98 protein-coding genes, 1 tRNA gene and 1 pseudogene (1 of these 100 running past the window's edge) are annotated in these 115,343 nt (G+C 51.9%); 23 read left to right on the top strand and 77 right to left on the bottom strand.

The window, feature by feature from the left end; translation table 11 throughout:
- Both metX and G556_RS0108800 read right to left on the bottom strand, forming a co-directional pair.
- On the bottom strand, positions 1 to 291 hold the 5' end (the start) of the coding sequence (gene metX / locus G556_RS0108805; protein ID WP_028822512.1) for a homoserine O-acetyltransferase MetX. It extends 903 nt beyond the left edge of the window; the window shows 291 of its 1,194 coding nt (coding positions 1–291); it begins with the start codon at positions 289 to 291; its stop codon lies beyond the left edge, outside the window.
- A 10-nt stretch (positions 292 to 301) separates the two neighbouring features.
- Positions 302 to 1,846 (bottom strand): MFS transporter, encoded by a 1,545-nt coding sequence (locus tag G556_RS0108800; RefSeq protein WP_051176816.1) that lies wholly within the window; start codon positions 1,844 to 1,846, stop codon positions 302 to 304.
- Between the two features lie 78 nt (positions 1,847 to 1,924).
- Between G556_RS0108800 and G556_RS0108795 the strand changes: the two genes are divergently transcribed.
- From G556_RS0108795 to G556_RS0108775, 5 genes are all read left to right on the top strand, one after another.
- A complete protein-coding gene (locus G556_RS0108795; RefSeq protein WP_028822510.1) occupies positions 1,925 to 2,419 on the top strand; it encodes an O-acetyl-ADP-ribose deacetylase in 495 nt (164 codons plus the stop codon).
- Between the two features lie 78 nt (positions 2,420 to 2,497).
- Positions 2,498 to 3,169, top strand: coding sequence for a metal-dependent transcriptional regulator (locus G556_RS0108790; RefSeq protein ID WP_028822509.1), 672 nt, complete (start codon positions 2,498 to 2,500; stop codon positions 3,167 to 3,169).
- 85 nt (positions 3,170 to 3,254) lie between these two features.
- Positions 3,255 to 4,700 (top strand): aspartate ammonia-lyase, encoded by a 1,446-nt coding sequence (gene aspA / locus G556_RS0108785; RefSeq protein ID WP_028822508.1) that lies wholly within the window; start codon positions 3,255 to 3,257, stop codon positions 4,698 to 4,700.
- Between the two features lie 148 nt (positions 4,701 to 4,848).
- Positions 4,849 to 6,165, top strand: a complete 1,317-nt coding sequence (locus tag G556_RS10785) for an amino acid permease (protein WP_036916261.1) — start codon at positions 4,849 to 4,851, stop codon at positions 6,163 to 6,165.
- Between the two features lie 395 nt (positions 6,166 to 6,560).
- Positions 6,561 to 7,805 (top strand): Nramp family divalent metal transporter, encoded by a 1,245-nt coding sequence (locus G556_RS0108775; protein ID WP_051176833.1) that lies wholly within the window; start codon positions 6,561 to 6,563, stop codon positions 7,803 to 7,805.
- 25 nt (positions 7,806 to 7,830) lie between these two features.
- Here the strand turns inward: G556_RS0108775 and G556_RS0108770 are convergent, their stop codons facing one another.
- From G556_RS0108770 to metH, 6 genes are all read right to left on the bottom strand, one after another.
- Positions 7,831 to 8,625: a class I SAM-dependent methyltransferase gene (locus G556_RS0108770; RefSeq protein ID WP_028822506.1), complete on the bottom strand. Its 795-nt coding sequence runs from the start codon at positions 8,623 to 8,625 to the stop codon at positions 7,831 to 7,833.
- Between the two features lie 223 nt (positions 8,626 to 8,848).
- Positions 8,849 to 8,922, bottom strand: a tRNA-Pro gene (locus tag G556_RS0108765).
- A 62-nt stretch (positions 8,923 to 8,984) separates the two neighbouring features.
- Positions 8,985 to 10,310 (bottom strand): ribosome biogenesis GTPase Der, encoded by a 1,326-nt coding sequence (gene der / locus G556_RS0108760; RefSeq protein WP_028822505.1) that lies wholly within the window; start codon positions 10,308 to 10,310, stop codon positions 8,985 to 8,987.
- Between the two features lie 42 nt (positions 10,311 to 10,352).
- Positions 10,353 to 11,015 carry a (d)CMP kinase gene (gene cmk / locus G556_RS0108755; RefSeq protein WP_028822504.1) on the bottom strand — a complete coding sequence of 221 codons (663 nt, stop codon included), beginning with the start codon at positions 11,013 to 11,015 and terminating at the stop codon, positions 10,353 to 10,355.
- On the bottom strand, positions 11,008 to 12,105 hold the full coding sequence (locus G556_RS0108750; RefSeq protein WP_028822503.1) for a prephenate dehydrogenase: 1,098 nt from the start codon (positions 12,103 to 12,105) through the stop codon (positions 11,008 to 11,010). Before G556_RS0108750 ends, cmk begins: the two co-directional genes overlap by 8 nt.
- Positions 12,106 to 12,186: 81 nt before the next feature.
- On the bottom strand, positions 12,187 to 15,654 hold the full coding sequence (gene metH / locus G556_RS0108745; RefSeq protein ID WP_028822502.1) for a methionine synthase: 3,468 nt from the start codon (positions 15,652 to 15,654) through the stop codon (positions 12,187 to 12,189).
- Between the two features lie 62 nt (positions 15,655 to 15,716).
- On the opposite strand from metH, the gene rpe reads away from it, so the two are divergent.
- The gene (gene rpe / locus G556_RS0108740) at positions 15,717 to 16,373 is read left to right on the top strand and encodes a ribulose-phosphate 3-epimerase (protein WP_028822501.1); all 657 of its coding nucleotides are present in this window, start codon (positions 15,717 to 15,719) and stop codon (positions 16,371 to 16,373) included.
- 5 nt (positions 16,374 to 16,378) lie between these two features.
- On the opposite strand, the gene G556_RS0108735 is transcribed toward rpe, so the two are convergent.
- The 26 genes from G556_RS0108735 to alaS all read right to left on the bottom strand — a co-directional run bounded on the left by G556_RS0108735 (position 16,379) and on the right by alaS (position 44,247).
- Positions 16,379 to 17,248, bottom strand: coding sequence for a PAC2 family protein (locus G556_RS0108735; RefSeq protein WP_036916260.1), 870 nt, complete (start codon positions 17,246 to 17,248; stop codon positions 16,379 to 16,381).
- Positions 17,249 to 17,281: 33 nt separating this feature from the next.
- The gene (locus G556_RS0108730; protein ID WP_028822499.1) at positions 17,282 to 18,643 is read right to left on the bottom strand and encodes an RsmB/NOP family class I SAM-dependent RNA methyltransferase; all 1,362 of its coding nucleotides are present in this window, start codon (positions 18,641 to 18,643) and stop codon (positions 17,282 to 17,284) included.
- Complete coding sequence (gene fmt, locus G556_RS0108725) at positions 18,627 to 19,553, bottom strand: methionyl-tRNA formyltransferase (protein ID WP_028822498.1); 927 nt, start codon at positions 19,551 to 19,553, stop codon at positions 18,627 to 18,629. Before fmt ends, G556_RS0108730 begins: the two co-directional genes overlap by 17 nt.
- A 58-nt stretch (positions 19,554 to 19,611) precedes the next feature.
- Positions 19,612 to 19,893 (bottom strand): hypothetical protein, encoded by a 282-nt coding sequence (locus G556_RS0108720; protein ID WP_016455981.1) that lies wholly within the window; start codon positions 19,891 to 19,893, stop codon positions 19,612 to 19,614.
- On the bottom strand, positions 19,890 to 21,158 hold the full coding sequence (locus G556_RS0108715; RefSeq protein ID WP_028822496.1) for an inorganic phosphate transporter: 1,269 nt from the start codon (positions 21,156 to 21,158) through the stop codon (positions 19,890 to 19,892). Before G556_RS0108715 ends, G556_RS0108720 begins: the two co-directional genes overlap by 4 nt.
- A gap of 83 nt (positions 21,159 to 21,241) precedes the next feature.
- Complete coding sequence (locus G556_RS0108710; protein ID WP_028822495.1) at positions 21,242 to 23,203, bottom strand: primosomal protein N'; 1,962 nt, start codon at positions 23,201 to 23,203, stop codon at positions 21,242 to 21,244.
- Positions 23,204 to 24,391 (bottom strand): methionine adenosyltransferase, encoded by a 1,188-nt coding sequence (metK, locus tag G556_RS0108705; RefSeq protein ID WP_028822494.1) that lies wholly within the window; start codon positions 24,389 to 24,391, stop codon positions 23,204 to 23,206.
- 9 nt (positions 24,392 to 24,400) lie between these two features.
- Positions 24,401 to 25,618 (bottom strand): bifunctional phosphopantothenoylcysteine decarboxylase/phosphopantothenate--cysteine ligase CoaBC, encoded by a 1,218-nt coding sequence (gene coaBC, locus G556_RS10780; protein WP_036916258.1) that lies wholly within the window; start codon positions 25,616 to 25,618, stop codon positions 24,401 to 24,403.
- An 18-nt stretch (positions 25,619 to 25,636) separates the two neighbouring features.
- Complete coding sequence (rpoZ, locus tag G556_RS0108695; RefSeq protein WP_028822493.1) at positions 25,637 to 25,975, bottom strand: DNA-directed RNA polymerase subunit omega; 339 nt, start codon at positions 25,973 to 25,975, stop codon at positions 25,637 to 25,639.
- A gap of 27 nt (positions 25,976 to 26,002) precedes the next feature.
- Positions 26,003 to 26,569, bottom strand: coding sequence for a guanylate kinase (gmk, locus tag G556_RS0108690; RefSeq protein ID WP_016455975.1), 567 nt, complete (start codon positions 26,567 to 26,569; stop codon positions 26,003 to 26,005).
- Positions 26,570 to 26,620: 51 nt separating this feature from the next.
- Positions 26,621 to 26,932: an integration host factor, actinobacterial type gene (gene mihF, locus G556_RS11735; RefSeq protein WP_028822492.1), complete on the bottom strand. Its 312-nt coding sequence runs from the start codon at positions 26,930 to 26,932 to the stop codon at positions 26,621 to 26,623.
- A 106-nt stretch (positions 26,933 to 27,038) separates the two neighbouring features.
- Positions 27,039 to 28,241 carry an amino acid aminotransferase gene (locus G556_RS0108680; protein WP_024110860.1) on the bottom strand — a complete coding sequence of 401 codons (1,203 nt, stop codon included), beginning with the start codon at positions 28,239 to 28,241 and terminating at the stop codon, positions 27,039 to 27,041.
- A 33-nt stretch (positions 28,242 to 28,274) separates the two neighbouring features.
- The gene (gene pyrF / locus G556_RS0108675; protein WP_016455972.1) at positions 28,275 to 29,072 is read right to left on the bottom strand and encodes an orotidine-5'-phosphate decarboxylase; all 798 of its coding nucleotides are present in this window, start codon (positions 29,070 to 29,072) and stop codon (positions 28,275 to 28,277) included.
- A gap of 8 nt (positions 29,073 to 29,080) precedes the next feature.
- A complete protein-coding gene (locus G556_RS0108670; RefSeq protein WP_028822491.1) occupies positions 29,081 to 30,160 on the bottom strand; it encodes a quinone-dependent dihydroorotate dehydrogenase in 1,080 nt (359 codons plus the stop codon).
- Positions 30,161 to 30,168: 8 nt separating this feature from the next.
- A complete protein-coding gene (gene carB / locus G556_RS0108665) occupies positions 30,169 to 33,498 on the bottom strand; it encodes a carbamoyl-phosphate synthase large subunit (RefSeq protein WP_028822490.1) in 3,330 nt (1,109 codons plus the stop codon).
- On the bottom strand, positions 33,491 to 34,615 hold the full coding sequence (gene carA, locus G556_RS0108660; RefSeq protein WP_028822489.1) for a glutamine-hydrolyzing carbamoyl-phosphate synthase small subunit: 1,125 nt from the start codon (positions 34,613 to 34,615) through the stop codon (positions 33,491 to 33,493). Before carA ends, carB begins: the two co-directional genes overlap by 8 nt.
- Positions 34,616 to 34,638: 23 nt before the next feature.
- Positions 34,639 to 35,103 (bottom strand): transcription antitermination factor NusB, encoded by a 465-nt coding sequence (gene nusB / locus G556_RS10775; protein WP_016455968.1) that lies wholly within the window; start codon positions 35,101 to 35,103, stop codon positions 34,639 to 34,641.
- Entirely contained in the window at positions 35,103 to 35,663 is a 561-nt protein-coding gene (gene efp, locus G556_RS0108650; RefSeq protein WP_016455967.1) for an elongation factor P, read from the bottom strand. The genes nusB and efp overlap by 1 nt, the downstream gene beginning before the upstream one ends.
- A 204-nt stretch (positions 35,664 to 35,867) precedes the next feature.
- Positions 35,868 to 36,539: an FMN-binding negative transcriptional regulator gene (locus tag G556_RS10770; RefSeq protein ID WP_051176814.1), complete on the bottom strand. Its 672-nt coding sequence runs from the start codon at positions 36,537 to 36,539 to the stop codon at positions 35,868 to 35,870.
- A 1-nt stretch (position 36,540) separates the two neighbouring features.
- Complete coding sequence (gene aroB, locus G556_RS0108640; RefSeq protein WP_028822488.1) at positions 36,541 to 37,611, bottom strand: 3-dehydroquinate synthase; 1,071 nt, start codon at positions 37,609 to 37,611, stop codon at positions 36,541 to 36,543.
- Position 37,612: 1 nt separating this feature from the next.
- On the bottom strand, positions 37,613 to 38,122 hold the full coding sequence (locus tag G556_RS0108635; protein ID WP_016455964.1) for a shikimate kinase: 510 nt from the start codon (positions 38,120 to 38,122) through the stop codon (positions 37,613 to 37,615).
- Complete coding sequence (aroC, locus tag G556_RS0108630) at positions 38,112 to 39,314, bottom strand: chorismate synthase (RefSeq protein ID WP_028822487.1); 1,203 nt, start codon at positions 39,312 to 39,314, stop codon at positions 38,112 to 38,114. The genes G556_RS0108635 and aroC overlap by 11 nt, the downstream gene beginning before the upstream one ends.
- Before the next feature lie 31 nt (positions 39,315 to 39,345).
- A complete protein-coding gene (locus G556_RS0108625) occupies positions 39,346 to 39,927 on the bottom strand; it encodes a TetR/AcrR family transcriptional regulator (protein ID WP_016455962.1) in 582 nt (193 codons plus the stop codon).
- Entirely contained in the window at positions 39,917 to 40,945 is a 1,029-nt protein-coding gene (gene mltG, locus G556_RS10765) for an endolytic transglycosylase MltG (RefSeq protein WP_162139776.1), read from the bottom strand. The genes G556_RS0108625 and mltG overlap by 11 nt, the downstream gene beginning before the upstream one ends.
- A 140-nt stretch (positions 40,946 to 41,085) precedes the next feature.
- On the bottom strand, positions 41,086 to 41,553 hold the full coding sequence (gene ruvX, locus G556_RS0108615) for a Holliday junction resolvase RuvX (protein ID WP_211219461.1): 468 nt from the start codon (positions 41,551 to 41,553) through the stop codon (positions 41,086 to 41,088).
- A gap of 15 nt (positions 41,554 to 41,568) precedes the next feature.
- Positions 41,569 to 44,247: an alanine--tRNA ligase gene (gene alaS, locus G556_RS0108610; protein WP_028822484.1), complete on the bottom strand. Its 2,679-nt coding sequence runs from the start codon at positions 44,245 to 44,247 to the stop codon at positions 41,569 to 41,571.
- 104 nt (positions 44,248 to 44,351) lie between these two features.
- On the opposite strand from alaS, the gene G556_RS10760 reads away from it, so the two are divergent.
- Positions 44,352 to 45,362 (top strand): YihY/virulence factor BrkB family protein, encoded by a 1,011-nt coding sequence (locus tag G556_RS10760; protein WP_051176812.1) that lies wholly within the window; start codon positions 44,352 to 44,354, stop codon positions 45,360 to 45,362.
- 45 nt (positions 45,363 to 45,407) lie between these two features.
- Here G556_RS10760 and G556_RS0108600 read toward each other — a convergent pair whose 3' ends face one another.
- The 5 genes from G556_RS0108600 to G556_RS0108580 form a co-directional block, all read right to left on the bottom strand.
- Complete coding sequence (locus G556_RS0108600; RefSeq protein WP_211219460.1) at positions 45,408 to 46,715, bottom strand: replication-associated recombination protein A; 1,308 nt, start codon at positions 46,713 to 46,715, stop codon at positions 45,408 to 45,410.
- 153 nt (positions 46,716 to 46,868) lie between these two features.
- Positions 46,869 to 47,639, bottom strand: a complete 771-nt coding sequence (locus tag G556_RS0108595) for a tyrosine-protein phosphatase (protein ID WP_028822482.1) — start codon at positions 47,637 to 47,639, stop codon at positions 46,869 to 46,871.
- 105 nt (positions 47,640 to 47,744) lie between these two features.
- Positions 47,745 to 49,550 carry an aspartate--tRNA ligase gene (gene aspS / locus G556_RS0108590; protein ID WP_028822481.1) on the bottom strand — a complete coding sequence of 602 codons (1,806 nt, stop codon included), beginning with the start codon at positions 49,548 to 49,550 and terminating at the stop codon, positions 47,745 to 47,747.
- 76 nt (positions 49,551 to 49,626) lie between these two features.
- Positions 49,627 to 50,955 (bottom strand): histidine--tRNA ligase, encoded by a 1,329-nt coding sequence (gene hisS, locus G556_RS0108585; RefSeq protein WP_016455954.1) that lies wholly within the window; start codon positions 50,953 to 50,955, stop codon positions 49,627 to 49,629.
- A 21-nt stretch (positions 50,956 to 50,976) separates the two neighbouring features.
- A complete protein-coding gene (locus G556_RS0108580; protein ID WP_028822480.1) occupies positions 50,977 to 51,651 on the bottom strand; it encodes an MBL fold metallo-hydrolase in 675 nt (224 codons plus the stop codon).
- Here G556_RS0108580 and G556_RS0108575 point away from each other — a divergent pair.
- The gene (locus G556_RS0108575) at positions 51,644 to 52,921 is read left to right on the top strand and encodes a DUF349 domain-containing protein (protein WP_028822479.1); all 1,278 of its coding nucleotides are present in this window, start codon (positions 51,644 to 51,646) and stop codon (positions 52,919 to 52,921) included. The genes G556_RS0108580 and G556_RS0108575 overlap by 8 nt on opposite strands.
- Positions 52,922 to 52,966: 45 nt before the next feature.
- On the opposite strand, the gene G556_RS0108570 is transcribed toward G556_RS0108575, so the two are convergent.
- From G556_RS0108570 to gatC, 25 genes are all read right to left on the bottom strand, one after another.
- Entirely contained in the window at positions 52,967 to 55,321 is a 2,355-nt protein-coding gene (locus G556_RS0108570) for a RelA/SpoT family protein (RefSeq protein ID WP_028822478.1), read from the bottom strand.
- Between the two features lie 44 nt (positions 55,322 to 55,365).
- A complete protein-coding gene (locus tag G556_RS0108565; RefSeq protein ID WP_028822477.1) occupies positions 55,366 to 55,911 on the bottom strand; it encodes an adenine phosphoribosyltransferase in 546 nt (181 codons plus the stop codon).
- A complete protein-coding gene (gene secF, locus G556_RS0108560) occupies positions 55,911 to 57,116 on the bottom strand; it encodes a protein translocase subunit SecF (RefSeq protein WP_028822476.1) in 1,206 nt (401 codons plus the stop codon). The genes G556_RS0108565 and secF overlap by 1 nt, the downstream gene beginning before the upstream one ends.
- Entirely contained in the window at positions 57,106 to 58,683 is a 1,578-nt protein-coding gene (secD, locus tag G556_RS0108555) for a protein translocase subunit SecD (RefSeq protein WP_051112345.1), read from the bottom strand. The genes secF and secD overlap by 11 nt, the downstream gene beginning before the upstream one ends.
- Before the next feature lie 82 nt (positions 58,684 to 58,765).
- The gene (gene yajC / locus G556_RS10755; RefSeq protein WP_051176811.1) at positions 58,766 to 59,200 is read right to left on the bottom strand and encodes a preprotein translocase subunit YajC; all 435 of its coding nucleotides are present in this window, start codon (positions 59,198 to 59,200) and stop codon (positions 58,766 to 58,768) included.
- Between the two features lie 85 nt (positions 59,201 to 59,285).
- On the bottom strand, positions 59,286 to 60,353 hold the full coding sequence (ruvB, locus tag G556_RS0108545; RefSeq protein WP_016455946.1) for a Holliday junction branch migration DNA helicase RuvB: 1,068 nt from the start codon (positions 60,351 to 60,353) through the stop codon (positions 59,286 to 59,288).
- 9 nt (positions 60,354 to 60,362) lie between these two features.
- On the bottom strand, positions 60,363 to 60,956 hold the full coding sequence (gene ruvA, locus G556_RS0108540) for a Holliday junction branch migration protein RuvA (protein ID WP_028822474.1): 594 nt from the start codon (positions 60,954 to 60,956) through the stop codon (positions 60,363 to 60,365).
- A 51-nt stretch (positions 60,957 to 61,007) separates the two neighbouring features.
- Positions 61,008 to 61,514, bottom strand: a complete 507-nt coding sequence (gene ruvC / locus G556_RS10750) for a crossover junction endodeoxyribonuclease RuvC (RefSeq protein WP_036916256.1) — start codon at positions 61,512 to 61,514, stop codon at positions 61,008 to 61,010.
- Positions 61,515 to 61,516: 2 nt separating this feature from the next.
- On the bottom strand, positions 61,517 to 62,314 hold the full coding sequence (locus G556_RS0108530; protein ID WP_016455943.1) for a YebC/PmpR family DNA-binding transcriptional regulator: 798 nt from the start codon (positions 62,312 to 62,314) through the stop codon (positions 61,517 to 61,519).
- Between the two features lie 45 nt (positions 62,315 to 62,359).
- The gene (locus G556_RS0108525; protein WP_028822473.1) at positions 62,360 to 63,385 is read right to left on the bottom strand and encodes a GNAT family N-acetyltransferase; all 1,026 of its coding nucleotides are present in this window, start codon (positions 63,383 to 63,385) and stop codon (positions 62,360 to 62,362) included.
- Between the two features lie 8 nt (positions 63,386 to 63,393).
- Positions 63,394 to 64,152 (bottom strand): bifunctional 1-(5-phosphoribosyl)-5-((5-phosphoribosylamino)methylideneamino)imidazole-4-carboxamide isomerase/phosphoribosylanthranilate isomerase PriA, encoded by a 759-nt coding sequence (priA, locus tag G556_RS0108520; protein ID WP_016455941.1) that lies wholly within the window; start codon positions 64,150 to 64,152, stop codon positions 63,394 to 63,396.
- Between the two features lie 10 nt (positions 64,153 to 64,162).
- Positions 64,163 to 64,789: an imidazole glycerol phosphate synthase subunit HisH gene (gene hisH, locus G556_RS0108515; protein ID WP_028822472.1), complete on the bottom strand. Its 627-nt coding sequence runs from the start codon at positions 64,787 to 64,789 to the stop codon at positions 64,163 to 64,165.
- Positions 64,786 to 65,406, bottom strand: coding sequence for an imidazoleglycerol-phosphate dehydratase HisB (gene hisB, locus G556_RS0108510; RefSeq protein WP_016455939.1), 621 nt, complete (start codon positions 65,404 to 65,406; stop codon positions 64,786 to 64,788). Before hisB ends, hisH begins: the two co-directional genes overlap by 4 nt.
- 2 nt (positions 65,407 to 65,408) lie before the next feature.
- Positions 65,409 to 66,509 carry a histidinol-phosphate transaminase gene (locus G556_RS0108505; protein WP_028822471.1) on the bottom strand — a complete coding sequence of 367 codons (1,101 nt, stop codon included), beginning with the start codon at positions 66,507 to 66,509 and terminating at the stop codon, positions 65,409 to 65,411.
- A 2-nt stretch (positions 66,510 to 66,511) separates the two neighbouring features.
- Positions 66,512 to 67,822 (bottom strand): histidinol dehydrogenase, encoded by a 1,311-nt coding sequence (hisD, locus tag G556_RS0108500; RefSeq protein ID WP_028822470.1) that lies wholly within the window; start codon positions 67,820 to 67,822, stop codon positions 66,512 to 66,514.
- 53 nt (positions 67,823 to 67,875) lie between these two features.
- Positions 67,876 to 68,436: a hypothetical protein gene (locus G556_RS0108495; protein WP_028822469.1), complete on the bottom strand. Its 561-nt coding sequence runs from the start codon at positions 68,434 to 68,436 to the stop codon at positions 67,876 to 67,878.
- Positions 68,437 to 71,961, bottom strand: a complete 3,525-nt coding sequence (dnaE, locus tag G556_RS0108490) for a DNA polymerase III subunit alpha (RefSeq protein ID WP_028822468.1) — start codon at positions 71,959 to 71,961, stop codon at positions 68,437 to 68,439. It lies immediately after the preceding gene.
- A gap of 43 nt (positions 71,962 to 72,004) precedes the next feature.
- On the bottom strand, positions 72,005 to 72,838 hold the full coding sequence (gene lgt / locus G556_RS0108485; protein WP_028822467.1) for a prolipoprotein diacylglyceryl transferase: 834 nt from the start codon (positions 72,836 to 72,838) through the stop codon (positions 72,005 to 72,007).
- Between the two features lie 37 nt (positions 72,839 to 72,875).
- Entirely contained in the window at positions 72,876 to 73,682 is an 807-nt protein-coding gene (trpA, locus tag G556_RS0108480; protein ID WP_051176810.1) for a tryptophan synthase subunit alpha, read from the bottom strand.
- The gene (trpB, locus tag G556_RS0108475) at positions 73,679 to 74,938 is read right to left on the bottom strand and encodes a tryptophan synthase subunit beta (RefSeq protein ID WP_028822465.1); all 1,260 of its coding nucleotides are present in this window, start codon (positions 74,936 to 74,938) and stop codon (positions 73,679 to 73,681) included. The genes trpA and trpB overlap by 4 nt, the downstream gene beginning before the upstream one ends.
- Positions 74,935 to 75,720 (bottom strand): indole-3-glycerol phosphate synthase TrpC, encoded by a 786-nt coding sequence (gene trpC, locus G556_RS0108470; protein ID WP_028822464.1) that lies wholly within the window; start codon positions 75,718 to 75,720, stop codon positions 74,935 to 74,937. Before trpC ends, trpB begins: the two co-directional genes overlap by 4 nt.
- Positions 75,717 to 76,067: a phosphoribosyl-AMP cyclohydrolase gene (gene hisI, locus G556_RS0108465; protein ID WP_028822463.1), complete on the bottom strand. Its 351-nt coding sequence runs from the start codon at positions 76,065 to 76,067 to the stop codon at positions 75,717 to 75,719. Before hisI ends, trpC begins: the two co-directional genes overlap by 4 nt.
- Before the next feature lie 119 nt (positions 76,068 to 76,186).
- Entirely contained in the window at positions 76,187 to 77,674 is a 1,488-nt protein-coding gene (gene gatB, locus G556_RS0108460; RefSeq protein ID WP_028822462.1) for an Asp-tRNA(Asn)/Glu-tRNA(Gln) amidotransferase subunit GatB, read from the bottom strand.
- Positions 77,671 to 79,182: an Asp-tRNA(Asn)/Glu-tRNA(Gln) amidotransferase subunit GatA gene (gene gatA / locus G556_RS0108455; RefSeq protein ID WP_028822461.1), complete on the bottom strand. Its 1,512-nt coding sequence runs from the start codon at positions 79,180 to 79,182 to the stop codon at positions 77,671 to 77,673. The genes gatB and gatA overlap by 4 nt, the downstream gene beginning before the upstream one ends.
- Positions 79,182 to 79,478 (bottom strand): Asp-tRNA(Asn)/Glu-tRNA(Gln) amidotransferase subunit GatC, encoded by a 297-nt coding sequence (gene gatC, locus G556_RS0108450; protein ID WP_016455923.1) that lies wholly within the window; start codon positions 79,476 to 79,478, stop codon positions 79,182 to 79,184. The genes gatA and gatC overlap by 1 nt, the downstream gene beginning before the upstream one ends.
- 150 nt (positions 79,479 to 79,628) lie before the next feature.
- Here gatC and G556_RS0108445 point away from each other — a divergent pair, with 150 nt between their 5' ends.
- Positions 79,629 to 80,132 carry a hypothetical protein gene (locus tag G556_RS0108445; protein ID WP_028822460.1) on the top strand — a complete coding sequence of 168 codons (504 nt, stop codon included), beginning with the start codon at positions 79,629 to 79,631 and terminating at the stop codon, positions 80,130 to 80,132.
- A gap of 212 nt (positions 80,133 to 80,344) precedes the next feature.
- Here G556_RS0108445 and mnmA read toward each other — a convergent pair whose 3' ends face one another.
- Together mnmA and G556_RS10740 are read right to left on the bottom strand one after the other, a co-directional pair.
- The gene (gene mnmA / locus G556_RS10745; RefSeq protein WP_267878607.1) at positions 80,345 to 81,433 is read right to left on the bottom strand and encodes a tRNA 2-thiouridine(34) synthase MnmA; all 1,089 of its coding nucleotides are present in this window, start codon (positions 81,431 to 81,433) and stop codon (positions 80,345 to 80,347) included.
- A 25-nt stretch (positions 81,434 to 81,458) separates the two neighbouring features.
- Positions 81,459 to 82,577: a cysteine desulfurase family protein gene (locus tag G556_RS10740; protein ID WP_036916250.1), complete on the bottom strand. Its 1,119-nt coding sequence runs from the start codon at positions 82,575 to 82,577 to the stop codon at positions 81,459 to 81,461.
- Between the two features lie 182 nt (positions 82,578 to 82,759).
- On the opposite strand from G556_RS10740, the gene glgX reads away from it, so the two are divergent.
- The 5 genes from glgX (at position 82,760) to G556_RS0108405 (ending at position 90,727) form a co-directional block, all read left to right on the top strand.
- On the top strand, positions 82,760 to 84,862 hold the full coding sequence (gene glgX / locus G556_RS0108425) for a glycogen debranching protein GlgX (protein WP_028822458.1): 2,103 nt from the start codon (positions 82,760 to 82,762) through the stop codon (positions 84,860 to 84,862).
- Positions 84,863 to 84,955: 93 nt separating this feature from the next.
- Positions 84,956 to 86,929, top strand: coding sequence for a maltotransferase domain-containing protein (locus tag G556_RS0108420; RefSeq protein ID WP_028822457.1), 1,974 nt, complete (start codon positions 84,956 to 84,958; stop codon positions 86,927 to 86,929).
- 16 nt (positions 86,930 to 86,945) lie between these two features.
- The gene (gene glgB / locus G556_RS0108415) at positions 86,946 to 88,841 is read left to right on the top strand and encodes a 1,4-alpha-glucan branching protein GlgB (protein WP_028822456.1); all 1,896 of its coding nucleotides are present in this window, start codon (positions 86,946 to 86,948) and stop codon (positions 88,839 to 88,841) included.
- A 155-nt stretch (positions 88,842 to 88,996) separates the two neighbouring features.
- On the top strand, positions 88,997 to 90,343 hold the full coding sequence (gene brnQ / locus G556_RS0108410) for a branched-chain amino acid transport system II carrier protein (RefSeq protein WP_028822455.1): 1,347 nt from the start codon (positions 88,997 to 88,999) through the stop codon (positions 90,341 to 90,343).
- 90 nt (positions 90,344 to 90,433) lie between these two features.
- Entirely contained in the window at positions 90,434 to 90,727 is a 294-nt protein-coding gene (locus G556_RS0108405) for a YciI family protein (RefSeq protein ID WP_162139774.1), read from the top strand.
- Here the strand turns inward: G556_RS0108405 and G556_RS0108400 are convergent.
- Positions 90,724 to 91,611: a tetratricopeptide repeat protein gene (locus tag G556_RS0108400; RefSeq protein WP_028822453.1), complete on the bottom strand. Its 888-nt coding sequence runs from the start codon at positions 91,609 to 91,611 to the stop codon at positions 90,724 to 90,726. The genes G556_RS0108405 and G556_RS0108400 overlap by 4 nt on opposite strands.
- Before the next feature lie 110 nt (positions 91,612 to 91,721).
- Between G556_RS0108400 and pgm the strand changes: the two genes are divergently transcribed.
- Together pgm and mce are read left to right on the top strand one after the other, a co-directional pair.
- Entirely contained in the window at positions 91,722 to 93,356 is a 1,635-nt protein-coding gene (gene pgm / locus G556_RS0108395) for a phosphoglucomutase (alpha-D-glucose-1,6-bisphosphate-dependent) (RefSeq protein WP_028822452.1), read from the top strand.
- Between the two features lie 49 nt (positions 93,357 to 93,405).
- The gene (gene mce, locus G556_RS0108390) at positions 93,406 to 93,840 is read left to right on the top strand and encodes a methylmalonyl-CoA epimerase (RefSeq protein WP_028822451.1); all 435 of its coding nucleotides are present in this window, start codon (positions 93,406 to 93,408) and stop codon (positions 93,838 to 93,840) included.
- A gap of 47 nt (positions 93,841 to 93,887) precedes the next feature.
- On the opposite strand, the gene G556_RS0108385 is transcribed toward mce, so the two are convergent.
- The 4 genes from G556_RS0108385 to G556_RS0108370 all read right to left on the bottom strand — a co-directional run bounded on the left by G556_RS0108385 (position 93,888) and on the right by G556_RS0108370 (position 98,490).
- Positions 93,888 to 95,645 carry an LpqB family beta-propeller domain-containing protein gene (locus tag G556_RS0108385; protein ID WP_162139773.1) on the bottom strand — a complete coding sequence of 586 codons (1,758 nt, stop codon included), beginning with the start codon at positions 95,643 to 95,645 and terminating at the stop codon, positions 93,888 to 93,890.
- Positions 95,605 to 97,152, bottom strand: a complete 1,548-nt coding sequence (mtrB, locus tag G556_RS10735; protein WP_162139772.1) for an MtrAB system histidine kinase MtrB — start codon at positions 97,150 to 97,152, stop codon at positions 95,605 to 95,607. Before mtrB ends, G556_RS0108385 begins: the two co-directional genes overlap by 41 nt.
- Positions 97,133 to 97,837 (bottom strand): MtrAB system response regulator MtrA, encoded by a 705-nt coding sequence (gene mtrA, locus G556_RS0108375; protein ID WP_028822449.1) that lies wholly within the window; start codon positions 97,835 to 97,837, stop codon positions 97,133 to 97,135. Before mtrA ends, mtrB begins: the two co-directional genes overlap by 20 nt.
- 92 nt (positions 97,838 to 97,929) lie before the next feature.
- A complete protein-coding gene (locus G556_RS0108370) occupies positions 97,930 to 98,490 on the bottom strand; it encodes a YqgE/AlgH family protein (protein WP_028822448.1) in 561 nt (186 codons plus the stop codon).
- Between the two features lie 88 nt (positions 98,491 to 98,578).
- Here G556_RS0108370 and G556_RS0108365 point away from each other — a divergent pair, with 88 nt between their 5' ends.
- Positions 98,579 to 99,868, top strand: coding sequence for a DUF2254 domain-containing protein (locus tag G556_RS0108365; RefSeq protein WP_081675561.1), 1,290 nt, complete (start codon positions 98,579 to 98,581; stop codon positions 99,866 to 99,868).
- A gap of 40 nt (positions 99,869 to 99,908) precedes the next feature.
- On the opposite strand, the gene add is transcribed toward G556_RS0108365, so the two are convergent.
- From add to asnB, 4 genes are all read right to left on the bottom strand, one after another.
- Entirely contained in the window at positions 99,909 to 100,904 is a 996-nt protein-coding gene (gene add / locus G556_RS0108360; protein ID WP_211219455.1) for an adenosine deaminase, read from the bottom strand.
- Between the two features lie 8 nt (positions 100,905 to 100,912).
- Entirely contained in the window at positions 100,913 to 102,673 is a 1,761-nt protein-coding gene (locus G556_RS0108355; RefSeq protein ID WP_028822445.1) for an adenine deaminase C-terminal domain-containing protein, read from the bottom strand.
- 32 nt (positions 102,674 to 102,705) lie between these two features.
- A complete protein-coding gene (locus G556_RS0108350; RefSeq protein WP_028822444.1) occupies positions 102,706 to 104,133 on the bottom strand; it encodes a purine-cytosine permease family protein in 1,428 nt (475 codons plus the stop codon).
- Between the two features lie 167 nt (positions 104,134 to 104,300).
- Positions 104,301 to 106,178, bottom strand: coding sequence for an asparagine synthase (glutamine-hydrolyzing) (gene asnB, locus G556_RS0108345; RefSeq protein ID WP_028822443.1), 1,878 nt, complete (start codon positions 106,176 to 106,178; stop codon positions 104,301 to 104,303).
- 214 nt (positions 106,179 to 106,392) lie between these two features.
- On the opposite strand from asnB, the gene G556_RS0108340 reads away from it, so the two are divergent.
- The 5 genes from G556_RS0108340 (at position 106,393) to G556_RS0108320 (ending at position 113,306) form a co-directional block, all read left to right on the top strand.
- Complete coding sequence (locus tag G556_RS0108340; RefSeq protein WP_028822442.1) at positions 106,393 to 107,628, top strand: carboxylate--amine ligase; 1,236 nt, start codon at positions 106,393 to 106,395, stop codon at positions 107,626 to 107,628.
- Positions 107,629 to 107,678: 50 nt separating this feature from the next.
- Positions 107,679 to 108,404 carry an aspartate/glutamate racemase family protein gene (locus G556_RS0108335; RefSeq protein WP_028822441.1) on the top strand — a complete coding sequence of 242 codons (726 nt, stop codon included), beginning with the start codon at positions 107,679 to 107,681 and terminating at the stop codon, positions 108,402 to 108,404.
- 154 nt (positions 108,405 to 108,558) lie between these two features.
- Complete coding sequence (locus tag G556_RS0108330) at positions 108,559 to 110,388, top strand: BCCT family transporter (RefSeq protein WP_028822440.1); 1,830 nt, start codon at positions 108,559 to 108,561, stop codon at positions 110,386 to 110,388.
- A 155-nt stretch (positions 110,389 to 110,543) separates the two neighbouring features.
- A complete protein-coding gene (locus G556_RS0108325; RefSeq protein ID WP_028822439.1) occupies positions 110,544 to 112,244 on the top strand; it encodes a dihydroxyacetone kinase family protein in 1,701 nt (566 codons plus the stop codon).
- An 18-nt stretch (positions 112,245 to 112,262) separates the two neighbouring features.
- A complete protein-coding gene (locus tag G556_RS0108320) occupies positions 112,263 to 113,306 on the top strand; it encodes an alcohol dehydrogenase catalytic domain-containing protein (RefSeq protein ID WP_028822438.1) in 1,044 nt (347 codons plus the stop codon).
- Positions 113,307 to 113,504: 198 nt separating this feature from the next.
- Here G556_RS0108320 and mobA read toward each other — a convergent pair whose 3' ends face one another.
- Entirely contained in the window at positions 113,505 to 114,149 is a 645-nt protein-coding gene (gene mobA / locus G556_RS10730) for a molybdenum cofactor guanylyltransferase (protein ID WP_051176808.1), read from the bottom strand.
- Between the two features lie 272 nt (positions 114,150 to 114,421).
- On the opposite strand from mobA, the pseudogene G556_RS11905 reads away from it, so the two are divergent.
- Positions 114,422 to 114,732 (top strand): annotated as a pseudogene (locus G556_RS11905) (IS3 family transposase); the annotation flags it as partial.
- Between the two features lie 194 nt (positions 114,733 to 114,926).
- Here the strand turns inward: G556_RS11905 and G556_RS11525 are convergent.
- On the bottom strand, positions 114,927 to 115,343 hold a 417-nt coding region (locus G556_RS11525), incomplete at its 5' end, for an LPXTG cell wall anchor domain-containing protein (protein ID WP_036916248.1).

The following is a 115,343-nucleotide window of genomic DNA, read 5'->3' as shown; positions in this document are numbered from 1 at the left end:
ATCTGTGTCGATCGCTTTACCAGGGCCTATCAGGGTATTCCACCAGCCCGCATGCTTGTCGCCATCTTGCCAACCCGCAGCGTGAGCTTCACCCGTCAATGCGTGGCAAATATATACGGCGTTGTCTCGGTTTTCGTTCAGTTCGCCATAGGTTTCGTAAGCGATCTCAACTTCATTCAGCCGTTCCCCACCTTCCAAAATTAGTGGGTTATCGGCATCGAACAGCTTTACCTTCTGGACACCAGATATCCGAAGCCGCTCATTTAGTTTTTGTTTTTCTTCACTCAGCATCGTCACTAATTTATTTTGATTTCTTATCTGAAGGGTACAAGACAGCTACTGCTATGGCAGAAACCGTCACCGCAGCTCCACAACCGATTAGCGCCCAGCTCATACCTTCAACGAATCCTGCTTTGGCGAGGTAAATTATTTTCTCCCCAAGCGGACCAGTGAAATGATCTGCTGCGTTGACGGCACCGGCGTATGAGTCCAGCACGGCTTGTTTCCATTCGCCAAGTTGCTCAAAGATAGAACTGTTCGCCACGGTGTTTTGATACCTGGTTGAAAGCAGTGCGCCACCGAAAGCGACGCCCATCGCGCTACCAACCTGCATCAGCGAACTGTTGGTCGCAGAACCAACGCCCGATGCCCATTGCGGTAGAGCGTCCATAACGGCCTGGGTTGCTGCAGGGTTGAGCAATCCAGCACCGATACCGAACGCTAGCGCACCGATCAGCATGTGTGAATAAGTGGATTCAACAGTGACGAAGCTCATCCAGAAGAAACCGGACGCTACAAATACCAGACCAATTAAAACAGTGTTTTTCAGCTTCAGCGATGAAATTAGTTTCGGCGCTGAGAACACTCCTATTCCTAGAGCCACTGCTACGGGCAAGATCCTGATTCCCGATTCAAGAGGATCGTATGCCAAGTTGAATTGCAGGTATTGAGTCAGGATGAAAAGCGCCGCTGATCCCCCACCTGTGACAAGGCCAGCGACCGAAACCGCGACGGAAAACCTTCGATTTTTGAACAACGATAGATCCAGAATCGGTTCCGAGAAGTTAGCTTCCCAAGAAACGAAGCCGATCATCAAAGCTAATCCGAAAATTGCAGAAATAATGATCGGAGCCGAAAACAGCCCAAATCCTGGCGCGGAAATAACAGTCCAGCAAACAAGCGCAAGAGCGATAGTCGACAGTAAGGCGCCAACGATGTCTATCCCCTTCAAGCTGCTATCAGGTTTGAAATGCTGCAGCACGAATGGCCCGGCGATCACGATTATCAAGGCCACAGGAACGTTGATAAAGAAAATGGAGCCCCAAGAGAAATGTTCTAAAAGAATGCCGGATAGCAGTGGACCAGCGGCTCCCCCGGCAGCGTTTGCGCCAGACCAAATAGCGAATGCGAGAGTACGCTCTTTCGGCTCGTGGAATATCGCAGATACCAACGCCAGGGTGGAAGGAGTAAGAAGCGCTGCTCCTATGCCCATTAGTGCCCTGAATACGATTAGCAGCTCAACGTTGGGGGCTAAGCCTGCAAGCAATGAAAATAAACCGAAAACACCGGCACCCGTTAAGAATGTCTTAGTCCTGCCCCAGCGATCTACGAATGCTCCTGCCACGAGCAAAAGTCCGGCAAAAGTGACTTGGTAAGAATCAACCGTCCATTGAAGCTGCCCTGTGCTTGCCTGAAGCTCTTTAGCTAGCGTTGGCAAAGCAACATTGAGGATCGTGTTGTCCAGGCTCGCCATAAAAAGAGCCAAGCTGAGCACGCCTAAGGCGAGCCAGCGTCGAGCAAAATGCTTGTTATCTTGCTCTTCTATGGGAGACGCAGGACTAGTCATGTTTTCGAGCGTAACGGCAATACAAAAAAATAGATGTCTAACACTCTTGAATCGCCGAAAGCTACTACCGTTTTGGCTATGGCCAAGCTGAAAGTTGTCCTAGGGGATATAACAAAACAGCATGTCGATGCAATCGTGAACGCCGCAAACAATTCGATGCGCGGCGGAGGCGGCGTCGATGGAGCAATTCATCGCGCTGGCGGTCCGGAAATTCTCAAAGACTGCATAGCTCGATTCCCCAACGGACTTGCAACCGGAGACGCAGGATATACGGTCGCAGGTAAGCTGCCTTGCCAGTGGGTCATTCACACGGTTGGCCCAAATTATCGAGCAGGTCAGACCGATCGAGAGCTCCTAGAATCTTGCTACAAGCGTTCATTGAACATTGCGGACGAACTAGCAGTTGCCACGATAGCCTTCCCGCTAATTAGCGCAGGTGTCTACGGTTGGCCTAAAGAAGATGCGGCAAGATGTGCCGTAGACTCCTGCCACGACACCGAAACTAATGTTGAAGAAATACTCTTCGTCGCCTTCGATGAAAAGACGTTTGCACTTCTTGAAAAACTGGTTTAGAAAACCGTGGCTCGATTGAAGAAAATCTTCTCCTGCTAAAGGAAATAGGCACTCTAAAACGCTCGGTAGGCTATTGCCATGTCAGTTTCGGAGTTAACTGTAGCGACTCAAGATTATCTAAAAGCTATTTGGTCGCTTCAAGAGTGGGCTGACAAGCCAGTAACGCTGACTGCGCTGTCTAGAAGAGTCGCGGTAGCGAAATCTACAGCTTCAGATGCGATCAAAAAACTGGCGGAGGCTGGGCTCGTAGCGCACAATCCGTACGGGGCGATTGAGCTTACTAATGAGGGAACCAAGAACGCCCTTGCTATGGTTCGCAGACACAGAATATTAGAGCTGTACCTAGTTGAAGAGCTCGGATATCAGTGGGATCAGGTAGATGCCGAAGCCGAGAAACTGGAACACGCGGTTAGTGACTTCTTAATAGAGAAAATGGACGAAAAGCTTGGTCACCCGACGCGCGATCCCCATGGTGATCCGATTCCGTCTTCGACTGGAAAGATAAATAAGCCTGACGCATTACCCCTTTGTGAAGCCAAGACAGGTTCGTACCGGGTCGAGAGAATCAGCGACTTCGATCCCGGACTGCTCAGATACCTGGATTCAAACGGGATAGATGTTCTATCAAGCTTCGAGCTTTTAGAGACTAACCCTTACAGCGGTTCATTCGATCTGCTATTCAAGGACGGCAGGAAAGTCGAGTTGAGTGAAAAAGCTGCTAACTATTTGTGGGTAAGCAAAATTAATTAATTACTTGCCCATTGAGATAGTTATTATCTTGTTTCGCGGCTGGTTACCATGATGGATGAAGCTTTTTCTGATTAGGGAGTCGAAAATGGCTGATACTCGTAGCGAAACTGATCTGCTGGGCACAATTGAGGTACCTGCGGATGCTTACTACGGAGTACACACGGTCCGAGCAATCGAGAACTATCAGATTTCTGGGAGAACCATTTCCGATGTTCCCGAGTTCATCAGAGGCATGGTACAGGTTAAAAAAGCTTGCGCTATGGCCAACGAGGAACTAAAGGTCCTCCCCCACGACATCGCTCAAGCGATAATTAGCGCCTGCGACGAAATTCTCGAAACCGGAAAGGCCATGGATCAGTTCCCTAGCGACTTGTTCCAGGGTGGTGCCGGGACCTCCACCAATATGAACACCAACGAGGTCATCGCTAACCTCGCCCTTGAGAAGGCTGGTTTCGAGAAGGGCCGTTACGACGTCATTAACCCCAACGACCATGTCAATAAGTCGCAGTCCACAAATGATGCATACCCGACTGGACTTAAACTTGCTGCCTATGCTCTAGCCCAACAACTTGCGGAAGAAATCGATAAGTTAAATGTTTTGATTCTCGAGAAGGCAGAAGAGTTCAAAGATGTTTTGAAGATGGGACGTACCCAGCTTCAGGACGCAGTGCCCATGACCATAGGCCAGGAATTCCACGGGTTCGCAAGCAACCTTCGAGAGGAAAGCGACATCGTTCGTCGCTGCGCAAACAACATGCTCAGCGTGAACCTCGGAGGTACCGCCATTGGTACAGGGCTTAATGCCCCTGTAGGTTTCGCGGAAAAAGCCGCTGAGAAACTAGCAGAGGTAACCGGTCTTCCAGTTACCAGCGCTCCCGATCTAATCGAAGCAACCTCCGACACAGGTTCCTACGTATTGATGCACTCAGCCATCAAACGTTTCGCTACGAAGCTTTCTAAGATCTGCTCCGATTTGAGGTTGCTATCGAGCGGTCCACGGGCTGGCATAAACGAGATAAACTTGCCCGAGCGAGCAGCAGGTTCTTCGATTATGCCCGCTAAAGTTAACCCTGTCATTCCCGAAGTGGTCAATCAGGTTTGTTTCAAAGTAATTGGCAACGATGTGACTGTCACCATTGCCGCTGAGGCGGGCCAGCTTCAACTCAACGTCATGGAGCCGGTGATAGCACAATCGCTGTTCGAGTCTCTCAGTCTCCTGACCCGAGCCGTAGAAGCACTCGGCAAAAAATGCATTGAGGGCATTACTGCCAACAAAAAGCATGCTTACGACCAAGTGATGAGCTCAATTGGCATCGTCACCTATCTAAACGAGGTTATTGGGCACGCAAACGGAGACTTGATCGGTAAGACTGCTGCTCAAAATGGTAAAACAGTTCGTGAGATTGCCATAGAACTTGGCCTGATCACAGAAGAGCAAGCCGATATTTTCCTGAGCGAGGATGCACTCAAGAAGGACCACTACTTTGGCAAGACTTACGAAGACGATGAAAAAGGATTACCCGAATGCTGATTAATGCATCGGTTTTGACGAGCTTTTACCCGTTTCGATGGCGTAGGTGAAATTTTCTAATCCACCTATTACGTCTAACTTTGGAGATCTTGTGCAAAAAGAAAGTCCGTCTGCGCTAAAGCGAGGACTAAAAAATCGACATATTCAAATGATCGCCCTAGGCGGTGCGATCGGAACAGGACTTTTCTACGGCTCTGCTGACTCGATTCAACTAGCTGGCCCTGTAGTTCTGATCGCCTATCTGCTGTGCGGCGCTGCGATCTACCTGGTAGTCCGTGCGATGGGCGAGATGTCGGTTGATGATCCGAACTCGGGTGCATTCAGCCACTACGCCTATCAAAACTGGAGCCAGCGAGCCGGTTTCGTATCGGGCTGGAACTACTGGTTCAATTACATCGCGGTCGCGATGGCCGAGCTCAGTGTGGTCGGCCTGTACATCAACTATTGGCTTCCCCAGGTGCCGCACTGGGCCTCGGCTGCGTTCTTTATCGTCGCGATTACCACCGCGAACTTGATCGGCGTTCGTGCCTACGGTGAGTTCGAGTTCTGGTTCGCGATCATCAAAGTGATCGCCGTTGTCGGCATGATCGTGCTCGGCTTGATCGTGATTATTTTTGGCATCACTAACAACCCGGAGCTTTCTCCCCCATCGTTCAGCAACCTGATTGCAGACTGCGGGTTTGCCCCGTTTGGCCTTGTCGGACTCATCGCTGCGCTGCCCCCGGTCATGTTCTCGTTTGGCGGTTTGGAGCTGATCGGCATCACCGCCGGCGAGGCGGTTGACCCTAAGCGTTCGCTACCAAAGGCCATCAACGGCGTGATCTGGAGAATCCTGATTTTCTACATCGGTGCCATCACGATCATCATGGCGGTCATCCCCTGGCGAACCATCGACGGCAAGATGAGCCCGTTCGTGCAGATCTTCGACAACGTCGGTATCGGCGGGGCCGCGCACATCCTCAACTTCGTGGTCATCACTGCGGTGCTCAGCGTCTACAACTCCGGCCTCTACTCCAATGGCAGGATGCTTTACTCGCTGGCTTCGCAGGGCAACGCGCCTAAGTATCTGACGAAGCTATCGCGCAATGGTGTTCCCTGGGCCGGCGTGCTGACGTCCTCGCTGATCACCGTTATCGCGGTGGTCGTGGTATTCCAGTGGCCAGAGTTCGCGTTCAAGTACATGATGTCAGTGGCGGTGATCGCAGGCATCATTAACTGGTCGATGATCATGATTACCCAGGCTAAGTTTCGCAAGCGGATTGGCCCAGAGGCGGCCAGCAAGCTGACGTTCAAGCTGCCGGGTGGACTGTTTACTACGTTTGGCGTACTGGCATTTCTCGGCTTGATCGTTGTTCTGATGGCGATGTCGGAGGGTTATCGGATGGCGGTGATCGTCGGACCAGTATGGCTCCTGATACTTCTGGTCTCTTATGAGATAAAGACAAGACGAAAGCTGAAAAACTAAAGTTTTCCAACGATCCTGATTGGGAAGGTCTTTTCGGCGTTCCTACTTTTTGATCCCTTAGGGTTGATATGACTCAACCGACACTTTTCAGTATGGGTGATCTTGCCGCCGAGTTCAATATCAATCTTGAGTAAAGATTATCCAGCGAAGAAGCAGAGGCGCGTTGGATCAGTGCGACTGGTTGGATTCTTCTCGAACAAGCGGGCTCTGGGCGTCGATAGCTATGGCATCGACTGTCTTTTGGAGTGAGGAGCTCGCCAAACTAGTAAGGAGATCTGGAGCCAAATAGCTTCGATTTTAAATAGTGATTCTTGAATAAAAAGACTATGGTCTTATACTTTCGATTTGCCGAACTTTATTTTTTGAATCATCTAACTAAATCTATGAGGCTACTAATGGAAGATGTCTCCCCGGACGCAAAGACCGCTGTCAAGAAGAGCGTGGGCCCAATGTTGGGCCCTGCCTTTGTGGCAGCGGTCGCATACGTCGATCCGGGAAATGTTGCAGCAAATATTACTGCTGGAGCCAGATACGCATACCTATTGGTGTGGGTTTTGGTATTGGCAAACGCTATGGCTGTTTTGATTCAATATCAAAGCGCGAAGCTTGGGTTGGTTACTGGCATGTCGCTCCCCCAGCTGTTGGGGCAGAGACTGTCTAAGAAAAGCAGGATCTCGTTTTGGATTCAGGCAGAAATAATTGCTGCCGCCACCGATCTGGCTGAAGTCATCGGAGGAGCGATAGCCCTCCAGCTACTATTTGATCTTCCACTTCTCGTGGGCGGTGCCATCGTAGGCGGAGTATCTCTTACGCTCCTTATCTTTCAAAACGAAAAACGCCAGCGCCAATTCGAGGCGATAGTTATCGCTTTATTGGCGATAATCACACTTGGTTTTGTTGCTGGACTTTTTATTAAGCCTCCGGATCCGTTGGGCATGCTCGGCGGTCTCGTGCCTAGATTCCAGGGCACTGAAACGGTTTTGATTGCGGCGTCCATGCTGGGAGCCACCGTGATGCCGCACGCGATTTATCTACACTCATCTCTGGTTAACCATCGTTTTTCGAGACGTGCAAAGCAAGACTTGCCTCATCTTCTCCGAGCTAGTCGTCATGACGTTGTTTATGCGCTGATAATAGCTGGGGCGGTTAACATTGCATTGCTGCTATTAGCGGCATCGGCGCTTTATGGCCAGACTGGAACTGACTCGATTGAGGGTGCGCATCACGCAATTGAATCAACCCTCGGCCCTGTTATTGGAGTGATTTTCGCGATCGGTCTTCTTGCTTCCGGACTCGCCTCCACATCAGTTGGCTCCTACGCGGGTTCCGAGATCATGGACGGGCTTCTTCACGTCAGGGTTCCGATTTTTCTTCGACGCATTGTCACTCTGATACCTGCGTTACTTATTCTTTGGCTATATCCAAACCCGACCTGGGCATTGGTTATTTCCCAAGTCGCGCTCTCCTTCGGCATCCCGCTAGCTATCATTCCTCTTGCTGCTTACACGCGGAACAAAGAACTTATGGGCACGACCGCAGATAGCAACGGAACCAAGTGGGCGATGAATGTGATTGTGTTTTTGATCGTAGCTTTGAACGCCGCACTTATTTTGCTGACTTTTCTAGGCGTGGACGCTTGAGGCCGGAAGAATTAGTTCAAAGTGCCTAGTTTCGTCTTGGTATTTTTGCGTATACCACTCCCCTGGTCCTTGGGTATAGCCAGCCTTCTTGTGTAATCTGCGCATTTCTATCCAGGTATTCTTTTGCTCGATCAGATAGAAGTTTCTGGGAATCTTTCAAAAGCGTTGCTAGCTGATTGGCTGTAACCTTTCGCTTTTCGGTAATTAGTTCGATTCCCACTGGAATTCCTAATTGGGCAAATCCGCCGGCTAACAGCAGAGTTCTAGCCTGAGTAGGTTCGGGCTCTTTGCCTTGAGAGATAGCGATAGCTTCGTCCAAAACGTTCGGTGCGCCCGTGGTGTCAATAGCGAAAGCGATGCTTCTGGTCTGCTCGACCATCGCTCTTAAAGCCCCTAAAAGATCCCTCTGCCTATATAGCGACCACGAAGCTACGGTGTATTCAAAACTCTTTTCTAGCCTTATCGGCCAAGAAGAATGTACGAATTCTATTTTCAGCCCTTGTAGTTTAGCTTCGGCCTCAGCTGCTTCAAGCATGTCAATAGATGCATCAAGCGCCGTAACTTTACAACCGTGTTCTGCAAGGTCGAGAGCTATCCTCCCCGTACCTGTGCCGATGTCTAAGACGCTAGTTCCCGGTTTGATGACGGTTCGAAGATACGCAAGAGTGTTTACATGCTCAGCAGGATTGCCTGCGCGCTGATTGTAGCCTGACGAGTTTTTTGCCCAGAAACGAAGATCATCGGGCTCGGCGACTCTACGATTTTTGTCTGCCGCAAGGTCTTCTTTCCAAAGACGCCCGAAATCAACGATTTTTGTCATTGCCTAAATCACCAACAAATAAATCTGAAGTTCCAGGTTAAGCAATAAGTTTAACGTGCTCGTTTCCTATTTCCGAGTGCCTTCTAAAGCCGGCGAACTATATAGCTGCAAAAAATCGCAAGCACAAAAAATTTAGAGAATCTAGTTTCTCTAACGTTTTGTTAACGTTTCAAAAGATGAATTAGAGGTTTCAAAACCGCTTCTGACTAGGCATTATGCCTTGTCGGGCTGACAGGATTTGAACCTGCGACCCCTTGACCCCCAGTCAAGTGCGCTACCAAGCTGCGCCACAGCCCGCCGGGTCATTTGTGACCCAAGAAAGAAGAATAGCGTATCCAATACGCTTTTTACAAAGCGAACTACTTACGCTTAGCCCTAGGCCGCACGCTGATGGGTACAGGGCTCCCCTCAAAGCCAAACTCTTCTCTTAGCCTGCGCTCCACGAAGCGAACATAGCTCGCGTCCATGTCTCCGGTGGTAAACAAAACAAACGAAGGCGGTCGGCTCATTGGCTGTGTCGCGAAAAGGATTCTCGGTTGCTTTCCACCACGAACAGGGTGAGGATGAGCGGCAACCACTCGACCTAGGAAAGAATTGAGTTGACCAGTCGATACGCGAGTGTCCCAGCCCTCAAGAGACTTTTCGATTGCCTTGCTGAGTCGCTGCACACCCCTACCTGTTAGAGCAGAGATGTTGACCTGGGGAGCCCATGACCACGCATTCAGGTCGCGCTCGATTTCCCGATCTAAATAGAAGCGTCGCTCCCCATCAGTAATGTCCCATTTGTTGAAGGCAAGAACTAGAGAACGGCCAGATTCCTCGACGCTGGACAAAATCTTAAGATCTTGCTCAGTCACGGGCTGGCTGCCGTCAATAACCACAATGCAGCATTCCGCACGTTCGATGGCTGCTTGCGTCCTAAGAAAGGCGTAATACTCGCTCCCGGAAGCCTCTTTAACGCGTTTGCGAATACCAGCCGTATCGATTAAACGGTATGGGGTGCCGTCGATATCTACTAGTTCGTCAACGGGGTCTACGGTCGTTCCGGATACGTCACTCACGACAGAGCGATGCTGCCCAGCAAGTTTGTTCAACAGCGAACTCTTACCGACATTTGGTTTACCTACGATGGCTACCCTGCGAGGCCCGCCAATTTCTTCTTCATGCTCGCTCTGTTCTGGAAGTATCTCGACAAGTGCATCAAGTAAGTCGCCGCTACCCCTGCCGTGGAAAGCGCTCACTGGCCATGGCTGCCCCAAACCAAGATTCCATAGTGAAAGCGCATCCGCCTCTCCCCTGGAGTCATCAACCTTGTTCGCTGCCAATACAACTGGCTTTTTCGACCTGCGAAGAATTTTTACGACTGCTTCGTCGTCATCGGTGATGCCGACCGTGGCATCCACGACAAAAAGAACTGCATCGGCAAGCGAAATAGCGATTTCCGCTTGCTCAGAGATGCGGGCAGCCATTCCTGTTGCGTCCTGGGCCCAGCCACCGGTATCAACCAATATGAAATCACGGCCGTTCCAGTTAGCGTCGTAGCTGACCCTGTCACGAGTCACACCCGGGGTATCTTGGACCACAGCTTCGCGCCTGCCAAGAATTCGGTTGACAAGAGTCGATTTGCCGACGTTAGGGCGACCAACGACAGCAACTACCGGACGGCTAGGAACATTTTCACTCACCTATTCAGGCTAGCCGACATGTCCAAAGCTGAACAAAGAAATTTAGAGCAAATCTCCGGGAACCAGAGAAATAACCTTTTCGATTACTTCTTGGAGGCTGAGGTCAGAATTGTCTAGAAGCTCAACGCCAGGTGCCGGTTTTATAAACTCATTCACCTTCGAGTCAGCTTCGTCGCGCCCGATCACCTGCTCAGTGACGGTCTCTAGATCAGCTGCCTCAGCAACCTGGGCCGCACGCCTAGCCACCCGTTTCTGCGGATCCGCGACAAGAAGAACACGCAACTGAGCATCGGGAGCCACGACAGTCGTAATGTCCCTACCCTCCACTACAATCCTGCCGGAGTTCTTGATGATCTCACGCATCTGGGCAGTCAAAAAGTCACGAATGGGCTGGATGCGGGCATATTTTGAAACTGACCCCGAAATATCGGGTGAATGGAGCTTAGCCGTCACGTCTTTACCGTTTAGCCGAACTCTGAAATCTTTCGGATCAGTGATGAGCTCGAGAACGATTTTCTCAATCGCCTCCTGAACCTGCTTTTCATCATCAGCTTCGACGTTATTTTCGAGACCGTACAGAGTGAACGCACGGTACATCGAACCGGTGTCCAAGTAATCAAGCCCTAGTTTTTCGGCTACGCCCTTAGAAGTTGAAGATTTTCCCGAGCCGCTTGGCCCATCCATGGCAATAACCAAATTATTCATAAGAAAGTCTGCCTTCTTCCCAATGCTGGCGCAGAGCAGAGCGCAAGATATCGGCTTGCTCGATTGCTACCTGGATCCTTAAGAAACCAAAGTTCCTGTGTACATCGTGCTCCATCGAAATGTCTTCGATGTTCACTCCGACCTCTTCAGCAACTCTAAACATGTTAGCCATTGCACCAGGCTTATCAGGAATCTCTGCCGTGACAGTGACCAACTGATCAGGAGACTTGCCAGCCCTAGCAGGAAGAGCCTTCCTGCCCTGACGACCACGTGAAAGCAAGTCTGTGACGATCCGAGGATCGTCCAGATTCTCGATGAGCCTCGACAGGTCTTTTTGCACCTTAATCAACTGATTTCGAATCTCTTCTGTATTGGCAGCGATAATTTGTGACCAAAGTTCTGGGTCCGAGCCAGCGATCCGCGTAACATCTCTGACTCCCTGGCCTGCCAATTGCAAATCTTCTGAGGGAACGTCGGTGAGGCGAGCCGCTGTCAAAGAACTCATTATTTGAGGAACATGACTGATTTCGGCAACCGCACGATCGTGTTCCGTCGCGCTGCGAGTAACCGTGCGTGCGCCTGCAGCGGTGCCAAGCATGAAAGCGCGTCTCACTACCCAATCGGGGTTGTCATAGGAAGCCGTGACTACCCACGTACGATCTTCAAAAAGATCGGACGTTGCGGTCAGCGGCCCAGTATGAGCGGATCCTGCCATTGGATGCGAGCCGATGTAACGCTCTTGGTCTGTGCTGCCATCAAGCTCTTTTTCAATTTGCTTTTTGATGGACGCTACATCCGTCACTACGGCATTTGGGAATTCTTTAAGAGAGATACGAACAACCTCTGAAACATCCTGTGGAGGTGTAGCCACCACGACCAGTCGAACTTCATCTTGAACCGGTCTCTCCAAAACTCCTGCACCGCGAGCTGCAGCGATCTGCGCATTAGCCGTTGAGGAATCACGGAGGTGAACCTTCACACCCCTCGACATCAAAGCGCAACCTATCGAAGCTCCGATTAAACCGGCGCCGACAATTACGGTCGGCGAAATTTCCGCGAAGCTCGGTTCAGATAATTCTTTCGTATCCATCGTGATCAAAGCTTAGTCGCAAGCCCTGACGGAGGTTTTCACGTCCGGGCAAGTGGGACAAACGGCTGTCAGAACCTCCGATCAGTCCTTCATAGTGGAGAAATACTTAGCCTCTTTGTGGTGCACAACAAATGCATCTGTGGATTGTTCAGGATCCAGCTGGTACTCCTCAGATAGGTGAACACCAATTCGCTCGGCGTCTAGCGCATCGACGATTTGCCTTCGCATATGCAAATCTGGGCATGCGCCATAGCCGAAGCTATATCGGCTTCCCTGATAAGCCTGCTTAGCTACCTGGGCTTCGATTTCCCCGTCCTCACCAGCAATGCCTAGTTCCTGACGGATCCGATGGTGAGCCCATTCGGCAAGTGCTTCTGCAAGCTGACAGGAAAGTCCATGCATCTCCAGATATGCGCGGTACTCATTTTTTGCGTACATCTCGGCCGTCTTTTCGCTGGCCTTGCTTCCGATGGTAACTATCTGAAGACCGATTACGTCTAGACCTTGCTTTTCAGCTTCCTGCCTATCGCGAAAGAAATCTGGAATGCACAATCTGCGATTACCGTTCTGGCGAGGAAATGTCCAAGTGAAAAGTTCATTCTTGGTATCTGGATCGCAAACGATCAGATCTTCGCCCTCTGAAAAACACGGGTAATAGCCGTATACGACGCCGAAGTCGAGAAGCTTTTCTGACTGCAGAGTTTCCAAAAGTCCCCTGAGCCGAGGCCGCCCCTCACTCTGAGCTAGCTGTTCATAGGTCATCCCGTCTCTGGTTCCTCGCAGGCCCCAGCGGCCCATGAGCGTTGCCTTCTCGTCAAGCCATTCGACAACGTCTGAAAGCGTCATCCCTTTTAGAACACGATTTCCATAGAACGGAGGTTCAGGGACAGGGACACCGCGGGCTACCTCTGAGCGTTCGGTTGAATGCTCGGTATTCTTCTTAGCTACCTTTTTCACTCGCCGTTTCCTAGGCTCGGGCAGCTCCGCACCAGGTTTTCCAGCCTTGATGTCCATGATGGTGTTCATCAGAGTCAGACCCTCAAACGCGTCCTTGGCGTACTTAACAGTGCCCTTGTACAAAGCGGTCAGATCTTCGTCAACGAACGTTCGAGTCAGCGCTGCTCCTCCAAGAATCACCGGATACTTAGAAAGGCCTCTAACATTCAACTCTTCTAGATTGTCTCGCATCACCATTGTCGACTTAACGAGCAATCCACTCATGCCGATTGCATCTGCGTGGTGCTTTTCAGCGGCCTCGACGATTGAGGAAATAGGTTGCTTAATGCCTAAATTGACTACGGTGTATCCGTTATTGCTTACGATGATGTCAACAAGGTTTTTACCAATGTCGTGTACATCGCCTTTAACCGTTGCTAGGACAAGCGTTCCCTTCGAGGTCGCCTGCTCGTCCGATGTCATGTGCGGTTCAAGATACGCTACAGCTCTCTTCATGGTTTCAGCTGCCGCTAGCACGAATGGAAGCTGCATCTTTCCTGCGCCGAATAATTCACCAACGGTTTTCATGCCCGAAAGAAGGTCCTCATTGATGATTTCAATGGGTTCTTTTTCTTTCATGGCAAGGTCGAGGTCATCTTCGAGACCCTTATCGTTACCATCGATGATTCTCTGCCCAAGCCGTTCGTTCAGCGGCATGGAGCTCAGCTTTGCTTCACGCCCAGCTTTAACGTCTGCCTTAGAGACGTTCTCGAATAGCGTCAGCATCTCGCTTAGAGGATCGTAACCATCTTTGCGTCGGTCATATATGAGGTCTAATGCCACTTCGACCTGACGCGGCTCGATCTGATCTAACGGCATAATTTTTGCGACGGAAACGATCGCAGAATCCAGCCCTGCTTTGACGCATTCATCTAAAAACACACTATTCAGCACGACTCGGGCAGCGGGGTTCAGACCGAAGCTGATGTTTGAAAGGCCAAGAGTAGTGCCTACTCGCGGATGAGATTCTTTTAGCCGCCGAATGGCCTCGATGGTTTCGATGCCATCGCGACGGGTTTCGTCGGCACCTGTCGCAATCGGGAATGTAAGGCAGTCGACAAGGATATCTCCCTCATCCATCCCCCAGTTTTCCGTCAGATCTTTAATCAGTCGCTCTGCAACCTCGACCTTATGGTCTGCGGTTCTCGCCTGACCGTTTTCATCAATGGTCAGCGCAACCACGGCTGAACCGTGTTCGCTGACCAGCTTCATTATTTTGTTAAAACGAGAATCCGGGCCATCGCCGTCTTCGTAGTTAACAGAGTTTACGATGCATCGTCCAGCAAGTTTATTCAGCCCCGCTTCAATTACTGCGGGCTCGGTGGAGTCCAGCATCAACGGCAGTGTGACGGACGTGGCGAATCTGGCTGCAGCGTAAGACATATCTTGCGATCCATCGCGACCCACGTAGTCGACGCACAGGTCAAGAACGTGCGCCCCCTGACGCAGCTGTCCCCTGGCGATGTCGAGGCACTCGTCCCAATTGCCCTCCAGCATCGCCTCTCTAAACGCCTTCGAACCGTTGGCATTCGTACGCTCGCCAATTGTGAGGTAGCTAGTATCCTGCTTAAGCGGAACGTCAGAGTAAAGAGATGAAACCGAGTTCATTTTCTTTACTACTCGGTCTTTTAACGGGTGGTTATCACCAATGGCCTCACGAACCATTCGAATGTGCTCGGGTGTGGTGCCGCAGCATCCACCGACCAGGCACAAACCGTCTTCGGCAATAAATTCGCTAAGGGCTTTCGCCAGCTGATCGGGAGTAAGATCGTATACCGCTCCTTGTGATGTCAACTGTGGAAGACCCGCGTTAGGCATTGCAGAAACACCCATCTTCGAGTTTCTAGATAGGTAGCGAAGATATTCCCTCATCTCTGTGGGCCCAGTAGCACAGTTCAATCCGAGAATGTCGACGCCAAGCGGCTCGAGAGCGCATAGTGCGGCACCAATCTCAGATCCAAGAAGCATAGTTCCAGTGGTCTCGACTGTTACGGAAACAAAAATTGGGAGGTCAATGTTTGCGTCCGACCTAGCGCGTTTAGCTGCGATGACAGCTGCCTTAGCCTGAAGAAGATCCTGCGCGGTCTCGATCTGGACCGCGTCGATACCACCGCGAATCATCGCAGATATCTGCGTGTAATAAGCGTCACGCATATCAGCGAAATCGATTTGTCCAAGCGTAGGCAACTTAGTGCCAGGCCCGACACTACCCAAAACGAATCTCGGCCACTGCTCCGTCGAGAATTCGTCAGCTGTTTCTCTGGCTAGTTTCGCCGCACGAAATGCCAGATCGTCTATCTGGTCTTCGATTCCATATTCGGCGAGTGCAGCCAAGTTCGTGCCGAAGGAGTTGGTCTCAACCAGATCGCTTCCTGCCTCGAAATAGGCACGATGAATGTCCTTAACTACATCGGGTCGGGTGCGGTTAAGCACCTCATTGCAGCCCTCAAGTCCTTCAAAATCCTCAGATTTGATGTCTGCAGCTTGCAGCATCGTCCCCATCGCTCCATCGGCTAGCAGAACTTTGCTGAATAAAACATCAGATAAATGCACGCCAACTAGACTAGTTGGCCGCCCAAGGGGCTTACTAATGCGTTTGGCATTAGAGTTAACACATGCGTATTACACCCAGCATTCTAAATGCAGATCTAGCTAACATTGCCGGCGAGGTTGCCCGCATTCCTAGCGCTGATGGCGTTCACGTTGACGTGATGGATAACCACTTCGTTCCTAACATGACCCTGGGGCTGCCAGTGGTTGAGGCGCTGAGGGATCACACCGACCTGCCCATGGATATTCACCTAATGATTGATAATCCGGACACCTGGGCTCCGGCTTTCGCTGAGGCGGGCTGTGAATCAGTCACTTTTCACGTTGAGGCTTCAAACGCCCCGATTAGGTTGGCTCGGGAAATCAGAAAAGAGGGAGCCCGAGTTTCGATGGCGTTGAAGCCCGCCACTCCCATCGAACCGTATGCTGACATGATCAACGAACTAGACATGATCCTGCTCATGACAGTTGAACCAGGATTCGGAGGCCAAAAGTTCTTAGATCTGGTTCTCCCCAAGATTCGCCGAACTCGAAAGTTGGTAGAGGCAGCAGGTAAAGAAATCTGGATCCAGGTCGACGGCGGAGTTTCGCTCGAAACGATCGAGCGTTGCGCTGAAGCGGGCGCAGATACCTTCGTAGCTGGATCCGCCATCTACAAGGCAGACGACCCAGACAAGATGGTAAACGACCTGCGCCAGAAGGCAGAAGAAGCAGTTAAGTAATTCTTTTAGTCGCCACCGTGGCCGTTTTGGTCGCGGTGGCGCAAAAACCGTTCTAGTTCATCGGCGATTTCGTCGCCGGTGTTTTCTTTGAGGTCTTCAGTATCTTTAAGATCTTCCAAGCGATCCACGTATTCCCTAATGTCTGGGTCGCTGCCGGCGGCAATCTCAACGTTTCTTTCCCACTGGACTGCTTTTTTAGGCAACTCAGCTTCGCCTAGACAAATGTCTAGCGCGTCAGAAATCTTGCGAATCAAAGCCAAAGTCGCTTTGGGGTTCGGTGACGTAGCGACATAATGCGGAACAGATACCCACATCGAAACGGTAGGGATACCAGCCGCCTGCAAGCTACTACGTAAAATGCCTGGGATACCCGTTGGGCCCTCATAGGTAGGCTCCTCACAGCGAAGACGATCTCGCAGAGCCGCGTCATCACTGTAGACGCGAACAGGCAACGGCCTTGAATGCGGCGAATCCGTGAGCATGGCTCCCAGTATGACTGCCTGGCTTGGATGCAAGCTCTCGACTTTCTCCATCACTTGCTTCAGGAACGTTTTCCATTTGAAGTTTGGCTCCGGCCCACCGAGAAGAATTAAATCCCTGAACGGGGTACGAACAAGCTGAAAAGTTGTTTCGGGCCAAATCGTTGCGGCACCTTCCGGACCACGCACGACCTTAGGGCGGTTAACTTGGTAATCGTAGAAATCCTCGCCATCAATCTGACAAATCGTGGAAGTATCCTTGTAGGTCTCAGATAAATGATTGAGAACGTCGCTAGCTGCCTCCGCTGCATCGTTCCAGCCACTAAATGCAGCGATGAGCGCAGGAGAGCGCAACCCCAACGAGTCGAGATCGTCAAAACCAAATTTCAACGCCATGATTTTCAATTCTATGCAAACACACCAAGCTGGTTACGACTCTTCGTCTAGCCTACGGATCAGTGCAGCGAACATAGCATCTGTTCCGTGAATGTGCGGGAAGAGCTGGATGCATTTGGAATTCAGCCTGCTTTTAGCTTCGGGAACCTCTGGTAATAAATCTGGAGCATCGAGAAGCTCGTAGCCTTCGGGAAGGTTGCTTACTATTTCTACGGTCTCCTGCGGATGTGGAGAGCAGGTTACGTACGCCACTACCCCGCCCGGAGATACTGAGCTAAGAGCGGTTTCGAGTAATTGTTTCTGAAGAGGGGCCAGCTCCACCAGATCTTCCCTTGTGCGTCTCCAGCGTGCCTCGGGTCTTCTGCGTAATGCGCCAAGGCCCGTGCAAGGAACATCGGCTAAGACCAAAGAGAAGGCGGCAGGTTTCCATGCCGGATAACGGCCGTCTGCGACGATTACTTGCCAACGGTCTTTGTACGCCCGCAACGCAGAGCGAACTAGGCCAGCGCGATGCTCGTGTAATTCTGCTGAAACCAGCGTTTTAGGCGCCAAGCCCCTAAGCAAGGCGGATTTACCACCTGGTCCTGAGCACATATCTAGCCAGACTCCCGAAGCGTTAGCTGCTCGGGAGGCGGCAAGAACAACTAATTGACTACCTTCGTCTTGCACCGCAGCCTTGCCGCTTCTTACGAGAGAAAGCTCGCTAGGGTTACCCGGTCTGCTTGCCGCCCAAGGAGAATACCTAGCGGGGCTAGCGCCAGAAAGATCTTCTCTTTCGCACAAACCGGGCCTAGCTACAAGCATGGGAATAGTTGGCTCGTTATCGGCCTCAAGCCAATTCTCTAGCTCCTCAAGGTCTGGCTCTTCGCCCAATGCCGAAAGTAGCGAATCTACAATCCATCTTGGATGAGCGTGTTTGAAACCTAGCGAATCAAGATCATCAAAGTCCTGGGATATTTCTGCTACGACCTCAGCAAAAGAGACTCGACAAAGCTTACGAACAATTGCGTTGACTAAGCCAGTAACTCGCTCACCAACAACGATGCCTGCTAGGTCGACGGAAGTTGCGACTGTAGCGTGCGATGGCGTGCGCATCTTGAACGCCTGGTGACAAGCTAGGCGAAGGATATCGACCACTTCGGGCTGCAGATCGTAAAGATCTCTACCGCTTACGAACTCGATTATCTCGTCGTACGTGCCTTGCATACGACAAGTGCCAGCCACCAACTCGGTGACGAACGCCGCATCCTTGCCGCTTAGCCCACTGCTCGAAAGCCTTTTGTTTAAGGCCAGGTTTGCGTAAGCACCGTCTGCGTTAATCTCCTCGAGAACCTCGTAGGCGACACGCCGAGGCAAATCTATCCGACGGTGTCGAGATCTATACGAGCCTGACATTTTCCAGTTCATCCTTGGGTATACCACGAGCCCAGTCAGCGCCGCTCATCGGCTTCTTGCCGGCAGCCTGCACATTCAACAACTCCAACTCGCCATCCTTAGCGCCCACCCAAAGATGCTTTCGGTCAGCAAACATCTGTCCTGGCTCAAGCTGGACAGGTGCCTCATCGGGGCTAGCCAGTAGAATCTTAAAGCGAGCGCCATTCAGCTCGCACCAAGCTCCGGGGGCAGGGCTAGCTCCGCGGACTATATTGCAGATTTCAGCTGCAGGCCGCTTCCAATCGATTCTCACTTCAGAAGAGCTGATCTTCTTTGCGTAGGACGTTTCCCCCGGCGGCTGAGGCTTTGGTTCCTTTCCTGCGGCGATTTCATCGATAGTCCGGACCATAAGGCTTGCTCCACTGATAGAAAGTGCCTTAAGCACGTCGCCGGCGACATCCAGCGGACCAACGTGATGCGATATTTGACGATAAACCGGGCCTGCGTCTAGCTGCTTAACTAGCCTGAATGTTGTTGCCCCAATTTCTGTTTCTCCTGCCATCAAAGCTCTCTGTACAGGAGCCGCCCCCCTCCAAGCTGGGAGCTTAGAAAAGTGCAGATTGATCCACCCGTATTTGGGGATGTCTAAAACCTCTTGAGGTAGTAACGCGCCAAAAGCAACAACCGGGCAAACATCCGGTTTGAGTGCACGCAATTTTTTAACAAACTCTGGACTTGAACGGTCGATCTTAATGACGTCTACGCCCATTTCTTCCGCCATCTCGGCAACGGGAGAGGCGGTGAGCTTCTTCCCACGGCCTGTTGGGGCATCTGGACGAGTGACAACTGCCGCTATTTCGTGGCCGGCCTTAGCCAGCGCAGCTAAACTTGGGACGGCCACCGACGGGGTGCCAGCAAAAACTATCCTCACCAATTCAACGATAGTCCTAGCCGAGGCAAATAGTGAATTGGATCCCCTACCTAAGCGGTCAAAAACCTAGTTTGAGGCCAAATCCAGATAGGACGATGACGCTAATTCCTAGCAGTACGGTCAGACCTACCACAGTAAAAATAATGTAGGCGAGAACCCGTCCTGCTTTGTGTTTAGGCCCAGGATGCTCAGGGGTGTCGCCACGCTCTGCCCCGGCTCCCCAGGCAAGCAGTCGGATACCAACCGAATATAGAACTGGTAGGCCGGCACCAAGGACCAGGCCAACTATCAGGACAAGGGCGAATTCTCGAACGATGTTTATCAGAAACTCAACAATCATTTCTGTTCACCTGCCGAGGTTCGCTTAGCGAAAACATCGTTTTCATCTGCAAAATCGATTTCATCGTTTGTCTCAATGTTGCGATTATCAGACCACTCGTCATTTACGTTGCTCGGGTCGACCCTTGTTGAGTGCGAAAGTTTGTACATTCCAAAAGCTAGGCCAACCATGATCAGAAATATCAGAATGCCGCCCGTAACAGCACCAACGAAGTAACCTATGTACCAAGCGAAAGCACCGATAAGTGCGGCGCACGGAAGGGTGGTTGCCCATGCGACAAACATTCGCGCGGCGAGCGACCATCTAACTTTTGCACCTGGCCTTCCAACTCCAGAGCCCAAAATTGAACCAGTTGCTACGTGAGTCGTGGAAAGCGCGAAGCCCCAGTGACTCGAAGCCAAAATTACGGCAGCAGATGCGCATTCAGCAGAGAATCCTTGAGCAGGGGTAATCTCAACCAAACCCTTACCAAGAGTGCGAATAATTCGCCAGCCGCCTACGTAGGTGCCGCTTGCTATAGCAAGAGCACAAAGGATCTTTACCCAAATCGGTATGGCGTCCGTCTGATGCCAGGCTCCCGAACCGATCAATGCAAGCGTGATGACGCCCATCGTCTTTTGGGCGTCGTTTGTGCCGTGCGAAAGAGAAACAAGCGCCGCGCTGCCGATCTGAGCCCACCTGAACCCCGCATCCACGTATCGCTTAGCCGCGCCCTCTACAACCTTGAAGACCAACCTCACGCTGATTGAGGTGATGATAATTGCTACTAATGGAGAAATAAGACCCGGGACAACGACCTTGCCAATGACGCCATCGATGGTTCCGTTCTCACCAAGCCACTTGACTCCTCCGAATCCTAAACCTGCTACAGCGGCTCCAACTAGACCGCCGAACAGAGCGTGAGAAGAGCTAGATGGTAGGCCTCGTAGCCAAGTGAAAATATTCCATACGACGCCCCCCACCAAACCGGCTAAAAGGATCAGCAGCAACGCGGTCCCATTGTCTCCGGTTAGATCAGCACGCGGTGTTCCGTCAGGATTTTGAATGTTAATTACAGCGTTAGTGACCGTCAATGCCACCTCCACTGAAAGGAACGCTCCGATCAAGTTTAAAACCGCGCAAAGTGTGATTGCCTGCTTTGGCCGTAACGCTTTAGTGGCGATCGAGGTGGCCATCGCGTTGGCTGTGTCGTGGAAGCCATTAGTGAAATCGAAGCCTAGAGCGGTAACAATTACCAGCAGCAGAAGCACGTGATCGGTGAGCACAATTTCATGTTATACAAATATTAATAAAAGGTTACATTCGAGTGAATACTTTTCAGCCAATATAGCCCCGACAAGCATCAGCGCTAAAGGTCTTCAGGATCAACTTCTACTCGCACCGCAGGCTGCTTCTTCGCTGATCTTGCCGCAGCGGTGGCTTTGACATTTTTGACTAACTCTCCAGCCGCTGTGAGCGGCGCGCTAATTAGCAAACTAGATAGTTGCTCATCAGATAGCTTTTCTTGCTGCAGCGGTACAGGCCCCAGCATTACGGTTTCTCCGCTAACGGGCAGATGCTTAGCGAAATCAGAGACCGCTTCGTTAGAACCTTGTATACGAACCATCTTTTTAGCCGGCGGGAAACCAGCCTCGACTCGATCTCGGAATTCGCGAACTGCAAACTTCGCGGGGTCCAACTGAACGAGCGACTGCACCGTCCTATCGCTGTTTTCCCCTACGACGCAGACAGTGCCACCGTCTGCTGCCTGCCTGACTAGTGATACCGCGTTGAGCCATCTTCTTAAAGTTTCCTCTCCGGCTCGTAGATCTGGTCTAGAAAGCATTCGGTCGCCGTCCAGAAGGACGGCGGCTGAATAACCAAATTCCGCTACCGGTTCTGCCCCTGGCGTAGCAACAACTATCGACGGATTTTCATCCACGCTTTCGATGATTCGATTGCCAGAGCTAGAAATAATTCGATGTCCGGGAAAAGCTCTGCCCAACTCCTCAGCGGTACGCGCTGACCCAACGGCAGGAGCCCTCAGCCTAGTGGAATGACAATTAGGGCACTTCCAGCCGAGAATCACCGTGGCACACCAACTACAAACAAGCTGCCTACCGGCGTTAGGCGAAACTTTCATACCAAGCGGACCATTGCACTTGAAGCAGCGGACCATTTGACGACAGTTATCGCAAATGAGCGTAGGCAGGTAACCAGCTCTCGCAACTTGTACTAGCACTGGCCCACTAGTCAAACCGATCCTTATAGTCTCCACCGCTCTCAGTGGGATCCTCGCCATTCGAGCAGCAGGGTCCCGCTCTAAGGCAATGTCAGAATCGACTGCGGCTCGCACAGCCGGTGAAATTTTTCTAGTGGCACCTGGGTCTCGTTCTATCCCTATGAGCCAGCCACGATTCAGCCACGCCTGCATCTCAGCTGTACGAGCATGCGAGGCAAAAAGCAGTGCACAATTTTCCAAGTTAGCTCGAAGCGCAGCGACATCTCTGGCGTGAGGGTACGGCGCTCTTTGTTCTCTAAGCAAATCATCGCCATCGTCCCAAAGACATATCAACCCTAGATCGTGCATCGGCGCATAGACGCACGCTCGAGTGCCTATGACTATCTTCGCCTGTCCCCTAGAAACAGCAAGATAATTTCGGTACCTAGCAGATTTACCAAGGTTCGAATGAAGCTGCGCGATTGCGCCTGTACCGACAATTTTGGCCAGACGCTGCCTGAGCCGTTCAACATCTTTAGCATCGGGAACGACAACTATGACTCCACGGCCCGTTTCTAGAGTCGCGGCAATCGCCTGGATAAAACCAGTGATCCAGTCATTTTCTGGCCTAAAAACCGGCGAGGCCAGCCAGTGAGCTCGAAGACGGTTGCCTTCCCGAAGTCTCTGCAAAAATTCTGCGCCTGCCGGCATCTCTAACAGCCCACCGGAAGGGATCCCGTTCGTTTTCGGTGCCGGCCATTGCCTTTGTGCAGCCTTTTCAGTCGTTGCGTGCCTTGGCACAACTGCAAGACGAATTACGTCTGCTAGCACACCTCCGTAATGAACTGCTACTGCCCTAGCTAGCTCATATTGTTCGGGGCTTAAGATCTGCTCCGAGGAAACAATTGTGCTTAGCGGAGTTGGTTTTATTCCAGGCGCCGCCTTCTCGGCGAGCTCAATGACATAGCCATCGACAAGGCGGCCCGAAAATCTGACCCTGACACGAACGCCAGGTTTGACTGACTCCTCGTATTTATTTGGAACCGAATAGTCGAAAAGCCGATCCAAATGAGGCAGCGAAACGTCAACTAAAACCCTGGCAATGCTCATTTAGCCTCTAACCATATTGGCAAGCTTGTCAGCTAGGCCGGTCTCCTCCCAAGCCATACCTGGGCGCTTCACACCGAAGTGACCGTAGCAAGTGAAATTAGAGTAGATCGGCGACCTCATTGCGAGATTCTCAACGATCGCAGCAGGACGCAGATCAAAAAGCTCGTTAACCGCTGAGGCAATCTGCTCTTCAGGGACAGAACTCGTGCCAAAAGTATCTACATAGACGCTGGTCGGACGAGCCTTACCGATGGCGTAGCTCAACTGGACTTCGCACTTTGAAGCAAGACCGGAACTAACAACATTCTTAGCCACCCAACGAGCAGCATAAGCTGCAGAGCGATCTACCTTAGAGGGGTCCTTACCGCTGAAAGCGCCACCGCCATGACGAGCCATTCCGCCGTACGTGTCGACGATGATCTTCCTGCCCGTAAGTCCCGCGTCACCCGCCGGGCCACCTGTAACGAAACGTCCAGTCGGGTTAATCAGTAGAAGAGGGGCCTTGCCACCAAAACCATTTTCTTCCAAAACTGGGCGAATGACGTAACGCTCAATCTCTGGAGCTAGAACTTTTTCAAGATCTACATCCGGAGAGTGCTGTGTCGAAACCACTACCGTGTTCACGTTCGTGGGGAAGCCGTCCACGTAATCCATGCTTACCTGCGTTTTACCATCGGGACGAAGATAGTCGAGCTCGCCATTCTTACGAACTTCAGTCAGCCGGTACGCCAGTCTATGGGCAAGCATAATTGGCAGCGGCATTAGCTCAGGAGTCTCGTCGCATGCGTAACCGAACATCATCCCCTGGTCGCCAGCACCTTGGCGATCGAGATCATCAACCGCGAGGCCGTTTCTGATCTCCCAAGAGTCGTCAACGCCCTGGGCGATGTCCGGAGACTGCTTATTCAACGAAACCATGACGCCACAAGATGCGCCATCTATACCCTTCAGAGCAGAGTCATAGCCAATCTTCAGTAACCGCTCCCTGACTAGCTGAGCGATGTCAACGTAGGCTTCGGTGCTGGCTTCCCCAGCGACAACAACCACTCCATTAGCAACCATCACTTCAATAGCTGCCCTAGTGTTCGCATCTTCTAAGAGCATGCCGTCCAACACGGCATCAGCAATTGAATCAGCTACCTTGTCAGGATGGCCTTCGGTAACAGATTCCGAAGTGAAGGTTCGCATCCGGTTCTCCTAGCTATTTTCGGTGTGTTTCTTTATAGCTTCTATAATCGCCCAAGCCACTGACATTTTTTCGCCCTGACTTTCTGCGAGCACACCTTCAGAATTAATAATTATTACCTCGTTTGAGTCCTTGCCGAACACATTCCCATCAGAAACGTTGTTCAAGACCAAGAGATCAGCGCCTTTTCGCTGAAGTTTCACCTTACCCAGCTCTAGTAATTCATCATGATTAGAAGCTGTCTCAGCAGCAAAACCAACGACCAATTGCTCAGGTTCTTTAGCTTCCACCAATCCAGCAAGGATATCTTCGGTCTGCTGGAGGCTGAGGCTGATCCCCTGATCGCCATCTTTTTTAATCTTTTTTGAGCTGGCTTCGACCACAGAAAAATCTGCAGGGGCGGCCGCCATGATCGCAATATCATTCGAAGGCATAAGCGACTGCATTTTTGCGTTCATATCGCCGGTGGTGACTACATTCTCCACAGTAGTTGCGGCCGGATCAGGCAAACTCGTATTTGCCGAAACCAGAGTTGTTTCTGCGCCCCGAAGCCTAGCTGCCTTCGCGATCGCGTAGCCCATTTTTCCGCTGCTTCGGTTTCCTATGTAGCGAACTGGATCAATCGGTTCTTGGGTTCCTCCAGCGCTGACCAAAATCCTCTTCCCCACGAGATCTTGTTCAGCAGCACTTCGAGCTGCGTCCGGATGCTCAAGAAAAAAAGCGGCCGCCTCGACGATCTCATTAGGATCTGGGAAACGCCCAGCGCCTGAGTCCCTACCGGTCAAACGACCACTGGCTGGTTCCTTAACCACTACTCCCCTAGAACGCAGAGTTTTTACGTTCTCTACTGTTGCCGGGTGCTCCCACATTTGAGTATGCATCGCTGGGCACAGCAAAACGGGTGCTTGAGTAGTGAGGAGAATCGAGGTCAACATGTCATCCGCCCTACCGCTTGCAGCCCTCGACAAGAAATCTGCTGTAGCAGGTGCAACGATGACTAGATCCGCACTAGTGCCGAGTCGGACATGAGCCACACCGGGTACGTCTTTAAAGACGCCGGAGTAGACGGCTTTTCCAGATAGAGCTTCCCAGGTAGTCTCGCCGACAAATTTTAGAGCCGCCTCTGTGGCGACAACCGTGACGTCAGCGCCCCTCTCACGGAGCCGTCTAACGATCTCGGTTGATTTGTAAGCAGCGATACATCCGGTGACGCCAAGCACCACACGCATTTTGGGTACCTCTAACGCTTAAGCGGGATCGATATCGCCGAAAGGATCCTCGAAATTGAATTCCGGATTTACAGAATCGTCCTGAGATGCTGCTGCGGCGAGAGGATCAATTTCTTTATAATCGAGCTGACCAGCTTGAATCTCGCGCAAACCGATCGACAGGGGTTTTTCCTGCGGATAAGTCTCGACAAGCGGGCCAACGTTTTCGAGAAGACCTTCGCCTAGCTGAGAGTAGTAAGCGTTGATCTGGCGAGCACGTTTAGCCGCAAAAAGAACCAGACGATACTTAGAGTCGACACGCTCAAGCAGATCGTCAACCGGCGGATTAGTGATGCCTTCAGGAATGTCAGTGCTCAACACAAGCCTCTTTTAGAAATCTAGGGTTTAGTAATCAGCTGCTGTAGGCAGCCCCATTAACTCTACCAGTTGATCAACTGTACGGTCGATTTCATCATTGACAACAACAGCGTCAAATTCATCTGCCGCGGCCAATTCGGTCTTCGCGCTCTGGAGTCGTCTCGCTTGTTCCTCTGCAGATTCAGTGCCCCTACCGGCTAGTCTGCTCACAAGTTCGTCCCAGCTAGGCGGAGCCAAAAAAATTTGGAACGCGTCAGGCATTGTCTTACGAACTTGGCGAGCACCCTGCAGATCAATCTCTAACAGGGCGATGTTTCCGTCAGCCACCGCTTTTTCGATAGGTCCACGTGGAGTTCCATAACGATACTTCTTATGGACGAGAGCCCACTCAAGTAGCCCATCGTTATTTACTAGCTCATCGAATTTTTTATCATCCACGAAGTGGTAATGAATCCCGTTGGTCTCCCCGGTACGAGGAGGCCGTGTAGTCATTGAAATTGATAAAAAGAGATCGGGATACCTAGCCATTAAATTTGATACAACGGTTCCTTTACCGACACCAGCAGGACCGCAAATAACAAAAACTTTAGACATGTTTATAAATACGCCACGTCAAAATAATTAAACACGAACTGACTAGGCACTTTATCCGAATTCTTTTGACAAATTCGCAATCTGGTTAGGGCCTAAACCTCTGACCCTTCGATTTTCCGCAATTGCATGTCGATCCATTGCTTTAGCGGCAGTAACTGGGCCAACGCGCGGTAAAGATTTAAGCAAATCGATTACTCTAATGTGCGCTAGGCTGTCATCATTTTTGCATACTCCGAGAGCCTCGCTCAGGTTAATTTCACCATCGCGGAGCTTCCTCTTGAGCTCCGCTCTAGCCCTACGCGCTCTCGTCGCAGCAGCGCGTGCAGCTTGCAACTGCTCATCAGTTAAGTTCGGAACGGCCACTTTATCCTCTCCATTGAACAAGATTAAAGCCAAACCTCTTGGACAATTGACGAGATTATCAACTATCCCCTAGGCACTAACTGTAATCTCAATTCGGTCGGAACTCCTATTTTTTGAGTATCGAAGCAATTGATTTTGAAACATAGTCGATATTCGATGTGTTTAGGCTCGCAACACAAATTCTGCTTGTATCTGTGCCGTAAATACCGAATTTCTTTCTTAGCAATTGCATCTGTTCCCTAGTCAGACCTAGGAAGCTAAACATACCGGCCTGTCTTACTATGTGGTCCATGTTTTGTTCCACACCTGCGTTTTCAAGTCCTCTAAGTAAGGCAGTCCTCATCTGTTTGATCCTGTCACGCATCTGACCTAGCTCAATCTGCCAGCTATCGTAAAGATCATGATCGCCCAGTACTCTGCTGACCATCATGGCGCCGTGCGTCGGAGGATTTGAAAAGTTCGTCCTGATCACGATCTTTACCTGAGATTCAACCTTCTTGGCCTGCTCAGAGTCGTCGCAGATTATCGACAAGGCGCCAACTCGTTCTCCGTATAGAGAAAAGGACTTGCTGAACGAGTTAGCGATGAAGACATTGGGCAGCTTGGCTGCGAATGTGCGAGGCACATAAGCATCCTCTTCCGTGCCATCGGCGAATCCCTGGTATGCCATATCTACGAATGGGACTAAATGACGTTCTGAGATAATCGAAGCAATCTTGTCCCACTGAGCGTGCGTTAAATCGTATCCAGTCGGATTGTGGCAGCACGCGTGCAAGACAACGATGGTTCCGCTTGCTGCGGCCTTCAGATCGGCGCACATGCCCGCGAAATCAACCTGCCGGTTAATTTCGTCGTAGTACCTATAGGTTTCGACCTGGAAGCCGGCACGCGAGAATATTCCCCTGTGGTTCGGCCAAGTCGGCGAAGAGATAAGAACCTTTACCCTTGGGGTAAGACGGTGCAAAAAATCTGCTCCGATCTTGATGGCTCCAGTTCCGCCAAGCCCCTGTACGGTAACAACACGACCGTCGCTGATCAGGGACGAGTCCTCACCGAACACTAAACGCTTAACGCTTTCGTTGTATTCGGGGATACCGGTGATCGGCAGATAGTTTCGCGGGTTAGCCTCCTTAACCATCTGTCGTTCGACTTGGCGTACGCAATCTAAGAGCGGAAGTCGTCCTTCTTCGTCGTGGTACACGCCCACACCAAGGTTAACCTTGTTCGGATTGTCGTCATTCCTGAATGCTTCGTTTAAGCCCAGAATGGCGTCTACCGGTGCTTGTTCCACGCTAGTGAACATTGACATGTTTGAAATCTTCCTGGTTTATTAATTGTTGTTTCAGGCTTCTAATACTGCAGCTCGGAGCTTGTCCGCATCGGGGCCGGCGGAGAGAATCCCGCGCGAAGAACTAGGCAAAACCTTATTTACTGCTTTCCCAAACAGCCGGTCTAGTTCAGAGATCTTTCCACCCTGTGCTCCGATGCCCGGGGCAAGAATGGAGCCAGCGAAATCGCCCAGAGAAACGTTGCTATCCTTCGTTGCCCCAATTACTAGGCCGACGTAGTTAGTGCCCGCTGCAATGTTTTCAGCGTGAGCTGCGGCAGCGATATCGTCAGAAACGGTAGCTCCTGCCTCCACCTGCGCGCGCTGCAATCTCTCGCCCTCGGGGTTAGAAGTGCGACATAGAACGTAGACTCCGCGATCATTTTCTTTTGCTAAGTCCAGAGCCGGACGTAGTGCCTCGAAGCCACAGTATGGGCTAAGAGTAATCGCGTCTGCGGCAAGCGGAGCATCTGCTGAAAGATAGGCGTTTGCATAGGCAGCCATGGTTGACCCGATGTCTCCTCGTTTCACATCGAGAATGCTCAACGCACCAGCTTGCCTAATGTCCTCTAGCACCCGTTTGAGTGCCATAGTCCCCTCAGGGCCAAAGCATTCGAAAAACGCTGACTGCGGCTTGAAAACACCGACAGTCTCGGAAAGAGCAGCTACGGTGTCGCGGGCCATCTTTTCGGCACCCTTAACGTCGTAATCAAGGCCCCACTTTTCAACGAGATTTTTATGCGGGTCGAGTCCGACGCAAAGATGTGCACGCTCTCGACAAATTTTCTCTAGTCGGTCGATATAAGGTGCCAAGATAACTCCTACGGCTGGGTTAGCGTATTAATTCCGGATACTAGGGCAGGCCCGTTGAAAATGAAGCCTGTGTAGATCTGAACAAGTTGAGCGCCCACGTTAAACATTGATTGCGCATCTTTCGGAGTCATGATGCCGCCAACACCCATGACAGGAAGCTCGGTTCTGCTAGTGATCTTTTCGACCATTTGCAACGAAATCTTAGTCAGCGGAGCTCCAGAAAGACCCCCGGCTTGGTTGGCTAAATGGACATCGTGCTGGTTCAGATCACCGCGAGTAATCGTCGTATTGGTGGCGATGATTCCTGAGGCTCCGGCCTCTTCACAAATGCTGATTATCGAAGCCAGTTGATTATCGCTCAGATCAGGAGCCAACTTCACGAAGATCGGAAGCGGGTCGTCTTGATTTAGACTCTCGGCCTGTTCAACCAGGGCGGAAATCAGCTTGCCAAGAGATTTGTCGTCTTGAAGATTTCGCAGTCCAGGAGTGTTCGGGCTGGATACGTTAATAGCTACGTAGTCGGCGTAATCTGCAAGAATGGACAGAGCGGTTAGGTAGTCGTCGGTAGCTTCTTCTAGCGGAGTTACCTTGTTTTTTCCGATAGAGATGCCTAGAGGCAGACCGACTTTTTGGTTACCTCGTCTGATTCCCGCAGCAGAAAGCCTACGTGCCATTGCCTCGGCGCCTCGGTTATTGAAACCCATCCGATTGATAATTCCCTCGGATGGAATCAACCGGAACAACCTTGGTTTATTATTTCCAGGCTGCGGGCGAGGCGTTACCGTTCCCAACTCGGCGAAACCGAAACCTAGTTTCGCCCAAGCACTAACCGCGCGAGCATCCTTGTCCAAGCCAGCAGCAACGCCTACCCTGCCTGGAAACTCAACGCCCGCTACTATGACGGGATTACGCCTAGGCCCGATGACCTGCGCGCAAAGATCTAAAACCCCTTCTGGCAGATCGCCAAGGGCCCTAATCATCTGCTCGTGGATTACCTCTGGGTTTCCTTTGTAGGAGTTGAAGAGAATTCCGCGCAAAACGTGCTTGTATCCGTTCAGCAGGAACCTGGCACGTAGCTCATCAAACATTGAAACTCCTAGCTATTGATCTTCCAGGCCGAGCCGGATTTCTTAGCCCAATCTTGCAAAGAGCAGACTGAGATGTTGCCCGCCTTTTCGGCGACAATTCCTTGAACTGCTGCTTCCAATCCCTGGACAGTGGTGATAATCGGAACCTGAGCCAAGATTGCGGCAGTACGAATCAAATAACCATCAGCTCGTGGAGAGCCGCCGCTAGTTTCGCCGGTTGGCGTATTGAAGATGAGAGCGATTTCGCCGTCTTTGATGAGATCGGTGATGGTTGGTTCGCCGTTAGGTCCGATGCCCTGAGAGTGTTTGCGCACCTGAGTGACAGATATTCCGTGCAAGTCGAGCATCGATGCGGTGCCTTCTGTTGCCAGCACCTCGAAGCCCATGTCAGCGAGTATTTTGACCGGGAAAATGATGTTCCTCTTATCTCGGTTAGCTACCGAGACGAAGACCTTACCGCTTGTTGGCATGGAGCCGTAAATGGCCGACTGTGATTTGGCGTAGGCGACTCCATAGGAGGTATCGAGGCCCATGACCTCGCCGGTGGAACGCATCTCAGGGCCGAGGATACTATCTACAGTTCTCCCCTCAGGCGTCTGGAAACGGCTAAAGGGCAGAACTGCTTCTTTAACCGAAATCGGCATTCCACGCCAGGTAAACGCGCCGTCGTGTTCTGGCCTCAGCCAGCCTTCCTTGCGAAGATCGGCGATGGACTTACCGAGCATAATCAACGTTGCGGCTTTAGCCAGCTGAGTATTAGTCGCCTTAGAAACAAATGGGACAGTACGTGAGGCACGAGGGTTAGCTTCAATCACATAAAGCATGTCGGATACCAAGGCGTACTGAATGTTGACCAGTCCCCTAACGCCTACGCCCTTGGCGATCTCTTCAGTAGCGTGACGAATCTCTTCGATCACCGAACGCCCAAGCGTAGCGGCGGGCAAAGTACAAGAGGAATCGCCGGAGTGGACACCTGCCTCCTCGATGTGTTCCATCACGCCACCGAGATAAAGTTCTTTGCCGTCATAAAGTGCGTCGACATCGATTTCGATCGCGTCATCCAGGAACCTGTCCACTAGAACTGGCAGGTCGGGGCTGATCTGAGCAGAATTTTCGATGTAGTACTTCAGCGCTTCATCGTTGTAGACGATCTCCATGCCGCGCCCGCCCAATACATAGCTAGGACGAACAAGAACCGGATAGCCAATCTCGTTTGCGATCTCCTTGGCGTCCTCGAAGCTGTGAGCCATGCCATGCTTAGGGCTGTGCAAACCCGCGTTCGCGAGGACTTCACCGAAAGCTCCGCGCTCTTCTGCAAGATCGATAGCCTCAGGGCTGGTACCGATGATCGGCAAGCCTGCTTCGGCAAGATCCTTAGCCAGCTTGAGTGGTGTCTGTCCACCGAGCTGGACGATGACGCCGGCAATCGGTCCTGCCTGCTGCTCGGCATAGTAGATCTCCAGGACGTCTTCAAGCGTCAGAGGCTCGAAGTAGAGACGATCGGAGGTGTCGTAGTCGGTGGATACGGTCTCGGGGTTGCAGTTGACCATGATCGATTCATAGCCAGCGGCAGAGATCGCCATAGCTGCGTGCACACATGAGTAATCGAACTCGATGCCCTGCCCAATTCGGTTAGGCCCAGAGCCGAGGATGATGACTGCAGGACGGTCTCGCTTCTGAACCTCGCTGACCTCGTCGAATGTTGAGTAATGGTACGGGGTTCGCGCGGAGAATTCTGCGGCGCATGTATCGACAGTCTTGTAGACCGGATGGATGCCAAGTCCCCATCGAATCTGCTGAACAGCTTGTTCGGAGATGTTTCTTAGTTCTGCTATTTGCACGTCAGATAGCCCGTGACGCTTAGCCTCACGAAGCAGTTCGGGGGTGAGTTCCTTTGCCTGCCTGACCTGGCCTGCGACCTCAACGATAAGAAGGAGCTGATCCAAGAACCAGGAATCGATCTTGGTTGCTTCGTGTAGTTCTTCGACGCTGGCTCCTGCTCGGAGCGCCCGCACTAGGTCGGCGCACCTGCCATCGTAAGGACGAGATACCTTCTTAAGCAGTTCGGACTTATTTCCGGGATCCGCGCTGAAGTCGAAGGGTGCGTCGCTATCCTCTAGCGACCTCAATGCCTTACCCAATGCCTCCGTGAAGTTTCGGCCAATAGCCATGGCCTCACCGACCGACTTCATATGTGTCGTCAAGGTATCGTCTGCGCTCGGGAATTTCTCGAAGGCGAAACGAGGAACCTTTACAACCACATAGTCGAGAGTCGGCTCGAAGCTTGCTGGGGTTTGCTGGGTTATATCGTTAGTGATCTCGTTCAGCGTATAGCCAACCGCAACCTTCGCCGCGATCTTAGCGATCGGGAACCCGGTCGCCTTAGATGCCAAAGCCGATGACCTGGACACTCGAGGGTTCATCTCGATGACGATCATTCGACCGGTCTTGGGGTCAATCGCGAACTGGATGTTGCAGCCACCGGTGTCTACACCGACCGCGCGAATGATCGCGATGCCCGCGTCGCGCATCAACTGGTACTCGCGATCCGTCAAGGTCATAGCGGGTGCAACAGTGATCGAGTCGCCAGTGTGCACGCCCATTGGATCAAAATTCTCAATCGAGCAGATAATAACCACGTTATCGGCGCTATCGCGCATCAATTCAAGCTCGAATTCTTTCCAACCCTGAATCGATTCCTCAACCAACACCTCAGTGACGGGGCTCGCATCGAGACCGATCTTCGCCATCTGTTCTAGCTCTTCAGCATTGTGCGCGAAACCTGAACCTACGCCACCCATGGTGTAAGAAGGCCTCAGAACGACGGGGAAACCTAGCTGCTCTGCCGCGTCGCGGATTTCATCCATTGTGTGGCAGACAACACTTCGAGCCGATTCAGCTTTACCGAACTCGAACTCGGGTAGGTTCTCCACAACCTCCCTGAATGCTTCACGGTTCTCGCCCCGAGTGATTGCCTCAACGTTTGCGCCGATTAGCTCTACATCGTATTCAGCCAAGACACCGCGTTTATCTAGCTCGACTGCCGTGTTAAGCGCTGTCTGGCCCCCAAGCGTAGCCAACAGCGCATCGGGACGTTCCTTCTCGATTACTTTGGTAACCGCTTCCGGTGTGATCGGCTCGACATAAGTCGCGTCCGCTAGCTCCGGGTCGGTCATAATCGTTGCAGGGTTGGAGTTAACGAGGATTACCCGGTATCCCTCTTCCCTGAGCACGCGGCAGGCTTGAGTGCCTGAGTAATCGAATTCAGCTGCCTGTCCGATCACGATCGGGCCCGAACCGATAACAAGAATTGATTTAATGTCTGTGCGTTTAGGCATTCTGCATTAACCTCACAAATCGATCGAACAGGTGCTCTGCGTCGTGCGGACCAGCCGCTGCTTCTGGATGATATTGAACGGAGAAAGCTCGAAGCTTTCCATCCTTGTGTAGCTCCAATCCCTCGACCACGTCATCGTTCAAGCAGATGTGGCTGACTTTGACCTCGCCAAACTCTGTCTTGGTTGTTTTATCGAGAGGGACATCCAACGCGAAGCCATGGTTGTGTGCGGTGATATCAATTCGACCGGTCTCACGCTCGAGAACCGGCTGGTTGATTCCGCGGTGTCCATATTTAAGTTTGTAGGTATCGAATCCAAGCGCTCGGCCAAGAATCTGGTTTCCGAAGCAAATGCCGAATAGCGGCAAGCCCTCTTCTAGTACCCTCTTGGTGAGCTCTACTTCTTGGTCGGCCGTAGCAGGATCCCCTGGCCCATTCGAGATAAAGAACCCATCCGGGTTAACTTTGAAGATCTCTTCCCACTCCGTTCCAGCAGGGAAAATATGCGTTTCGATCCCCCTCTTGGCCATCTCGCGCGGAGTGTTTGCCTTAATTCCTAGGTCTAAAGCAGCGACAACAAACTTCTTTTCACCCATCGCCGGAACTACGTATGGCAGGCTTGCTGTTACTTCCTGAACCAGGTTGGCCCCAGCCATTCGTGGCTGGTGTCGGACTTTTTCAAGTAGCTTTTTCTCGTCGGTGTCCTCCGAGCTAATAGCCATTCTCATTGCTCCAGATTCACGCAGGTGGATCGTGAGTGCGCGAGTGTCCAGATCGCAGATGCCGACAATTCCCTGGTTAATGAGCTCATCTTCCAGGCTTCTATTGGCACGCCAGTTGCTAACCACTCGAGCTGGGTCCCTGACCACATAACCGGCAACCCAGATACGGTTGGATTCGTCATCCTGATCATTCCATCCGGTATTACCAATGTGCGGCGCGGTAGCCACGACAATTTGACGGAAATAGCTCGGGTCGGTCAGTGTCTCTTGGTAGCCAGACATCCCAGTCGAAAAAACTCCCTCGCCGTAGGTTTCGCCTGTCGCACCAAAACGTCGGCCGTGAAAGACCCGCCCGTCTTCTAAAACCAAAATTGCTGGTTGACGATTAAAATTCATCGCTGGGTCCTTTCCCTCAAGCCTTAACGCTTGGTTCTAACGGCCTTCGCCAATAGTCCGTTTAGGAATTTGACTGAATTATCTGTGGAAAATTCATCGGCGAGCTCTACGGCTTCGCTGATAACTATCTTGTCGGGCGTCTCTGTGTGGTCTATTTCCCAAATGGCGATTCTCGCTAGGCAACGATCGATAGCCGGCATCCGTTCCAGCGTCCAATCGCCAGAAACGCATTCGTCGATTCGATCGTGAATAGCATCGAGATTATCCATGACGCCGTGCACGATCTCTTTCGTGAACGGTCTCATGCGCTCAGGCACGCGGCATGACTCGTCGACTAGCACCTCTAGAGGATCAGTCTGGCGAAGCTCAGACTGATAAAAAATGTCTAACGCGGCTTTACGAGCCTTGGTGCGGGCACTGTGATGGCGCTCAGCCATGTCCTCCGAAGAGATTTTGACCGCACCAGGCACGGGCGGGATTTCAGACATTAGTTAACGCGGCCCTGGTACTCGCCGGTGGAGGTGTTCACCTTGATGCGCTCACCAGTTGTGATGAACAGCGGAACCTGAATTTCACGGCCGGTCTGCAAAGTAGCAGGCTTAGTGCCACCGGTAGAACGATCACCCTGCAGGCCAGGCTCAGTGTAGGTAACTTCCATTTCGACGTTGGCGGGAAGTTCAATGTACAGTGGGTTGCCCTCGTTGGTAGCGACGTTGACCATCATTCCGTCAAGCAAAAAGTCCTTGGCGTCTCCGACCAGGGCCTCGGGAACGATCAACTGTTCGTAAGTATCGGTATCCATAAACACGAATCCGGTGGCATCCTCGTACAGGTACTGCATGTCCTGACGGTCCACGTAAGCCATATCAATCTTGGTATCTGCGGGGAAGGTTCGATCTACCACCTTGCCATTAACAACGTTACGGATCTTGGTACGTACAACCGTGTTACCCTTGCCGGGCTTGTGGTGCTGGAACCAAAGCACCTGCCAAAGCTCGCCATCGAGGTCGAGGATAGTGCCGTTTTTGATGTCATTAGTCGTGGCCACTTGGATGCCTTTCAGATCAATTATTTATTTACCCGGGCGCTTGAACCCAACCCTGTATTCTAGCGATTGGCGTTAGCTACAACCAATCGCTTGATTTTAAGCGTTATATACAGCTGCTGAGAATTCTAGTTGACTAGCTCCTTTAATTTACCAATCTAGGTAGCCAACCGCGCTTTGCTCGTCAGATGAACGCAGGTATCGCACTCAGCGTTTATCCTTCGCGTCCAAAACGGCCTGCTCTCTTGCCTTTGCGTGTGGCAAGCTGACCTCTCGTAAATATCTCTGGGTTTCTTCACCGTGCCCGGCTTGGGCAATAGCGTCGGCAAGGTTCAAGATGTCGGAGGCAGATCTGTTTTGGCTCATCTTGGCTTTTCCAATTACCTCTGAAACGCGTATTTCAACACCAACTAGCGCTCGAGTCATTTTGGCCAGTTTATGCGAGCTAATGGATGAGAAATCCCATGAAGGGTCATGCTGTTGGGAGAGCTCGAAAAGCGACTGTTTGATCCATTCTGGGTCTTCGTGCGCAAGCAGTTCCCCACGCATATGAACGGTGATGTAATTCCAGGTCGGCACTACCTGCGGTCGTCGGAGAAGATCCTGCTCAGAGCCAGATTGAGGAGTCCACCTGGGCGGTATGTATAGATCAGGACCGTTGAAAATAACCAGCGCCTGCCCTTCATGGCTCCACTGCTTGTTCACCTTAGATAAATGGGCTTTGAGCGTGCATGACTCTTCGTGCCACGTAACGCTGAAGGGTAAAAAGGTTGCTTCGAGACCGTCTGGGCCAGCCGTCACGAGGTCTCCGGCTAATCGGGAGTTGACGAACTCACGAGCCTTGTCGGCTGACATCTTAAAATGAGCTGGGACGTACATTTTAGCCTCGCAAAGACTCGTAGCATTGCCTGAGGATTTCCTCATCAGGATTTTCTATCAGAGTCGGAGTTCCTAGCGACTCCAAACCAATGAAGCGCAAGGTCTTACCCCTAGACTTCTTGTCCAGACTCATCAGCAGCCTTAATTCGTCGTAAGGCGCAGCCGAATACGCAGTCTTTAGCCCCAATGCACCAATCAACTCTCGGTGAATTTTCAGGTCTTCAGCTGACAATCCGGCAATTCTATGAGAAAGTTCAGCTGCGAACACCATGCCGAGTGCCACTGCTTCGCCGTGGCGCATCTTGAAATTCTCGAAACGCTCAATCGCATGGCCCATCGTGTGACCATAGTTGAGCAGTTCTCTGCCAATATTGCCCTTCGACGAGGTTCTCTCGCGCAAATCAGCGCTCACCACCTCTGCTTTGAAGGAGATTCCTCGTGTGATTAGTTCTTTCAGTCGATCAGACCCGACTTTTTTGGCGTCCTGCGGATCTTCTTCGATCAGATCGAGTATTTTCGAATCCCTCACGAACCCGGCTTTAACCACTTCGGCGAGCCCCGAAGTTACCTCTCGGCCAGGAAGAGAAGCGAGGAAATCTAAATCGGCAACGACCGTCCTCGGCTCATAGAAAGCACCTACGAGGTTCTTCCCCTGAGGTAAATCAATGCCAGTTTTTCCTCCAATTGCGGCGTCAACCATACTAAGTACTGTGGTTGGGACGCTGATGTAACCGACTCCCCTGAGATACGTTGCGGCCACGAACCCTGCCAGGTCGGTAAGGGCTCCACCTCCGACGCCGATGACGACATCGTTCCTGGTGAGCCCATGCGAAGCCAGCGTTTGCCAACATTGATCCAGAGTCTTCACATTCTTGGCATGTTCGCCGTCATTGACTTCGATCGAGTAGGTATCGACGTCTAGGCTCTTGGCGACCTCCAGGGCATAATTCTCTACAGAAGCAGTATGAAATATGGCAACACGATTCGCATCACCCAGGTAATTCGCTACTTGGCGGCGGGCACCATGACTGACATGCACTTGATACGGATTATCGGCAGCGACCTGGATCATTTCACGCTTCCTCGAAATTTCGAATGATTTCGTCTACGACTTCTTCGGCGGCCAAACCATCGGTAGAGACCTGCCACCTCGACACCTCTTCGTAAAAAGGGCGCCTTTCTGCATAAAGCTTTTCCAATTTAGCCAACGGATCTCCTGTAAGCAGGGGCCTTGAATCTGCAATACCGACACGGCCTGCCGCACAGGTTGAGGAGACTTTCAACCAAACAACCGGGTAGTTCTTAAATATTTTTCGAATAGCGGGATTGGTTACTGCTCCACCTCCAGGTGAAAGGACGGACTTGCTATTCAAAAGTGCACAGATCGTATCGACCTCCAGATCTCTGAAATGCTTCTCGCCGTTTTCAGCAAAAATCTTCGAGATCGTCTTGCCCGTGTCTTGCTCGATTTTCTCATCGATATCAAGAAAATCAACGTTCAACCGCTTCGCTAGCAGACGCCCTACCGTGGTCTTCCCAGCTCCAGGAAGACCAACGAGAATAATCGGGAACCTAGAACTCATGGATCGAAAGTTTACGATCTGCTATTTGGCGAAGGTAGGAGTGGAAATTGCGCTTGGTCTCCACGAGACTATCTCCACCGAACTTTTCTATCGCCAACTCAGCGATGACTAGGGCGACTGCGGCTTCAGAGACTACACCAGCTGCTGGAACTGCACAGACGTCCGAACGCTGGTGATGGGCCTTGGCCTCCTCACCCGTGGCGACATCGATCGTGGTTAATGCGCGCGGGACAGTGGCGATTGGCTTCATAGCTGCACGAACCCGCAGCACCTCACCGTTACTCATGCCACCTTCAGTTCCACCAGAATGCTGGGTGCGGCGAATTATTGCTCCGTTAGCATCTCGCAGGATCTCGTCATGCGCTTGGCTACCAGGCACCCGGGCCAGATCAAAACCGTCCCCGATCTCCACCGCCTTGATCGCTTGAATTCCCATTAGAGCGCCGGCGAGTTTAGCATCCAATTTTCTGTCTGCTTGCGAATAGCTGCCAAGACCCGGTGGAAGACCCCATGCCAGTACCTCTATCACCCCGCCTAAGGTGTCTCCCGCCTTATGGCACTCTTCGATTTTTTCCTGCATCTTCTTGCTGGCGTGCGGGTCGAAGGACCTTACCGGATCGGCATCGATTTGGGGCAGGTCAGCCATTCTCGGAAACCTGTCGTAGTTAGCTTCTACGCCGCCCAACCCTACGACGTGGCTGAGCACGGTGATGCCGAAAGCCTGAGCCAAAAAATTTTGCGCAACTCTTCCGATTGCTACCTTCGCCGCAGTTTCTCGTGCACTAGCACGTTCCAGTACTGGACGCGCCTCAGAAAAATCGTACTTTTGCATTCCGGCTAAATCGGCGTGGCCTGGACGAGGCTTAGTCAGCGGGGCGTTTCGAGCAAGTTTAGAAAGAGCCTCTTCGTCTACAGGATCCGGAGCCATAACCTGCTGCCATTTAGGCCATTCAGTGTTACTGATCATGATCGAGATCGGAGTACCGATGGTTTTTCCGTGACGCACACCGGCGAGAATCGTTACCTCGTCCGCCTCAAACTTCATGCGAGCTCCACGACCGGCGCCCAGACGTCGTCTGGCTAACGCGTCAGAGATGTCTTCCGAAGTAACTTTTACGTGGGCTGGGATCCCCTCTATCGTCGCGACAAGCGCTTTACCATGAGACTCACCAGCGGTTATGTAACGGAACATGGGTTCCATTATGGCCGAGAAAGCAAGCTTTTTATATTTGATCTCGCTGAGCAGCCTGCGCCAATGCTCTTCCGGATCGTCTTACCAGCTCTCGGAGCCGGTCGAAGTCATATTCTCTTTCGACCTGTCCGAAAGCGTTCTGAAGAAGCCCTAAAGTTAGAAACGACCAGCGCCGAGCATCCGCTTCGTCTTTTACAATCGCTTTCCAGCAACCGTCCAGTTCGCCCCACAGCACTCTGTGAGCGAAGCGAGCAACGTCCTTAGTCGCGTTGCTGTTCTTAGCCATGTGAGAAATATTCATCAACCAGTTATGCCCAGTTAGTTTCGCCTGGCAGAGGTTTGTGTCGAGCCAAACCACCAACCGATCAATAGGATCATCGATTTCTTTCAAAGCCTCGACAATAGCCTTCTCCCAAGCCGGAACGTATCTGGCCAGTACCAATCCGCGTAGGTCATCAACCGAATCAACGTACCTGTAGATGGAGTTCCTGGCGATACAAGCAGAAGAGCTAACCTCAGCTGCGGTCAGCTTCTGGCTGGACCTAAGGATATTGTCAGCTGCATCAATTAAAGTCTCGAGAACTTTTTCCCGGTGGCTAGGCTCAGCAGCCATCGTGCTCCCTGCAATACTGCTGGAACATCTTTACGTTTTCGCTGTGTTCTTCCTCGGTCGCAGCGAAGCGGGTCTCTCCCGTCTCGATGTTCACTGTGACGAAAAACATGTAATCCCCCTTACTAGGGTTTAACGCAGCAGCCAGGGCAGTTTTTCCTGGATTACAGATTGGCCCAGGCGGAAGACCTTCGTATTTATACGTGTTGTAGGGGGAATCAATTTGACGCTGCTCGTCAGTCGTCATGACAGTCTCGCCGCTGTCCCCAACGGCATAGTGAACCGTCGAGTCCATTCGTAGCTTCATGCCTGCCTTCAGGCGGTTGTAGATCACCTGAGCGACGTCCGGAGCCTGCTCGGGATGCCTGATTTCTTTTTCAATTATGCTGGCGATCGTCACGATCTCTTGAGGCGTGTAACCGAGCTTTTCAGCTTTGGGCACCAGCTCGAGTTCTCCCGCGACATTCTTAAAGTGAGTCGTCATTTGGGACAAAATCTGTTTCGCCGAAGGGCTCTGATCGAACTCGTAGGTTTCTGGGAATAGGTATCCTTCTGACCCCGATGCGTAGGACGGCAATCCGATCTCGCCACTTTCCATCGCCGAAGAAACTTCGTCAGTGGATATGCCCGTGCTCGCAGAAATCAGAGACGCTACTTGAGAATTACGTAGTCCCTCTCGGAAAGTGATGTTGTTACGAAGTCGATTATTCGGGTCAATCAGGATGGACAAAGCATCATCGGCTGTCATCTGCAACTTCATCTTGTAGCTTCCGACCTGAATGCTACTGGACAGCGGCTCGGCCTTTGCTGCCTTCACGAAAGCCTTTTGAGAAGCGACCACGTCTTTATCGGCTAGCTCAGCGCCTATGTCGGTTGCCGTCCATCCTTCCTCCACAGAAATGATGACCTCACCGCTGCCAGGACCCGGATAGTCGACAGCTGTGTTTGCACGCCAATAATTCATTACTTTTGCGTAAACGAAATATCCACCACCGAAGATGATCGCCAAAGACACAAACACAGCAATGATGCTTTTCAGCCTGCTTTTGCGCTTTCGGATTTCTCTTTTTTCTTTTGGCATTTCAGCAGTTTTTTCCAGCGCATGCTCGAAAAAACCAGGGCCTTCGCTGTAACCGCGCTTTGGTGCATGGTCTTTCAAAGCTAACTCCCGTCTGGGTCATCAATACGAAATAGTTTGCCAGCCGGAAGACCAGTTTGTCTTTCCTTCTCTAAGGCCTGCTCCAAAATCGACACAGCAGCAGCTTGGTCGATTACTGCTCTGCGTTTCTTAGTATTACGGCCAATTTCCTCAAACTGTTTCGCAACCGTGGCAGTAGACAACCGTTCGTCCACTACCCGAATTGGGATTGACAATCTCTGTGACAGCATAGCTGCAACTTTTGTCATGTGCTGAACTGCTAGACCGTTTTTGCCCCTGAGATCGATAGGCCAGCCAAGAATTAACTCAAATGGATCGTATTCGCTTACTAACTCATCGATTCTTCGCAGCGCAAGTTCAGGATCTTTCGCGCTATTCGGGACTGTCTCCACCGGATAGCAGAGAAGACAGTCCCGATCGCACGCGGCGACCCCGACTCGGGCTTTGCCCCAGTCGATTGCCAGTCGCACGCCTTTTCTGATCATTTATGAGAGGGACCTACCAGTGGCAGCAATTACTTGCTCCAAGGCTTTTTCAGCGCCAGCAGGATTAGATCCGCCTCCTTGAGCCATATCGGGCTTACCGCCACCTTTGCCGCCAAGTTCTCCCGCAGCGACCTTGACCAGATCGCCAGCCTTTAGACCACGATCGCGTGCTTCTTCGTTCGTCGCAACGACTACAGAAACCTTTTCGCCTAGGCCGATCAGGGCTACAACTCCAGCGCCTTTGATCCGATCACGAACGTCGGAAGCGAGATTTCTCAGCTCTCCTGCGTCCACATCTGTGACTGTCTGTGTTACGACACTGACGCCGTCGATGTCATTTGCCTGTTCCAGATAGCCACCGATATTGGCTGAAAGCTGCGCGGCCTTCAGCGATGCGATCTGCTTTTGGGCGTTCTTTAGTTCCTCGATTAACGAGCTGATGCGTTCTGGCATTTGCTCAGGCGAAACCTTAAGAACATCAGTCAGCTGGTTAACGAGCGCACGTTCTGCAGCCAAGTGGCTGAACGCATCCATGCTAACAAGGGCTTCCACCCTTCTGGTGCCCGAGCCGATCGACTGCTCTCCTACCAGGTCGATAAGACCAATCTCTGCGCTTGAGGAAACGTGCGTTCCGCCGCAAAGCTCGCGGCTCCAAGGCCCGCCCATCTCGACCATTCGGACCACATCAGGATACTTTTCACCGAAAAGGCTCATCGCGCCTAGCTTCTTAGCGTCAGCAAGCTTCATCTTCTGAACGCTGACCTGCAGGTTATCGTGAATCGCTACATTGCAGCGTTCTTCGATCTCTTTACGAAGCTGGTCGGAAAGTCCCTTCTGGCTTGAGAAGTCAAACCGCAAGTAACCGGGCTTATTGTAAGAGCCAGCCTGGGTAGCAGTTGGCCCAACCAATTCACGTAGTGCGGCATGCACGATGTGGGTAGCACTGTGCGCCTGACAGCTACCGAGGCGGTGAGCCGCATCTACCTCAGCGAAGATCTCCTCGCCAAGCGCAAGGTCGCTGTCAAGTTGCACCTTGTGGACGATCAGGCCTGGAACAGGACGCTGCACATCCAGCACCTCTAGGTCTCCGCCAGCCGTCTTAATTACACCTGCGTCAGAGTCCTGGCCGCCAGACTCGGCATAGAACGGAGTTTCGTCTAGAACGATCTCCACCAGGTTGCCACCCTTAGCGGACGAAACAACCTGTCCATTCTGGATGAGACCGCGCACAGTAGTCGGTAGGCTCAAATCTGTGTAGCCACGGAACGGTGTCTCGCCATCAGCGCGTAGCTGCTGGTATGCGTCAATAGAGGCCGCAGCGCCCTTCTTAGCCCTGGCGTCAGCTTTAGCCCTAGCTTTCTGATCTGCCATCAGCTTAGTGAACTGCTCTTGATCGACTTCCAAGCCTTGCTCGGCAGCCATTTCGAGCGTCAAATCGATCGGGAACCCGAAAGTATCGTGCAGCTGGAAGGCTTTGTCTCCGGAAAGCTTCTTGCTTCCTGCCTTCTTAGTATCGATAACTGCGTTCTCGAAAAGAGTCGTGCCCGATGCCAAAGTGCGGTGGAAGGTGGATTCCTCATTCGCAGCGATTTCCTTGACGCGCGGCCACTGTTCATTGATGTCTGGGTAGGAGACATTCATCTGATTGCGGCTAACGTCGAGAAGCTCGACAAGAGACTCCGAATCGTTGCCCAGCAGCCTCATCGACCTGATCGAACGACGCAACAGGCGACGAAGAACGTACCCACGAGACTCGTTACCGGGAGTAACACCATCGGTCATCAGCATCAGAGCGCTTCGCACGTGGTCGGCAATGATTCGCAGCTGAACATCGTCGCCATTATCGGCACCGTATTTCTTGCCAGTAAGTTCCGATGCGCGCTCAATTACAGGGAAGATCTCATCGATCTCGTACATGTTGTTCTTGCCCTGAAGTAAATACGCGATGCGCTCTAGGCCAGCACCAGTATCGATGTTTTTACTCTTCAAAGGGGCCTGTACATCGAAATCGTCCTTTGCTCGAACTTCAGAGAGCACCTCGGTCTCAAAGACCAAGTTCCAGATCTCAAGGAATCGATCCTCATCGACCTCGGGGCCGCCGTCCTTGCCGTAAGCAGGACCGCGGTCTACGTAGATTTCGGAGCATGGGCCACCAGGACCGGGAACGCCCATCGTCCAATAATTGTCTTTCAACCCGCGGAATTGGATGCGCTCCTCAGGAACCCCCATTTTCAGCCAGGTTTCCTTGGCTTCAATATCGCCCTTAGGGTACGACGGATGCAGCCCTGGGCCAAGAACAGTTACCCAGATCTGATCTGGAGAAAAACCGAAACCACCATCGTCTTGGCTGCTGGTTACGAGCTCCCAGGCCCACTCTATAGCTTCTTTCTTGAAGTAATCGCCGAAGCTGAAGTTACCAAGCATCTGGAAGAAAGTGCCATGCCTGGTGGTCTTACCCACATCATCGATGTCCAGAGTGCGCACGCACTTCTGGATGCTGGTGGCTCGTGGCCAGGGGGAAGGCTCCTCGCCAACCAGGTAGTGCTTGAACGGGACCATACCTGCGTTAACGAATAACAGCGTGGGATCGTTGTACAGCAACGATGCGCTTGGCACTACGGTGTGTGCTCGGGCCGCAAAAAAATCTAGATACCTGCGGCCAATTTCTGCTGCTTTCATTTACCTTCCCTCTTTGTCCTCAGAGCATAAAAAGCACTTCTTAACTCGCTAAGCCTAGCGCTTAAAGCAATAAATAAACACAACCGCTTATGTAGGCTGTAACAGTGACCACTACCAAACAGATAGATTCACCCCGTCCTAGCCTTAACGCGAAGGACAGGAAATTCGCTCTTAAAGCTACGCTAGCTCGCTTTAGCGAAAATCAGACCACTGACGTAGCTGCAACCCTCACTTATTTCACCGTGCAGACGATCTTCCCTGCTCTCCTTGCGCTTGTATCGATATTGCAACTCATCGGACAGTCCGACAAGGTGATGCCGGCCATATTCTCAATGATCGAGAATTCGATGCAAGATGAGCAGGCGGTCGGAATGATAAAAGGCATCGTCGAGGGGTTCCTAGATTCGCCGGGCGCACCAATCGCGTTAATCGTCGGTATTTTGGTGGCTCTTTGGTCGGCTAGTGGTTACGTTGCTGCTTTTTCTAGAGCACTGAACAAGGTGTATCGAATCGAAGAAGGCCGAAACAGTATCAAACTGAAAATCTTGCAGTTCGTAATCACGATAGTCCTCGTGTTCAGCTTGGTTATCGCTCTGCTTGCTTTAGTCCTATCAGGACATATTGCGGGGGCTGTCGGAAGATTCATCGGGTTAGGCGACACAGCAATTCTAGTTTGGAACATCGTCAAGTGGCCCATTCTGCTTGCAGTGCTGATCGCGATGGTCTCAGTGCTCTATCACTTCGGGCCAAACCTGAAACGCGGAAAATTCCATCCACTTACGGCAGGTTCCGCAACCGCTGTAATCGTCGCATTGGTTTCTGTTGCAGGATACGGTTTCTACCTGGCCAATTTCGGAAACTACAACAAGACTTACGGCACGTTTGCCGGAGTTATTATTGCCCTACTGCTCTTCTGGGTGACGAACATTGCGCTGCTCCTCGGAGCGACTTTGGACGCAGAAATCGAAAGGACCAGGCAGCTCCGGCTAGGGATGCCTGCAGAACGTAAGTTACTCAAGACGCCTCAAGAATCAGACGGTTTGCGAGCCGCTAAGGAAAAGGCGGATCGATTGGCTAAAGAAGCGCATGAAATTCGAACAGGCATAACCGATTAGGCCTTTTTTTTGGGGGGGGGTTGTCGATCGAAAGGTCGACGACCCCTACTTTTTTCCAAGTAATCCCCGGAGAGTGTTTAGTCTTTCTGAAATTTGAGCCTCATTGCCATTCGCGCTTGGTTTGTAATATTCAACATCGCGTAGTTCATCAGGTAGATACTGCTGTCGCGCAACATTGTGGGGAAAATCGTGAGCGTATTTATAGCCTTTGCCATGACCGTAGTTCTTCGCAGTCGCGTAATGGGCGTCTCGTAGATGAGCAGGTACCTGACCGATCTTTCCGGCTCTGACATCAGCCTGGGCAGAATCGATGGCGGTTATCACAGAGTTCGATTTCGGCGCAGTAGCTGCTGCGATTGTTGCCTGAGCCAGATTTAGCCTGGCTTCCGGCATACCGATAAGCTGAACGGCTTGAGCAGCAGCAACACAGGTCTGCAAAACCGAAGGGGCCGCCATCCCGATATCCTCGCTGGCAAGTATGACCAGACGGCGGGCGATGAATCGTGGGTCCTCCCCTGCTTCTGTCATCCGCGCTAAGTAGTGCAGAGCAGCATCTACGTCAGAGCCCCTAACCGACTTAATAAACGCGCTGATGACGTCGTAGTGCTGATCGCCATCGCGGTCGTAGCGCACCGCGGCCCTGTCAACAGATTGTTCTAGAACCTCAGCGTCAATGATGGTTTGCCCTTTAGCTTCCGCTGCCCTTGCCGCCTCCTCTAGGTATGTAAGGGAGCGCCTAGCGTCGCCACCTGCCAACTGCAGAATCGAATCTCGGGCCTGCGCATCGAGTTCGAACTTGCCTTTTAAGCCTCGATCATCTACGAGTGCTCGGTCCAGAAGAACTCCGATATCCTCAGCTGTAAGCGGTTCTAGTGTCAGAAGCAAAGATCTTGACAGCAGCGGAGAAATAATCGAGAAACTTGGATTTTCTGTGGTGGCAGCAATGAGTGTGACTAGCCGATTCTCCACCGCGGGCAGCAAGACGTCTTGCTGCGCCTTATTAAATCTATGCACCTCATCTACGAAGAGAACCGTCGAATTTCCCCTGGCTAGTTCACGCTTTGCGGTCTCTATTTCAGAGCGGACCTGTTTTACTCCAGCGCTAACTGCAGATATCTCCACAAACCTGCCCTTAGTAGCGTTGGCAACCACAGAAGCGATCGTTGTCTTTCCAACACCAGGAGGCCCCCATAGGAACACAGACATAGCTCCTGTGCCTTCGACCAGCCTGCGCAGCGGTGAGCCCGGAGCCAATAGGTGTTTCTGACCGACGATTTCATCGAGGATCCTGGGACGCATGCGCACTGCAAGCGGGGCCTGAGCATTATCCCCGTCCGACAGCGAATTCACCATCGACTCGATAGGGTCAGACGTTATATTTCCGAAAAGATCTTCGCTCACGACATCCAGGCTAGCTTGTAAGCAAGAAGTTTCGCGTCAAACAAATAATCGAAACGGATTCCACTGCTTCTTAATTAAATAAGCTTTCATCCGAATCAAAAGGTTCTAGCCCAATACTTTTTCTTCCAAATTGTTCTGATCAGTCTGCGTCCAGCCATTTCGATCAAGCCAATTGTTCAGTCCACCAATCTTTTCTTCGATCAGGCCGAGTAGCAACTCCATTGCTTTCGCGGGCGTGGACTGGGACGATACTCTTGCGTCCATCTCAGCAGAACCTGCTGCGGCTGCCTGACCTAACCGCTCAAGAATCGCAGGAACTTTGGCATTAGATTCTGCGTAGTCTTCGATCACCTGATCGTCCGGGATGCCAACGGCCTTCAACAGGACTGCACACGTCGTGCCGGTCCGATCCTTACCCGCAGCGCAGTTAATGATCGTTGCACCGTTAGCAGAAATTACTGTTCGAAGCGCCTCAACCAGATTTTCAGGACGCCACTTGAAGTAACCAAGATAGCGGTTTGCAGTTCGATGGGCGTGATCGCTCGGAGCTATAGCTTCTCCGCCAATTTCGCCCGCCCAGGGCGGTAGCGGATCTGATGGATCGTCCTCGGGATAAAGACTTAGATGATGGCGCTTAACCAACTCGCCAAAAGGCCAGGCGGGGTCGATTTGCAATTCACGGTTAGTGCGTAAATCGATTACGTCGCTCAAGCTGTAATCGCTTAACAGAGTATTTTGAGCATCGTCGCTCAAAGCGCCCAGATTGTCAGAGCGCAAAACCACACCGGACCGGAAAACTCGCCCATCTTCTGTTGTGCGACCACCTAGGTCCCTCATATTCACAACGCCAGCAAGATCTATCCAATTCGTCTTCATACATGCGAATTTAGCAAGCGCAGAGAAACAAAAAGTAAATCGCCGGTGAAGAGACCAGAATGAGAAAAAATTAGGGCCGCCCAAAAGACGGCCCTAACTCAAATATTATTTGGCTTCTTCAGCCTTTTCTTTCTTGTCGTCCTTCTTCGGCTTGAAGTCGACGCCCGTCTCACGACGCTGCAGCTTTGTAATTGGAGCAGGTGCGCCGGTAAGCGGGTCGAAGCCGTTTCCGGTCTTCGGGAATGCAATGACCTCGCGGATAGACTCGGAGTGCGTCAGCAGGGAAACGATGCGGTCCCAGCCAAAAGCGATTCCACCGTGCGGCGGAGCGCCGTAGGAGAAAGCGTCCAGAAGGAACCCGAACTTTGCCTGAGCCTCTTCTTCGCCGATGCCCATGACCTTGAAGACACGTTCCTGGATATCCTTGCGGTGGATACGAATTGATCCACCACCGATCTCGTTGCCATTGCAAACGATGTCGTATGCGTCAGACAGAGCGTTAGCTGGATCTTCCTCGAAGTTATCCAGGTACTCCGGCTTGGGCGAAGTGAAAGCGTGGTGGACAGCAGTCCATGCGCCTTCACCAACCGCCACGTCTCCCTCGGCCTTAGCCTCGGATGCCGGTTTAAACAGCGGAGCATCGACAACCCAGCAGAAGCTCCACTGGTTGTCGTCGATTAGATCGCAACGTTTCGCTATCTCCTGGCGAGCCGCCCCCAGAAGCATCTGAGAAGCTGTCTTCTCACCCGCGGCAAAGAAGATGCAGTCTCCTGGCTTAGCCGAGGTAGCTTCTGCCAGGCCATCGCGTTCTTCTTCCGAGATGTTCTTTGCTACCGGACCGCCGAGATTGCCTTCACCGTCGATGGTGACGTATGCAAGGCCCTTGGCGCCACGCTGGCGTGCCCAATCCTGCCAAGCATCGAACGTACGACGCGGCTGGGATGCGCCTCCCGGCATGACGATCGCGCCTACGTAGGGATTCTGGAAGACCCTGAACGGTGTGTTAGCGAAGAATTCGGTCAGATCAACCAGCGGCAGATCGTAACGAAGATCTGGCTTGTCGGAGCCATACTTATTCATGGCGTCCTCGAAGCTGATACGAGGCAGCGGGGTCGGAATGTTGTAGTCGATCAGCTGCCAAATCTCGCTGACCAGCTGCTCGGCTAACGCCATGACGTCTTCCTGGTTTACGAAGCTCATCTCGATATCGAGCTGAGTGAACTCAGGCTGGCGATCTGCTCGGAAGTCCTCGTCTCGGTAGCAGCGCGCGATCTGGTAATAGCGTTCCATGCCAGCGACCATCAACAGCTGCTTGAACAGCTGCGGGCTCTGTGGAAGCGCATACCAAGATCCTGGAACCAAACGTGCGGGAACTAGGAAGTCGCGGGCACCTTCTGGGGTGGAACGCGTAAGAGTCGGAGTTTCGATTTCGACGAAATCATGCTGCTCCAGAACCCGGCGAGCCGCCTGGTTAACTTTAGAACGCATGCGAATAGCCGCAGCGGGCTTTGGGCGACGAAGATCTAGGTAACGATAGCGGAACCTCGCGTCTTCGCCTACGTTAACCCTCTCGTCAATGGGGAACGGCAGAGGATCAGACGTGCTCAGCACCTTTAGTGTTGCCACACCAATTTCGATCTCGCCGGTCGGCATCTTCGGGTTGATGGTTTCCTCGTCACGAAGCTGCACCTCGCCAGTGGCCTCGATGCAGAACTCGTTGCGCAGCTTGTGAGCACCGAGTTTTTCCACCAGGTCTTCGCGAAACACCAACTGGGCAATACCTGTGGCATCGCGAAGATCGATGAAAACAACGCCACCATGATCTCGGCGGGCGTTCACCCATCCGGCCAAAGTCACGGTTTTACCGATGTCTGCCTTGGTGAGCGTGCCGGCGTCATGTGTGCGAATCATATTTCCCTTTCAAAGATAGGCCCGTATAGACAGTACGGGCTAGCTTGGTCAGTTTAGATCTAGATGTCGTTCAAAACTAGTTAGAGACAACTTGGGGGTAGATGTCGCTCTCTTCCGGCATCCACTCCGAAGCACTAGCCGGATGCTGGTCACCCGACCTGATGTCCTTAACTTCGCCGTTCAAACCGCCGAACCAGACAAAAGGAATTCCCCTTCGATCAGCGTGCCGAATCTGCTTGCCGAACTTAGCCGCGTTCGGGGCGACCTCGCATGGGATGCCGCGGTGACGAAGAGCAGTTGCTACGTCTGTGGCTTCCGCCCGCTCCTCCTCGTTTGTTACCGCAACCAGTACTGCGCTCGGGACGCTTCTGCTGCCAATCAGTTCTCCACGCGAGAGGATAGGTCCGAGCAAACGAGTCACGCCCATGGAGATTCCAACTCCTGGATAAGTGGTTTTACCATCGCTGGCGAGAGCGTCGTACCTGCCGCCCGAGCAGACAGAACCCATTTTTTCGTGACCGACCAGTTCGGTCTCGTAAACAGTGCCTGTGTAGTAGTCAAGACCTCGAGCGATCTTCAGGTCGGCGACCACGCGTCCCGCAGCGATACGGTTGGCTGCGACTACTACATCTTCAAGTTCTTTGAGGCCCTCATCCAACATCTCGTTCTCGACGCCCAAAGCGCGAACATGCGAAACGAAACTTGAATCGGTGCTGCTTATCCCAGCTAGCTCAACGCACTTCTGCGCTACCTCCTCAGAGAGGCTTAGCTCGTCAACAAGAAGTTCTTTAACTGCATCTGCGCCGATCTTGTCGTATTTATCGACGCGCTGAAGCACTTGGTCGGTTTCCTCGATGCCTAAACCACGGTAAAAACCTTCAGAAAGCTTCCTGTTGTTAACGTGTATCCGCACCTGCGGAATTCCGATCTTCTCGTGCAGAGCCTCGAACGCCTCTAGCATCACTAGCATTGCCTCAACATCGTGGTGGGCGGATAGGGCGCCATTTCCGACGATGTCAATATCCGCCTGGCGAAACTCACGATATCGTCCCTCTTGGGGACGCTCGCCACGCCAAACTTTCTGGATCTGGTAGCGCCTAAACGGGAATTGCAAATGTCCAGCGTGTTCAACCACGTACCTTGCTAGAGGAACAGTCAGATCAAAGTGAAGACCGAGCTCATCGGGCTGATTGCCTTCGGCGTGAAGGCGACGAACCGTATAGACCTCTTTGGTAATTTCACCTTTACGGTTTAGAGATTCCAGCGTTTCAACTGCTCGCGTCTCGATGTTCGCAAATCCGTGCAGCTCGAACGTCTGACGCAACACGTCAATAACACGCTGCTCAACCAGACGCTGCGCTGGCAAAAACTCCGGGAAACCTGACAGAGGCTTAGGACGAGCCACTACTTTTCTCCTCTTATCTCTTTAGAATCCTGCGCGCCCAGTCAAGAACGCGTTGTTGGCTAATTCCTCTTGCATGGTCGAAGTCGGCCCGTGACCGGGTGCGAGCATCGCATCGCTAGGCAGTTTTTCAACCAGCCGCTTAAGACTATTGCGCATCTGGCTCGGATCGCTACCTGGCAGATCAGTCCGGCCAATTGATCCGTTGAATAAAACATCGCCGGTGAACACCAAAGGCGCCTGCTCAGTTTCGGTAACTAGATTAACGCAGCCCGGAGAATGCCCTGGGAAATGGTGAATTTTGAAATCCAGTCCGCAAGTAGACAGCTCCTGACCATCGGAAAATTCCCCGCGCAATTCTGGTTCGTCCAAGCTCAGTAGGCCTAGCTCAGTGAGCAACCCTCTTGAACTCTCCCCCAGGCCCGCAACCGGGTCAGTAAGCATAAAATCGTCACCGGGATGCATCCACATGGCAACTTTTGCCTCGTTTGCGAGAAGCGCAGCACTTGCAATGTGGTCGATGTGTCCGTGGGTGGCGATGACCGCGCCTATTTTCATATTTCTTTCTGCCAAGGTCTTCCTGACGACATCGGCAGCATCCACACCGGGGTCGATGACCACCACTGGGCTCGTCTCGTCTTTAGCGATTAAATAGCAATTCGTCTGCCAGATACCGGCAGGAAATGTGGCAATGAACACAAAACCAAGTCTATCGTGCAAAATAGATGTCATGAGTGATACGTCTAGGTCTGAAGCGTTCGGCCGAGTGGATAACGATGGAAAAGTATTTGTTAAGACCACGGATGGAGAACGCGAAGTAGGTCAAATACCCGGTGCAGATCCCGAAAAGGCGCTGGCTTTCTTTGTTAAGCGCTTTAGGTCTCTAGAAACCGAGGTTCAGTTACTGGAGCAAAGAGTTAAATCAGGCACGCTCGCCAGAGACGCTGAGAAGTCTGTCTCTGCAGCTAGGGCAAACGTCGTGGCCGCCAATGCAGTAGGCGACCTGAACGGCCTGATCGCGAGGCTAGATGCGCTTGTGCCGATCATCGAAGAGAATGCACAAGAGCGTAAGCAACAGCGGCTCCAGCAGAACGAAGAGACTAAAGAACTCAAAGAAAAAATGATTGCTGACGCTGAAAAGATTGCCGATTCTGGCGACTGGCGTCGAGGCATGTCTAAGTTCCAGTCTCTAGTCGATAAGTGGAAGAAACTACCTAGGATTGACCGCAAGACCGACGACGAGCTTTGGGCGCGCTTCAGCGCTGCCCGTAGCAAGTACACAAAGGGACGTAAGGCCTACCAGTCCCAGCAGAATGAGCGCCGCGATCGCGCCCGGGTGATCAAGCTAGGAATAATCGAAGAGGCGAAAAAGATCGCAGATTCAACTGATTGGGGCCCCACTGCTGGAGAATTCCGTGATCTCATGAGCCGCTGGAAAGCTGCCGGTTCCGCTCGCCGAGAAGACGAAGAAAAGCTTTGGAGCGAATTCCGTGGGCTACAAGACAAGTTCTTCGATGCAAGGACGGCTGCTTTTGCTGCCCAAGACGAGGAATACGAAGGCAACCAGAAGGCTAAGGAAAAGCTGCTCGACGAGTACGAGGCAAAGATTCTTCCTGTTAAGGAGATCAAGGCCGCCAAGGCGGCATTCGCCGAGTTCCTGGAAAAATACAACGAAATTGGCCGAGTACCTCGCGACGCCATGCGTCAGCTCGACCGCAGGGTAAACGCGATCGAACAGGCTATCAAGCAGGTTGAAGAGGCCGAATGGAAACGCACTGATCCCGAAGCGAGACAGCGCGCTGAAGACACTGTTGCTACATTCACCGAGCAGATTCAAAAGCTGACAAGGCAGGCCGAAGAAGCGGAAGCAAAGGGCGATAAGAAGGCAGCTAAGCTTCGCGACCAGATTGCTATTTACTCAAGCTGGCTAGAACAAGCCCAGAAGACGCTTGACGAGTTCTCTGCCTAAACTCAAACAAAAATTATCGCCTGTCGATTGACAGGCGATAATTTTTTATTGTTTAACTCGGTATACGTCGTATACGCCGGAAACCTTCCGGAGGGTTTCCACAAGATGCGCCAGATGATCGGAGTCAGAGCCCTCGAAGGTAAGACGAATCTTCGCCGTCCGATTCTTCGAGGTGTGGACATTCGCCGCGGTGATTGAACCGCCCTGATCGGAAACGAGTCGAGTCACGTCGCTCAACAGGCCCGAGCGGTCGAGGCACTCAATCTGGATGGTAACCAGGAATCCAGAGGTATAGCTAGTCGGAGCCCAATCTACCGCGACGATCCTGTCGGGCTGATTCAGTAGATCGGCTGCATTAGTGCAATTCTTTCGGTGAACCGATACGCCTCGTTCGCGGGTGATAAATCCGATGATTTCGTCGCCTGGAACCGGAGTGCAGCACTTTGCCAGTTTTACCCAAAGATCAGGATCATCTTCGACCATCACACCGTTAGCGCTGGAACGCTTTACGTGCTTTGTGGTCACGCCTGCCAGTTGATCTTCCATCGCTTCATCGGCGGTGTCTTCGATTCCGCCCTCGATCTCGATGAGCCGCTGGACGACAGACTGAGCACTGATATTGTTCTCACCAATTGCGGCGTAAAGACCGTTTACGTCGGGAACTTTGAAAGTATCCGCCACCGAGGTCAAATATTCGACGGTCAGGAGACGTTGCAGCGGAAGGCTTGCTTTGCGAATCTGCTTGGCAAGCAGATCTTTTCCGATCTCGATGGCCTCGTCCCTACGAGACTTGGTGAAGAAAGACTTAATCTTGCTTTTAGCCCTGGAGCTAGCAACAAAATTTAGCCAATCTCGGCTTGGCCCAGCGTCGTCGGCCTTACTAGTCAGGATCTCAACTTGGTCTCCGTTATTCAGCTTTGATTCAAGCGGAACAAGTCTGCCGTTTACTCTAGCCCCGATGCAATGGTGTCCAACCTCAGTGTGGATAGCGTATGCCAAATCCACTGGAGTCGAATCTTGAGGAAGCGCTACGACGTCACCCCGAGGAGTAAATACATAAACTTCGGTGGCGTTGATCTCATAGCGAAGTGCGTCGAGGAACTCCCCTGGGTCCTTTGTTTCGGCCTGCCACTCGGATAGCTGACGGACCCAAGACAGTTTGCTGGTTGTTTCGTCAGCAGCACTTGTGGCGTTTGGATTAGCCTTGTATTTCCAGTGGGCAGCAACACCGTATTCGGCACGTTTATGCATCTCGTGGGTTCTGATTTGGAACTCAACCGGACGTCCGCCAGTACCCAAAACCGTGGTGTGGAGCGACTGGTACATGTTGTACTTCGGCATCGCGATATAGTCTTTGAACCTACCAGGTAGCGGGTTCCATCGGGTATGCATTACGCCCAAAGCCGCGTAGCAGTCGCGAACTTTATCGACAAGAATTCGAATGCCTACCAAGTCATAGATATCGTCGAAGTCCCTGCCTCGCACAACCATTTTTTGATAAATCGAGTAGTAATGCTTAGGCCTGCCATAGACCGTAGCTTTTATCCCGGCTTTTTCTAGGTCGCTCTTTACTACAGTGATAACTTCCCTGAGCTGTTTTTCTCGCTGCGGAGCTGCTTGAGCAACCATCCTGACGAGTTCTTCGTAGACCTTCGGCTGCAGAGTAGAAAAAGATAGATCTTCCAGTTCCCACTTAATCGCGTTCATGCCTAATCGGTGAGCGAGTGGAGCGAATATCTCAATTGTCTCTTTTGCAATTCTCTGAGCCTTGTCAGGGCGCAAAAAGCCGATAGTGCGCATGTTGTGCAGCCTGTCGGCAAGCTTGATGACTAAAACACGGATGTCATGGCTCATCGCGATGATCATCTTGCGCAAGGTCTCAGCTTTTGCAGATTCGCCGTATTGAACCTTGTCTAGTTTCGTTACTCCATCGACAAGATTAGCAATTTCTTCTCCAAAGTCTGCGGTTAGCTGTGCCAGGGTATAGCTGGTGTCTTCAACAGTGTCGTGCAGAAGTGCTGCACAAAGCGTAGCCTCTGTCATTCCCAGCTCGGCAAGAATCGTGGCCACCGCAAGCGGGTGGGTGATGTAGGGATCGCCAGACTTGCGTTTCTGACCCTGGTGATAATGCTCGGCAGTGCGGTAGGCACGCGTAATCTTATCCAGGCTCGCCTGAGGATGGTTAGCTCTGACAACAGCGAAAAGCGGGTCAAGGACCGCAGACTGTGGAGACTTGTTCCCGCCTAGGAACGACCACCGGCTGCGCATGCGAGTCCGCGGTTGCTCTGGGCCTGTGCTTACGCGTTCTAATGTCGACGACGTAGGCGCTCCTGGCGCGCCGCCCTGCCCGTAGGGACCATAAACACTCGTTTGGTCCTGCGAATCAGCCTTGTCGTTCATCGCTTATTCGCCTCCCTGACTTGCTATAAGAGGCTATTTTATCTCTATTCGCTGCCCTTGTCTGTGACTACCGCACTGAATGGCGCCGAAGTGACCTTTGCTAGGTTTTCCCGGCCACCAAGACCACATAGCTCGACGAGAACCTGAATCTGAGCTAATTGGGCGTCGAAACGATCGATCAATTTAGCTGCTGCGCTCAGGGTGCCGCCTGTTGCTAGTAAGTCGTCAATTAGCAGCACCCTCTGCCCCTTCTCTAGAGCATCTTGGTGGATGTTTAGCACACTAGAGCCGTATTCCAGATCAAAACTTTCCTGATAAACATCAGATGGGAGTTTGCCAGGTTTACGGATCGGAACGAATCCGACGCCGAGTTCAAGTGCGATCGGCACCCCGAAAAGGAAGCCGCGGGTCTCAATTCCGCAAACCGCATCCACCCCGTCAGGGACTTTCTCCAGCATTGCTTCAATGCTGGCTTTCAATCCTTTAGGGTCCCCAATGACGGGCGTGATGTCCTTAAACAAAACACCCGGCTTTGGAAAATCTTTGACGTCCCTGATCAGGGAAACTACGGATTGCGGATTGCTAGACATCAGTGTTTTTTCCTCTCGCTCCTAGGACGACGAGCCGGTTGGGGTCGTCCAGAAGCGCCCTCAGATCTTTCCACATTCTCAAGAGTGTCCTCGCTTAGAGAGTAACCGGCTGGTCCGCTCGCAGCAGGCTCAGAAAACTTGACCTGTTTCTTATCTGGCTTTTCTTCGTTTCTAGCTGCCTTATTGGATGCCGCTTCTCGATCGCGCAGCACCTTCTTGGTGTGCTTTGCTATTTCGGGATCGCGTTCGCGAAGCATGCAGGTGATTGGCGCCGCGATAAACAGTGAAGAATATGCGCCGGCAACTAGGCCAACGAACAAAGAAAGACCTAGATCTGCAAGGGGGCCTTCGCCGTTCAGAACAACTAGGCCAGCAATCAAAAGAGCAACGACCGGCAATACGACGATAATCGTAGTGTTGATCGAACGCGTCAAAACCTGGTTCACCGCGAGGTTGGTCTGCTCAGAGTAGGTGCGATCCTGTTTCAGGATACCCTTAGTGTTCTCGGCTACCTTGTCATAAACAATAACCGTGTCGTATAGCGAGTATCCAAGAATCGTCAGAACGCCGATTAAGGTCGATGGGGTAATCGTAAACCCGAATAGCGAGAAGACACCCATCGTCAATATAACGTCGTGGATCAAAGAAACAATCGCACCGAGAGATGTCCGCCAATCGCGGAAATAGATCCAGATCAGTCCGAATACTAAAACAATGAAAACGCCGAGCGCACCAAGAGCTTGATTAGTAATCTGTTGTCCCCAAGAAGGGCCAATCAACGTGTAGGCAACATCGTCTGCCTCACAACCTGCCTGGTTTGCGATCGCCTCACGGACCTGCACTACTTCTTCTGTACTCAGGCTGCGTGTCTGGACACGTACGCCGTTGCCGCTCAGGGTGCTCACCTGGCTGCCCAGTTCCGAAACTCCAGAATTAGCAACAGCGTTAGAGAAGTCGCCAACTGTCTGGTTTGTAACCGTCGTCGGTGCCTGGAATACGGAGCCACCCTTAAACTCGATGCCCCAGTTGAAGCCCCTAAACAAGAAGCTTGCAAAACAGATAAGGATCAGTATCGCAGAGAACGCGAACCATATCTTGCGCTTACCAACAAAGTTAATGTTGAAATCGCTTCGGTAAAGTCGTTTAACGAAGGATTCGTTCTCGGGAACCTTGGTCACGACCTCTTCCTTTTCCTCAGTTAGCATTTGCAGCCTCCTTAGCTAGACGGGAGCTGCGTCGCCGCCCAAGCAACGTCTTACGCGAAACTCCCATGTGCTCGGCGGAAAAGCCAGACCACTTGTGGCCCTGACCAAAGAACTTGGTGCGGCCGAAAATCGAGAGAAGCGGGTGCGTAAAGAATACGATCAGGAACAAATCAAGACCGGTGGTAATACCGAGCGTGAAGGCGAATCCCTTGACGCTACCGATCGACAGGAAGTAAAGAACCACTGCGGCCAGAAGCTGAACGCCGTCAGCCATCAAAATGGCATTCCTAGCTTTTTGCCAGCCAGTTTCGATTGCGGTTCTAAGCGGTCTGCCCGAACGAACTTCGTCTCGGATTCTTTCAAAGTAAACAATGAAGGAGTCCGCTGTCATACCGATACCGACGATGAAACCTGCCACACCAGGAAGGTTCAAAGCGAAACCGACGATATCACCCAGCAGCACCATGACGGAATATGTCATCAAAGACACAGCAACCAGAGAGCCGAGAACAACTAGCACCAGGCCTCGGTAATAGCTAAATGCATAAAGCAAAACGAGACCGAGCCCGATGCAGCCCGCAATAATGCCGGCAGTAAGCTGCTCACCACCCAAAGTCGGTGAGATGGTGTCGACGCTAGAAACCTCTAGATCGATAGGAAGAGCACCATAGCGCAACGTGCTTGCCAAAGAGTTCGCAGAGGTTTCGTTGATGTTCTCTCCGCTAATCTGGGCGTTTCCGTCTGAAATAACGCTTTCGATTCGAGGAGCGCTGACAACTTTGGAGTCAAGAACAATTGCGAACTGATTACGCGGTGACTGCTGCTGGTACAGCTGCTTAGAGGTCTGAGCGAAATCAGCAGCGCCGTCTGGATTGAGGCTCAAAGAAACGATCCAGTTTAGCTGCCCTCGCGGAATGCCTGCCTTTGCATCGGTGAGATCCTCACCGCTAACCAGCATCGGACCGAGCAGGTATTTAGTCTGACCTTCTTCGTCACACGCAATCAACGGCTGATCGACGACATCGGGGAAGTCCATCCCGCACTTGAAAGCCTGGAATTCTGACATATCCTGCTCACTCGGCTCATAAGCAAGACGCTTCTCAATCGGAGCGAGTTCCGCTGCGGGTTCAGTCGGACGCGGAGTGAACGATTCAGGCGGCTGTGCAGGCAGCTGGGGAGCCATCCTAGGCTGAGCTCCTTCACTGCTCTTAGAGGCAGAATTACTGTTCTTAGACGAGCCTGCCGAATCAGTTGATTCGATCGATTCAGCTTGAGATGCAGCAAGTACAGCACGGAAATTCAGTCGGGCTGTCGAACCTACCAAATCGATAAGCTCGTCGCCATTCATATTCGGAACGGAGACCTCAATCTGCTTATCGCCCTGAATAGTTACGGAGCTTTCACCGACACCGAGACCGTCGACACGCTGAGAAATAATATTAGCTGCGACTTCGAGAGACTTAGGATCTACCGTTCCTCCACCTGCGTCTGCAGCGGTCAGCTGAATCGTCGTACCGCCACGAAGGTCAAGACCTAATCGTGGCGTCCAAGTCTGCAGAAGCGCCATGAGCGCTACCAGCACAACAAGTGCAAATAAGAAACCGCCAATTTTTCTTTCTGCCTTGGCGGCTGGTGTCGAGCGAGACAAGTTACTTCTCCTCAGTTTCAGTTATCTCGACAGTTTCAGAATCGATAACCGGATTGTTTCCAGGGGTGTCCTCAGATTCTCCAAAAGAGAATTCCTCAGAGCCGGCAGTCAATTCAGAGTCGATTGCAGGATCAAATTCGAAGTCGTTTACTGATTCGAGCTGATCGTCAAACTGGAATTCTTCTTCACCATCGTTGACCTTGCGAACCATGACATGTTTTAGAACCGGAACGTCCACACCAGGAGCGTATTCGACGATGAGCTGTCGATCGCCGACCTCTCGGACGGTGCAATAAACACCGGACTGAAGCAGCACTCGGTCACCCGGCCGCACCGCTGCAAGCTGCTGCTGTTGTTCCTTCATTGCTTTGCGCTGCGGACGGCTCATGAGCCACATAAAGCCGATACCGACAGCCAAAATTAGAAGAAGAGACATACTCACCTAACCAATCATTTTTCAAACCCTTGGAAGTCTATCCTTATTCAGTTAAATCTGCTTATTTGAACTAACGAACTAGCAACTAGTCGAACAAATTAGGCTCGCTGGGTGGCTTCAACCCCAAATGCGCCCAGCCTTCTTCGGTCGCTACACGTCCCCTAGGCGTCCTCATGAGAAAACCTAGCCGAACCAAAAATGGCTCAGCCACCTCCGACACGGTATCCGTCTCTTCTCCCACCGCAATTGCCAGCGTGGATAGTCCTACTGGCCCACCGCCAAACTTGCAGCAAACAGCGTCGAGAACTTGTCGATCTAGCTTGTCCAGCCCCAGGGAATCCACTTCATAGAGTTCAAGAGTGGCAACCGCGATATCTTTAGTGATCTTTCCGCCATTCTTTACTTGGGCGTAGTCCCTAACCCTGCGCAGCAGTCGGTTGGCAATACGCGGCGTCCCCCTAGATCTCCGGGCGATCTCTACCGCAGGTTCCTTCCCAAGATCGATCTCTAGCTTCTGGGCTGACCTCAAGACGATGCTCGTGAGGTCAGCTGACTCGTAGAAATCTAGTTGAGCGGTGAATCCGAAACGATCGCGCAATGGACCTGGCAGCAGCCCGGAACGAGTTGTTGCGCCGACGAGTGTGAAGGGCGGTATCTCGAGAGGAATAGCAGTCGCGCCTGGCCCCTTTCCAACCACCACGTCTACTCGGAAGTCCTCCATTGCTAGATATAGCATTTCTGCCGCAGGACGACTCATTCGATGTATCTCGTCCATGAAGAGAATCTCACCCGAAACGAGACTAGAAAGTATTGCCGCAAGGTCCCCAGGATGCTGTATAGCTGGACCGGATGTAATTCGTATCGGAGCTGATAGCTCGTTGGCAATGATCATCGCCAACGTAGTCTTTCCCAATCCTGGAGGCCCTGAAAGCAAGACGTGATCGGGGGCCGCATTGCGGTGCTTTGCCGCAGCAAGCATCAAACCGAGCTGATCTGCCACTCTTGGCTGTCCGGTGAACTCAGCTAACGACGAAGGACGAAGGGCACCGTCAACGACCTTATCGTCGGAATCAGCCACAGGATTTACCGCTGCCGCCTTCTGCTCGTCGCTAATTCCAAGCGACTCGGGATCGATCTGACCTGGCAAATTCATCAAAAATTCCTATTTCGCGAGAGTTCGCAGCGCTGCTTTGAGCAAATCCGCCACAGACGTTTCTACCGTCGCCAAACCACTAATCTGATTGCAGGCATCTTCAGCGACGCTTGCTGAATACCCCAGCCCGACCAAACCAGCAGTGACCTGTTCTTTCCAGCCTATTGGCCCATCTGCATTAACGTTAGAAGGTTCCACGCCAAGTTTTGAAACCTTGTCCTTAAGCTCAAGAATTATTCGTTGTGCGCCTTTACGGCCGATCCCGGGGACCGAAGTGATTGCTTTCTCGTCCTCATTCAAAATCGCAGAAACGATTTTTTCCGGACCGAGCGTGGCCAACATTGCCAAAGCAGTTTTCGCCCCAACTCCAGAGGCAGTCTGGACCAGATCGAAAGTCTCTCGTTCGAGGCGCTCCGCGAAACCATAAAGGATGATCGCGTCTTCTCTAACGACCATGGCCGTATGCAAAGTCGCTTCTTTACCCAGCCGCTGCTTAGCGGAGGTAGACGGGGTGACGAAAACTTGGTATCCGACTCCCCCAACATCGATAACCACGAATGAAGAAGTTCTTTCAACGACCTCGCCGCTTAACCGCGCTATCATCTATCTCCTTTAAGCCCGTACATTAGTTCGAATACAATGTTATCTTGTGAACTAAGAACGCATAGCTCGGGTAAGCCTGTTTGTAGTTTCGCCCCTCCAAATATGGCAGATAGCTAAAGCCACGGCGTCAGCAGCATCTGCTGGTTTTGGTGGGGCGCTCAGGCCTAGAATTTTTGTGATCATATTCGCCACCTGAGCTTTATTGGCGGTGCCAGATCCGCTTACCGCTGCCTTGACTTCGCTGGGGGTGTGGTAGGTGGCGGGTACCCCCTCTTGAGCTGCGATTAGCATTGCTATGCCAGCCGCTTGTGCCGTTGGTACTACCGTGTGCAAATTGTGCTGAGCAAATACCCTTTCGATAGCAATCTGATCGGGCTTAGTTTGCTTGACCCAACTCTGCAGGTCGTTATTTATCTTTAAAAGTCTCTTCGAAAGATCTGTATTGGGGCTAGTCCGGATAACACCAACAGCAACAAGACTAGGGCGTTGACCTGGCTGCGCTTCTACAACACCAACGCCGCAGCGCGTCAGCCCAGGGTCAACGCCTAAAACTCTCATCGCTAGTCGTCGGACTCCAGAGCTTCACGGACCTCGTCAGACATAGCAGCGTTGTGGTAGACCTCTTGCACATCGTCGCAGTCTTCCAAAGCGTCCAAAATGCGATTGAGCTTCTCCGCGTCTTCGACGCTGGTGAGCATCTGATCGTAGGTGGCTACGAATCGAGTCTCAGCGGAGTCGTAGTCGAAACCAGCGGCCTGGACAGCCTTGCGGACTTCAACTACATCGGTAGGTGCACTGATCAGCTCGAAAACCTCGTCCTCGTCAACGATGTCTTCAGCGTTAGCCTCGATAGTTGCCTCAAGAAGATCATCTTCACTGACGGTTCGAGTCAGGGTCTTCCGGCCTTCCTCATATTCCTGGTTCTTCGCTACCGTAACGACGCCTTTGCGCTCGAACAGGCGCTGGACGGAACCTCCATCAGCGATTGTGCCACCATTACGGGTAACTGCAACACGCACGTCAGAGATAGAACGATTGCGGTTATCGGTAAGGCACTCAATAAGAATCGCCACGCCTTCAGGGCCGTAAGCTTCGTAAATAACCTCTTCGTAGCTGACTGCGTCAGCGCCCTCACCGGAGCCGCGCTTTACTGCACGATCGATGTTATCGTTCGGAACAGAGCTCTTCTTAGCCTTCTGGATAGCATCGTATAGAGCCGGGTTTCCGCCAGGATCACCGCCACCAACTCGAGCAGCAACTTCGACGTTCTTAATCAGCTTGGCGAAAAGTTTGCCGCGCTTAGCGTCGATGGCTGCTTTCTTGTGTTTCGTGGTTGCCCACTTAGAGTGTCCAGACATTCCTGGCCCCTTTCTCTATCTAAAACGACAGTTAATAATAACGGGTTAGTCCCTAAAACTCGCGCCGTACAAGACTACGCGGTCCGCAGAGACGTATCCCAACGAGCTAAAGAGGTCAGCGCTGCCTCCGGCATTTTCTGTGTCAACACCAATTCCAGCAAAATTGGCACCATTTTCAGCGAATGATTTTATTGAACTGCACAGAAGATTCGCACCTATCCCCTGGCTTCTAAACTCCGGAACAACGCCGAGCATATCAGTCCAGCCTTCGCGGACATCGTGGTCTTCCTCACGCAACTGAGAATTAATGATATATCCGGCTATCTGACCAGTAGGTTCATGCACAACCACCCAAGACCAATCTTTTCTACATTCCGGTCGGTTAACTAGGGCGTACCAATCTTCTTGGCTGATGTCCTTAGTGCCCTCGCGCGTGCTGAAAGCCAGATTATGAGCGTTACGAACTGATTCGCTCAATTCTTTCGAAAAGCATTCAATCCGAAATCCTTCAGGCAGCTGCACCTTAGGGTAATCGTTGGCATCGTGGATCTGCCGATGCATGTCGAAAAACCATCTTTGCGGCTTCAACGTGCCATTTTGGACAAGATCTTCTTGAATACGAGAACCCTCATCGACGACCATGGTGAGCTTGAGACTATTCACCGTTTCGTTGGACTGTTCTCTTCGAGCCTTGATGTATTCGAACCACATCTTTGCTCGCTCAATCGACCAGTCGACTAGACGCTCGCCGATTTTTCTGTGTCGCCAGCCAGGATGAACCCCTATTTCGAGCCAGACCTCAAGATCGTCTAGATCAGAGCGCGACGGGTGGTTCCACGCGTAAGCGACTATCGTTCCGGCTTTGTCGCGACCAACAACACTATGCTGTTGCGGATGGCTATGCGGAGCATGAAAGTCACGGCGCATCTGCTCCAGGCTCCGGTGCTCAACTGGATCATCGAAGTATTCGATGGCCACCCGAAGCTCTGCCACGGCTTCCAGATCCCCTTCGGACAGGAACTGCCAGTCCAGACTCGGCTCGACGAAAGCCTCAGCCCAAGTTAAGGCCATTTAGAAAATCATCCCCTTGGATTAGCCGCAGCGACTAAAGCATCTTCCAAAGTGAAATTGCCTAGGTACAAAGCGGTGCCGATGATGGCACCCTCCACTCCGATAGGAACCAGGCCAGAAAGCTGGCGAATCTGCTGCAGGTCAGAGATTCCACCACTTGCGACCACTTTGGCATCGGTGTGGGCACAAACCGCACCAAGCAATTCTAGATTTGGACCAGTCAACATGCCGTCGCTTGCCACGTCAGTTACTACGTAGCGCACACATCCGGCATCGTCCATTTTCGAGATCGTCTCAAAAAGATCGCCGCCTTCGCGAGTCCAGCCGCGAGCAGCCAATTTCGTGCCACGAACGTCGAGGCCGATAGCCACCTGTTCAGGATATTTCGTGATGATCTTCTCACACCACTTTGGGTTCTCTAGAGCAGCTGTGCTCACGTTAACGCGGGTGGCTCCGGCCTCCAGCGCACGCTCCAGAGATTCGTCATCGCGAATACCACCAGACATCTCGACTTTGATGCCCATCTGCGAAACGATGTTCGAAAGTATCTCTGCGTTAGAGCCCCTGCCGAAAGCTGCGTCGAGGTCAACCAAGTGAATCCATTCGGCGCCAGCATCCTGCCAGCGCTTCGCCGCCTCCAACGGGTCGCCGAAGGTACGCTCGGTGCCAGCAATGCCCTGCACGAGCTGTACGGCGCCGCCGTCCTGGACGTCAACTGCAGGAAGAAGTTCCAGCTTCTTAACTTCAGGATTCACGTTTTCGCTCATACTAAAGAGATTATCTTATGACCCAATTTTTCAGTAGGGTTGCCCCGGCCTGTCCAGATTTCTCCGGATGAAATTGCGTGCTGGTTACTGTTCCATATTGAACGGCCGCGATGAACTCGTCATCGCTGTGGCAAGCGTAGATTACTTCAGCGCCCACTGGCGTAGATAATGCTCCGTTGCTGTATCGATGTGCGGCAAAACTATGCACGAAATAGCATTTTTGCCCTTCCAGACACCCGAACATTTCTGAGGAGCTTTCAAAGAGGAGATCGTTCCAGCCGACGTGCGGCAGCCTCGTCGCGTCTAGCTTCTCAACTACGCCTGGGTACAACCCTAAACCGGGGCATCCGCTGTTCTCGACGCCTTCAGAAAATAGCACCTGGTGACCGACGCAGATCCCTAGGACAGGCTTCTGATCATCGGCGAACGAAGCAATCAGCTCATCTCCACCAAGTGATTTGATGCCACGCATGCAGACGTCGAACGAGCCAACGCCAGGCACTACAAGCGCATCCAGCCCAGCTAATTCAGAACTTTTTGAGGAGCACGTAACGTCAGCACCCGCGTTACTGAGCGCTCTGCAAGCTGAAGCTAGATTGCCTGATCCGTAATCTAAAACTCCGACTTTTCGGCTCAAAGGAGTCCCTTAGTGGATGGAACGCCTGTGACCCTATCGTCGTATTCGACCGCTGCCCTTAGCGCACGTGCGAACGCCTTGAACTCAGCCTCAACGATGTGGTGAGAATCGCGGCCGGCAAGAAGCCTCAAGTGGATGCAGATTCCGGCGTTGAAAGCGATCGCCTCGAAAACGTGGTAAGTCATGGACCCTATGTAGTGAGGTTCGAGTCCACCGATACGAGCGTTGATTTGGCTTTCCGGTTCCCCGGAAAGGCTCGCGTATGCTCGACCTGCTACATCCACTACGCACTGTGCTAACGCTTCATCCAGCGGGACCATTGCGTCGCCGAAACGACGAATTCCCCTCTTGTCTCCTAGCGCTTGTCTGAGAGCCTGACCGATCGCAATAGCGGTGTCCTCGATTGTGTGGTGGCCATCGATGTGGATATCTCCTTTTGTCGAAATATCCATGTCGATCAAGGAGTGCTTAGACAATGCAGTCAACATGTGGTCGTAGAAACCGACTCCAGTTGAGATGTTCGAGCGACCAGTTCCGTCCAGATTTAGCTTGACGCTAACCTGGCTTTCGCTAGTTGACCTAGAAACCTCGCCTATTCTTTCCTGCTTTTCCGCCACTTCTAGCCTTTCAGTACCTTGACTTCATCCAGCACCTCGGAGAGCGCCTCCTGAAATTTCGACATTTCTTCAGGGGTTCCTGCGTTAACGCGCAGGTAACCATCCGGGCCTACTTCTCTTATCAACACGCCTCGATCAACAAGCTTCTGCCATGCATCGTGACGATCTTCAAACCTGCCGAACAGGCAAAAGTTGGACTGGCTGGGCACTACACGCAGCCCCTTAGACTTAAGCCACTGCTGCGTCCGCTGAATCGTTTCTCGAAGCTCTCCCACCTTGTTGAGCATCTCGTCAGCGTTTTTTAAAGCTACGAGAGCAATTGCCTGGGACATGCTCGAGAGGTGGTAAGGAAGACGTACGATTCGGCATGCGTCAACGACTGCTGGGCTAGCCGCCAAATAGCCAAGACGGCCACCTGCAAGCGCGAATGCCTTACTCATGGTGCGAACAACAACAAGCCTAGGATATTTAGGCAAAAGTGTGATCGCCGAATCGAGGGGTTCTGCAGCAAACTCTAGATAAGCTTCATCGACGATCACCATTCCGTCGAAACCCTCACAGATTTCCTCGAGGGTCTTAACTGGAGTGATAGTGCCAGTCGGGTTATTCGGCGTGGTGATGATCAAGACATCAGCATTATTTTCACGAGCCGCTTTGAGGACATCCTCGCTGTCAAGACCGAAGTCCTCACGCCTAGGAACCGCCACGAAATTCGTGTGAGTATTGCGCGCATACTCTGGGTACATCGAATAAGTCGGCGAGAACGTAAGAACGGTTCTACCTGGGCCACCGAAAGCGCCAAGCAGCTGAACCATGATCTCATTGCTGCCGTTAGCGACCCAAATGTTGTCCTTCATCAGCTGGAAGCCAAGATAGTTAGCTAGCTCCTGTCGAAGCTCAGTCGCCTCTCTATCGGGATACCGGTCGATACTCCGAGCCACCTTCTCAGCGGCATCGGCCATCTGCCTGCGCACTCTAGGGCTAGGCGGATAAGGGTTTTCGTTAGTGTTTAGCTGCACTTCGACATCAAGCTGTGGCGCACCGTACGGCACCTCCCCAACTAGTTCTGGACGAAGTGGCAAAGAATCAAGACGATCGGACATTTTTATTTATCCTCCTGCGTTCGTACGGCGATAGCGTATGCGTGTCCGGGCAGCCTCTCAGCGTGCGCAAAATCTTGGATTCCAGCTCCGATTCTCGCGAGTGCTGCTCGATCGTAATTGATCAAGTGCACGGAACGCATGAAGCTACGAACATTCAGCCCCGAAGAGTACCTCGCTGCTCCCCCAGTCGGTAATACGTGGGTGGATCCTGCTGAGTAATCACCGAGCGGCACAGGTGAGTAAGAGCCGACGAAAATAGCTCCCGCATTGGAAACTCGATCCGCGACTTCTTGAGAGTCGGCGGTCTGGATCTCCAGGTGCTCTGCACCATAATCGTTTACGACGTCTAAGCCTTGTTCGATATCACGGACCAAAACAATCGCAGACTGCTGACCCGATAACGCTTCTTTGAGACGATCTCGCGTCTCAAGACGATCCACCTGCCTTGCAACCTCATTTTTTACGGAAGCAGCCAGCTTTTCGGAATCAGTAACCAACACGGATGCAGCCATAGGATCGTGTTCTGCCTGGCTGATTAGATCAGCCGCTACGAACGCAGGATTTGCACTTGAATCAGCTAGTATCCCAATCTCCGTAGGCCCGGCCTCTGAGTCAATCCCTACTCTGCCCCTTAGGTAGCGTTTTGCCGCGACAACGAAGATGTTACCTGGCCCAGTGACCAAATCTGCTCTGGGGCATAGCCCAGAAACACCGTAAGCGAACATCGCGACGGCTTGTGCCCCGCCAACCGCATAAACCTCTTCGACCCCTAATAGCGAGCACACGGCGAGCGTCGTCGGATGCGGAAGCCCCCCAAACTCACTCTGTGGAGGTGTCGCGACTGCTAGAGATCCAACGCCTGCGACCTGAGCGGGCACGACATTCATAAGAACGCTGGAGGCAAGCGGAGCAAGCCCACCAGGAACATACAGCCCAACCCTGCGAACAGGAATCAGCTTGTCGGTTACGACCGCACCGTCATCGAGAGCGACAGTTTTCGGCCCTTCCTCTAGTTCTGCTTGCCTGCAGACTTCCCTACGCCTTCTGATCGCTTCTTCGATAGCCGCTCGAAGGCTCGGATCTAAATTCTTAAGGGCATTGTCCAAGGCGTGTTTAGGAACCCTGAAATGCTCAGGAACCACATGATCGAACTTCTCGCTGAAACGCCTCAGAGCATCGATACCCTCAGCCTTCACGGCTTCGCAGATCGGGCGAACCGCATCCACGGCTCGTTCTACATTAAATTCTGCTCGCGGAACTGCGTCTGTGTAATCGTCAAGATCAGTCTCACGTAAATCGACAGTGGTTAGCATGTCTGAATCTTACGGCAAAGGGCAAAGATAAGCTTTTTCTGCCCGAAAGACGACTACTCTGAACGCTTAGCCCTTGTCGATTCAGGAGAGTTTTCAAAGGCGCTAAAAAGCACTACCGCTAGCAAAGCGCCAAAAACCCAGACCGCCAGGATGGAGGGACTGCGTAACGTGAAGTCGACGGGCACCTCAACACCAATGGCAGCCTCCGCTACTCGATAGGAGAAATCCCTGGGACCGAGCAAAAATCCAACTAGCCAGCAAAGTAAGCCTGAACAGAGCGCTCCGAATATTGCCGCAATTATCGAAAGCAATCCCCGCACGCGAAAAAATGCCCATGAGATTGTTCCTATCGCCCCGCCAACGATCAATCCGATAAATACGTTTACAAGATCGGACTTGAAGATCTTGCCAGCCGCAGCTTCAGTTAGGATCGCTGATCCGTCTTGTGCGATCACGAAAGCGGGTGGTGTCACCAGCAAATTCCAAATAATTCCGCATGAAGCACCTAGCACCATGCATATCACTGCGAAAAGCAGACCTCTAAGGAGCAAGGATCTTTTTAGCCTGGCTCGCTGAAAATCGGCCAGCACTCTTCCCGTGTCGATCTCGTTCATTTAGTTCCTCGTCGTCACGGCAGCAGGGCCTAACAGTGCTTTCAAGTCGGCCATCAACGGTTGAGATGGCGTGACTCTAAGGCCATCGGCGAGCTGATAAATCTTGTTGCGTACAGAACTGGTTATTTTCAGTTGAACTTCGGTGGAACCGGGATGTGCGCTGAGCACGTCGCGGAGATTATCGAGCACCACGGGTGTGCACCTTGACGCTGGCACCTCAAGATGGATCGGCCCGGCTTCTTCCTCGGCGGTGGCGTTGAGGACAGTGATCTCGTTTGCTTGTATCTCGGCTACATCATCTCGCACAGACACCCTGCCTCGTACTCGAACTAGCACGTCCGTGGCCAATAACATTACGGCCTGCTCGTATACCTTGGGGAACACCAAAACTGTGACGGAGGCATCTAGATCTTCGATGGTTAAGGTTGCCCAGGGAGCGCCCGCCTTCGTCTGGCGACGAGCGACCGTTGTGATGAGCCCGCAGATCACCTGAGTGGAACCGTCAGTGGCGTTTTCTTCCAGATCCGCAAGAGAAATCTGACGATTAGCGGCAAGAATATTCTCCATACCATTTAGGGGGTGATCCGAAACATAGAGACCAAGCATCTCCCTTTCGAATCCAAGCTTGACCCTCTTGTCCCACTCTGGAACATCAGGTAGCTCTCTTTCGGAAGTTTCTTCCGACTCCGTGGAGAGAAACCCACCTAGCAGACTGTCTTGCCCGTTCTCCTCGTTGCGCTTGATGTCAGCAACTTGATCAACTGCCTCTTCGAATACCTCCATTAAGGCCCTGCGCTTATGCCCCATAGAGTCGAATGCTCCAGACTTAATCAAAGATTCCAACATTCGCTTGTTACACACAGACAGTGGCACGCTGTCTAGGAATTCATAGAAGTCGTTAGCTGGGCCGTGCTCGTTTCTTGCCTCGATGATTCCCTCAACAACTTGGGCACCAACGTTACGAACTGCTCCTAGGCCAAAGCGGATGTCGTCACCTACGGGGGTAAACATATCTTCGGACTCGTTGACGTCAGGCGGCAAAACCTGAATATTCATGCGGCGGCATTCGGCAAGATAGATTGCCGATTTCGATTTATCATCTTTCACTGACTGCAGCAAAGCCGCCATGTACTCAACCGGATAGTTGGCCTTAAGCCACGCTGTCTGATAGCTAACAAGACCATATGCTGCAGAGTGAGATTTGTTAAACGCGTAGTCGGAGAATGGGACGAGAATGTCCCAAATCGTCTGGAAGGACTCCGCCGAATAACCACGATCAAGCATTCCTTGCTTGAACACGTCGTATTGTGCGTCCAGTTCTTTCTTCTTTTTCTTACCCATTACGCGGCGCAGCTTGTCTGCCGCGCCAAGCGTATAGCCTGCTAGTTTCTGAGCGATCATCATGACCTGCTCTTGATAAACAATCAGACCGTAAGTTTCAGAAAGAATATCCTCTAGAGCATCGGCAAGTTCAGGGTGAATCGGTTCAATTTTTTCGCGCCCGGTCTTGCGTCGTGCGTATTTGTTGTGAGAATCAGCACCCATCGGCCCAGGTCGATAAAGCGCAGAAACCGCCGAAATGTCCTCGAACTTGTCCGGCTGCATTGAACGCAGTAATGCGCGCATCGGTCCACCATCAAGCTGGAACACTCCTAGAGTGTCACCGCGCTGCAGCAGCTCGAACGTTTTTTGATCATCAAGTTCAATCGAATCGATGTCGACGTCGATGCCCTTATTGCGCTTAATATTGCGCAAGGCATCATCCATAATCGTGAGGTTTCGTAGACCAAGGAAGTCCATCTTCACCAGTCCGAGAGACTCAGCACTCGGGTAATCGAACTGAGTGATGATAGCGCCGTCCTGCTCACGTTTCATGATCGGAATGACGTCCGTTAGAGGCTCTGAGCTAACGATTACGCCGCAGGCGTGCACACCCCACTGGCGTTTTAGGCCTTCGATGCCCTTTGCGGTATCGACCACCTCTTGGACTTCTGGATCAGATTTATAAAGATCTCGAAACTCAACGCCCTCTGCGTAGCGCTTGTGTTCTGAATTGAAAATCTGATTGAGCGGTACGTCCTTGCCCATGACCGCGGGAGGCATTGCCTTAGTGATCTTCTCACCAACGCTATATGGCTTATCCAGCACACGGGCTGAGTCTTTCACCGCCTGTTTGGCTTTAATAGTGCCGTAAGTGACGATCTGGGCAACGTGATCTTTGCCGTACTTCTCGGTGACATAATCAATCACCCTGCCACGTTGGCGCTCGTCAAAGTCGATATCGAAATCGGGAAGCGAAGGACGCTCAGGGTTCAAGAACCTCTCGAACAGAAGACCGTAACGAAGCGGGTCCAACTCGGTGATTTCCATCGCATAGGCGATGATTGAACCTGCACCGGATCCACGACCAGGACCTACTCGAATCCCATTGCGTTTAGCCCAAGTAACGTAGTCAGAAACGATCAAGAAATATCCGGGGTATCCCTTAGTTAGGATAACTTCCTTCTCGTAGTCGGCGCGCTCCTGAATCTCTTTCGGCAGCGGATCTCCATAGCGTTTTGCCAAGCCCTCGTCTGCCTTTTTGATGAACCAGCTCTCCTCGGTCTCGCCGTCCGGGCAATCGAAGACGGGCATAAACGTTCCGGAGCCCTCGTCGAAATGGGTCTGGCAGCGTTCAGCTATGGCCAATGTGTTGTCGCATGCTTCAGGATAATTGCTGAAGAGAGTTCGCATCTCTTCAGCGGTCTTCAGGTAATACCCCGTACCGTCAAATTTGAACCGGCCGGGCGTATTGATCCTGGATCCAGAGGAAACGCAAAGCAGAATATCCTGGCTCCTGGCGTCTTCAGAATGCACATAGTGCAGGTCATTACTGGCGACGAGCGGGGCTCCGATTTTCTTCGCAACGCGGAGCAGATCTCCTCGAACTTTGGTCTCGATATCCAAACCGTGATCCATCAGTTCTACAAAGTAATTTTCTTTGCCGAAGATATCTTGGAATCGGGCAGCCGCCTTAACTGCATCATCAAACATTCCGAGACGAAGAAGCGTCTGGACTTCTCCCGAAGGACATCCTGTCGTCGCGATCAGCCCTTCGTGGTATTCCTCTAGCAAAGAGTCATCAGCACGTGGCTTATAAAAATATCCGTCCAGCGAAGACCAGCTAGCAATTCGGAAAAGATTGTGCATGCCAGCACGGGTCTCACTCCAGATAGTCATGTGCGTATAGGCACCCTTAGCAGCTACGTCATCGCCGGTTCCGTCGCCGAATCTGACCCTCTTGCGCTGCTGCCTTGGAAGGCCCGCAGGAGTGACGTAAGCCTCTAGACCGATGATCGGCTTAACATCGTGCTTCTGCCCAGCTTTAAAGAAATCGAATGCACCGAACATGTTTCCATGATCAGTAATGGCTAGGGCTTTCATTCCTTGCTGGCTTGCAGCAGCCATCAAATCGTCGATGCGTGCCGCGCCGTCAAGCATCGAGAAGTCGGTGTGATTATGCAGGTGTACGAACCCGCTAGCCATATTCGAACCCTTCCTTATCTTGCTGTCGACTCTACATCGAAGATTACTTGTTGCTACCGGCGAACGGCTTGGTCTCCTGCCCCGGGCGCAACTTCGACAGGACTACGAAACCTACCACCGAAACGCTGAACATGATGAGCGATGTGTAATTGTTTACTCTCATTCCACCAATATGGTTGGCCGGATCTATCCTCAAGGCTTCAATGAAGAATCTGCCGAACGAATACCAGCAGACGTAAAGCACACACAGCCTGCCTCTGCCGATCTTGAATCTTCTTTCGGCCCATAGAAGGAAAGCAGCACCGGCGAAGTTCCATATCATTTCGTAGAGGAAAGTCGGATGGAACGTCTCGAACTGTTCGTAGCCATCCGGGCGATGGGCACGATCAATCTGCAAACCCCACGGAAGATCTGTGGGTCTGCCGAAGAGTTCTTGGTTAAACCAATTTCCAAGACGACCTATGCCCTGACCAATTAAGAGAGTTGGCGCAATGCAGTCGGCTAAGGTTGGAAAGTTTATTTTGTACCGCCTAGCCATGATCCATGCGCCTACAGCCCCTAGAGCGATTCCGCCCCAAATGCCTAAACCACCGTTCCAAATTTTGAAGGCGTCCCAGGGGTTCCTTCCTGGACCGAAATAAAGTTGATGATCCGTGATCACGTGGTACAGGCGAGCACCGAATATGCCGAATATTATCGCTACCAGAAGGAGATTCTGGAATTTATCAGTGTCTCCGCCTCTTTCGACGAATCTACGCTGAGCTATCCATCCGGCTACAACCATGCCTGCGATCAGGCACAAAGCATAGAAGTGGATTGTAAGCGGCCCAATGCTGAAGCTGGAGATCGGAGGGCTAGGTATCTGCAATAAAATCACAGCACCAATTTTGCCCTCCGATGCTCCACTTATCCAACTAGTTTTTTACGCCTTCACCAAGGTCTGCTGCCACCTCAGGAAGCTTTCCCAGCGGCTGGTCACTACCCTCTGCATCGATCAGGCATTTAACTAGGGCTGATCCGACAATCGCTGCATCCGCGTATTTGCCGGTTTCGTGCGCTTGCTTGCCATTGGAAATTCCAAGACCAACGCAGACGGGCAGATCGTTGCGAATCTTGCGTGCACGTTCGACGATTACAGGCGCCGCGCTGGAGGTCTCAGTCCGAGCCCCAGTAACACCCATGACGCTGGTAGCGTAGACCCATCCGCGGCAGGCGTCCATGGTCATCGCGATTCGCTCATCTGTGGAGCTAGGCGCGATCAGGAAAACTCGATCCAAGCCGTATTCGTCAGAAGCCTTGACCCATTCGTCGGCTTCATCCGGGATCAGATCAGGGGTAATAAGCCCGGCTCCGCCAGCGTTAGCTAGGTCGCGCGCAAAAGCCTTCACACCGTAGCGCTCTACTAGGTTCCAATAGATCATCACTGCCGGAGTCTTGCCCGCAGAACGAACCGCTTCGGTGGCCTTGAATATGTCGGTAGTGCGAACCCCAGATGCCAGTGCTTTAGTCGTGGCGTACTGAATTGCCAATCCGTCCATCATCGGATCGGAATATGGCATTCCGATTTCAATGATGTCAGCGTGCTCGGCTACGGTCCGCATCGCGTCTAGAGAGCCCTCAACGCTGGGGTAGCCTATGGGAAGATATCCGATCAGCGCGGTGCGATTATCGGCCTTAGCCTCCATCAACACCTTGCCCATGATCCCTAAGCGATCGCTCATGACAGCCTCCCAGTGGTGTGGTCTGCCACACCCTTAATTCCGAAATACTTCATTGCAGTGTAAACATCCTTGTCACCACGGCCAGAGATGGTGACCAAAATGCAAGGCCTACGATCTGGCTTTTCCTCGAGCATGCGCAGCGCCAGACGGCGAGCGCCTGCGAGTGCGTGAGCGGATTCGATGGCAGGCATGATGCCCTCAGTCTGGGAAAGATCTCGGAAGGCGTTCATAGCCTCCTCATCGGTAACCGGTTCGTAGTTAGCGCGATGGTGATCGGCCAGCCAAGAGTGCTCTGGTCCCACGCCCGGATAGTCGAGACCCGCAGAGATGGAATGCGACTCGATGGTCTGGCCATCCTCGTTCTGTAATACGTAGGTTCGCGCACCGTGCAGAACTCCCACGGAACCTCCACTGATGGAGGAAGCGTGTTTACCGGTGTCAACGCCGTCGCCACCCGCCTCGAAGCCATACAGAGCGACCTCGGGGTCATCGATGTAGTCGTAGAAAGAACCGATGGAGTTTGAACCACCGCCAACGCAAGCGCAAACGGCATCTGGTAGCCTGCCGTACTGCTCGAGCATCTGGGCACGGGACTCGGTGCTGATTACTCGCTGGTATTCGCGAACGAGCATCGGGAAAGGATGCGGGCCGGCAGCCGAACCGATCAGGTAGTGAGTGCTATCAACGTTCGTCACCCAGTCACGCATGGCTTCGTTCATAGCGTCTTTCAGCGTCATGGACCCGGCCTCAACTGAGACCACTTCTGCACCGAGAAGCTGCATCCTGGCAACGTTAAGTGCCTGGCGCTCGGTGTCGACCTTACCCATGTAGACGCGGCACTCGAAACCAAAAAGGGCTGCGATTGTTGCGGTTGCTACGCCATGCTGGCCAGCGCCCGTTTCTGCTATAACCCTGGTCTTCCCCATGCGCTTAGTCAAGAGCCCCTGGCCGAGAACGTTGTTGATCTTGTGGCTGCCGGTGTGATTGAGATCCTCACGTTTAAGAAGAATCTGTGCGCCACCGCAGAACTCTTTACCGTATCGCTTTGCCTCAGTAAGCAAGGATGGACGCCCTGCATAATTTTTCTGAAGCTCGTGGAGCTCGTCCTGGAATTCGGGATCCTCTTGGCAGGAGGTGAAGACTTTTTCCAGTTCATCCAAAGCGGCATGAAGAGCTTCCGGAACGAACTGCCCACCGTATCGATCGAAGTGACCATGCTCATCGGGCAGGCCTGTGCCTTTTCTTCTCTCAATCATCGTTTTGCCTCCTGGATCATGGCCGCGACGGCCTCAGATGGTTTTGAATTCTTAACTAGCGCCTCACCGACCAAAATAACGTCGGCACCTTCAGACGCGACTCTTGCAGCATCTTTGGGGCTCAAAATCCCAGATTCGGCTACCTTTATTGCCTGATCATCAAGCAATCCCACCAGTCGTGAGAACTGCTCGAGATCGACGTCCAGCGTCTTTAAGTTACGGTTATTAACGCCCACGACCCCTGCTCCGAGATTTCGGGCTCTGCGTGCCTCGTCTTCAGTATGAACCTCGACGAGAGGGGTCAAACCGAGATTTAGCGCAAGTTCGTAGAGACGGTTTAATTCTTTATCGTCAAGAGCAGCAACGATAAGCAAGGCAAGATCGGCGCCGTGGGCGCGGGCCTCGTAGAGCATATATTCGTCGACGACAAAGTCTTTTCGAAGCACCGGAATATTAACCGCTGCTCGAACTGCGTCAAGGTCTGCCAGTGAACCATTGAACTTGTGTTTTTCCGTCAGAACCGAGATCGCTCTAGCTCCCCCCGCCTCATATGCGGAAGCCAACACCGCCGGTTCAGGAATATCGGCAAGAGCACCCTTGGAAGGGCTGGAACGTTTAACTTCAGAAATAACGGACAGTTCATTAGATCTAAAGGCCGGTATCGGAGAAATAGGTTCCGGAGCCTTCTCGATTTGTACTTCGAGATCAGCAATGGAAACCTTCTCTGCGCGTTCGGCCGTGTCCGCGCGGACGCCCTCAATGATTTTGTCTAAAACCGTCATCGATTCTCCTCTAAAAGGTATCCGCCTGTGTCGAAACAGCTTAGCGCCCCGGTATGACAAGCAGCTCCGGTCTGGTCGATGTGCAGCAGTAGGGTGTCTCCGTCGCAATCTATCTCTATGCTTCGCACCTTTTGTGTGTGTCCGCTAGTCGCACCCTTACGCCAAAGTTCTTGGCGACTTCTCGACCAATAGGTTGCCTGGCGAGTTTTGAGTGTGAGTTCCAACGACTCAGCGTTCATCCAAGCAACCATGAGAACGCGCCCGCTAGTGGCGTCTTGAGCAACGGTCGGAATTAAGCCGTAGGCGTCGAATTTCAGTCTAGAAACAATAGATTCAGGCAACGTCATGCCTAATTATCACCTACTGAGTTGGGCTAAGAGCGCTTAGACCGAGCCATAAGACATCAACCTAATGTTTAAAATTCAGCCGCACCATCTGGTTATTCCAAACAGTACGGCTGAATTTTCTAGCTCAATTTTTTAATTATCAATTCCCTGACTTTGCCGGCATCTGCCTGGCCCCTCATAGCTTTCATCACTGCACCGATTAGAGCACCCGCGGCCTTGACGCGACCACCCCTGATTGCCTCAGCGGTTTCGGGGTTAGCTGCGATAGCCTCGTCGACGGCAGCGCTCAAAGCCCCGTCATCGCTAACTACTGCAAGGCCTCTAGCTTTTACGACTTCTGAAGGATCACCCTCCCCGGCCACTACCCCATCAATAACTTGACGAGCCAGCTTATCTGTCAGTGTTCCTTCATCAACTAGCTTTTGGAGCTCAGCCACTTGAGTCGGGTTCATGCCAACTTCATCGAGCGGGCGCCCCGCCTCATTTGCTCGCCTAGCTAATTCAGAGACCCACCACTTTCGCGAAGAAGCCGGATCAGCACCTGCATCTACAGTCTCTTCAATTAAGTCGAGCGCACCCTCGATGGCTAAAACGTCACGCATCTCTAAATCGGTGAACCCGTACTCGGACTGAAGCCTTGCCCTACGCTTAGCCGGAGGTTCTGGCAGCTCGTTTCTAAGTTTCTCTACCCATTCGCGACTTGCAGCAACCGGAACCAGGTCAGGTTCCGGGAAGTAGCGATAATCCTCAGCATGCTCTTTAGAACGACCAGCAGTTGTGTAGCCCTCTTCGTTCCACATTCGAGTCTCCTGCTTGACCTTGCCGCCACCAGCAAGAACTGCAGCCTGACGACAAATTTCGTAGCGCAATGCTGCCTCTACAGAGCGAAGAGAGTTCACGTTCTTTGTCTCGGTTCGCGTACCAAGCTCAGTAGAGCCCTTAGGCATCAGCGAGACGTTAGCATCGCAGCGAAGATTGCCACGCTCCATGCGAGCATCCGATACACCCAGTGCATGCATCTGATCGCGCAGGAACTCCATATACGCCGCAGCAACTTCGGGAGCCTTCGCCCCGGTGCCGTAGATCGGCTTGGTGACGATTTCTACCAGAGGAACACCTGCTCGGTTGTAATCAACTAAAGAGTACTGAGAGCCCTGGATTCTGCCGGTTCCACCAACGTGCGTTAGCTTGCCCGCGTCTTCTTCCATGTGAGCTCGCTCAATGGGAATCTGGTAGGTCTCGCCGTCAAGTTCGATCTCTACATGCCCCTCATAGCAGATCGGCTCGTCATACTGGCTGACCTGATAGTCCTTCGACATATCCGGGTAGAAGTAGTTCTTTCGCGCGAAACGACACCACTCGGCAATCTCACAGTTCAGGGAAAGTCCGATCCGAATTGCGGATTCGACTGCTTTACCGTTCACAACCGGAAGCGAACCAGGCAGACCTAGGCACACGGGACACGTATGAGTATTCGGCTCACCGGGACCGTTTACGCAGCCACACCACATTTTTGTCTTTGTCGATAGCTCAACGTGCACCTCAAGGCCCAAAACGGGGTCGAAACGCTCCATCGCCTCATCAAAATCCATCAGTTCGTCGATCATGCGATCACCTGCTTATCTGTCAGCTCCGGAGCTTGCGAAAGAAGAAGTCCACCCCAGCGATCCACGAGGGCGGCTTCTAGTGCGCCACCGATCTGATAGCAGAGTTCATCGCGCAACGCAGGCGCGATTACCTGCAGGCCTACGGGCATGCCGTTATCAGGCGACAATCCGACGGGAATCGAACCAGCAGGCAAGCCCGCCAAGTTGGCAGGAATGGTGCAGAGATCAGAAAGATACATACTCATCGGATCGTCGATCTTCTCGCCGATCTTGAATGCAGTAAACGGCGTTGTCGGAGAAATCAACACATCGCATTTCTGAAAAGCAGCCTCGAAGTCCTGCTTAATAAGTGTTCGCACCTTCTGGGCAGACCCGTAATAGGCGTCGTAGTAGCCGCTGGACAAAGCGTACGTACCGATGATGACACGACGCTTAACTTCTTCGCCAAGCCCCTTGGCGCGCGTCTCGCGCATAGTTTGCTCGACGTTCATACCAGATTCGCTCACGCGTAGGCCGTAACGTATGCCGTCGTATCGAGCCATGTTGCTGGAGACTTCAGCAGGCATGATCAGGTAGTAGGCAGCGAGTGCGTATTTGAAACTCGGGCAGCTGATCTCGACGACCTCTGCACCTAAATCAGTTAGGACCTCTACCGCCTCAGAGAAACGGGCCTTAACGCCCGCCTCGTAGCCTTCCCCGTCAAGTTCCTTAACCACTCCAATCTTCAGACCTTTAATGTCCTTCTTGCGAGCAGCAGAAACAACGTCCGGAACCGGTTTATTGATAGAAGTCGAGTCCATGGGGTCGTGCCCTGCCATCACTGAATGAAGCAAAGCAGCGTCTTCGACAGTTCTAGAACAGGGGCCAGGCTGATCCAGAGAAGAAGCCATCGCAATCACGCCGTAGCGGGACACCGAACCATATGTTGGCTTCATGCCAACCGTGCCGGTGACCGATGCTGGGGAGCGGATAGAACCGCCCGTATCTGTGCCCACAGCAAGCGGGGCTTCATAAGCAGCAACAGCGGCAGCAGAACCGCCACCAGAGCCGCCGGGTATTCTTTCCAAATCCCACGGATTATGGGTGGGACCAAAAGCGGACGTCTCGGTCGAGCTACCCATCGCAAATTCGTCCAAGTTGGTCTTGCCCAAAATCACCATTCCGGCGTCTAGCAAACGCTTGACTACGGTTGAGTCGTACGGGGGCACCCACCCATCGAGGATCTTAGAAGCAGCAGTGGTAGGCATTCCCTGGTAGCAGAAGAGGTCCTTAACGGCCACAGGGATTCCAGCTAGCGGGGAAAGCTTCTCCCCTGACTTCCGCCTAGCGTCTATTTGTCTTGCCTGCTCAAGCGCCCTTTCCTGGTCTACAGATAGAAAGGCGTGAACCTTATCTTCGACCGCATCCATCTGCGCCAGGCTCTGCTTGGTAAGTTCCTCGCTAGAGACCTCTTCGGACTCAAGCTTCTTGACTAGTTCGGCAGCGCTTTGCCTAGTTAGTTCGCTCATCAGGCTCCCTCACCCAAGATCCTTGGCACCTCGAATTGGCCATCTTCGACAGCAGGGGCTCCTGCCAACATGCTTTCCGGAGACCAGCTTTGCTTAACTACATCGTCGCGGAAGACATTCTCCATTTTGATTGGATGGGACGTCGGAACGATGTCCCTATCAGCCACGTCCGAGACGCTGGCAACTGATTCAAGAATCACGTCGAGCTGAGGTACGAAACGCTCTAGCTCATCATCGGTTAACTCGATTCTGGCAAGATCGGCCAGTCGAGCTACGTCCTGAACGGTTAGCGCCACCGCAAGACTCCTTATCTATAAATGCATCAACCTTGTTAATCCTAGACCTAAGCAAAGATAACATCTGTATCAGAAAGCGACCCTGGAAAAGTCCGGCGGTGCCAGACAAAGAAAATAATTTGCTCGGCTCATGGCAGAACGGAAGTTCGAATGCATCTTCTAGCAGCGCAGTTTTTTAGTGCGTTCGCGTTCGGGCTCCTCGCATCCATGATCCCCGTTTTTAACGCGGAAACATTCATTGCTGCGACCTTGGCCACTGACCTAATAGATCCTTTTCCTTTGGGGATAGGTCTCGGTCTGGGCCAAGGCATCGGAAAGGCCGTTCTGTTTCAATTAGTTAGGCAAGGCAAAAAGATCGCCTGGCTCAGAAAAAGGAATGTACCTTCCAAGCCGAGCGGACCAGGCAAATGGCGAAAAAGGTGGCTCTGGCTAGTAGCCAAAGCTGAGTCGTTAATCACTCACAAGAAGCTGGGGCCCGTGGTCATTTTCTGTTCTGGAGCTCTCAGCATCCCACCTAACTATCCGACCACCCTGATTGCGGGTGCGGCTAAAGCAAACGCTGTTATTTTTTCCAGCATGATGACGCTGGGGTACATCGCGAGAAACCTCATAGAGGCTTTTCTGCTTGCAGGAGCGCTAAGCGCATGGTTTTAGTGGTCAACCAAGCATGAGGATGTCGAAGAAAAATTTCATCGCGAGGCCGACAGCGGTCGCCGAGATAATCGTCGCAACAAAAACTAGAGCCCTGGCCCGTTTCTTCTGACTAACCGACAAGACACGTTTTGGCCCCCACTCATCGCTTTCAGGCTGGACTCTGACGGGGGTGTTCCCGTTTATATTTAAGTCGCTAAAACCCTTCATTTTTATTAAACCTCTGCGACGGATTTGGTGTTAGCAACGATGGTGCTACCGACGACTCGGTCTCCATCGTAGAGAACGGCGTATTGACCCGGCGCCAAGGCGGTCAGATCTTCGTCCAACTTGACGATGACGTTTTCCCCATCGAAATCGATTTGCGCTTCGACTGGTCGGCCGTGAGCTCGAACCTGCACCAGACCGTGCCAAGCTTCGTGTACAGGGCCCTGCGTCCACTTCGGCCTGATGCCCTCAAAGCACCTCACGCCTAGCTCAGCCCTGCTGCCGACGACGACCTTGGACTGGTTCGGATCGATACCAACTACATAACGAGGCTTACCATCCGGAGCAGGTACACCAAGATTCAGACCTTTACGCTGACCAATCGTGAACCTATATGTTCCATCATGATGACCGATTGTGTTGCCTGCTGTATCTACTATTTCGCCGGGTTTTGGGCCGAGTTTTTCTGTTAAAAAGCCAGCGGTATCGCCCGTAGGAATAAAGCAGATATCAACCGAGTCTGGCTTATTTGCAACAGAAAATCCAAGCTCTGCTGCCTCGGCTCTAACATCACTCTTTACCGATCCACCCAGCGGAAAGAGCGAATGCGCGAGCTGGTCTTGGTCTAGGACACCCAACACGTAAGACTGATCTTTTGCCGAATCTGCCGCACGCCAAAGCTCGTAATGGTCGTTCACCTTTTTAACTTGGGCGTAGTGACCAGTTGCCACAGCATCAAAACCTAGAGCTCTTCCTCGTTCCAGTAGCGCCGCAAATTTGATCTTCTCATTGCACCTAAGGCAAGGATTTGGGGTCCTGCCCTGGGAGTACTCGTCCAGGAAGTCAGTAATTACTTCGTCTGCGAACCTTTCGGAAAAGTCCCAAACGTAAAAGGGAATGCCCAATTTATCTGCCACTCTGCGCGCATCATTAGAGTCAGCAAGAGAACAGCATCCTCTGGCGCCAATTTGCTGGGCAAGGGCCGTTCTCGACAGAGCTAGATGCACGCCGGTGACTTCGTGGCCAGCATCTATCAGCCTCGCAGTTGCAACAGCGGAATCGACGCCTCCGGACATCGCAGATAAAACTCGCACCATGCCAGTGTATGCACTACGACTTAAATCACCACTGCACTGATCTTGCGGTTTCCACCACTTCCCGAAACGCGGCTACGAAGAAACGCACTTCTTCTTCTGTAGTGGCCCACCCCATGCTGAGACGGATAGCTTGACTCGCCTCCTGGGCATTCTGTCCCATTGCTAATAGCACTTCGCTGGGCCCGTGTACGCCAGCTCGGCATGCCGAACCAGTGGAGATGCAGATTCCACGTTGGTCGAATAAAAAGAGGAGGTCATCGGCAGAGGTTCCATCAACACCAATATTGATTACGTACGGATTAGAGCCGTCTCCATTAACGCGAGTCCCAGGTGTAGAGTTGACCGTTTCGATAATCTGATCCCTGAGTTTGGAGATCCTTTCAAATTCTCCGTCGATGGCATTTACTGCTTCTGATGCTGCCGCTGCAAAACCGTTGGCCAGTGCGACTGGTTGAGTACCAGAACGAATGCCGCCTTCTTGTCTTCCGCCTAGTCCCCACGGAGGTAGATTCAGACCACGCTTGATAATTAAAGCTCCAATGCCCACAGGACCGCCCATTTTGTGGGCTGAAATACTTAATAAATCGATACCGCTCTCATCGAAGTCAATGGGAAAGTGTCCCGCCGCTTGAACCGCGTCACAATGGACTAAAGATCCGGCTTTTTTCGCAAAAGCGACAATCTGGTCGATTGGCTGTATCGACCCGACCTCGTTGTTCGCCCACATCACGCTGACAAGACCAGTCTTTTCGTTCAGCCGCAAAGATTCGAGATCCACGACGCCTTCGGAATTGACTCGTGCCTTCCGCAACCTAGCGCCCAGCACTTCCGAAGATTTTTCTACTGCCTGATGCTCAATAGGGCTTATTACAAGCTCGGGGCGACTGGTCTCCTGCAGCGCTGACGTGCCAAGAACTGCGATGGTGTCTGATTCGCTTCCTCCAGAGGTAAAGATAACCTCGTCTGGCTTAGCGCCGAACAAATTAGCAATCTTTTCCCTTGCGTCTTCAAGACTTGCCCTTGCTAGCCGACCTTTTCGGTGAAGCGAAGCAGGATTGCTCAAACCCGCACATCCGACCATTGCCTCAAGCGCTACCGGCCTAAGGGGTGAACTTGCGGCGTGATCAAGAAAAGCGCCGTCCATCTATGAATATTCCCTCCTCTTAGAGTTTCCTCGGACCTGTTGCTTTCACAATATGTTTTAGCCCTAGTTAATGGTTAAAATAGCTTGTTTGATTTTAAAATTTTTGCTTTTCTAACCCCCTGAAGCAAACGTTTTACTAGTATTCAGCACCGACGCTCTAAGCGTCACTAACCAGGAGTTTTATGTTCCCGTTTTCAACTGCAGAGCGCGACACCAGCCTGGGAGCAAACCTGACTGACGATGGCTGCTCTTTCGGTTTGTGGGCTCCGCGTGCTGAAAAAGTGGAACTGGCGCTAGTCGATGAAGACGGCAGCCAGCGCATTTTCGAAATGCAACCCAGCGGTGGAAGCTGGAATATCTTCATACCTGGAGTTAAAGCTAAACAACGATACGGTTTCAGAGTCCATGGGCAATGGGCCCCCGACAGGGGAATGAGGTCTAACCTCCATAAGCTGCTTTTAGATCCGTTGGCTAAGGCCATCACTGCAGGGATCGATTATTCAGGACCAATTTTCGATCACGCTAAAGAGTCTTATTACGTACCCGACGTGAAAGATTCGGCTGCTTACGTGCCTCTATCTGTAGTGGTCGAACCCACAAAGCCGGCTAGGCCGATCAAAAATCGAAAGGCTCTCAGCGATTCAGTCATTTACGAATTGCATGTCAGGGGATTCACGAAGCTACACCCTGCCGTGCCAGAGCATTTAAGAGGTAGCTACGCAGGGCTCGCCTACCCCGCCGTGACCGACTACTTAAAGAGCATCGGCGTAACAGCAGTTGAGCTACTTCCCGTCCACCATTTCATCAGCGAGCCGTTCCTGATTCGACGCGGTTTAGTCAACTACTGGGGTTACAACCCAATCGGCTTTTTCGCGCCGCACTCCGGGTACTGCTCTGTTGGCTCTCTCGGCGAGCAGGTCAGCGAATTCAAAGCAATGGTCTCAGCTCTTCACGACGCTGGCATCGAAGTGATTATCGACGTTGTCTACAACCACACTGGCGAGGGCGGCATCGACGGTCCAACACTTTGCTATCGCGGGATCGATCATCAGGGCTACTACCGGCTCACCCCTGATCTTCGCAGCGACTACGACGTCACGGGGTGCGGAAATTCGATCAACACTTCGAACGATGACGTATTAGAGCTGATCATTTCCTCGATGCGCTATTGGGTCCAGGAAATGGGCGTTGACGGTTTTAGATTCGATCTTGCTCCGGAACTGATCCGAGACAAGCACCATAATGTGGACTTAGCCCACCCATTCAAGCAAATCATCGATTCGGATCCGATCCTGAGCGATATAAAAATGATCGCAGAGCCGTGGGACGTCGGCCCTGACGGTTATCAGATTGGAGCTTGGGGAAGCCGCTGGAGCGAGTGGAATGATCAATACCGTTCGCAGATCCGCGATTATTGGCGGGGCTATAACAACGGCGTCGGACAGCTTGCCACCAGGCTTTCCGGATCATCCGATATTTTCAACCAAAACGGTAGACCTTCGAGCGCCTCGATCAACTTCGTGACGGCCCACGATGGCTTCACGATGCGTGATCTGACGACTTACAACAACAAGCACAATAAGCGCAACGGCGAGAAGAATCATGACGGTTCCAACGACAACCGTTCGTGCAACTATGGGGTCGAGGGCGAAACAGACATTCCAGAAATCAACGAGCTTCGCACTCGCCAAGTCCGTAATATGCTCGCCACGCTAATGCTCTCTCGAGGCGTTCCAATGGTTACCGCTGGCGACGAATTCGGACGTACGCAGATGGGCAACAACAATGCGTATTGCCAAGATTCACCTATCGGATGGGTCAATTGGGAAAGCGACCCAGAGTGGGCACACATTCGTGATGTGATGGCTAAGCTAGCTCAAATCCGAGCTGATTCTGGTTTAATCCGTAACCAAAGGTTCCTTGGTCACGACGAAATCAAAGACAGCGAAGGACGAGGTCTTGGTAGATACGAGTTGGCTTGGCTAACTGAATCAGGGACCGAGATGAACATGGACGACTGGCACGACAAGAGCCGCAAGATTCTCGGCATGTACATGTCCGATGCTGATAATGCCGAACTGATTTGGTATCACAACGGCACTGAACCACTCGAAGTAACTCTTCCGGACGATTCGTGGGGGAAAAAATTCAGTATCGAACTGCACACAGGCTTGGATGAAGAGTTCGCCGAGAAAGAGTTCTCTTCAGGTGAGATTTTCGTTATGCCTGCAAGGACTGTCGTTTATATGAAAGTTTCTGTAGACGACAAGCAACAATGCGCCTAAATCGGCGCTTTCTAAGCGCTACAAGAATAATTTCATCCAGCTAACACTGGCAATTGTTCACTTTAGGATCAACTCTCGGATACCGTTTGTTACGTGAACAAAAACATTGGATTCGGCCGTATTCCAGTTGGTCAGGTAGAGCCCGTTATTGAGCACGGCGCTTACCCCTCTAAGGCGACAGTTAACGAAGCTATCCCCATTAGGGCTCGTATCATTCGAGAAGGACACGATGAGGTCGCCGCTGATGTGATCCTCATCGCACCAAGCGGAAAGCAGATCCGCCAGCCACTCCCCCAGGTATGGCCTGAAGGACTAGACATTTTCGAGGCTTGGGTTCGCCTAGATGAAATTGGCGAATGGAATTTTTACATCGAGGGCTACGGCGACGCCTGGCACACCTGGCACCACAATGCGGAAATCAAACTTCCGATCGACCAGGATGTCGAGCTGGTGTGTTTGGAGGGTCAAGAACTTTTTAAGCCAGCCATAAAGAACGCTAAGAGTGCCGGCGACGATAAAGCAGCGCAGCTTATCGCCGAGGTAGCGGCAAAGTTAAAGCCTGAAAACGATCACAAAGAACTTGCCCGCTTGGTAGATGGCAAAGAGATCGACGAGGCGATGAGTCTCTACGCTCCTCGCCAGTTTGCAACGCCAACACAAAAGTTCCCGATTCGTGTCGAACGCAAGAGGGCGTTATACGGAAGCTGGTACGAGTTTTTCCCTCGTTCGCAGGGCGCCTACCAGGACGAGTCCGGTAAATGGCACTCGGGGACTCTGAAAGAATCTGAAAAAATGCTCGAGCGCATCGCAGAACTGAAGTTCGATGTCGCTTATATCACCCCGATTCATCCGGTTGGGTCCACTTTCAAGAAGGGCCCTAACAACTCTCTAGATGCCACTGAAGAAGATCCCGGTTCGCCTTGGGCAATTGGCTCTCCTGCAGGCGGGCACGACGCTATTCACCCTGATTTGGGAACCATTGAGGATTTCGATTCGTTCACCGCTAAAGCAAAGTCTCTTGGCCTTGAGGTCGCACTAGACTTCGCCTTGCAGTGTTCTCCGGATCACCCATGGGTTAAAGAACACCCGGAGTGGTTCACCATCCGTCCCGATGGCACTATCGCATACGCAGAAAACCCACCCAAGAAATATCAGGATATCTATCCGATCAACTTTGACAATGATCCCGAAGGGATCTTCAAGGAAGTATTACGGCTAGTCCGATTCTGGATCGACCACGGCGTGACGATATTTCGCGTCGATAACCCGCACACCAAGCCTCTTCTTTTCTGGGAAAAGCTGATCGCAGAGGTCAACAAGAAGAATCCCGAGATTGTGTTCCTAGCGGAAGCTTTCAGCCGCCCAGTAGTGATGGGCAATCTTGGCAAGGTCGGTTTCCAGCAGAGCTACACATACTTCACCTGGCGCACTTCCAAGAAGGAACTCGGCTCCTACTTGATGGAGGTCGCACATGAGACGGCCGACTTCATGCGGCCTAACATGTTCGTGAACACACCGGACATCAACCCATGGCAGGTACGTTCTGGAAAGCCAGCAGCTTTCGCGCTTCGCATGATTCTAGCTGCGACGATGTCCCCGTCTTGGGGCGTTTACTCCGGTTACGAACTCTTCGAACACAAGCCGTACCGCCCGGAGATGGAGGTCTACGACCACTCCGAGAAATACGAATACCGCCCGAGGGATTACGAGGCTGAGCCGAATCTAAATGGGTTGATGCTCCAATTGAACGAGATCCGCAGGAAACATCCTGCTCTTCAGCAGCTGCGGCAAGTCGAACTGCTTGAAACGAATAACGATGACATCTTCGCATTCATCAAGAAGGACGGCGACAACGAGATAATCGTTGTAGTCAGCCTTAACGAAAACGAAGCAGTTTCCGGAGAAGTATCAATTCCGGATAGGGCGTTACCACTAGGAAACTACGAGCTAATCGGCGTGCACGATGAGCTCAGCGGTCGAAACTTCGTTTGGGGACGGAAGAATTTCGTGGCTCTCGACCCTGCAAACCCCGCTCACATCCTGGTCGTGCAGCGGACTATTCACTAATTGGAAGGACACGCCAATGCATGACAAGTTTGGCAACCTGACAGGCTGGGATCTTGAAGGATTCCACAGCGGTGGCGACACGGAAGCCTGGCGTAGGCTTGGTTCTCACGTCGTCACGGTCCACGACGACGAACGCGGTGAGCTTCGCGGTACGCGGTTCGCGGTTTGGGCTCCGAACGCCAAGCGCGTTCAGGTTATGGGCGACTTTAACTGGTGGCAGGGCGACGACATGGAACTAATCCCTGGCTCCGGCGTTTGGGGTTTGTGGAAGGAAAACGTTCTCGAGGGCACGCTTTACAAGTACAAAATCCAACACGCAGATGGCACTTGGCAGGAGAAGGTAGACCCGTACGCGCGGTTCGCACAGACTCCCCCAAGCAACGCATCCATCGTTTGGGAAAGTAACTACAAGTGGGGATCTGCTGAAGACGAATGGCTTGAGAAGCGCGCCGAAACAGACATCTACAAGTCTCAGATGTCTGTTTACGAGTTGCATCTTGGCAGTTGGCGCAAAGGCCTTTCGTACCGCGAACTAGCCCATCAGTTGCCTGAGTACGTTAAGTGGCAGGGCTTCACTCATGTCGAATTGATGCCTCCGATGAGCCACCCCTTCACTCCTAGCTGGGGTTACCAGGTAACCGGCTACTATGCTCCGGACTCCAGACTCGGCAACCCGGACGACTTCCGTTATCTGATTGAAAAGCTTCATGAGGCAGGAATCGGCGTAATCATCGATTGGGTTCCAGGGCATTTCCCCAAAGATGACTGGGCTCTTGGCCGCTTCGATGGCACCGCTCTCTACGAGCACTCCGATCCTCGCCAAGGCGAACAGCTGGATTGGGGCACGTACATATTCAACTACGGCCGCAACGAGGTCAAGTCGTTCCTGGTTTCTAATGCTCTCTATTGGGTCCAAGAGTTCCATGCGGATGCTTTGCGAGTAGATGCAGTTGCATCCATGCTTTACCTGGACTACTCCAGACCAGAAGGCGAATGGGTGCCGAATATTCACGGCGGACGTGAGAACCTCGAGGCTATCGATCTGCTTCGCTACGTAAACAAGCATCTTTATGAACGCGAGCCAGGCGTAGTCATGATTGCTGAGGAATCCACCAGCTTCGACGGAGTCACCAAACCCGTTGATTGGGGCGGCTTAGGTTTCGGTTTCAAGTGGAATATGGGCTGGATGAATGACACCCTGCGCTACTTGAACGAAGATCCTATCTATCGTCAATGGCACCACAACGACCTTACCTTCGCTATGGTCTACCAATATTCGGAGAACTTCATCCTGCCCATCAGCCACGACGAAGTCGTGCACGGCAAAGGTTCGATGATCAACAAGATTCCGAACGACGACTGGCAGAAGTTCGCCACGCTTAAGGCTTTCTACACCTACATGTGGAGCTTCCCAGGTAAGCAGTTGCTATTCATGGGCCAAGAGTTCGCTCAGCGATCTGAGTGGAACGAATCAGACAGTCTCGAATGGTGGGTTGACGGTCTTTGGGGACACAACGGCAACCGACAACTTATTCGGACTTTGAACCATCTTCAGGCGGAAAACCCAGCTCTGTATGAGCTCGATTCACAGCCAGAAGGTTTCACTTGGATCAATGCTGATGACAATCAGCGAAACATGATTAGCTATCTGCGTCACAGTTCAGATGGCCAGCACATCGCGTGCATCATCAATTTCTCCCCTAATCCATACGTTGGCTACCCAATTTGGATGCCTTATTCGGGTAAGTGGGTGGAAATTTTGAATACTGATTCCGAGAAATTCGATGGCTTGAATGAATATCTGAACCTCGATCCCATTGAAGCGGTTGCCGGAGATAATGAAGGCGACTGGGCTCATACTAATATCACTGTTCCTCCGCTTGGCGCTGTGTTGCTCAGGTACGAGGGTTAGTTCGTTTAGTTAAAGCGGCCTGCCGAACAAGCGGGCCGCTTTAACTTTGCTGTTTTATATGTCGTCTCAGGGTTAGAACCTTCGATTCTGAAGGACTTTTTTCTGATAGAACCCATGAGATACGGCCAATAGGGCTATCTGATGAGGAAGTTTTAATGCGAAATTCAAAACCTTACGTAATCGCCGTCACAGGCCTTGCGTTATTCGCCATGTTTTTCGGAGCAGGCAATTTAATTTTCCCGGTAATGATTGGCTACCAATCAGGCACGAACGTATTGCCAGCCATCGTCGGTTTTCTACTGACAGGTGTGCTACTTCCTGTCTTCGGTATTATTGGCTCGGCTAGGGAGCCAGACAAAGTCGGGGGCATCGCCGATCGTATTGGTCGGATTCCGGGCAAAGTTTTGTTGATCGCGATTTTTCTTTCGACAGGCGTCTTATATGCGGTTCCGCGTGTGGCTGCGGTTAGCTTCGAGATCGGGATCGCACCACTGATAGGCGATCACCAGCAGCTTGGCCTCCTCATCTACAGTGTAATTTTCTTTGGTCTTTGCTTCTGGCTCACGTTTAACGAAAATCGAGTAGTTGAAAACATCGGAGCTTGGTTGACACCCATCTTGCTTGTCTTCCTCATAATCCTGATCATCAATTGCGTTCTCAGACTCGCTTCGGCACCTCTCGAACCGGACCCAACCTACGTCGATTCGCCAATGCTGACTGGCTTGCTGCAAGGATATTTCACGATGGACGCGCTTGCCGCTCTCGTGTTCGGAATCGTGATTATCACTTCGCTTCGCCGTAACGGATTCGACACTAAAAAGAAGCTGTTCCGCGCTACTGCCCTATCGGGCATCATCGCAGGTGTTTGCCTGGCTCTCGTTTACCTAGGCCTGACCGCAATCGGCACTAGGATTACCGGCAAAGAGTTCGACAATGGTGCATCCGGATTGGCCTATGCGGCTTCGCTGATGTTTGGACGCAGTGGCCAGATAATCTTCGGCCTCATCGCGTTCTTTGCTTGCCTTACAACGGCAGTGGGCCTAATCGGAGCTTCCACCTCCTACTTCAAGACGATGTACCCGAAGGTTCCAAGGAAAACGATGCTCATCATCCACATCGCAATTGCCCTTGTGCTCTCCAACCTGGGCTTAACCATGATTCTGAAAATCGTGGCGCCGTTAAACCAGTTCATTTATCCGGCAGCCATCTGCTTGATCGTCCTTGCTGTGATCGACTGGTTAATTCCAGGGTCGTTCCACTGGACCTACCGCTTGTCGGCTTGGACCGCTGCGTTCATCGCTTTCTTTGATGCCTTGTGGAGTACGAATCTCCCTGTTTTCGAGGGACTCGGTCATTTCCTCAATTCGCTTCCGGGCGGACCACAAAACATGGAATGGGCTCCCTTCACGCTCGTCGCATTGATCATCGGATTGATCATCGATGCAGTTCAAGGACGTCTCACAAGAGCTAATACTCCGGAGGCTGAACTAAGTTCTAACTAATAATTCGAGAAACTAATCGTTAAGGAGAGCGTCCCAGAAGGGGTGCTCTCCTTTTTTATGTGTCTATACCGTCAGGTAGAGGGTATTTTTATGTGCATGAAATATTACGCAGTTGAGTACACCTACCGCAGCGATGCAGACGTGGCCGCGACGCGTCCCGCTCACAGGAAATACCTTGCGAGCCTAAGAGATCAGGGAAAGCTGCTAGGCGGTGGCCCGCTTATCGACGCGGCTGCCAGCGCCCTGCTTATCTTCAAAGCTTCCGATGAAAAGGATTGCGAGGAAATGATCGGGAAAGATCCCATGCAGACAGAAGGCGTCATGGATTACTACTCGATCACAGAGTGGAATCCTGTTACCCGAGACTTTGACGTCGAAAGCTAGAAGAGAGCCAAGCTCAACTCTCGACGGGCCTTCTTAAGATCCTCGTTATTTGGCGGCAAAGTCTCAAACAACTCGAGCAACCGAACACGGATCTTCTCCCGATCATCGCCATAATTGGTTTTGATCAGGCCAAGCAGGCGATCGAAAGCTTTGCCGGCCTGCCCCGTTGCCAATTCGACATCGGCAGCGACGAAGGCCAAACCAATATCCTGGGGGTTAGCATCAGCCTTCTCGATACACTCCGGGTCCACATCGGCAGTTCTGGCTAGCAGGCCAGTTTGGGCCTTACCGGATTTCGCTTCGACGTCCCTTGGATTTGCCTCGATCAGCTTGTCGAATTCTTTTAGGGCTGCCTCGTAATCACCCTTCGCTAGCGCCTCATCGGCGGCTTTGAATCGAGGATCGGTCTGAGGCTCATCATCAGTCTGCTGTCCTGCAGCTGGCTTGGCCCTTCCCGTAATTCCGCTTGCAACTGCCGCCTGCTCGACCTGCTTCATTAAAGCAGCTATATCCTTCTCGTCCCGGGTGCCCTGGAAGAGAGGCATCGCCTGACCACCTAGCAGCGCTACGACGGTCGGAACAGCTTGGATTCGCATCGCTTGGGCAATTTGCGGGTACTTGTCAACGTCTACTTTTGCGAGAAGCCATTTACCTGCAGCCTCATTTGCCAGCTTAGTTAGAACGTTAACTACCCCAGAGCCCGCGGTGTCTCGTGGAGAATGAAAGATCATTATGACCGGGTACCGAACTGACTCGCCGGCCACCCATTCAAGCTCCGCCTCTGTGACGTTCATCGCATAGCTGGATCCCTCGGCTTCGGGGGTGGCCCCAGCAATATTTGATAAATCAACGGCTCCTGGCCGCGAAAAGTTCTTATCGGTCATATTGTCTATTTTGTCATCTATTTCTCGATAACCAATTATTCGAGAAACGCCTGCTGACGAAACTATGCAACCGAGAGAAATTATTCCTAGTTGGAGGCAAGATAATAGTTATGGCTCATCCACGTGCCGGCAAACCGGCTGAAAAAAGCGATTTAATTGATGTAGATGCACTTCTTGCTGCATATTACGATCTAGTTCCAGATGTTTCTAACCCCGACCAGGCGGTAGTTTTCGGCACTTCCGGACACCGTGGTTCGGCGTTTGACGGGGCTTTCAACGAAGCCCATATCACGGCAATCACGGCTGCGATCATCGAATATCGCGCCTCGCAGGGCGTCACTGGCCCGCTCTTCATTGCCAAGGACACTCACGGCCTTTCATTACCCGCTTGGAAGACCGCTATTGAGGTTCTAGTAGCTGCAGGAATCGAAGTCTTCGCTGAGAAGGAGGACGAGTACACGCCTACCCCGGCGCTTTCTCGCGCGATCATTCGCTACAACCGTGAGCACACAGGTGGTCCTCAGGCAGACGGCATAGTTGTTACACCCTCGCACAACCCGCCTCGCGATGGTGGTTTCAAATACAATCCGCCGAATGGTGGACCGGCAGACACCGACGCGACCAGTTGGATAGCAGATCGCGCCAACGAGCTGGTGCCTGACTTCAAAAAGGTCAAGCGTGTTCCTTATGAAAAGGCGGCAAGCAAAGTAAACCGCTTCGACTATCGCAGCAAGTACTGCAAGGAACTCTCCTTGGTCGTCGACATCGATAAGATCAAGTCCTCCGGACTTCGCATCGGCGCCGACCCGATGGGCGGAGCGTCCGCTCAATACTGGGAGTACATCTCCGAGAATCTGTTGCCGAACCTTACCGTTGTGAACCGGGTTATCGACCCAACCTGGTATTTCATGACATTGGACACGGACGGCAAGATCCGAATGGACTGCAGCTCTCCGAACTCGATGGCGTCCCTAGTTCACCAGCGCGACAAATATGACATCGCTACAGGAAACGACGCTGATGCCGATCGGCACGGCATAGTAACTCCAGATGCGGGTTTGATGAATCCAAACCACTACCTAGCGGTGGCCATCGAATACCTGTTCGGGCACCGTCCGGGATGGCCTGTTGACACCAAGATCGGTAAGACGTTGGTGTCCAGCTCGATGATCGACAACGTCGCGAAGGAACTCGGACGAACCCTCGTAGAGGTTCCCGTCGGTTTCAAGTGGTTCGTGCCAGGTCTGATTTCAGGCGAGCTCGGCTTCGGAGGCGAAGAATCCGCGGGTGCATCATTCCTAGAGATGAACGGCAGCACTTGGACGACCGACAAGGACGGAATCATCCTTGATCTCCTCGCAAGTGAGATCACGGCGGTGACAGGAAAGACCCCAAGCCAGCGTTATGCGGAACTTGCCGAAGAATTCGGCGAATATGTCTACCAGCGAATTGACAGCGACGCTAGCCGCGAGGAGAAAGCCCGACTCAAAGCGCTGTCTCCCGAGGACATCAAAGCAACTGAACTGGCTGGAAAGAAAATTACCAACGTCTACACGAACGCTCCGGGTAACGACGCACCGATCGGCGGAATCAAGGTTACGACTGACGAGGGATGGTTTGCCGCACGTCCGTCCGGTACCGAAAATAAATACAAGATTTATGCCGAAAGCTACGTCTCTGAAAACGAGCTTAGTAAGATTCAAGATGCTGCTAAAGAGGTAGTCTCTGAGGCCCTCGAGGGCTAATCAGCTAGGCTTTAAAGCGACAGCTATCGATTTTTGAAAGGAATGCTTCATGGACAACTCTGATCTGTTCACTTGCATTGACCACATCGCTTACGTCTGCCCCGACGCAGAAGAAGCGGCTAAGCACTACACCGAGGTTCTGGGCTTCCACGAACTCCACCGCGAGGTAAACGACGAGCAAGGTGTTTTTGAGATCATGCTCGCTCCCGCTAAGGAACTCACAGAGCACATGACCCAGATTCAGATCATTTCGCCGACGCGTGAAGATGCGACCACTGCTAAGTGGCTGACCAAAAACCGTCCCGGCCTGCACCACATGGCTTGGCGCTGCGACGACATCGAAGCTGTTTCGAAGGTCCTCCGCGAGCGCGAAATGCGTCTGCTCTACGATGAGCCTCGCATCGGCACCGGTGGCTCCAAGATCAACTTCATCCACCCGAAGTCGGGCAAGGGTGTTCTGATCGAGATCGTTCAGCCAGGTTAGTAATCTGAAATAAAAATTGGGCAACGCTTTGAGCGTTGCCCAATTTTTTATGCCTTGTCTATGGCGTAGCTGATGTTTGATAGGTCATTGGCAAAGACGGGCCAGCGATACTGTTCCTCGAATTTTAGAACCCTGCCGGTGTTGGTGAGAACCATCGTAGATGTGAGCGATCCCACGGGTGCAGCGATAATTTTTACTGCCTCGACTTCGCTATACGGCCCAAGTGAGCTAACTATTGCTGCGTCCATGTCTGTGGCAAAAGCAATAGTTTTACCGTCAGAAGCAGAAGATCCAAGATAAACGATCCTGTTACCGGATGCCCAAGCTGCATCTTTAACCGACGTAATTTTTCCGTCTTTCCAGTTAAGCGGTACTTCCCGCCAGCCATCGATCTTCAAGCCATCGACGTTGTTAATCCGGACCATACCGAATAACTGGCCGTATTCGTCGTTAACGACTAAGGCGGCATAAGCATTGTCTTGGCAAACGGATAGAGCGGTAATCTTTCTGCCGCGAAGGGCTATTATCTCTTGGGAGTCAACCGTGCCGTCGCCAGACCTTCTGAAGATGCTCGTTCCTGAAGCTGTATCAGCTAGCCACCACAGATAGTCTCCGGTGAACTGTAAAGAGCTAATGGATTCACCGTCGAAAATTTTTTCAGCCTGCCCTGAATCTTTGCTCAGCCAGATTTGGGAGTCAGAATTTGAGGTGACAGCGATGCTGGAATCATTGGCTGCTACCTGAGAAACAAGAAGTTCTGGAATTCCGTCAAACTGTGGAAGTGGGGTAACCCGTCCCCCATCGTCGATCTCAACTGGCTTCTCTGTTGCTACTCCGACAATTTTGTATGCATCTTGCGTGAGTGGCTTAAGCAGCCCGCAGTCTTTTGCTAACAGTGTTCCAGATTTGCTTCCAGACATTCGTAAATCTAAATCATCAACTTTAATTTTTACGCCTTGAATTCGTTGAAAGTTCGTCAAGGCTGCCAGCAATTGAGCTGCGAGAAGTTCAGCTTGATCGGGAGAAATATCCTGGCTAACTCCTGTTAGGCTAACCCTTGCGATTTTGTCATTGTCTATCCAGGTTTCAGAACTAAGCGATGCATCCTGGGCGTAGTTTTTCACCACTGGTGCAAGCCACTTATTCGGGCCACGCAGAACCGTTTTTACGATCTCATCAAGATTTAAGCGGGCGGCTTGCAGGAAGACTTGCTGAGGAACCACGGAACTCTCATCAAGAGCCACAAAATATGCCTTAACCGGCGCGAAGGATCGTTCGAACCGTTGGGAAGACAGAACGATTCCCGGCATAGGGTTGGAAATTCTGAGCTGCCCGTCAACCTGCTGCAGACGCAGATTAATTGTTACTTCGTGCGGTTTCCTAGATGTATAAAAACCCGAACCGTCTAGGTTGCCGACTTCTTCTAACCGCAAAGAAATAGAATTCGATGGGCCTTGTTCGTAAGTAGACTGCTTCGAATAGACGAGGACGCTGGCTTCCGGATCCCACTGATCAGATGCTTCCGGAGTCAGATACTTCTTTGCCACAGCGTAGTCATCTGCTGAGGATTCCATCGCTGCTAAAAAACCCTCGATAATCATCTGTGCCGAAGCGTCCTGTTCCGGTGGCAGCGGAGCAACATTGATTTTAGGTCTTTGTTCATGCGGTTCTACTCCTTGCAGGTATTCGACCGGACCACTTGTTGGCATTGCCGTGCACCCAACCAAAATAGAACTAAAAACTAAAGCTAAAACGACGGCTATTTTACGCATCGGCGCCTCCGGAATCAGCCGTTTCAGCGCCATTATGAGCTTGCTTTGGCAGGATGAGCGTGAATGAAGCTCCATTGCCGGGACTGCCCCAGACCTCAAGGCTTCCTCCGTGAAGCAGAGCATCTGCTTGGGCAATGGAAAGGCCTAATCCGGTTCCACCAACGGTCCTAGCCCTTGAAGGATTAGCCCGCCAAAAACGGTTAAAAACTTGTTTTAGTTGATCGGCCTCCAGCCCAACACCGTGGTCCGTTACAGTGACTCGGACGTAATCTCCCCGATCTGAACAATCAACTTGCACGGGCTTCTTCTCTCCGTGCTCCAGAGCGTTAGTAAGAAGGTTACGAACAATACGACGGATTCTCCTCGGGTCGCAGTGAGCGACGCAGTCTCCTTCGCTGTTCAGCTCGACTTCGGTTTCCAGCTCGTTACTCAAAGAGGCGACACCTGATATTTCCTCCTCGACAAGTTCACTTAAATTCACGTATTCAAGATAGAGAGCTTCTGCACCTGCATCGAAACGACTAATTTCTAGTAAATCCGAAAGCAGCCTTTCGAATCTTTCTACTTCACTGTGTAACAGTTCTACGGCTCTGTGCTGGAGGGCATCTAGAGAATCCCTGCCCTCGTAGAGCATGTCGACACCCATCCTTAGTGTTGTCAACGGAGTGCGGAGCTCGTGACTAACGTCAGAGACGAATCGCTGCTGCATTGTGGAGAGGTTCTCTAATCTGGCGATCTGGTTTTGAAGCGTGGAAGCCATCGAGTTCATCGACCGGCCTAGATCGGCTATTTCATCGCTGCCGCTTACCTCCAACCGCTCGTTTAGGTTTCCATCAGCGATTCGTTGGGCGACATTTCTAGCCTCGACAACTGGGCTAGCTATGCTCTTAGAAATTAGCCACATGGTCGCTGCGAGTGCGAAGAGGAGAATCAGCCCTACCGAGTACAATGCCTGCCTCACAACGCTTAATGTTTGAATCTCTCTTGTCAGCGGAAAAAGAAAGTAAACGGGAAATTCCTTGCCATCAGCAGACTGAAGATTGCTACCAATCACAATTCCGGGGACGCCGGTATCGTCGTCATAAAGGATTTCCGTAGAGGTAATCCACTGACCGGTGCCGCCTTTGGAGACTTCCGTTTTCAACTCCTCCGGAACGCTTTCGGGCAGTACCCCGCTGAAAAGATATACGCTCAGGCCGGCTTCCAAGACGATTGAATACTGGCTTGGTTCAGAACCGATCTGCTGCGCGACGCTGCTTAAGCGCTCGAATATTGAGTCGCTAGCCAGATCCATTCCCAAGATTTCATTTTGCATTCTTGATAATGCCGCTGCGGCCTCTATCTGGCTGTTTTGCCGTTTGCCTTCAAGGACTCCATCCGTGACCTGATCAGTGACAAGTAGACCAGCTATGACGCTGATAAAAACACTCGTTAGAACGGTTGAAATGACTACTCGGGCCATCGAGGAGGACTGCCACAGCCTGCCAAGGGTGGTTTTAGGCAGTCTGAAAAACGAAAAATCAGGTTTGAGAAGTCTCACCGGCCCGGTACCCAACTCCACGAACGGTTACGACGATCACTGGATTTTCCGGATCTATCTCGATCTTTGAACGGAGCCTCTGCACGTGCACATTGACTAGCCTGGTGTCTGCCGCATTTCGATAGCCCCACACGTCTTCGAGAAGTTTCTGACGACTAAGCACCTGCATCGGATTGCTCGCCAAAGCAACCAGCAAGTCGAATTCGAGGGGGGTCAGATTAATCTGCTCTTCTCCCCTAAAAACGGTGTGACTCATAGTGCTGATTTCAAGGTCACCGATTCGAAGAATGTCCCTAGAAGCGTCAGAGTTATCGCGCAACCTTGCCCGAATCCTCGCTAGCAGCTCCTTAATTTTGAAAGGTTTAGAAACGTAGTCATCTGCCCCAGCCTTAAGGCCTCTTACGACGTCGTTGGTCTCATTTCGGGCAGTAAGCATGATGATAGGGACACCGCTTTCGGATCGGATCTCCCTACACACTTCAATGCCATCCTTGCCCGGGAGCATTATGTCGAGAAGAACTATCTGCGGCGAATGTTCTCTAAAAACAGCTACCGCCTTGCTTCCGTCAGCGCACCAAATAGTGCTGAAGTCTTCCTGACGCAAAACTAATTCGAGCATTTCGGCAAGCGCAGCATCATCGTCGACGATCAAAACTTCAGGTCGCGTTTCCCCTAACTGACCCATTTTTCCTGCTTCCGTACAACTGATAGAGCTTGCCTCGACTTCTTTCAAACGGCTACTTAATCCTAGCCAGTTTTGACCGATAACATGAACCCTTAGTTCATCTGCGGGTCTGCAGTCCAGCTCGCCATGATGCCGAGGCTGCCGCCCTGCCTACGAAGAACGTTTCTCCACAGCTCCTCTGGCTTAGCAGTGAAAATATCTCCAGGATGCGACTGAACTATCTGCCACATCTCGTTTTCGATTTCGTCTTCTAACTGCCCCGGCCCCCAGCCTGAGTATCCAGCAAAAATTCTTAGTTGCTGGTAGGCGCCTTCGACCAACTCGACTGGCGTATCTAATTGTAAGAGCCCCAAGTCACCTGAGATACGACGCCAGCCAAGAGGGCTGGTTTCGGTTGAGTTAGCTACTGCCAAGCAGACGGCGCCATCAGGAGATACGGGGCCCCCAGAAAATAGGTATTGAGGCGGATTTGTTAGATCTCGCCAAAGTGGAAGCACGCGGTTCAGATCAATATTGCTTACCTTGTTCAACACAATGCCGAGGGCACCTGTTTCGTCGATATCGATTATCAAGACCACGGCATGGGTGAAAAAACCTGCATTTGTTGAAGCGTCAGCCACCAACAGACTGCCAGGTTTTATCACTTTTGCCATATCTAAAGGTTATCTCAACGTTCTAGCAATCCACTGGTTCTACAGATGAAGAAGCCCTCGTCGTTACATTTCTAGTTACTGTTGTGACATGAGAGTCATTTTTAACCGCGTTCGCCAGTTCTTCAGTTCAAGGTTGTGGACTTGGCCTTTATTCATGGGAATCTTGGCATTATGCCTGGGTAGTTTTCTTGGTTCCCTGCACCTTCCTGAAGACGGAGTCCTTGCAGAATATTTATGGCCGGGTTCGGCTTCATCTGCGGCCGACATGATCAGCATGATCTTCTCTACCGCGTTGACTGTCCTAACCACGACGATTTCGATGACTTTGATTGTGCTTCAAGTGGCGAGCGGAAATTTCTCACATCAACTGCTGAGAGACTTCATTCAATCTCGCGCAGTTCGCGGGATTATATCGGTCTATGTATTCATCATTTGCTTCTCAGTTGCGGCTTTGCGCTCGATTCACACGTCAGATATCGATAGACCTCCGCAGTTTGCAGTCGCGGCAGCAATTCTGCTCATCTTCATCGCCGTCGCCACTTTCATCTGGTACGTAACAAGAGTTGTCGAAATGGTTCGGGTTGATTCGGTAATCCGAACCTCGATCGATAAATCTGCTCAGGTTGCCCACAAAGTAGAGAAGGAACATAGGGAAAACTTAGAACGCCCATATGTTCCTGAACGCGCCCGTACGGTGACATCTAACGGGTTTGGCTATATCCAATCGATAGATGTCGATCATGCATCGCAATGGGCAAGGGACAACGATGCGACAATTGTCATAGATTGCCGTCCCGGAGATATGGTCATCATCGGCATGGCCTGGGCAAGGTATTGGTTCGAAGAAGATAGAGAGGACACTCCCGATTTACCCGAAGTCATCTACCTAGATGATGGTAGAATTTCCGGCTCTGACTACACCCTCGGGCTGAGGCAGGTGTTGGACATTGGTGTACGAGCCTTAAGCCCTGGAGTTAATGATCCGACTACTGCCGTTCACGCTTTTGGTCAGTGCTCAACGATTCTTAGGGACCTAGCTGAAGATCCTATTTTTCCGGAAGTCAGGCGTGACGATGACGATCGGCTCTTGGTATGGGCAGCAGCGAGAAGATTCGACGAAATTCTTGAAGATTTTTGCGGTGAAATCAGAAGGTACGGTTCCCACGAACCTCTCGTATTGATTTCACTTCTCCAAGTTTTGGAGTCGGTATACGAAATTGGTGACAAGCAAATCAAGGAAATGGTTTTGGCACAGCAAGAACGAATCATCGCTGCAGCTAAGAAGAAGATCGAAGACCCAGTAGACCTTCAACATGTTTTAGACGCTGCCTGGGAGGAGGATCTACTAAAAGATCCCCCACCAGATTGCGGAGTATAAAAATTTCCCCCGAGAGAATTCTCTCGGGGGAAATTTTCTTTTAGCAGGATTTAATCTCAGCTCGGATCTCTTCCTTAAGGCTCGGAGACGCCCAAGAAATATCAACCGCGTTCAAGCAGAGCAGCTTGAGGAATTCTTCGTCGCTGCCAAGCTCGTCTGTCACTAGCTGCAGGTTCTCACCAATGTATCCACCGAAGTAGGCGGGATCATCGGAGTTGATGCATACCTTAACGCCCTTGTCGACTAGCTCCTTGACCAATTTGATCTTCGAGCCATCGGAAACCCATGTGTTTGAGATCGGGCAGCTGGTCAGGCCGACCTTGTTATCGATTAAGTACTGGACATACTCCGGGTTTTCGATCACGTTCGTGCCGTGGTCGATGCGGTCGACCTTGATCTCCTCAATCAACTGACGAATATGTTCGATGGAATCCTTGATGTCCACGTCGGCGTGCATCGTCAGCAGGAAGCCTTCCTGACGTGCCCTAGCGAAAACATCGGCAAACTTGTCGGGAGCATTTCCGGTCTCGTCGGAATCGAGGCCGACGCCCACAATCCAGTTCTTGTAATCAAGAGCCTGCATCAAAGTGGCCATCGCAAATTCCGCCTGGAAATCGCGGAGGAAGCACATGATAAGAGCCGACTTGATGCCCAGGTTCTTTTCTGCATCCAACTGGGCACGGTGTAGACCTCTGATGACCGTGTCGAATGAAACGCCACGGCAAGTATGGGCCTGCGGATCAAAGAAAATCTCGACGTAGCGGACGTTTTGTTCGGCAGCCTTAGATAGGTATGCCATCGCAAGATCGTAGAAGTCTTCGCAAGTGCGAAGAACGTTCATGCCGTCGTAATAAGCGTCGAGGAACGAGGCAAGATCATCGAAGTCATAAGACTCACGGACCTCGTCCGGAGTTGATTGGTCGAGCTTGATGCCGTTGCGTTCAGCGAGTTTGAACTTGAGTTCTGGCTCAAGCGTGCCCTCGATGTGGAGGTGAAGCTCAACCTTCGGAAGCTTCTGTACGAATGATGAAATCACTATTACTCCTACTTGCTCTCGATTACGGGGTCCGCAACTACAAACTTAACGCAATCGATCAGGCCGAGGTCGGTAATTGCCCATTCGGGGATGGCGGTAATCGAAAGGAAAAGCAGCTGGCCAAATGGTGAAGGCAGATCGCTGCCAAGCTCGTCACGGGCGATGCGATCCAATTCGCGCTCGGCCTTCGACATCTCTTCGGCTGGAATGTCAGCAACGATTCCGGCCACCGGAAGCGGAAGGCTCCCGATAACCTTGCCATCAGCGACAGCAACTTGTCCGCCGCCTAGCTTGTCGACCTCGTTAATTGCCAAAGCCATGTCTTCAGCGTTTGTTCCGGCAACCACCACGTTGTTGTCATCGGGAGAGTTGGATGTCGCGATCGCACCCTTCTTAATGCCAAATCCGTTTATAAACGCAACGGGGAGATTGTCTGTTTTTCCGTAGCGCTCTGCGACGGCAACCATGATGGCGTCCTTTTCGACATCCGGCTGCACAACTCCATCTACGATATCAAGTTCGATCTGTGCGCCTGGACGGCGGAAGGCCACGTCCTTGCTCAGAACAATGGCCTGAACGAGAGCCTTCGATCCTTCAGCGGTTACCTTTATCCGAGCGGGATCGATCTCCTTCAACTTAAATGTGTCTGCCACAACGGGGGTGCGCTCAGGAGCAACAGGAGACTTGAGAGACTTTCCGTTTTCTGCGACAAACCGACCGGCCGTCATAACCTTCGCAGGACGGAAGTCGTTCAAATCGTCGACGAAGAGAATATCAGCGAACCGTCCAGGAGCGATAGCACCGATCTTGTGATCGAGCTTGTACATGCGGGCAGTGTTGATGGAGCCCATCTGAATTGCCTGCATCGGGGTTACGCCACATTCGATCGCTAGCCGAACTACGTAGTCCAGATGGCCACGGGTCAGAACGTCGGTGGATGTGATGTCGTCAGTGCAGAAACCGACTCGATCGCTAGGAGCACCCATCTCGGTGATCAGTTTGATGTTGTCCCGAAGCATCGGAGCTGCGGTGGACTCACGAATGATGATGTCGATGCCGTTACGCATCTTTTCTAGCTCTTCTTCCGGAGAGTAAGACTCGTGACAAAGCACAACTCCGGAAGCCGCATACCCAGCAACTCGGCGAGCATCAACGAGAGGAGCGCAGCCGAACGCGTGTAGACGGTTCTTTTCCGCAAGATCCATCGCAGCTAGGACGTCTTCATCGCCGTCCTCAACCATCTCTTGGACCGTTTCCCAAAGGCCGACGCACTCTGGCATGTCCTGAGCGATCTTGTGATCCTCCGCCTTAAACGGAAAGCCGACGTTGGATTCCGGAATGGTGTATGGAGCCTTGGCGGGTGCGCCCCACCAAACGTGCATAGAAGACTTTTCTGCCTCTGCCAGGAATTCTTTAACTCCGTCGATGCCGGCAGCAACCAGAACTTGGTCTAGTCCCGAAATAACGGAGGTTGTTCCGTAACGCGAAACCATATCGGCAAGCATCGTCACTGACAGTTTGGAACATTCGATGTGCAGATGTCCGTCGATAAGGCCCGGGGTCAGGTAGCGTCCTTCGGCATCGATGATTTCGGTATCAGGGCCAAGCTGAGCGGAAACGTCGCCAACTGCGGCGACACAGCCATCAGCAATTGCTACATCCGCCGGATAGATTTCACCGGTCAGAACGTTTACCAACTTACCGTTCTTAATAATTTTTTCTGCGTGTGCCCTACCGTAGGCCACATCGAGTAGTTGCCTGTTCGGCATTTTCTCCTCCTTGCTCTTTTCGGAAGCGTTTTCTACGCGAGTCCCAAGTTTTTGTTTTTGTTAGAGGCATTCAGCACCCAGTAGAGGATTCCACTTGTCAGAATGCCTGTTGGAATTGCAAGATCGGCTGCAAAAGATGGGTTATCAGGCGACATCACCGCTGCGATCGGGCCAATGAAATAGCCAGTATTGGCAAACAGCGCAGACACGATCATGCCGACGATTAGGGCGATGAATCCAGAAAATTTCACACCTCCGCGCCCCCAATACGGCCCGTCCGACTCATTCATTAGGCCTGCAAGATCGTAGTTTCCGCGACGCATAATCCAATCAACCAAGTAGACACTTACCCAAGGTGCCAACCAGATGCTTAACGAGCCAACGAAGGCGCTAAGCAATCCGTAGAACGAAGACTGGGCGACTGCGAAGCAGGTGATGAGTATGCAAATAACGGAGTCGGTAACCACCACGACCGGACGCCTAGCGGGAATGCCAGCAGTCTGGAGGTTCAGCGAAGACGAATAGAGGTTAGTCCCGTTCTGCACCATCAAGCCGAAACCGACTAAAAGCAAGAATGGAACGGAGAATCCAGCCGGCAAAATTGCAGGAACCGCGAGAGGATCGCTGAGATCCACCTCCGGACCAACCGCAACAGTGGCCATTGCTGCGCCTAGGCTCTGGAGCAACATGTACGGCACGAAACCGCCGAGTGCGGCCCAAGTTCCGACAGCCGTTAGCTTTGTATTTGCCGGAAGATACCTAGAGAAGTTAGATCCCGAGCAAGCCCAGCTCAGTCCACCAGAAACGATTACAAAGCTAATAGCACTGATGACAGAGGCAGATCCTGCTATGCCCTGCGAAGCTGAAATGTCTGCCTTGGGCAAGATCAGAACCGCGAGAATAACGAAGGCGCAAGCAAAAATGATCGTCGCGAACTTTTGGGCTGCCATAAGGAAGTTGTAGCCGATCAAAGGAAGCAGCATCTGGATGAGACCGAGTACGACGATCAAACCAACCTGTAATCCCCCGCTAAGCTGAAAGCCAAAGATGCCTAATAAAGCGGCAATTGCGTAGTAGACCAGCACTAAACCTGCGGCTTCGAAGCCAAGCAGCATTAACCAGGAGAACAGGCCGTTCACCCTTGCCCCACGGGGCCCTAGACTGGAACGACTGATGGTCATGTTGGTGGTGCCGGTCTTCGGGCCCTGCAGTGAAGCCAGAGCTAAAAGTGGGTAAGCAAGAAGATTACCGATAACGATCGCAATGATCGCCTGCCAGAAGCTCAATCCGAAAAGAATTACGAGAAGCGCACCGTACGAAACAGTAAAAATATTTGTGGTGGTTCCGGCCCACAGAAAAAATAGGTCTTTTGCTTTTCCGTGACGAAGATTGGTCGGTACTAGATCGATGCCCTGCTGATCGATACCTGAGGTAGTCTCTTGGGCGATGGGATCTGACAAGTTGTCTCCTTATTTCCTAAAGGTGCCCAGCCGAACTGGGTTAGGATCCGCGGCAAATTCTATATATCGGCAAGGTTCCTAGCAACTTGCAAAAATTTTCCTCGTCGTTTCTATTTACGAAAGGGGCCGAGACGTAACACAATCTCCGGCACTCTTTGGAATTATGCCTAGTTAATTACTGGTTTAGAACCGTCCTGAACAAAATAAACGTTGTACCAAACAAGGAAAGTGTAGACAGTCCAGATTTTGTGCCGCTCGTCAATTTTGCCGGTGTAGTTATCGTCCACGAGCTTGAGCAGAGATTCTGTATCAAAGAATTCTGCGGCGACATCGCTAGCGAAAGACTCGCGAACCTTCGTGTAATACTTCTCTTCACGCAACCATTCTTTTACCGGCACGGGGAATCCGAGCTTCTCCCGGTCATACCATTCTTTAGGAATATGCCTAGCCGCAGCCTGCCGGAAAGCATACTTGGTGTTCTCATCCGAGATCAGATACTTAGTTGGTACCTGTTCGGCGACCTTCATAAGTTCTTTGTCTAGCAGCGGAACACGCAGCTCAAGAGAGTGAGCCATAGTCATTTTGTCGGCCTTTAGAAGAATGTCTCCCGGCATCCACTGATGCATATCCAGGTACTGCTTCTTCTTAACCTCGGATAGATTCTTGTTCTTGATTCGATTGTAAATCTTCATGACGATCGAGCGAACGCTAGGCGCGTTACGGTACTTGGGCTTTAAGATCTGATCGGACTCAGATTCCTCAAACACCCTAGATTGTCCGATGAAGCTCTCTTCAGCTGGCGAGAGATTCGCGTATAGGTGTAACGCACCATGGAACGCCTTGCCCTTTGCGAAATTCGCGATCGCGTGTCGAATCTTCGCCGGCAGATGTTTACACAACCGAGTGAAGACTTTGATCACCTTAGAGTGCGTATGAACTCCGTAGTCAACATATCCGGCGAATAGCTCGTCTGCGCCTTCTCCGCTGAGTACCGCTTTGAGGTCCTTAGCGGCAAGTTCGGCAAGAAAGAACAGGGGGACGCAAGAAAAATTGGAATCTGGCTCGTCCATGTGCCATTGGATAAGCGGAAATGTATTAAAAGCTTTTTCTGGGTCAATGATCGAGGTGGTGTTATTCAGATTCAGCACGCCAGCGAGCTCGTGAGCCTGCTCTGATTCGTTGTACTTACCACTAGCAAAACCAATGGAATAAGTCTTGTCGGGACGTGCTAACGCGGCAACATAGCTCGAATCGACGCCGCTAGATAGGAAAGAACCAACTTCCACATCTGCAATCATGTGTGTTTCAACAGATTCCTTTACAGCCTGATCGATATTTTCGACGACTGTATCTAAATCCTGTTTAGTTTCACGGAAGCTCGGGTCATAGTAACTCTCGATACTCATTTTCCCGTCACGGTACTTAAAGTAGTGACCTTCCGGAAGTTTGAATACACCTTTGAAGAAGGTTTCTGAGATAGCCGGGTACTGGAAGGTCAGATAAGGTTTCAGCGCTTCTGCGTTGAATTCTTTTACGAATTCGGGGTGCGGAAGCATGGCCTTAATCTCAGACGCATACATGAATGTTCCGTTCATGTTGGCGTAATAGAAAGGCTTGATGCCAAAGTGATCCCTAGCTCCGAATAACTCCTGGGTTTTTTTGTTCCAGATCACGAAGGAGAACATGCCACGGACTCGCTGAAGTAGATCAGTGCCCCATTCTTCGTAACCATGCACGAGAACCTCGACATCGCTGTGCGTTGCGAAATCGTGGCCAGCCTCAATGAGACGTTCACGGAGCACTTGGTAGTTGTAGATCTCCCCGTTACCGGTAACCACCAAGTTGCCGTCTTCATTGGTTATCGGCTGGTCACCGCCGTCGAGGTCGATAATGCTCAGCCGTCTGAAACCCATCGCGATGTGTTCGTCGATCATTTCTCCGTAGGCATCAGGCCCCCTGTGCTTAATCGCATCAGTCATTGCCTTTAGGGCTGCACGCTTTTCAGATTCGGAGGATTCACTGAAATAGCCAACGATTCCACACATCTGTTTCCCTCTTGTTGTTGAAGATTCATTAAAGCTGTTTACTTCTTCGAAGATACTTAACCATATTAGCTAGAGGCCACTACCCGCTAAACACTTGCGCCGCACCTATCTGCTGAAGTCAGTTTGGCGATAGACTGGCAGCTACACAAACAGAGCCAAACTTTGGACGCCGAGTTGCAATTGGCGCCTATGCACAGTCCGAAAAGGAAAGTAGATGAACCAGTTCCAACCGGTAATCTTGGGCAGCGATATCAACGCTTATGGTATGGCTCGTGCTTTCCACGAGACGTACGGAATTAGATCAATAGCATTCGCTCATTTTCAACTTTCGCCCACAAAATTTAGCAAAATCATCGATGTTCGCATCGTCGATGGATTTGGAGAGCTGCCTGGTTTCAAGCGCACTTTGATCGAGTTCGCTAAAGAGCGGCAAGAAACAGCCCCAGACACCAAACTGCTCCTGATCGCTTGCGGCGACGTCTATGCCAATCTTCTAAGCGAATGTGGTGACGAGTTGCGCCCCTACTTCGCTTTTCACAGCTTGCCGATGAATCTTAACCGTCAACTCAGTTTGAAAAGCAGTTTTTACCGTACTTGCGAGGAATACGGGCTGCCCTACCCTGCCACAAAGATCGTCGATTCTGAAGGTGTAGCCAATGGCGACTACCGAGAGCTGCCATTTGATTTTCCCGTGGCGATGAAGCCTGCCAATTCGACTGAATGGCTGGATATCGATTTTCCTGGCCGAAAGAAAGCTTTCATCATTGATGATCCCTCGGAGCTAGAGATGATCATCCGTCGCTCATATGAATCTGGGTACAGCGGTGAAATGATTATTCAGGATTTCATCCCCGGCGATGACAGCAGAATGCGCGTCTTGAACGCATACGTAGACCGCAATCATAAAGTCCGCATGATGTTCCTCGGACACCCTCTACTTGAAGACCCGACGCCGGAAGCGGTCGGTAACTACGCCGCGATTATTCCCGATTACAACGAGGAAATCTGCGCACAGATCAAGGACTTCCTAGAGAAAATCAGTTACGTCGGAGTAGCCAACTTCGACATGAAATACGATGAACGAGATGGCAAGCTGAAGCTTTTTGAGATTAACCTTCGTCAGGGACGCTCAAGCTATTTCGTCACGCTTAATGGGTTCAATCTGGCTGAATACTTTGTAGAAGACCTAGTAGATCTAACAGACTTCGATGATGAACCGCTTATCGGCCGCGGTAAGAAGCTTTGGATGGAGATTCCTCGCTCGATATTTAAGAGGTACGTGGCTGAAGGCGATGAAAAGCGCAAGGGGCTAGAAATGATGTCTCGCGGCGATTGGGGTACGACTCTTGAATATCACAAGGACATGAACCCGCTCCGGTGGCTGATGATTAGAAGAATGTTCTCCATCTACAGCAAACGATACGCTGAACATTTCCGCGATAAATCATAAGAACTACGCTTATCCGGAAAGATTCTTGGTCGAACTGATGAGGAGAGTGAATGAAAAGGCCTTTTTTTGCGGTTCTCGGAGGTATGGGAACGTTGGCTACGGAGAGCTTCATTCGGCTCGTAAACCAGGCAACACACGCAGGTAACGATCAAGACTTCCTTGATTATGTAGTCTTCAACGACGCATCTGTGCCCGACAGGACTTCATACATAAAAGGTTACTCAACCGAAAACCCGTTCGATGTCATAGCAGATGACATCCGAATGGCTACTCAAATCGGTGCTAGCTTCATCGTCCTAACATGCAACACTGCTCATTATTTTTTCGATGACTTTCAGTCGCTTACCGACGTCCCAATTTTCCATATGCCACGTGGCGCAGTGGCCGAGATGCGTCGACGCTACCCACAAAAAATGTTCCCCCGTGTCGGGTTTCTTGGCACGATAGGTTCTTTGAAATCTGGCATTTATAAGCAGGCAGTTGAAGAAGCTGGTTACGAATTCGTTGAGCCGCCTAAAAAGCTACAAGACCGCGTCACGTCTTTGATCTATGACGACGTAAAAGGCAATAACGGAATTAATTTCAATCGCTATGAGGCAGTCATTAGCGACATGCTCGACCCTTCTGGCGATTGCCGGGCGGATGTACTAATTCTTGGGTGCACTGAATTGAGCGTGCTAAACGAGAAATTCCCGATGCCTCAAATCCCGCTGGTTGACGCACAAGAAGTCTTGGTGAACCGAACCGTTGACGAGGCTAAGCGACTTCGTTCTTAACGATCGCTGTCCTTGGAAGTCGCCTAATTATTTAATAACCCAAATGAACAAATAATTGCGATAGACATCTGTGCGGGTAACCAAACCGCAAATTAACACTCTCTGATTAGACCGGTTTTTTCGGCAAGTGTCTTGGGCACGAGAAGATAGAAACATGACAAAGGATAGTTCAGAGGAAAATTCCGAAACTAGTTCCAATCGTGAAAGGTCTTTAGAAGAAAAAGATTACACAGTAAGCAAGCCGCTAGATGCATCTTCATCTGCAACTTCGGAGCTTGCAGCGCTGCTATCTGTTGAGCAGGAAATCAACACTTCAGACTTTGATGAAGAAATCGAGATTGCCGCAGAATCAGGGGAAGCAAAACTCTCCTGGCCCGTAGTCATTCCCGCTCTAGCACTTACTATCGCGGTTGTGGTTTGGGGTCTAGGTTTCCCCGAAAACTTCTCTCACACTGCAGACGTCGCATTCACTTGGCTGCTAGACAACTTAGGTTGGTCGTTCGTATTCTTCGGCACGATCTTCGTCATTTTCGTCTTCGTCATTGCTCTATCTAAATTCGGCACAATCCGGCTTGGAGCAATTAACGAACAACCAGAATTCACTACGAAGTCGTGGATCGCGATGATGTTCGCAGCCGGTATGGGCATCGGCCTGATGTTCTTCGGTGCTGCCGAGCCACTTAATTTTTATCGCGACGGCATCCCTGGCCACCAGCCTAAAGAAGTGGCTACCGCATTGGCTCAGACCATGTTCCACTGGACGCTGCATCCCTGGTCCATTTACGCGATTATCGCCCTTGCGATTGCTTATTCAACATACCGGGTAGGACGTAAGCAGCTAATTTCTGCCGCTTTCACTCCCCTTATTGGAGAGAAAAACGCAAACGGAGCTCTAGGCAAAGCAATCGATTCGCTTTCCGTCTTCGTCACCATCTTCGGCACAGCGAGCTCCCTTGGTGTAGGCGCTCTGCAGATTCGTGCTGGGCTCAAGGCCTCAGGGTTGGTCGATAACCCAGGAATGGGCCTAATCATCGGAATCGTGTCCGTATTGACGATTGCCTTCTTGATTTCGGCTATGTCTGGCGTCGGTCGTGGAATCCGAATGATTTCAAACGGAAACATGGTGCTCGCTTCCCTGCTAGCCATCTTCGTTTTCGTTGTTGGTCCGACTGTTGCCCAGCTGAATTTGCTGCCAACAGCTTTGAACACCTACATCCAGAACTTCTTCGAGATGGCTAGCCGCACTGGAGCTTCTGCCGATGGCACGGCCGGAGAATGGCTGTCGGGCTGGACCATCTTCTACTGGGTTTGGTGGATGTCTTGGTCTCCGTTTGTTGGCATGTTCCTGGCGCGCATTTCCCGCGGCCGTTCGATTCGAGAGTTCTTGCTAGGCGTCACTTTGGTGCCTGCAGGTGTATCGACCATTTGGTTTGTCATCTTCGGTGGCACCGCCATCTGGATGGAGCAGAACGGCCAGTCTGCATATGGCGAAGGAACCACTGAAGAGATCTTGTTCAACGTTCTCCACAATCTTCCAGGCGGCTTCATCGTCGGTATCGTGGCGGTTCTGCTGCTAGGCATGTTCTTCATCACTTCGGCAGATTCGGCTTCAACGGTTATGGGCTCCATTTCTCAAGATGGACGCGTCAACGCGACTCCGTGGGTCAGCGGCCTCTGGGGTGTCGCCACTGCACTGATTGGCCTGACCATTCTGATCTCTGGCGGCGATGAGGCGCTATCAAATATTCAGAACGTGACCATCGTGGTTGCCTCACCGTTCTTGTTGATTCTCATTGGTTTGATGATCTCGACGGTTAAAGATCTTTCCAACGACGTCATCTATCTAGATCACAAGGAACAACAAGAGTTTGCCCGCAACCTCGCTATCGAAAGGCGACATGCGCGAGAAAGGGCGCAGAGGGCTAAGTATCGCGAAGAGCACAGGCTTCGTCTTCGCTCTCCGATTCGTAAGCGCAAGCATTAAATATATGGGGCTCGGCTAAACAAGCCGAGCCTCTTTTGCTTATCGATTTCTGTTCTTTTTGATTGTGGTAATTGGTAAAATTTTTTAGGGGCCAAAATAGGCAACGAGGCCTGGTGGCTTCGCTCTAAATCCCGGATATCACACAGGAGTGATCGATGACTTTTTTGGTAAACAATGAGGAAGATTTCGCAAAAGAAGCGGTAGAGGGATTCGCCGCAGCTTACGAAAGTTATGTTCAGCCCGTCCACGGTGGCGTTGTACGAGCTACGACCAGCCCGAAAAACGAAGTCAGCATCGTGGTTGGCGGAGGCTCTGGTCACTACCCCGCCTTCGCCGGGTGGGTAGGGCCCGGTATGGCCCATGGTGCCGTATGCGGCAATATTTTCTCTTCACCTTCTGCATCGCAGGCAAAATCCGTCTGCAAGGCTGCTTCTAACGGAGGCGGCACCCTGATTCTTTTCGGCAACTATGCAGGTGACGTGCTTCACTTCGGCAACGCTGCTCAGCAGTTGCAGGCAGAAGGCCAAGATGCGAGGATTTTCGCGATCACTGACGACGTGGCCTCCGGTACACCGGATAAACATCTTGACCGCAGAGGAATTGCAGGGGACCTTTTCGTCGTAAAAATCGCGGGAGCCGCAGCGGCTGCGGGCAAATCTCTTGACGAAGTGGAAGAAATCGCAAAGCACGCCAATGGCAGGATACGTTCCCTTGGCGTGGCATTCACCGGCTGCACTTTCCCCGGCGCTAAGGAACCTCTCTTCGAGGTGGAACCGGGGACTTTTGGACTTGGGTTGGGAATCCACGGCGAGCAGGGCATCTCTAGTCACGAGATGATGAGTTCAGACGAAATCGCAAAGATGCTAGTCGACAGTCTCTTAAAGGAAGAACCTGCCCGCGAAAACGGATACGAGGGTCGCGTCGGTGTTCTAGTCAACGGCCTTGGCGCCACCAAGTACGAAGAGATGTTCGTCTTTTACCGCACTGTCAAACGCCTGCTCGAAGAGCATGGACTAACAATCGTCGCTCCTGTAGTTGACGAACAGGTTACGTCCCTAGACATGGCAGGTCTTTCGGTAACGCTATGTTTCTTAGACGATGAGTTAGAGGAGCTATGGCTAGCACCTGCCGACACGCCTGCTTTCAAAGTCGGCAATCTGAAGTCTTCTGACGAAAAACGAGTTGTGGAGGAAGAATCCGCTGAGAAGATCGAGCCGGGGTCTACAGAATCTGCAGCACAATCCGAGATAGCCGCGAAAATCTTCGCTGCCTTCGAGAAGAAAGCACGAGAGGTCGAAAAAGAACTTGGCAAAATGGATGCGGTTGCCGGAGACGGTGACCACGGTCAAGGCATGGTTTTGGGAACTACCGCCGCCGCTAAAGCCGCAGCAGAATGCGTCAAGGCTAACGCTGGTTTGAGAACTACCCTTGCTCGGGCCGCTGCTGCTTGGTCCGAAGGGGCAGGCGGAACAGCGGGTGCTCTGTGGGGCGGTGCAATCGCTAAGGCGGCAGGCAAACTCTCTGATACCCAAAAGGTAAGTCTCCAGGATGTAGCTCAGGCTGCGATTGTTGCGGCCCGTTCCTTCCACGAAATGGGTGAAGCAGAAGTCGGTGACAAGACCATCGTCGACGCGGCTTCCCCATTCGCTGATGCGCTTGAGGAAGGCAATGCAGACGAGCTCCCAGAAGTTTGGAAGTCTGCAGCCGAAAAAGCGGCACAAGCGGCTAAAGAAACGGCGAAGTTCGTTGCTAAGAAGGGCAGGGCTCACAACCATGGGGAGGCTTCGATAGGCACCGCTGATCCAGGAGCGACTTCGTTCGCGATGCTAATGAGTGTCGTTCCAGAATTTTTATAATCTATAGGAGATATTTCAATGCGTGCAGCAACGCTGAATGCACCCGAAGACCTGCGCCTGGTAGAAAAAGACAAACCGAAGCCCGGTAAAGGCGAGGTGCTGCTAAAAATCGAAGCTAACACCATGTGCGGCACCGACTACCGGCTTTACACCGGGGCAAAGACGTCTGGCGTAGATTACGGCGTGGTTCCTGGTCACGAGATTGCAGGACGAATAGCAGAAATTGGTGAAGGCGTAGAGGAGATCCAGCCGGGCCTCAAAGTTGGTCAACAAGCCACGGTTTCAATCGTCGTCTCGTGCGGTCGTTGCGACAATTGCTTGAAAGACCGGGAGCACCTCTGCTCGAATTTGGAGCTCTTTGGTTACGCAATCGACGGTGGCCTTCAGGAATACATGCTCGTACCCGAAAGAGCCCTGCGCAGAGGAAACCTAATCACTACGAACAAGGAGCTAGATCCGAAAGCGCTTTGCCTGGCGGAACCTATATCTTGCTGCCTCAATGGTCTAGATCAGTTCAAGGTTAATTTGGGTGACGTAGTCGCTATTCTCGGCGCCGGCCCTATCGGGCTTATCCATGCGCAGTTAGCGCTAGCCAGCGGAGCAAGCTATGTGTTTGTTTCTAACAGATCCGAGACCCGCCGGAAAGTCGCAGATAGGGTTGGCGCTGTTGGAGTTAGCCCGGATGAATTAGACAGCCGCATTAAAGAAGTTACGAACGGTGCTGGAGCGGATGTCGTGATCGTCTGCATAGGCGCAACAGAACTAGCACAAGATGCTTTGGAGCTGGCAAGAGACGGCGGACGGGTTAACTACTTTGCGGGCTTCCCGAAAGGATCAACTTCTCAGATGGAGCCAAACTTGATCCACTACAAGGAACTGCAGGTAACCGGAGGATCTAACGCAAGACGCAGGGACGTCAAGCGCGCCATTGAAGTGCTCGAGTCCGGAGCAATCGACGTCGACGAGATAGTGACACACACTTTCCCCTTGTCCAAGGTGCACGAGGCCTATCAGGCAGTCGCCGATCGAATCGGCGTGAAGATAGCTGTCATCCCCGACTAAAAGAATTTAGGGTCCGTAGTTGAACTGCTCCCCATTAGTTGGACTGAGAAAATCAGTTATCTACTAGTGGGGAGTATTTCTCCGCTGTGCCTCTCAGCTTTTTGGAGAAGGACTCCCCTGATAGCTTCATCACGATTTTCCTGGGTCTCGCCTGATAAAAAATCTGTTACGTCGCTAACCGAGACCTGATTTAGCGGATTAAAAGACTCGCCACTTTCTTTTGGCGAGTAAATATGCGAACGCCCGAGCGTCTTCTGGGGTATCCACGTCCATGCACAATCCCCTGCTATCTGGAACCAGACAAACATTTAGCTTTTTGAAAGCAGAATGAATCGACCGGTTTCGCTCGTACTTAATCGAACGCAAGGCGCCCATGCTATAAACCCCATGAGCGAATTGGGGCCAGCCATCGCTCGAAATAGGTGCAACACCCGCTAGCCGTAAATCTGCTGCCACGCTTTTCTTCTGACTAATCAAAGTACCTAGCAATTCGGGGATAATTAACGTGGCCATTGGAGCATCGCAGGTAGCCAAAGCGACGAGGCTATCGTCTTCAAGATCGCGGAGTGTCTCAACCGCGGCTCCGATACCCGCCAACGGCCCGCCAAGAGGAGGATCTTCCAACGTCTTTGTAACGTGATCCGGAAGTTCGACGCATTCTGGTACGACAGCTATAACTCGACCTGAAAAACCAATTACGTCTAGCTGGTTGAATAAGAGGTCGATCAGTCTGGTTCCTTTGACGCGATAGTCGGGTTTAGAGACTCCCCCTAGTCGGCTAGCTGTTCCGCCTCCAAGCACGACAACGCTCGCAACATTGCAGATCTGCCTGGTAACACCCACGGTTTCACCACCTTAAAATATATAAAAGCAAGTCTAAATCGATAACGGTAAGGCACCTGGTGTTACGCGTGAAGAACACGGGCGCAATCAGGCATCTTGAACGTGAGAATACTGAGTTGCGTCGCGCTAAATAGATTTTGAAGACAGCTTCGGCTTTTTCGCTGCCGAGCTCGACCGACCGGCCCGATGATGATCGCTCATATCGATGAGTTTGAGCATCAATTCGGGGGCGAGCCGATACGCCTGACCCTTAATGGCTATCTGAAGGGCGGATTCATCACGCTGACCAAGGGTCCCAGTATGTAAGCATTAGATACAGAGAAAGGCTGGCAGCCGCCATTATCAAGTCATCGACCGGAACTGTTGGTGATTCCTACGATAAAGCCCAAGCAGAAACCGTGAACGGGGTGAGTTGATTAACTCTCGTACCTGGCACTCGTCCGGACAGGTCGAGTGGTCAACCCTGAATTGGGTGTGCTCTTGGGACAATTCCCGCCTCGACGATTCGCTAGGTTACTCTGCCCCTGAGAAAATTGTCTCAAACTTTAATCAACACCGGGTCGGTGAACTGATCCCCGCATAAGTAGCGGAACAAAACCCAGTACGGTTCAGTCAAGCTCACGAAGCACTGCCCTACTACAAGAACCTTAGGAAATTTTGCTTTGCAGAGAACAGAAGCAGTTCCTTTCTTCCATATTTACAAGTTCCATGAAAATAGCGAAACCGCCCATATTCACTGTTCATATGGGCGGTTTCGGCTACTTTAACTTTTTAGTTTTAGTGCTTTTTGATTTTCTTCCTACCAGCGATTACTAATCCGCCGGCTGCAAGAATCATCGCTGCAACTTGATACGGCATTCCAGCATTTCCAGTTTTCGGGAGTTTCCTGGACTTACGGGATTTAGACGCTTTAACGGCGCCATCGCCATTCTTGTTGCTTCCACCATTCGAGTTATCAACCGGGATTTTCTTCCAGACGGCCTTGATGACTGTGTTGTCTTTAACGGTGATCTCGGTGCCTGGCGCTACTTCCTGACCATCGACTTCCCAAGCCTTGAATTCTTGGGTGTCATCGGGGGCAGTGAAACCGTTAGGCAACACGGTGTACTCACTGCCCTTATCAACAGTCGCACCATCCATGCTGCCCTTACCGCCGTTAGCGTCATAAGTGACGTTTACCGGGATTTTCTTCCA

It is taken from the genome of Propionimicrobium lymphophilum DSM 4903 (assembly GCF_000423485.1).
In the GTDB taxonomy this organism is placed as follows: Bacteria; Actinomycetota; Actinomycetes; order Propionibacteriales; family Propionibacteriaceae; genus Propionimicrobium; species Propionimicrobium lymphophilum.
The sequence above is the reverse complement of the archived record's forward strand: the minus strand, read 5'-3'. Positions and strand labels throughout refer to the sequence as shown.

Excerpts from the sequence above, each read along its gene's own strand:
- G556_RS0108800 (WP_051176816.1), bottom strand. The coding sequence starts at position 1,846 with ATGACTAGTCCTGCGTCTCCCATAGAAGAGCAAGATAACAAGCATTTT.
- G556_RS0108795 (WP_028822510.1), top strand. The coding sequence starts at position 1,925 with ATGGCCAAGCTGAAAGTTGTCCTAGGGGATATAACAAAACAGCATGTC.
- G556_RS0108790 (WP_028822509.1), top strand. The coding sequence starts at position 2,498 with ATGTCAGTTTCGGAGTTAACTGTAGCGACTCAAGATTATCTAAAAGCT.
- aspA (WP_028822508.1), top strand. The coding sequence starts at position 3,255 with ATGGCTGATACTCGTAGCGAAACTGATCTGCTGGGCACAATTGAGGTA.
- G556_RS10785 (WP_036916261.1), top strand. The coding sequence starts at position 4,849 with ATGATCGCCCTAGGCGGTGCGATCGGAACAGGACTTTTCTACGGCTCT.
- G556_RS0108775 (WP_051176833.1), top strand. The coding sequence starts at position 6,561 with ATGGAAGATGTCTCCCCGGACGCAAAGACCGCTGTCAAGAAGAGCGTG.
- G556_RS0108770 (WP_028822506.1), bottom strand. The coding sequence starts at position 8,625 with ATGACAAAAATCGTTGATTTCGGGCGTCTTTGGAAAGAAGACCTTGCG.
- cmk (WP_028822504.1), bottom strand. The coding sequence starts at position 11,015 with ATGAATAATTTGGTTATTGCCATGGATGGGCCAAGCGGCTCGGGAAAA.
- G556_RS0108750 (WP_028822503.1), bottom strand. The coding sequence starts at position 12,105 with ATGGATACGAAAGAATTATCTGAACCGAGCTTCGCGGAAATTTCGCCG.
- rpe (WP_028822501.1), top strand. The coding sequence starts at position 15,717 with ATGCGTATTACACCCAGCATTCTAAATGCAGATCTAGCTAACATTGCC.
- G556_RS0108735 (WP_036916260.1), bottom strand. The coding sequence starts at position 17,248 with ATGGCGTTGAAATTTGGTTTTGACGATCTCGACTCGTTGGGGTTGCGC.
- G556_RS0108730 (WP_028822499.1), bottom strand. The coding sequence starts at position 18,643 with ATGTCAGGCTCGTATAGATCTCGACACCGTCGGATAGATTTGCCTCGG.
- G556_RS0108720 (WP_016455981.1), bottom strand. The coding sequence starts at position 19,893 with ATGATTGTTGAGTTTCTGATAAACATCGTTCGAGAATTCGCCCTTGTC.
- G556_RS0108710 (WP_028822495.1), bottom strand. The coding sequence starts at position 23,203 with ATGAGCATTGCCAGGGTTTTAGTTGACGTTTCGCTGCCTCATTTGGAT.
- metK (WP_028822494.1), bottom strand. The coding sequence starts at position 24,391 with ATGCGAACCTTCACTTCGGAATCTGTTACCGAAGGCCATCCTGACAAG.
- coaBC (WP_036916258.1), bottom strand. The coding sequence starts at position 25,618 with ATGCGTGTGGTGCTTGGCGTCACCGGATGTATCGCTGCTTACAAATCA.
- gmk (WP_016455975.1), bottom strand. The coding sequence starts at position 26,569 with ATGTCTAAAGTTTTTGTTATTTGCGGTCCTGCTGGTGTCGGTAAAGGA.
- G556_RS0108680 (WP_024110860.1), bottom strand. The coding sequence starts at position 28,241 with ATGTCAATGTTCACTAGCGTGGAACAAGCACCGGTAGACGCCATTCTG.
- G556_RS0108670 (WP_028822491.1), bottom strand. The coding sequence starts at position 30,160 with ATGTTTGATGAGCTACGTGCCAGGTTCCTGCTGAACGGATACAAGCAC.
- carB (WP_028822490.1), bottom strand. The coding sequence starts at position 33,498 with ATGCCTAAACGCACAGACATTAAATCAATTCTTGTTATCGGTTCGGGC.
- carA (WP_028822489.1), bottom strand. The coding sequence starts at position 34,615 with ATGAATTTTAATCGTCAACCAGCAATTTTGGTTTTAGAAGACGGGCGG.
- nusB (WP_016455968.1), bottom strand. The coding sequence starts at position 35,103 with ATGTCTGAAATCCCGCCCGTGCCTGGTGCGGTCAAAATCTCTTCGGAG.
- G556_RS10770 (WP_051176814.1), bottom strand. The coding sequence starts at position 36,539 with ATGTACGTCCCAGCTCATTTTAAGATGTCAGCCGACAAGGCTCGTGAG.
- aroB (WP_028822488.1), bottom strand. The coding sequence starts at position 37,611 with ATGATCCAGGTCGCTGCCGATAATCCGTATCAAGTGCATGTCAGTCAT.
- G556_RS0108635 (WP_016455964.1), bottom strand. The coding sequence starts at position 38,122 with ATGAGTTCTAGGTTCCCGATTATTCTCGTTGGTCTTCCTGGAGCTGGG.
- aroC (WP_028822487.1), bottom strand. The coding sequence starts at position 39,314 with ATGTTCCGTTACATAACCGCTGGTGAGTCTCATGGTAAAGCGCTTGTC.
- G556_RS0108625 (WP_016455962.1), bottom strand. The coding sequence starts at position 39,927 with ATGGCTGCTGAGCCTAGCCACCGGGAAAAAGTTCTCGAGACTTTAATT.
- alaS (WP_028822484.1), bottom strand. The coding sequence starts at position 44,247 with ATGAAAGCAGCAGAAATTGGCCGCAGGTATCTAGATTTTTTTGCGGCC.
- G556_RS0108600 (WP_211219460.1), bottom strand. The coding sequence starts at position 46,715 with ATGGTGAATTCGCTGTCGGACGGGGATAATGCTCAGGCCCCGCTTGCA.
- G556_RS0108595 (WP_028822482.1), bottom strand. The coding sequence starts at position 47,639 with ATGAAGACGAATTGGATAGATCTTGCTGGCGTTGTGAATATGAGGGAC.
- aspS (WP_028822481.1), bottom strand. The coding sequence starts at position 49,550 with ATGATTCGCACACATGACGCCGGCACGCTCACCAAGGCAGACATCGGT.
- G556_RS0108575 (WP_028822479.1), top strand. The coding sequence starts at position 51,644 with ATGAACACAAAACCAAGTCTATCGTGCAAAATAGATGTCATGAGTGAT.
- G556_RS0108570 (WP_028822478.1), bottom strand. The coding sequence starts at position 55,321 with ATGAACGACAAGGCTGATTCGCAGGACCAAACGAGTGTTTATGGTCCC.
- G556_RS0108565 (WP_028822477.1), bottom strand. The coding sequence starts at position 55,911 with ATGTCTAGCAATCCGCAATCCGTAGTTTCCCTGATCAGGGACGTCAAA.
- secF (WP_028822476.1), bottom strand. The coding sequence starts at position 57,116 with ATGCTAACTGAGGAAAAGGAAGAGGTCGTGACCAAGGTTCCCGAGAAC.
- secD (WP_051112345.1), bottom strand. The coding sequence starts at position 58,683 with ATGGCGCTTCTGCAGACTTGGACGCCACGATTAGGTCTTGACCTTCGT.
- yajC (WP_051176811.1), bottom strand. The coding sequence starts at position 59,200 with ATGTCTCTTCTTCTAATTTTGGCTGTCGGTATCGGCTTTATGTGGCTC.
- ruvB (WP_016455946.1), bottom strand. The coding sequence starts at position 60,353 with ATGAATTTGCCAGGTCAGATCGATCCCGAGTCGCTTGGAATTAGCGAC.
- ruvA (WP_028822474.1), bottom strand. The coding sequence starts at position 60,956 with ATGATAGCGCGGTTAAGCGGCGAGGTCGTTGAAAGAACTTCTTCATTC.
- ruvC (WP_036916256.1), bottom strand. The coding sequence starts at position 61,514 with ATGAGAGTTTTAGGCGTTGACCCTGGGCTGACGCGCTGCGGCGTTGGT.
- G556_RS0108530 (WP_016455943.1), bottom strand. The coding sequence starts at position 62,314 with ATGTCTGGACACTCTAAGTGGGCAACCACGAAACACAAGAAAGCAGCC.
- G556_RS0108525 (WP_028822473.1), bottom strand. The coding sequence starts at position 63,385 with ATGGCCTTAACTTGGGCTGAGGCTTTCGTCGAGCCGAGTCTGGACTGG.
- priA (WP_016455941.1), bottom strand. The coding sequence starts at position 64,152 with ATGAGCGAAAACGTGAATCCTGAAGTTAAGAAGCTGGAACTTCTTCCT.
- G556_RS0108505 (WP_028822471.1), bottom strand. The coding sequence starts at position 66,509 with ATGTCCGATCGTCTTGATTCTTTGCCACTTCGTCCAGAACTAGTTGGG.
- hisD (WP_028822470.1), bottom strand. The coding sequence starts at position 67,822 with ATGCTAACCACTGTCGATTTACGTGAGACTGATCTTGACGATTACACA.
- G556_RS0108495 (WP_028822469.1), bottom strand. The coding sequence starts at position 68,436 with ATGAACGAGATCGACACGGGAAGAGTGCTGGCCGATTTTCAGCGAGCC.
- dnaE (WP_028822468.1), bottom strand. The coding sequence starts at position 71,961 with ATGGCTAGCGGGTTCGTACACCTGCATAATCACACCGACTTCTCGATG.
- trpA (WP_051176810.1), bottom strand. The coding sequence starts at position 73,682 with ATGAGCGATCGCTTAGGGATCATGGGCAAGGTGTTGATGGAGGCTAAG.
- trpB (WP_028822465.1), bottom strand. The coding sequence starts at position 74,938 with ATGATTGAGAGAAGAAAAGGCACAGGCCTGCCCGATGAGCATGGTCAC.
- trpC (WP_028822464.1), bottom strand. The coding sequence starts at position 75,720 with ATGACGGTTTTAGACAAAATCATTGAGGGCGTCCGCGCGGACACGGCC.
- hisI (WP_028822463.1), bottom strand. The coding sequence starts at position 76,067 with ATGACGTTGCCTGAATCTATTGTTTCTAGACTGAAATTCGACGCCTAC.
- gatB (WP_028822462.1), bottom strand. The coding sequence starts at position 77,674 with ATGATCGACGAACTGATGGATTTTGATGAGGCGATGGAGCGTTTCGAC.
- gatA (WP_028822461.1), bottom strand. The coding sequence starts at position 79,182 with ATGAGCGAACTAACTAGGCAAAGCGCTGCCGAACTAGTCAAGAAGCTT.
- G556_RS0108445 (WP_028822460.1), top strand. The coding sequence starts at position 79,629 with ATGCATCTTCTAGCAGCGCAGTTTTTTAGTGCGTTCGCGTTCGGGCTC.
- mnmA (WP_267878607.1), bottom strand. The coding sequence starts at position 81,433 with ATGGTGCGAGTTTTATCTGCGATGTCCGGAGGCGTCGATTCCGCTGTT.
- G556_RS10740 (WP_036916250.1), bottom strand. The coding sequence starts at position 82,577 with ATGGACGGCGCTTTTCTTGATCACGCCGCAAGTTCACCCCTTAGGCCG.
- glgX (WP_028822458.1), top strand. The coding sequence starts at position 82,760 with ATGTTCCCGTTTTCAACTGCAGAGCGCGACACCAGCCTGGGAGCAAAC.
- glgB (WP_028822456.1), top strand. The coding sequence starts at position 86,946 with ATGCATGACAAGTTTGGCAACCTGACAGGCTGGGATCTTGAAGGATTC.
- brnQ (WP_028822455.1), top strand. The coding sequence starts at position 88,997 with ATGCGAAATTCAAAACCTTACGTAATCGCCGTCACAGGCCTTGCGTTA.
- G556_RS0108405 (WP_162139774.1), top strand. The coding sequence starts at position 90,434 with ATGTGCATGAAATATTACGCAGTTGAGTACACCTACCGCAGCGATGCA.
- G556_RS0108400 (WP_028822453.1), bottom strand. The coding sequence starts at position 91,611 with ATGACCGATAAGAACTTTTCGCGGCCAGGAGCCGTTGATTTATCAAAT.
- pgm (WP_028822452.1), top strand. The coding sequence starts at position 91,722 with ATGGCTCATCCACGTGCCGGCAAACCGGCTGAAAAAAGCGATTTAATT.
- mce (WP_028822451.1), top strand. The coding sequence starts at position 93,406 with ATGGACAACTCTGATCTGTTCACTTGCATTGACCACATCGCTTACGTC.
- G556_RS0108385 (WP_162139773.1), bottom strand. The coding sequence starts at position 95,645 with ATGGCGCTGAAACGGCTGATTCCGGAGGCGCCGATGCGTAAAATAGCC.
- mtrA (WP_028822449.1), bottom strand. The coding sequence starts at position 97,837 with ATGGGTCAGTTAGGGGAAACGCGACCTGAAGTTTTGATCGTCGACGAT.
- G556_RS0108370 (WP_028822448.1), bottom strand. The coding sequence starts at position 98,490 with ATGGCAAAAGTGATAAAACCTGGCAGTCTGTTGGTGGCTGACGCTTCA.
- G556_RS0108365 (WP_081675561.1), top strand. The coding sequence starts at position 98,579 with ATGAGAGTCATTTTTAACCGCGTTCGCCAGTTCTTCAGTTCAAGGTTG.
- G556_RS0108355 (WP_028822445.1), bottom strand. The coding sequence starts at position 102,673 with ATGCCGAACAGGCAACTACTCGATGTGGCCTACGGTAGGGCACACGCA.
- asnB (WP_028822443.1), bottom strand. The coding sequence starts at position 106,178 with ATGTGTGGAATCGTTGGCTATTTCAGTGAATCCTCCGAATCTGAAAAG.
- G556_RS0108340 (WP_028822442.1), top strand. The coding sequence starts at position 106,393 with ATGAACCAGTTCCAACCGGTAATCTTGGGCAGCGATATCAACGCTTAT.
- G556_RS0108335 (WP_028822441.1), top strand. The coding sequence starts at position 107,679 with ATGAAAAGGCCTTTTTTTGCGGTTCTCGGAGGTATGGGAACGTTGGCT.
- G556_RS0108330 (WP_028822440.1), top strand. The coding sequence starts at position 108,559 with ATGACAAAGGATAGTTCAGAGGAAAATTCCGAAACTAGTTCCAATCGT.
- G556_RS0108325 (WP_028822439.1), top strand. The coding sequence starts at position 110,544 with ATGACTTTTTTGGTAAACAATGAGGAAGATTTCGCAAAAGAAGCGGTA.
- G556_RS0108320 (WP_028822438.1), top strand. The coding sequence starts at position 112,263 with ATGCGTGCAGCAACGCTGAATGCACCCGAAGACCTGCGCCTGGTAGAA.